The sequence below is a fragment of the Streptomyces niveiscabiei genome, from assembly GCF_033794345.1.
GTDB classification, from domain to species: domain Bacteria; phylum Actinomycetota; class Actinomycetes; order Streptomycetales; family Streptomycetaceae; genus Streptomyces; species Streptomyces niveiscabiei.
Window position 1 is genome coordinate 338,293 of the sequence record NZ_JARAYJ010000002.1, and the last position, 115,343, is coordinate 453,635.

General features: G+C 71.8%; 83 protein-coding genes, 1 pseudogene and 1 riboswitch (2 of these 85 only partly in view). Of the genes and pseudogenes, 50 read left to right on the forward strand and 34 right to left on the reverse strand.

Features of this window, described 5'->3' with window-relative positions; genetic code table 11:
- Positions 1 to 10, reverse strand: partial view of a type II toxin-antitoxin system PemK/MazF family toxin gene (locus PV682_RS03730; RefSeq protein WP_109364288.1) — the 5' end (the start) only. It extends 437 nt beyond the left edge of the window; the window shows 10 of its 447 coding nt (coding positions 1–10); it begins with the start codon at positions 8 to 10; its stop codon lies off the left edge, out of view.
- Between the two features lie 38 nt (positions 11 to 48).
- Positions 49 to 411, reverse strand: coding sequence for a DoxX family protein (locus PV682_RS03735; protein WP_319723933.1), 363 nt, complete (start codon positions 409 to 411; stop codon positions 49 to 51).
- Positions 412 to 492: 81 nt separating this feature from the next.
- Between PV682_RS03735 and PV682_RS03740 the strand changes: the two genes are divergently transcribed.
- Positions 493 to 1,338 (forward strand): LysR family transcriptional regulator, encoded by an 846-nt coding sequence (locus PV682_RS03740; RefSeq protein ID WP_319723935.1) that lies wholly within the window; start codon positions 493 to 495, stop codon positions 1,336 to 1,338.
- A 42-nt stretch (positions 1,339 to 1,380) separates the two neighbouring features.
- On the opposite strand, the gene PV682_RS03745 is transcribed toward PV682_RS03740, so the two are convergent.
- Together PV682_RS03745 and PV682_RS03750 are read right to left on the reverse strand one after the other, a co-directional pair.
- The gene (locus PV682_RS03745; RefSeq protein WP_319723936.1) at positions 1,381 to 2,874 is read right to left on the reverse strand and encodes an SPFH domain-containing protein; all 1,494 of its coding nucleotides are present in this window, start codon (positions 2,872 to 2,874) and stop codon (positions 1,381 to 1,383) included.
- A 134-nt stretch (positions 2,875 to 3,008) separates the two neighbouring features.
- The gene (locus PV682_RS03750; protein ID WP_319723938.1) at positions 3,009 to 3,227 is read right to left on the reverse strand and encodes a hypothetical protein; all 219 of its coding nucleotides are present in this window, start codon (positions 3,225 to 3,227) and stop codon (positions 3,009 to 3,011) included.
- A gap of 120 nt (positions 3,228 to 3,347) precedes the next feature.
- Here PV682_RS03750 and PV682_RS03755 point away from each other — a divergent pair, with 120 nt between their 5' ends.
- Positions 3,348 to 4,742: a glycoside hydrolase family 43 protein gene (locus PV682_RS03755; protein WP_319723940.1), complete on the forward strand. Its 1,395-nt coding sequence runs from the start codon at positions 3,348 to 3,350 to the stop codon at positions 4,740 to 4,742.
- 925 nt (positions 4,743 to 5,667) lie between these two features.
- Here the strand turns inward: PV682_RS03755 and PV682_RS03760 are convergent.
- From PV682_RS03760 to PV682_RS03780, 5 genes and pseudogenes are all read right to left on the reverse strand, one after another.
- Positions 5,668 to 7,311: a S1 family peptidase gene (locus PV682_RS03760; RefSeq protein WP_319723941.1), complete on the reverse strand. Its 1,644-nt coding sequence runs from the start codon at positions 7,309 to 7,311 to the stop codon at positions 5,668 to 5,670.
- A 208-nt stretch (positions 7,312 to 7,519) separates the two neighbouring features.
- The gene (locus PV682_RS03765; RefSeq protein ID WP_319723942.1) at positions 7,520 to 8,182 is read right to left on the reverse strand and encodes a hypothetical protein; all 663 of its coding nucleotides are present in this window, start codon (positions 8,180 to 8,182) and stop codon (positions 7,520 to 7,522) included.
- Positions 8,182 to 11,721, reverse strand: a complete 3,540-nt coding sequence (locus PV682_RS03770) for an ALF repeat-containing protein (RefSeq protein ID WP_319723943.1) — start codon at positions 11,719 to 11,721, stop codon at positions 8,182 to 8,184. The genes PV682_RS03765 and PV682_RS03770 overlap by 1 nt, the downstream gene beginning before the upstream one ends.
- A 431-nt stretch (positions 11,722 to 12,152) precedes the next feature.
- A complete protein-coding gene (locus PV682_RS03775) occupies positions 12,153 to 12,683 on the reverse strand; it encodes a hypothetical protein (protein ID WP_319723944.1) in 531 nt (176 codons plus the stop codon).
- A gap of 640 nt (positions 12,684 to 13,323) precedes the next feature.
- A pseudogene (locus tag PV682_RS03780) lies at positions 13,324 to 13,652 on the reverse strand (GP88 family protein); the annotation flags it as partial.
- Between the two features lie 599 nt (positions 13,653 to 14,251).
- On the opposite strand from PV682_RS03780, the gene PV682_RS03785 reads away from it, so the two are divergent.
- Positions 14,252 to 14,527 carry a hypothetical protein gene (locus PV682_RS03785; RefSeq protein ID WP_319723946.1) on the forward strand — a complete coding sequence of 92 codons (276 nt, stop codon included), beginning with the start codon at positions 14,252 to 14,254 and terminating at the stop codon, positions 14,525 to 14,527.
- Here PV682_RS03785 and PV682_RS03790 read toward each other — a convergent pair.
- Entirely contained in the window at positions 14,520 to 15,341 is an 822-nt protein-coding gene (locus PV682_RS03790; RefSeq protein ID WP_319723948.1) for a lipase family protein, read from the reverse strand. The genes PV682_RS03785 and PV682_RS03790 overlap by 8 nt on opposite strands.
- Before the next feature lie 376 nt (positions 15,342 to 15,717).
- On the opposite strand from PV682_RS03790, the gene PV682_RS03795 reads away from it, so the two are divergent.
- Genes PV682_RS03795 through PV682_RS03820 form a run of 6 tightly spaced genes read left to right on the forward strand, consistent with a single transcriptional unit; the run spans position 15,718 to position 22,875 of the window.
- The gene (locus tag PV682_RS03795; RefSeq protein ID WP_319723950.1) at positions 15,718 to 17,322 is read left to right on the forward strand and encodes a Dyp-type peroxidase; all 1,605 of its coding nucleotides are present in this window, start codon (positions 15,718 to 15,720) and stop codon (positions 17,320 to 17,322) included.
- Between the two features lie 2 nt (positions 17,323 to 17,324).
- Positions 17,325 to 18,788: an FAD-binding oxidoreductase gene (locus PV682_RS03800; protein ID WP_319723951.1), complete on the forward strand. Its 1,464-nt coding sequence runs from the start codon at positions 17,325 to 17,327 to the stop codon at positions 18,786 to 18,788.
- A gap of 30 nt (positions 18,789 to 18,818) precedes the next feature.
- The gene (locus PV682_RS03805; protein ID WP_319723952.1) at positions 18,819 to 19,310 is read left to right on the forward strand and encodes a hypothetical protein; all 492 of its coding nucleotides are present in this window, start codon (positions 18,819 to 18,821) and stop codon (positions 19,308 to 19,310) included.
- Positions 19,311 to 19,352: 42 nt separating this feature from the next.
- Positions 19,353 to 21,329: a GMC family oxidoreductase gene (locus PV682_RS03810; RefSeq protein WP_319723953.1), complete on the forward strand. Its 1,977-nt coding sequence runs from the start codon at positions 19,353 to 19,355 to the stop codon at positions 21,327 to 21,329.
- Complete coding sequence (locus tag PV682_RS03815; RefSeq protein WP_319723956.1) at positions 21,326 to 22,519, forward strand: ferritin-like domain-containing protein; 1,194 nt, start codon at positions 21,326 to 21,328, stop codon at positions 22,517 to 22,519. The genes PV682_RS03810 and PV682_RS03815 overlap by 4 nt, the downstream gene beginning before the upstream one ends.
- Entirely contained in the window at positions 22,516 to 22,875 is a 360-nt protein-coding gene (locus PV682_RS03820; RefSeq protein WP_319723958.1) for a putative quinol monooxygenase, read from the forward strand. The genes PV682_RS03815 and PV682_RS03820 overlap by 4 nt, the downstream gene beginning before the upstream one ends.
- A gap of 70 nt (positions 22,876 to 22,945) precedes the next feature.
- Here the strand turns inward: PV682_RS03820 and PV682_RS03825 are convergent, their stop codons facing one another.
- Positions 22,946 to 25,255, reverse strand: a complete 2,310-nt coding sequence (locus PV682_RS03825; RefSeq protein ID WP_319723960.1) for a C40 family peptidase — start codon at positions 25,253 to 25,255, stop codon at positions 22,946 to 22,948.
- Positions 25,256 to 25,404: 149 nt separating this feature from the next.
- Positions 25,405 to 26,949 carry an AMP-binding protein gene (locus PV682_RS03830; RefSeq protein ID WP_319723962.1) on the reverse strand — a complete coding sequence of 515 codons (1,545 nt, stop codon included), beginning with the start codon at positions 26,947 to 26,949 and terminating at the stop codon, positions 25,405 to 25,407.
- Between the two features lie 260 nt (positions 26,950 to 27,209).
- Here PV682_RS03830 and PV682_RS03835 point away from each other — a divergent pair, with 260 nt between their 5' ends.
- The 14 genes from PV682_RS03835 to PV682_RS03900 all read left to right on the forward strand — a co-directional run bounded on the left by PV682_RS03835 (position 27,210) and on the right by PV682_RS03900 (position 46,228).
- Positions 27,210 to 27,848: a LysE family translocator gene (locus PV682_RS03835; RefSeq protein WP_319723964.1), complete on the forward strand. Its 639-nt coding sequence runs from the start codon at positions 27,210 to 27,212 to the stop codon at positions 27,846 to 27,848.
- Positions 27,849 to 28,255: 407 nt separating this feature from the next.
- Complete coding sequence (locus PV682_RS03840) at positions 28,256 to 28,837, forward strand: GTP cyclohydrolase II (protein ID WP_319723966.1); 582 nt, start codon at positions 28,256 to 28,258, stop codon at positions 28,835 to 28,837.
- Positions 28,838 to 28,852: 15 nt separating this feature from the next.
- Complete coding sequence (locus PV682_RS03845; RefSeq protein WP_319723968.1) at positions 28,853 to 30,550, forward strand: WD40 repeat domain-containing protein; 1,698 nt, start codon at positions 28,853 to 28,855, stop codon at positions 30,548 to 30,550.
- A gap of 56 nt (positions 30,551 to 30,606) precedes the next feature.
- On the forward strand, positions 30,607 to 31,578 hold the full coding sequence (locus PV682_RS03850; RefSeq protein WP_319724199.1) for a formylglycine-generating enzyme family protein: 972 nt from the start codon (positions 30,607 to 30,609) through the stop codon (positions 31,576 to 31,578).
- Positions 31,575 to 32,609: a formylglycine-generating enzyme family protein gene (locus PV682_RS03855; RefSeq protein WP_319723969.1), complete on the forward strand. Its 1,035-nt coding sequence runs from the start codon at positions 31,575 to 31,577 to the stop codon at positions 32,607 to 32,609. Before PV682_RS03850 ends, PV682_RS03855 begins: the two co-directional genes overlap by 4 nt.
- A gap of 12 nt (positions 32,610 to 32,621) precedes the next feature.
- Complete coding sequence (locus tag PV682_RS03860) at positions 32,622 to 33,755, forward strand: flavodoxin family protein (RefSeq protein ID WP_319723973.1); 1,134 nt, start codon at positions 32,622 to 32,624, stop codon at positions 33,753 to 33,755.
- A 46-nt stretch (positions 33,756 to 33,801) separates the two neighbouring features.
- Positions 33,802 to 35,694 carry a non-ribosomal peptide synthetase gene (locus tag PV682_RS03865; protein ID WP_319723975.1) on the forward strand — a complete coding sequence of 631 codons (1,893 nt, stop codon included), beginning with the start codon at positions 33,802 to 33,804 and terminating at the stop codon, positions 35,692 to 35,694.
- On the forward strand, positions 35,691 to 41,231 hold the full coding sequence (locus PV682_RS03870) for a type I polyketide synthase (protein ID WP_319723977.1): 5,541 nt from the start codon (positions 35,691 to 35,693) through the stop codon (positions 41,229 to 41,231). Before PV682_RS03865 ends, PV682_RS03870 begins: the two co-directional genes overlap by 4 nt.
- Positions 41,228 to 42,088 carry a 3-hydroxyacyl-CoA dehydrogenase family protein gene (locus tag PV682_RS03875; protein ID WP_319723979.1) on the forward strand — a complete coding sequence of 287 codons (861 nt, stop codon included), beginning with the start codon at positions 41,228 to 41,230 and terminating at the stop codon, positions 42,086 to 42,088. The genes PV682_RS03870 and PV682_RS03875 overlap by 4 nt, the downstream gene beginning before the upstream one ends.
- A 1-nt stretch (position 42,089) precedes the next feature.
- Complete coding sequence (locus PV682_RS03880; protein WP_319723981.1) at positions 42,090 to 42,344, forward strand: acyl carrier protein; 255 nt, start codon at positions 42,090 to 42,092, stop codon at positions 42,342 to 42,344.
- Positions 42,337 to 43,464, forward strand: a complete 1,128-nt coding sequence (locus PV682_RS03885; RefSeq protein ID WP_319723983.1) for an acyl-CoA dehydrogenase family protein — start codon at positions 42,337 to 42,339, stop codon at positions 43,462 to 43,464. Before PV682_RS03880 ends, PV682_RS03885 begins: the two co-directional genes overlap by 8 nt.
- On the forward strand, positions 43,449 to 44,549 hold the full coding sequence (locus tag PV682_RS03890; RefSeq protein ID WP_319723985.1) for an HAD-IIIC family phosphatase: 1,101 nt from the start codon (positions 43,449 to 43,451) through the stop codon (positions 44,547 to 44,549). Before PV682_RS03885 ends, PV682_RS03890 begins: the two co-directional genes overlap by 16 nt.
- Before the next feature lie 84 nt (positions 44,550 to 44,633).
- Complete coding sequence (locus tag PV682_RS03895; RefSeq protein ID WP_319723987.1) at positions 44,634 to 45,335, forward strand: alpha/beta fold hydrolase; 702 nt, start codon at positions 44,634 to 44,636, stop codon at positions 45,333 to 45,335.
- A 20-nt stretch (positions 45,336 to 45,355) separates the two neighbouring features.
- Complete coding sequence (locus PV682_RS03900; protein ID WP_319723989.1) at positions 45,356 to 46,228, forward strand: MBL fold metallo-hydrolase; 873 nt, start codon at positions 45,356 to 45,358, stop codon at positions 46,226 to 46,228.
- Positions 46,229 to 46,267: 39 nt separating this feature from the next.
- On the opposite strand, the gene PV682_RS03905 is transcribed toward PV682_RS03900, so the two are convergent.
- Positions 46,268 to 47,431: a pyridoxal phosphate-dependent aminotransferase gene (locus PV682_RS03905; RefSeq protein WP_319723991.1), complete on the reverse strand. Its 1,164-nt coding sequence runs from the start codon at positions 47,429 to 47,431 to the stop codon at positions 46,268 to 46,270.
- Positions 47,432 to 47,472: 41 nt separating this feature from the next.
- The gene (locus PV682_RS03910; protein WP_319723993.1) at positions 47,473 to 49,110 is read right to left on the reverse strand and encodes a hypothetical protein; all 1,638 of its coding nucleotides are present in this window, start codon (positions 49,108 to 49,110) and stop codon (positions 47,473 to 47,475) included.
- A 450-nt stretch (positions 49,111 to 49,560) separates the two neighbouring features.
- On the opposite strand from PV682_RS03910, the gene PV682_RS03915 reads away from it, so the two are divergent.
- From PV682_RS03915 to PV682_RS03975, 13 genes are all read left to right on the forward strand, one after another.
- On the forward strand, positions 49,561 to 50,319 hold the full coding sequence (locus PV682_RS03915; protein WP_319724201.1) for a DUF4142 domain-containing protein: 759 nt from the start codon (positions 49,561 to 49,563) through the stop codon (positions 50,317 to 50,319).
- A gap of 141 nt (positions 50,320 to 50,460) precedes the next feature.
- Positions 50,461 to 51,684 (forward strand): sensor histidine kinase, encoded by a 1,224-nt coding sequence (locus tag PV682_RS03920; protein WP_319723995.1) that lies wholly within the window; start codon positions 50,461 to 50,463, stop codon positions 51,682 to 51,684.
- A 160-nt stretch (positions 51,685 to 51,844) separates the two neighbouring features.
- Positions 51,845 to 53,110: a beta-ketoacyl-[acyl-carrier-protein] synthase family protein gene (locus PV682_RS03925; RefSeq protein ID WP_109361764.1), complete on the forward strand. Its 1,266-nt coding sequence runs from the start codon at positions 51,845 to 51,847 to the stop codon at positions 53,108 to 53,110.
- A 2-nt stretch (positions 53,111 to 53,112) separates the two neighbouring features.
- Complete coding sequence (locus PV682_RS03930; protein WP_456154967.1) at positions 53,113 to 54,312, forward strand: ketosynthase chain-length factor; 1,200 nt, start codon at positions 53,113 to 53,115, stop codon at positions 54,310 to 54,312.
- 52 nt (positions 54,313 to 54,364) lie between these two features.
- Positions 54,365 to 55,411, forward strand: a complete 1,047-nt coding sequence (locus PV682_RS03935; RefSeq protein ID WP_319724001.1) for a methyltransferase — start codon at positions 54,365 to 54,367, stop codon at positions 55,409 to 55,411.
- 94 nt (positions 55,412 to 55,505) lie between these two features.
- Positions 55,506 to 56,555 (forward strand): methyltransferase, encoded by a 1,050-nt coding sequence (locus PV682_RS03940; protein WP_319724004.1) that lies wholly within the window; start codon positions 55,506 to 55,508, stop codon positions 56,553 to 56,555.
- A gap of 39 nt (positions 56,556 to 56,594) precedes the next feature.
- Entirely contained in the window at positions 56,595 to 56,858 is a 264-nt protein-coding gene (locus tag PV682_RS03945) for an acyl carrier protein (RefSeq protein WP_319724006.1), read from the forward strand.
- Positions 56,859 to 56,929: 71 nt separating this feature from the next.
- Entirely contained in the window at positions 56,930 to 57,880 is a 951-nt protein-coding gene (locus PV682_RS03950) for an aromatase/cyclase (RefSeq protein ID WP_319724008.1), read from the forward strand.
- Positions 57,877 to 58,806 (forward strand): MBL fold metallo-hydrolase, encoded by a 930-nt coding sequence (locus tag PV682_RS03955; RefSeq protein WP_319724010.1) that lies wholly within the window; start codon positions 57,877 to 57,879, stop codon positions 58,804 to 58,806. Before PV682_RS03950 ends, PV682_RS03955 begins: the two co-directional genes overlap by 4 nt.
- Before the next feature lie 25 nt (positions 58,807 to 58,831).
- Positions 58,832 to 59,308, forward strand: a complete 477-nt coding sequence (locus PV682_RS03960) for a nuclear transport factor 2 family protein (RefSeq protein WP_319724011.1) — start codon at positions 58,832 to 58,834, stop codon at positions 59,306 to 59,308.
- An 11-nt stretch (positions 59,309 to 59,319) separates the two neighbouring features.
- On the forward strand, positions 59,320 to 59,799 hold the full coding sequence (locus PV682_RS03965; protein WP_319724013.1) for a nuclear transport factor 2 family protein: 480 nt from the start codon (positions 59,320 to 59,322) through the stop codon (positions 59,797 to 59,799).
- Positions 59,796 to 61,223: an FAD-binding oxidoreductase gene (locus PV682_RS03970; RefSeq protein WP_319724015.1), complete on the forward strand. Its 1,428-nt coding sequence runs from the start codon at positions 59,796 to 59,798 to the stop codon at positions 61,221 to 61,223. Before PV682_RS03965 ends, PV682_RS03970 begins: the two co-directional genes overlap by 4 nt.
- A gap of 137 nt (positions 61,224 to 61,360) precedes the next feature.
- The gene (locus PV682_RS03975) at positions 61,361 to 62,164 is read left to right on the forward strand and encodes an AfsR/SARP family transcriptional regulator (RefSeq protein ID WP_319724017.1); all 804 of its coding nucleotides are present in this window, start codon (positions 61,361 to 61,363) and stop codon (positions 62,162 to 62,164) included.
- 66 nt (positions 62,165 to 62,230) lie between these two features.
- Here PV682_RS03975 and fabG read toward each other — a convergent pair whose 3' ends face one another.
- Entirely contained in the window at positions 62,231 to 63,016 is a 786-nt protein-coding gene (fabG, locus tag PV682_RS03980) for a 3-oxoacyl-ACP reductase FabG (RefSeq protein ID WP_055719638.1), read from the reverse strand.
- A 223-nt stretch (positions 63,017 to 63,239) separates the two neighbouring features.
- Between fabG and PV682_RS03985 the strand changes: the two genes are divergently transcribed.
- The 5 genes from PV682_RS03985 to PV682_RS04005 all read left to right on the forward strand — a co-directional run bounded on the left by PV682_RS03985 (position 63,240) and on the right by PV682_RS04005 (position 68,507).
- Positions 63,240 to 64,274, forward strand: coding sequence for a methyltransferase (locus PV682_RS03985; RefSeq protein WP_319724021.1), 1,035 nt, complete (start codon positions 63,240 to 63,242; stop codon positions 64,272 to 64,274).
- Positions 64,271 to 65,998: an acetyl-CoA carboxylase, carboxyltransferase subunit beta gene (accD, locus tag PV682_RS03990; protein ID WP_319724023.1), complete on the forward strand. Its 1,728-nt coding sequence runs from the start codon at positions 64,271 to 64,273 to the stop codon at positions 65,996 to 65,998. Before PV682_RS03985 ends, accD begins: the two co-directional genes overlap by 4 nt.
- A 72-nt stretch (positions 65,999 to 66,070) precedes the next feature.
- Positions 66,071 to 66,433: a hypothetical protein gene (locus PV682_RS03995; protein ID WP_319724025.1), complete on the forward strand. Its 363-nt coding sequence runs from the start codon at positions 66,071 to 66,073 to the stop codon at positions 66,431 to 66,433.
- Positions 66,434 to 66,477: 44 nt separating this feature from the next.
- The gene (locus PV682_RS04000; protein ID WP_319724027.1) at positions 66,478 to 67,161 is read left to right on the forward strand and encodes an acetyl-CoA carboxylase biotin carboxyl carrier protein; all 684 of its coding nucleotides are present in this window, start codon (positions 66,478 to 66,480) and stop codon (positions 67,159 to 67,161) included.
- Positions 67,162 to 67,163: 2 nt separating this feature from the next.
- Positions 67,164 to 68,507 (forward strand): acetyl-CoA carboxylase biotin carboxylase subunit, encoded by a 1,344-nt coding sequence (locus tag PV682_RS04005; RefSeq protein WP_319724029.1) that lies wholly within the window; start codon positions 67,164 to 67,166, stop codon positions 68,505 to 68,507.
- A 9-nt stretch (positions 68,508 to 68,516) separates the two neighbouring features.
- On the opposite strand, the gene PV682_RS04010 is transcribed toward PV682_RS04005, so the two are convergent.
- Positions 68,517 to 69,380, reverse strand: coding sequence for a hypothetical protein (locus PV682_RS04010; protein ID WP_319724031.1), 864 nt, complete (start codon positions 69,378 to 69,380; stop codon positions 68,517 to 68,519).
- A gap of 5 nt (positions 69,381 to 69,385) precedes the next feature.
- A complete protein-coding gene (locus PV682_RS04015) occupies positions 69,386 to 71,620 on the reverse strand; it encodes an MMPL family transporter (protein WP_319724033.1) in 2,235 nt (744 codons plus the stop codon).
- Between the two features lie 371 nt (positions 71,621 to 71,991).
- Between PV682_RS04015 and PV682_RS04020 the strand changes: the two genes are divergently transcribed.
- The gene (locus tag PV682_RS04020; protein ID WP_319724035.1) at positions 71,992 to 72,690 is read left to right on the forward strand and encodes a response regulator transcription factor; all 699 of its coding nucleotides are present in this window, start codon (positions 71,992 to 71,994) and stop codon (positions 72,688 to 72,690) included.
- A 25-nt stretch (positions 72,691 to 72,715) separates the two neighbouring features.
- On the opposite strand, the gene PV682_RS04025 is transcribed toward PV682_RS04020, so the two are convergent.
- The 14 genes from PV682_RS04025 to metE all read right to left on the reverse strand — a co-directional run bounded on the left by PV682_RS04025 (position 72,716) and on the right by metE (position 104,446).
- Entirely contained in the window at positions 72,716 to 73,780 is a 1,065-nt protein-coding gene (locus PV682_RS04025; protein WP_319724037.1) for a threonine synthase, read from the reverse strand.
- Complete coding sequence (locus PV682_RS04030; RefSeq protein WP_319724039.1) at positions 73,777 to 76,113, reverse strand: penicillin acylase family protein; 2,337 nt, start codon at positions 76,111 to 76,113, stop codon at positions 73,777 to 73,779. The genes PV682_RS04025 and PV682_RS04030 overlap by 4 nt, the downstream gene beginning before the upstream one ends.
- Positions 76,100 to 77,350 (reverse strand): MFS transporter, encoded by a 1,251-nt coding sequence (locus PV682_RS04035; protein ID WP_319724041.1) that lies wholly within the window; start codon positions 77,348 to 77,350, stop codon positions 76,100 to 76,102. Before PV682_RS04035 ends, PV682_RS04030 begins: the two co-directional genes overlap by 14 nt.
- Positions 77,347 to 81,396, reverse strand: a complete 4,050-nt coding sequence (locus tag PV682_RS04040; RefSeq protein ID WP_319724043.1) for an amino acid adenylation domain-containing protein — start codon at positions 81,394 to 81,396, stop codon at positions 77,347 to 77,349. The genes PV682_RS04035 and PV682_RS04040 overlap by 4 nt, the downstream gene beginning before the upstream one ends.
- Before the next feature lie 17 nt (positions 81,397 to 81,413).
- The gene (locus PV682_RS04045; protein WP_319724045.1) at positions 81,414 to 88,097 is read right to left on the reverse strand and encodes a non-ribosomal peptide synthetase; all 6,684 of its coding nucleotides are present in this window, start codon (positions 88,095 to 88,097) and stop codon (positions 81,414 to 81,416) included.
- A gap of 1 nt (position 88,098) precedes the next feature.
- A complete protein-coding gene (locus PV682_RS04050; RefSeq protein ID WP_319724046.1) occupies positions 88,099 to 91,419 on the reverse strand; it encodes a fatty acyl-AMP ligase in 3,321 nt (1,106 codons plus the stop codon).
- The gene (locus PV682_RS04055) at positions 91,412 to 92,479 is read right to left on the reverse strand and encodes a GntG family PLP-dependent aldolase (protein ID WP_319724048.1); all 1,068 of its coding nucleotides are present in this window, start codon (positions 92,477 to 92,479) and stop codon (positions 91,412 to 91,414) included. The genes PV682_RS04050 and PV682_RS04055 overlap by 8 nt, the downstream gene beginning before the upstream one ends.
- On the reverse strand, positions 92,476 to 94,758 hold the full coding sequence (locus PV682_RS04060; RefSeq protein WP_319724050.1) for a pyridoxal-phosphate dependent enzyme: 2,283 nt from the start codon (positions 94,756 to 94,758) through the stop codon (positions 92,476 to 92,478). The genes PV682_RS04055 and PV682_RS04060 overlap by 4 nt, the downstream gene beginning before the upstream one ends.
- Positions 94,759 to 94,814: 56 nt before the next feature.
- Positions 94,815 to 95,735, reverse strand: coding sequence for a GHMP family kinase ATP-binding protein (locus PV682_RS04065; protein WP_109361778.1), 921 nt, complete (start codon positions 95,733 to 95,735; stop codon positions 94,815 to 94,817).
- A complete protein-coding gene (locus tag PV682_RS04070; RefSeq protein WP_319724054.1) occupies positions 95,732 to 97,240 on the reverse strand; it encodes an argininosuccinate lyase in 1,509 nt (502 codons plus the stop codon). Before PV682_RS04070 ends, PV682_RS04065 begins: the two co-directional genes overlap by 4 nt.
- A gap of 281 nt (positions 97,241 to 97,521) precedes the next feature.
- Positions 97,522 to 98,973, reverse strand: a complete 1,452-nt coding sequence (locus tag PV682_RS04075; protein WP_319724056.1) for an amidohydrolase family protein — start codon at positions 98,971 to 98,973, stop codon at positions 97,522 to 97,524.
- Between the two features lie 37 nt (positions 98,974 to 99,010).
- Positions 99,011 to 100,207 (reverse strand): cytochrome P450 family protein, encoded by a 1,197-nt coding sequence (locus PV682_RS04080; RefSeq protein ID WP_319724058.1) that lies wholly within the window; start codon positions 100,205 to 100,207, stop codon positions 99,011 to 99,013.
- Positions 100,208 to 100,342: 135 nt separating this feature from the next.
- Complete coding sequence (locus PV682_RS04085) at positions 100,343 to 101,989, reverse strand: allantoin permease (protein WP_407705589.1); 1,647 nt, start codon at positions 101,987 to 101,989, stop codon at positions 100,343 to 100,345.
- 165 nt (positions 101,990 to 102,154) lie between these two features.
- Positions 102,155 to 104,446: a 5-methyltetrahydropteroyltriglutamate--homocysteine S-methyltransferase gene (metE, locus tag PV682_RS04090; RefSeq protein ID WP_319724060.1), complete on the reverse strand. Its 2,292-nt coding sequence runs from the start codon at positions 104,444 to 104,446 to the stop codon at positions 102,155 to 102,157.
- Positions 104,447 to 104,575: 129 nt separating this feature from the next.
- A riboswitch (cobalamin riboswitch) is annotated at positions 104,576 to 104,795 on the reverse strand.
- Positions 104,796 to 104,964: 169 nt separating this feature from the next.
- Here metE and PV682_RS04095 point away from each other — a divergent pair.
- The 4 genes from PV682_RS04095 (at position 104,965) to PV682_RS04110 (ending at position 110,496) form a co-directional block, all read left to right on the forward strand.
- Positions 104,965 to 106,467 (forward strand): MFS transporter, encoded by a 1,503-nt coding sequence (locus PV682_RS04095; protein WP_319724062.1) that lies wholly within the window; start codon positions 104,965 to 104,967, stop codon positions 106,465 to 106,467.
- Positions 106,468 to 106,857: 390 nt separating this feature from the next.
- Complete coding sequence (locus tag PV682_RS04100; protein ID WP_319724064.1) at positions 106,858 to 108,579, forward strand: ABC transporter permease; 1,722 nt, start codon at positions 106,858 to 106,860, stop codon at positions 108,577 to 108,579.
- 74 nt (positions 108,580 to 108,653) lie between these two features.
- Positions 108,654 to 109,970 carry an ABC transporter ATP-binding protein gene (locus tag PV682_RS04105; protein ID WP_319724067.1) on the forward strand — a complete coding sequence of 439 codons (1,317 nt, stop codon included), beginning with the start codon at positions 108,654 to 108,656 and terminating at the stop codon, positions 109,968 to 109,970.
- 13 nt (positions 109,971 to 109,983) lie between these two features.
- Entirely contained in the window at positions 109,984 to 110,496 is a 513-nt protein-coding gene (locus PV682_RS04110) for a DinB family protein (protein ID WP_319724069.1), read from the forward strand.
- 4 nt (positions 110,497 to 110,500) lie between these two features.
- Here the strand turns inward: PV682_RS04110 and PV682_RS04115 are convergent, their stop codons facing one another.
- From PV682_RS04115 to PV682_RS04125, 3 genes are all read right to left on the reverse strand, one after another.
- A complete protein-coding gene (locus PV682_RS04115) occupies positions 110,501 to 110,905 on the reverse strand; it encodes an ArsR/SmtB family transcription factor (RefSeq protein WP_319724071.1) in 405 nt (134 codons plus the stop codon).
- Between the two features lie 25 nt (positions 110,906 to 110,930).
- Positions 110,931 to 112,295, reverse strand: a complete 1,365-nt coding sequence (locus PV682_RS04120) for an FAD-dependent oxidoreductase (RefSeq protein WP_319724205.1) — start codon at positions 112,293 to 112,295, stop codon at positions 110,931 to 110,933.
- A 174-nt stretch (positions 112,296 to 112,469) separates the two neighbouring features.
- Positions 112,470 to 112,682, reverse strand: a complete 213-nt coding sequence (locus PV682_RS04125) for a hypothetical protein (RefSeq protein ID WP_319724073.1) — start codon at positions 112,680 to 112,682, stop codon at positions 112,470 to 112,472.
- Position 112,683: 1 nt separating this feature from the next.
- Between PV682_RS04125 and PV682_RS04130 the strand changes: the two genes are divergently transcribed.
- The 4 genes from PV682_RS04130 to PV682_RS04145 form a co-directional block, all read left to right on the forward strand.
- Entirely contained in the window at positions 112,684 to 112,962 is a 279-nt protein-coding gene (locus tag PV682_RS04130; protein WP_319724075.1) for a hypothetical protein, read from the forward strand.
- 609 nt (positions 112,963 to 113,571) lie between these two features.
- On the forward strand, positions 113,572 to 114,426 hold the full coding sequence (locus tag PV682_RS04135) for a slipin family protein (RefSeq protein ID WP_319724077.1): 855 nt from the start codon (positions 113,572 to 113,574) through the stop codon (positions 114,424 to 114,426).
- Positions 114,427 to 114,689: 263 nt separating this feature from the next.
- Entirely contained in the window at positions 114,690 to 115,070 is a 381-nt protein-coding gene (locus tag PV682_RS04140) for an STAS domain-containing protein (RefSeq protein WP_319724079.1), read from the forward strand.
- Positions 115,071 to 115,208: 138 nt separating this feature from the next.
- On the forward strand, positions 115,209 to 115,343 hold the 5' portion of the coding sequence (locus PV682_RS04145) for a hypothetical protein (protein WP_319724081.1). The gene runs 117 nt beyond the window's last position; the window shows 135 of its 252 coding nt (coding positions 1–135); its start codon is at positions 115,209 to 115,211; its stop codon lies off the right edge, out of view.

Genomic DNA, 115,343 nt, shown 5'->3' on the forward strand with positions numbered 1-115,343 from the left:
ACGTACTCACGACACGCACCTTAGAGCCTGCCGCCAGCGGCTTCGCCGTCAGAGCCAGGTCGTCGCGGGCCGGATGGCGGCGGCTGCGAGGGTGAAGAGGGTGGCGTTCAGGGCGATTCGGCGGTCGCCGAGGTGCAAGTGGAGGGCGGATGCGGCCAGTTGGAGGGCGGCGAAGCCGATTGCCGCGAACAGGGCCAGCCAGGGGGCCACGCCGGTGAGCGGTGGGAGCGACAGGCCTGCCGCGCCCAGGAGTTCGAGGGCGCCGATGGTTCTTACGGCTGGCATCGGGACCGTGTCCACCCAGGCCATCATCGGCCGGAGTCGATCCCTCGTGCGGGCCGATTTGAGGGCGCCCGCGTAGAGGTGGAAGAGGGCGAGCGGGGTGGCGAGGATCCAGTATGCGATGGTCACGGGTTCAAGTGCACGGCCGGCCGGCCGCCCGCGTCCAAGACCTGTTCCGTCCCCCCGATACCGTCCGGGTATCGTCGCCGCATGGAGCTGCGTACGCTGCGCTACTTCGTCGCGGTCGCCGAAGAGCTGCACTTCGGGCGTGCGGCGGCCCGGCTGCACATGAGTCAGCCGCCGCTGAGCCGGGCGATCCGGCGCCTTGAGGCGGACGTGGGTGCCGTGCTGTTCGAGCGGTCCCCGGTCGCGCTGACCCCGGCGGGCGCTGTACTCCTGGACGAGGCACGGGAGTTGCTGGGGCGGGCCGAGCGGGCGCGGGTGCGGGTCGCGACTGCGGCCGGTGCGGGCGTCCTTGTCGTCGGGCTGCTGGGGGACAGTGCGGATGCGCGGGTGACCCGGCTGGCCCGTGTCCATCGTGAGCGGTACCCGCACGTCGAGGTGCGCGTCCGGGAGACCGACCTCGCCGATCCGACGTGCGGGCTGCACGCGGGGGGTGTCGACGTCGCGCTCACGCGAGGGCCGTTCGACGAAACGGGGCTGGTGGTAGGGGAGTTGGGCACCGACCCGGTGGGCGTACTGCTGCGGGCGGACGATCCGCTGGCCGGGCGGGAGAGCCTCACGCCGGGGGAGCTTGCCGGGCGGCGCTGGTTCCGGTTCCCCCAAGGGACCGATCCGCGCTGGCAGTTGTACTGGGGCGCCGGTGAGCCGCGCGAGGGACCTGTGGTGCGGGCCGTGCAGGAGTGCCGGCAGGCCGTGCTGTGGAACGGGACCGTCGGGATGACGCCCCTCGGGCACGAGCCGGGGGAGGGGCTGGTGGTGGTGCCGCTGAGGGGCGTGCCGCCCAGCCCGGTGGTGGTGGCGTGGCGGGCGGGGGACGGCAACCCGCTGATCAGGTCGTTCGTGCGGATCGCCGGGAGCGTTCACCGGGAATGAGGCGAACCCTGCGTGGGGCTCGCCTCAACTCCCGTACCGTGTTCACTCGTTGTCGACAGCGACCTTCTCGGCCACGGGAACGGACACGGGAACCGCCGCCGACGGTGTCACCGAACTCGCCCCCGCCGCCTCCCCGTTCGGATTCATCGACGCCAGCAGCTGCCGCGCGAGCCCCAGCCCGGTGCCACCCATCGTGAGCGCCTTCGCGAACAACTCGCCCATCCCCTCGGCCCCGTTGAGCAGCACCATGTTGTCGACGTTGCCGAACGCGGACGCCCCCGCCTGGACGATCTCCGGCCACTTCTCGGCGAGTTGCTGCGCGACGACCGCCTCCTGGTTCTCGGCGAGAGCCGCGGCGCGCGCCTTGATCGCCTCGGCCTCGGCGAGCCCCTGCGCACGGGTCGCCTCCGCTGCCGCGAGCCCCTTGGCCTGGGCGGCGGCGGCCTCGGCCTCACCGGTCGCCCGGGTCGCCGCGGCCGACGCCGCGCCCCGCGTCTTCGTCGCCTCGGCCTCGGCGCCGGCCGCCTGCTTGACCCTGGACGCCTCGGCGGCGGCGGCGAGTTCGGTCTCCTTCGCCTTGGCCTGCGCCGCGGAGATCCGCGCGTCGCGCTCGGCCTCGGCGAGGGTGCGCTTCTCGTACGCCTTCGCGTCGGCGGGCTTGCGGACGTCCGCCTGGAGCTGCTGCTCACGCCGGTGCGCCTCGAGCTCGGCGACGCGGGTCTCCTGGACGACGACCTCCTGCCGGGCACCCGCCTCGGCGAGGGGCCCCGCCTGCCGGGCCTTCGCCGCCGCGTGGTCGCGCTCGGCCTGGTACCCGGCCTGGAGGATCTCGCTGTCGCGCGTCGCCTCCGACATGCGCGCCGCCGCCTGCTGCTCCGCCTCGGTGGCGAGCCGGTTGGCCTCGGCCTGCGCGATGCGCGCGTCCCGCTGGACGGCCGCCGCGTGCGGCATCGCCAGGTTCTGGATGTACCCGGTCGGGTCCTCGATCTCGTGGATCTGCAAGGAGTCCACGATCAGCCCGAGCTTCTCCATCTCCGTCCCGCACGCCGCCCGGGTCTGCCCGGTCAGCTTCTCCCGGTCGCGGATCATGTCCTCGACCGTCAACCCGCCCACGATGGACCGCAGATGACCGGCGAACACGTTGTGCACGCGCTCCGACATCAGCCGCTGCTGGTCCAGGAAGCGGCGGGCCGCGTTGGCGATCGACACGAAGTCGTCACCCACCTTGAAGATGACGACTCCCCGCACCTTCAGCGGAATTCCCTGGTGCGTGACGCAATCCACCTGCAACTCGGTCTCGTTGAGGTCGAGCGACAGCTTGCGCACCGCCTGCACGCCGGGCAGCACCAGCGTGCCGCGCCCCGTGACGATTCGGAAGCCCATCCCCGCTTCGAGTCCCTCGGTCCGATGGTTCGAACCCGAGATGACCAGCGCCTCGTTGGGCTCCGCCACCCGCCACATCATCTTGAACAGACCGATCACGGCGAGCACGGCGACGACCGCCACACCCGCAACGACGCCGATGACCATCGGCATACGCCCCCTTGTGATGGTGCCCTTTCGGCACCGAACGAAAGGGAGTGTGCGCCTGCCCGCGCCCCAGGAGAAGAGACCGCCCGATCCTTGTCACAACCTTGACGAATACGGCTCTCACCTGGGACTTCGTACGCTCAACTGTCGTACGCGGCCGTCACGTACACGGTCCTCGGCGGCAGATGCTCCACCACCATCACCACCGTCCCCCGCTCGAACCGCTCCCCGTTGTTCGCCGGATACGCGAGGAAGTGCTCCGCCCCGCCCCGCACCCGGACGATGACCTCCCCGACGAGCCCGGGCCCGACCGCCCCCGTGACCCGCCCCATGAGCCCGACCATCGGCACGTCGTTCATCTTCACAGGTTAGGCCAGTGCTCAACCCATTGACGTGTCTCATGCACGCCCCTACCTTCTGATCGACTTCCCGAACCTTGTTCGGTCGGTCGAACCCCCAGAGTGTCAGGGAGAGCCGCCATGACCGCACAGCACCGTCCCCCCACGCCGTCCCGCCGCAGCCTGCTGCGCGCGCTCGCGATCGTCCCCGCCGCAGCCCTCGTCCTCGGCGAGGCCCCCGGCCTGCTCGGCACCGCGCTGGCCGCCGCGCCCCCCAGTGGTTCCGCGACCCGGTACACCATCGTCCCGTTCCTCAACAGCGACGACGGAAGGGTGAACGTCTACACGTCCGACGACGGCACCGACTTCCGGCTCGCGAAGTCCTCCGCGTACACGCCGCCGAGCAACCGCATCCGGGACGCGAGCGTCTTCCGGCACACCGACGGCTTCTACTACCTGACGTACACCACGCACACCTGGCAGGACGTCAGCACGACGATCGGGTTCGCGCGCAGCTCCGACCGGGTCAACTGGACGTTCCTGTACGACTACACGGTCCCGATCGCCAACCTGTCCCGGGCCTGGGCGCCGGAGTGGTTCGTCGACAGCGACGGCAGCGTCAACGTCATCGTCTCCTGCTCGCTCACCAGCGACGAGTGGATCTTCACGCCGTACCGCCTGAGAGCCACGAACTCGGCGCTGACCGCGTGGAGTTCACCGGTCGCCCTGGCCGGCATCGGCGCCAACCACATCGACACGTACATCGTGAAGACCGGCTCCACCTACCACGCGTTCACGAAGAACGAGACGACGAAGTACATCGAGTACGCCACCGCGTCCTCCCTCAACGGCCCCTACACGATCTCGAAGACCGGCGACTGGGCCGGCTGGGGCAGCTACCGCGAGGGCCCCTCGGTGATCCAGCTCGACAACGGCGCCTGGCGGATCTACTTCGACGGCTACGGCGACGGCAAGTACTACTACAGCGACAGCTACGACACCTTCGCGACCTGGTCCGCGCCGAAGGCCCTGCCCGCGATCTCCGGTACGGCCCGCCACTTCACGGTCATCAAGGAGACCGTCTCCGGCGGCCCGGCGATCACGAGGAACGCGACGCGCTCCTTCCAGTCCGCCAACTACCCCACCCGGTACTGGGAGCAGCAGTCCTCCCTGCTCAACCTCCCCGTGATCACCGGCTCCAGCGCCGCCGCCGACAAGCAGGCGGCCACCTTCACGGTCGTCGCCGGACTCGCCGACGCGAACGGCTACTCGTTCCGCGACGCCTCCGGCAAGTACCTGCGCCACTGGGACTTCCGGGGCCGGTTCGACCCGAACGACGGCACCTCCACGTTCGCCCGCGACGCCACGTTCATCGCCCGCACGGGCAGCACCTCCGGCGCCGTCCGCTTCGAGTCCTACAACTACCCCGGCTCCTACCTGCGCCACTACAGCTACCAGCTCCGCGTGGACCCGGCGGACGGCACGGACACCTTCCGCCAGGACAGCTCCTTCGTCCCGGTGACGGCCTGGGCCTGACCTGCACGTCCCCTGACCTGGGAAGCGGCGTTGGCGGGTGGGGAGGACTTCCCGCCAGTTCCCTCGTTTTCCCGGGAGTTCCCGGCCTGGTGTGCAATGAATGTGCAGCAGGCCGGGCGGGGGCGGTCGTTGAGGCCGCTCGGAGGGTCTTCGGGAGGCGTGGATTTCGGATTGATGTGTGGGTCCGGCCGCTGTGTGCCCTCGTGATCGACGGATCGCTGCTGGCCACCACCGGGTTGTTGAAGCCTCGCGCGGACGTGACCCCGGCGGGCCGGAGGGACGGTGTGGTCGGCTCACCCCCAGCCAATACGTCCAGGCAGGTGCGATGGCTGAAGGATCCGCTCAAGAAAAACCCGTATGCCGTCACCGAACCGTGGTCGCCGATCAGGGTGAACGAGGCATGATGCCCCTTCCCTCCGACGAGAGGCAGGAGCCGGTGCAACGGTGGGACGACGAAGGCTCGAACGCCTCGGACCAGCGAGGCGTGGGGCGCGTCGTCGTGTGGGACGGCACATCACACCTCGGCGGCCACGACCTGCCCCTGACCGGCCCGGCACGGCGACAGCGTCCCCTTCTACGTACTGGCGGCGTCCCTGTGGCAGGCCGTACGCCAGACGCTGGACACCCGGCAACCGTCGGACCGGGGTGGACACGGCGAGAAGCTATGCCTCCTCGGTTTCTTCCTCCTCGACCAGCACACCGCACGCCTCTACCTGACCGGTGAGGGACTGCCGGGCGTGATCGGCCTGGACGTGTCTCTGCGCGACGAGACCGGCGGCGTGGTCGTAGGTGTTCGACCTGACCCACTGGTATGTCTTGGCTGCCCTGTCGGTGACAGAGCAGGCCGACGGTTGGACTCAGGTGACAGGGACGGTCCCGGATCTGGGGTCGGCCCTGTCACCTTGTGTTCGTCCTTGGGCCGGGGTCAGTTCCAGCTGCCGGTGAGGGCGAGGGTGGTGGGGTCGGCGGGCGTGCCGGGGGGTGTGTCGGCGGGTTCCCAGGTGCCGTCGGTGTGGCGTGTCGTGTGTTTGATCCGGCCGTTGGTGATGATCGCGGTGTGGAACTCGTTGTCGACGGCGGCGGCGCTGATGCCGGTGACGGGGGTGGTGCCGAGGATGCCGCCGAGGTTGCCGAAGTCGCCCCAGACGCCGGAGGCGGCGCGGGCGATGTGCTTGATGCCGCCGGCGGGTTCGGTGAGGACGGCCTGGAGGTCGGTGCCGGTGCCGGCGAAGGCGATGCCGGAGACCTTGGCGGGGCTGCCGGGGATCCTGGTGATCTCGCCCCACTTCTCCCAGCTGCGGTCCGCGTTGCGGATGGTGTGGAACGCCTTGCCGTCGGCGGTGACGACACCGACGTGGGTGGCATTGCCGACACGGGCGGCGGTGATGTCGACGGGGGCGGCGCTCAGGGTGCCGAGGCTCGCGGTGACGTCGCCCCACTTGCTCCACCTGCCGTCGGCGTCGCGGACGGCGTGGTAGACGCGGCTGTTGGTGATGGCGGCCAGGCCCAGTTCGCTGCCGATCGAGGTGACGGCGATCTTCTTGATCCCGGCGAGGGTGCCGAGTTCGGCGGTGAGGGGGCGGAAGGCGACCCAGGTGCCGTTGGCGTTTCGGGTGGACTGGTAGATGATGCCGTCCGCGCCGAGTGCGAGGACGTGGTTGGTGCCGGAGATGGCGGCGTCGGCGGCGACCGCGATGTCCCCGATGCCGCCGGCAGCGCGTTCGACGTCGCCGAACGCGGACCAGTCCCCGTTGCTGTCGCGGACGGTGTGGAAGAGGTCCTTGTTCGCGGTCGTCACCATCTGGAGGCGCCAGGGGGTGAGCGTGGCGGCGGTGGACTGCCTGATCCAGGTGGCGAGGTCGTCGACGCGGGTGGCGGTGGCGCCGGTACGGGTCTCCGTGGAGCCGAGGCAGCCGCCCTGCCAGGACGCGGTGACCACGGCGGCGAGTTCGCGCTGTCCGTCCTGGTCGCGGACGACGGGGGCGCCGGTGTCGCCCTTGCAGATCGGGGTGCCGTCGATGTCCACACTCGTGGCGGTGGTCTGGCCGGCCGTCAGGGAGCCGGTGCGCAGGGTGTCGGGGATCCAGGTGTCCTTCGTCCGGCCGTACCCGGCGCTGGTGAACGTGTCCCCGGTGGCGGGGGCGGTCGTGGTGGCGCGCAGGGGCAGGATGCCGCGTACGGGGGCGGAGAGTTTGGCGAGGACGAGGTCGCGGTCGGTACGGGGGATGAGCTCGACGACGTCGCGGACCTGTCCGGCGGTGGTGGTGAGGTCGGTGCGGCCGATGGTCGCGGTCGTCTTCCACTTCGGCGCACCCGCCGCGACCGTGAAACCGGCCGACGGGTCGGCGGCGAAGCAACTGCTCGCGGTCAGCAGCCACTGCGCGTTGACCAGGGTGCCCGTGCAGGAGCGGAAGGTGTTACCGATGGCGAGCTTTGCGGTGAACGCGTACGCCGAGGCTGCGGGCACCGTTCCGTCCAGCGCCTGGGTCGGCGTACCGGTCAGGGCAGTTGAGGCCACCACGGCGGCTATGGCTCCGCCGAGGGCGGCGCGGGCGGGGAAACGGGGCATGAGGAAGTACTCCTACGGATGGGCGCGGTCAGGGGAAGACCGGCAAGGCGTGACAGGTACAGCAGCGGTGCCGTGGCAGGCAGCCGGGCGAGCATGGGTGTGGGGCGGCCGGCGGGACCGGCCCGCATGGGCCCGTCGGTGCTCGTCCGACAGGCCACGTTCTGCGGGTACAGCTCGATCTCAGCAGGAGCGTCCTGCCGTGTGACTCTCAGCCCTCAGGCCGGATCACGGGACTCGGCGATGAATCACGACTGCCCGTAGGGCCGTAGTTGGCGGTCAAGGTTGCGGCGTACTCGTCCGGGACGGTCCGACCCGCGAAGGTCAACGGAAGGTATGACTTCAACGCGCCCGACACCTCCAGGAAGGGCCCGAACTGCGTGCACCATTCATTGCGTGCAACTGCGTTCGGGAAACCCCGGAAAACTGCGACTTCTGGATCTCTTTCACCCCAGCACCCCCATTTTCCGGAGGGCCCGGTCACGGCGATGACGTTCGCCGAGATTGCGATCGACCCCATGATGTCGCCGTCCGGCTCGTAACCGATCGCAGCCCAATAATCGTCCGCGTCAGCCTCGACGGACAACGACATTGCCGGGTGCATCCCATACTCCGAGACGTAGAACGCATCGCAATCCGGTTCAAGAACCAGCAGGCCGATGTGCTCGTCACCGTGCCACCGGGCCATTGTGCAGAGCGCCGGCCAGAACTCCGGGGTGAGGACGGCATCGAACTCGCAGAAAAGTGAGTCTCCTGGATTTTCCCTGAAGACCCGGTTGGGCAACCGGGCGTCAAGGTCGAAGGTGGCTGCACTGCGGGAGCGAACATGCAGGTACTCGTTGAGATCGGTCACAATCGAGTTCGCCTCTGCCATCAGTCCTCACCAAGCCTGATCTTGATATCGGCCTTCTTGGACCCTGGATTGTAGTAGTCCGCCGTCCATCCCTCGTGGCTGTTGGCCTTTCCGCGCAGGAAATACCTCGCCCCGTCCTTCTCGTACATGATATTCGGTCCCTTGTCGGTGCGAACCCATCCATTGGCCTCAAGGGTTTCTCCGAACTCCACGGGACCGACGTCCGTCGACTTGTTCAGCATGCGGGCACCGGGACTGGTGATGTCCTCGTAAGCGCTCTGCTCCCGGGCTTCACGGAGGGCTCGCCCGAGGTCGTCGCTGAAGCGATCGATGCCGTTGTCGGCCATGGCGAGGCCGCCTCCGGCCGCGGCCAGGCCACCGCTGACCGCGGCGACAGCTCCGAGGCAGCCGGCGCCCACTGTCTCGGGGCACAGCAGGAGTCCGCCGCCCCCGCCGATGACGCCCTCCCCGACTCCGATGTCGGTCAGGGCGGCGCCGCCGAGACTCTCCAGGAGGTCGGCCGCGAGCTGAGGGCTGTTGTCCCAGAACGCCTGGCCGTAGTCGCCGATGGTGTTGGCGGTGTTCTTGAGCCAGTCCGGTATCCAGCTGCCGTCATCATCCTGCTGGCCCTGCTTCTGTTTCAGGCTCTCGGCCAGCTTCCGCCATGCCTCCTCCGCTTGGTGCTGTTTGGCGACTGCGGTCTGGTAGGCGTCATTCTTCGCCTGCTCTGCGGCAGTGGAGTCCTTGCCCGCGGCCGTGGCCGAAGCCCTGGCGTCCTGAGCGTCTGCCCAGGCAGAGTCGGCGGAGCCGCGGGCGGCGTCAGCGGAGTACCGGGCTTGGGTGGCCGAGGTGATGGCTGCTGCTGCGGCGTTCTCCGCGTTCAGCTGTGCTTTGCTGGCGGTGTCGGCTGACGCGGCGGCGGCCTTGGCGGACCGGTCCGCTTGGTCGGCGTAGTCGTCGGCCTGGGCGGCATACTTCTGGGCGTCCTTGGCGGACTGGTCGGCTTGTCTGGCGTAGCCGGCGGCCTGGGCTGCGGCTTTGGCGGCGGTGGCTGCGGCTTTGCCTGCGTCGGCCGCGTTCTTCTGGGCGGTGGCGGCGATTCCGGCGGCGTGGGCGATGAGCTGCTGGATCTGGGCTTCGTGGGTGGCGGCGAGCTGGTCCTGGCGCTGGGCCTTGTACTGGCCGATGGTGATGAAGGCGTGCAGCAGGTCGGCGGGGCCCTCCACGGCGACGTGTGCTGCGGCTCGCACCTCGGGGCCGGGGCTGTCGAAGAGCTGTGCGGCGCGGACGCGTTCGTCCTGGGTGCGTGCGAGAGCCTCGCCGGTGGTGAGGAACTGGCGCAGGGCGTCGGTGGTGTCGGCGTCCAGTGTCCTGCGGACGGCCTGCTCCTCGATCGGCCCGGCGCCGGTGAGTGCCTGGGCGACGAGCAGGCGCATCTGCTGCTTCATCACCTCGTACTGACCTGTCGCCAGAAACGCGCTCACCGCCGTGGCATCGCCCTGTAGGGCCTTAGCAGCCGCAGCCCGGACACCGGGAGAGCCTGCGGCTTCCGCGAGGTGTTCGACATCTCCGCGGTCGTCTTGGGTGTTGGCGTCTTTGCGGCCGGTGCGGAGGTAGGCGGCGATGTCGGTGTCACTGCCGGCCAGGGCCACGAGGGCTGCGGACTGGCTCCAAGGGCGGCCGGTCTTCGCGGTCGCGAGGGCAACGGCGCGGCCTTCGGGTGCGATCTTCGCCGGGTCGGTGCCGGGCTCGGCGGCCTGTCCGGCGAGTTTGTCCGCCTCGGTCTGGAGGTCCTCGGCTTCCTGGACGGCGGCCTGTCGGCGGGCGGTGCGCTGGTTTTCCTGGGCTTTGAGATCCTTGGCGCGAGTGATGGCCTCGTTGGTTCGCGCGGTCAGCTGTTCGGCGTTGATGCGGACGGTGATGCCGTGGATCTTCTGGGCTTTGGTGACGTCCGCGCCGGCCGCGTCGGCGGCCTGCTTCGCGGCCTTCGCGTGATCACCGGCCTGCTTCGCGGCGGTCGCGGCCTGTCCGGCGTGGGCTGCGGCGTCGTCGGCGGCCTTGGCGGCGTTCTCCGCGTGAGCGGCGGCGTCGTTCGCGGCATCCCGGGCCTCGCCTGCGGCGGAGGCCGCCTCGTTCGCCAGAGCGATAGCGGCATCCGCGGCCCGGGTCGCCTCCCGTGCGTGACGGTGGGCGGCGTCCGCGGCGTTCTGCGCCCGGTCGGAGTGGGCTCCGGCCTGGTCGGCCAGGGTGTTCGCCTGGTCGGCCGCGTCCGCGGCGTTGTCGGCGTCGCTGCCCGCGCCTTTCGCGGACGTCGCCGCGACGGCGGCCGAAGCCGCTGCGGTACGCGCCGAGTCGGCGGCCGTGGCGGCGGCGCGGGCACCCGCGGCGGCGTTCCGCGCGTCCTGGGCCGCCTTGCGTGCGGTGGCTGCCTGACTCGCATTGAGCGCTGCGTCGGTGGCGGCGTCACGGGCCCGGGAGGCTGCCTCGGCAGCGCCGGCCGCGGCCGAGGCAGCGGCGGAGGCGGCGTCGGCCGCGACATGAGCGGCGTCGGTGGCCGCGGCAGCCGCGCTGATGGCGGTCTGCGCGGCGTCGGCTGCCTGCTGGGCGGCTGATGCGGCGTGGGAGGCGGCGGCTGCCGCGTTCTGGGTGTCCTTCTGCGCGGCCCGGGTCTGCTCGGCGGCCTCCTGCGCGGCTGCCTTGGCGAGCTTGGCCGCCGTCACCGCGCGGGCGGACGCTTCCTGGGCGGCCCGGGTCTGCTGCCCGGCCAGTTTGCCCGCCTTCGCCGCCTGGTCGGCGAGCTGCGCGACCGTGGCGTGTTCCTGGTCGTGGGCGCGGGCCACGTACTGGCCGACCTGGAGGAACTCGTGGATGTCCTCCGGCGAGCCGTTCAGCGCGATCCGGGCCGCGGCCCCCACGTTCGCGCCCGCACCGGTGAGGAGCTGTGCGACCTGGACGCGTTCGTCCTGCCGGCGCCGGTCGTACTGTCCGTTGGTGAGGAAGTCCCGGATCTGGTCGGGTGAGTCGCTGTCGAGCGCGGCGCGGGCAGCCTTCTGGACTTCGGGGCCGCCCATGCCCATGATCTGTGCGACCCGTACCCGCTGGTCCTGGAAGAGCGGGGCCTTCCAGCCGTCCTTGAGGAACGCTCTGATCGTGTCCGGCGAATCGCTGTCGAGTGCGGCGCGGGCGGCGTCCTGGAGGCTGGTGCCGCCGAGGCCGGAAACCTGGGCGGTGGCTACACGATCGTCCTGGAACGAGAGATCGGCAGCCTGGGACAGGAATGTCCTGACGTCGTCGTCACCGCCGACGAGCGCGACCTCTGCGGCGGCCTTGACTCCCGGACCGCCCGTCTCCCACAGCCGGACGACCTTCGCCCGGTCGGTGTCCGGAAGGGGGGTACCGACACTGGTGTCGGCCGGTGCCGGGTCATCGGCTCGGGCAGGGCTGGGAGCGGGTCCCAGCAGGCCCAGTACGAGCGCGCCGGGCAGCAGGCCCAGACACAGCGCGCGCAACGTATGCCGCCGGCCTGTCACCACGCCTTGCGCGCGTCGTGGATATGTCACTACAAACTCTTCTCGTCTTGTCAATCGATGCAGGTGAGGGACGCGCACCGACCGGGCCAGGCGCGTGTGAGGGGCGGCTCCAGGGCACGCCAGACGTGGAGCCGCCTTCTTGAGGGGTGCTGCCGGGCGGGGGTGACGCCGGTGGCTGGCGCCGGCGACTGAGCCAGCACCACGTCAAGGTCCGTGAGGGACACCAGATTCACCAACCGGCTGCACACCGTCTGCGACCGCGGCTGCGGTCAGCGGCCATTGCGCGGCGACCAGGGTGGCAGAACAGGCGCGCCGGCCACTGATGTCGAGCCGTGCGGTCGCGGCCTCAGCGGTATCGGCAGCCTGCGGGCCCGAAACGCGGACGAGCGCCGGACGTGAGATTCCTCGAAGAGCCCTGCGGGAACAAGAGGGGACAGAGGGCCACGACGAGAGGCACGGCCTCAGCCGGTGACACTCAGTTCCAACAGCACAGTCTGTGGGCCGCCGACGACTCCCTCACCAACGTTCTGAGACTTGTTCTTCGCCACGGTCACCTTCTGAACGGGTGCCTTGGGGTCGTCCTGCGGCCTCAGAGCGGCGACGATGGGGTGGTCGGCGGTCTCCAGCGCGAAAACACGCGGAAGGTTGAGTTCGAGGTAACCGCTCTTCCCGGTCGTGTTGAAGCAGTAGCTGTCCCGGGAGTCCGCGCCCGGACCCTGGACAGTCATGACCTTGATCTGCTGAGCGGTGTCGTCACAGGCCGCGAAGACGATGTGCCCATCGCCCCGGATCAGCTTGATACCCGCCTCACGCTGGATCCGCTCCGCGTCCGGATAAGCGAAATCCTCCACTGCCGACGGCGGCGTGACCGCCGTGCCCGTCGTCGTCCCCCCTGACGGCTGAGGGTCAGCACTCGCCAGCACAGGAACTCCCGCCAGGGCCATAACAGCAGCGACCCCCGCCACAGGAAGCGACCTGCGTATCCCAGCCATCACCCGAACATCCCTCCAGGCATGGGTGGCAGCACACATACAGCCCCCCATGTACAGACATAAAGCAAAATTAAGTGGTCGACCGTGACAGTAAAACCATATCTGTGCACAAGCAACTTGAACGTGATCGCGGGAACTTCATGGAACGCACACGAGGGGAGTCCCGTAAGGGCAGGAAAATACCCAATAAAAACAGGCAAAGCGGCCACATTGGCGCCCTGGTCGTCGCCCCGGCGACTTCAGTGGCGCGGTCTGACGTCATATCACGTTAAGAAAATTTACCCATGTCTTAACGTAAAATAGCGAAGACTGAGGCCGAGGGAACGAACGCACTCGGTGCTTGTGGTTTCTTCTCCTGGACCGTTCAGCACAGTGAGCAGGCTTGCGGGACGGCGGACGGCCTCTGCTTCACCTGGTGGGACGTCGCCGTGGTCCCGCTCTCTCTGACCACGGCGTTCGTCGCCCCCCTGGCCGTCGTCTACAAGTGGTTGGACATCAGGCCCCGTTCTGTGGTGGTCCCCCCGACGGTCCTTCTGGCAGAGGTTCCTCTCAACGCTGCTCAAAGCTATGGGTGACGCCCTGTTCGCCCAGCCGTGAGGCAGGGGGGCGTTGGGGCACAACGGGGCGGTCGGCGAGTGAGAGGTATGCGGTTGGCGGGGATGCCGACGGGGGTGGGGTCGAGGACGGCGAGGGGGCGCTGGCGTCCTGGGAGTGCCATCCGGCGGTGGTGATGGCGGCTTCGTCGGCGAAGAAGTCCCCGGAGTCGTGGATGCGTACCCAGACGCCGCGGAACTTCCTTCTGCCGAGTTCGTCGGTCATGGCCTGTTCCCAGTCGGGGAGGTCGTCGAGGACGAAGCGGAGGTTGGCCTGGTGTTTGGCGCGGACCGGTGCCCAGGTGTAGGTAGTGAGCAGGCGCGCGGGGCGGACGGGAGCAGGCGCAGGGGGGTGCCCTGTCGGGTGAGACGACATGAAAGTCCTCTCAGGGAAAGGGTGTTGAGGGGAGGTGTTCAGATCTCGCCGAGGTCGATCTCCTTGCCGGGCGGGGTTTCGGGGACGCGGTCGGCGAAGGCGCCGTCCTGGCCGTCGTCGCGGGTGTTGGTCTCGGCGTAGGCGGCGAGTTCGGCGGGGTTGGTGGTGACGAGATGGTGCTCGGTGGGGGAGGCGACGGCTTCGAAGGCGACGCGGTGGGTGTCGGAGGCCAGGAGCCTTGGCCGCGGTCGGCGGTCAGGAGGTCACCGGTGTCCTGGGTGGCCACGATCAGCCCGGCCCGGCGTTTGCGGAACGCCTTCGCCATCCGGAAGAGGTACTCGGCTCCGGCCGCCGACTTCATCAGCAGCCATGCCTCGTCCACCGTCGTCAGCCGGGGGCGGCGAGAGGTGGGGTGGGAGATCTGGTTCCAGATGGTGTCCAGGGTGAGCGGGGTGCCGGCGGGTTTGAGTTCGTCGGTGAGGTCGCGCAGGGAGAAGACGACGAGGTGGCCTTCGGGTCGGGTGGTCGTGGGCCCGGCGAGGAGGGTGGAGAACGCGCCGGCGGCGAACGGCCGTAGCCGGGCTGCGAGGTTGGCCGCGGTGCGGTTCTTCGAGTGGCGCAGGACGGTGGTGAGGAGCGGGGCCGGGCGGGTTCAGGTGCGCGGGTCGGAGGTGATGCCCGCCTGCTGGTACGTCGCGGTGATGGCCTCGCCCAGGACGGCCCGCTCGTCCGGCGTCAACGATGTGTCCAGGAGGACGGCGACGACGGTGTGCTCCTTCGTACCGGTGACGGCCTGGGGCCGAGCCGGGCGGGCGCTGGGCTGTGGTGCCGGGTGGGGACTCCTGTTGGGGGAGTCCCCGCAGGGTGTCAGGTGAGGTTCTTCTCCATCGCGGCGACGTACCGCTTGACGGGATGGTCGCGCAGGGCGTCGCCGGTGGGGGCGAGGAGGTCGGCGGTGGCGCCTCGGAGGCGGTCGGCGAGGAGGCCGAGCGGGGGCATGGTGGAGCGGACGCGGCCGGTGGAGTCGATGTGGTGCAGGGTGTCGACGTGGGTGTAGGCGGGCTCGGGCGGAAGCTGCGGGACGATGTCGTTGTTGTTGACGTAGCGGTGCAGCCGCTCCCGGAAGCCCTTGTTGCAGGACGCGGCCAGGAGCCGGTCGCAGGTGCGGGGCTGGCCGTAGGTGTAGATGCCGTCGGCGCGGAGGCGGGGCGCCTCCAGGTACATGCGGCAGCCGGCCAGCATCGCGAGGGCACCGCCGAGACTGTGGCCGGTGAACCACACGCTCTGGCCGTTGTCCCGGAAGGCGGCGACGGCTTCCTCGACGGCGGGGAAGACCGACTCCAGGGCCTGGCCGAAGCCGTAGTGGACGTAGCCGGTGGCGGCCGGGCCCGGCCAGGGCGGGGTGGTGGCGTCCGAGAGCCAGTCCCGGATCTGCGCGGGCTCCGTCCCCCGGAACGCCGTGATGATCATCTGGTCGCTGGCGATCGTGTACGCCTGGGTGTCCTCCAGCGGGAAGGGAGGGGTGAAGCGGGTGCGGTGATGGCGTACTCGCCCGAAGCCCCACTCCCGCGCGGTGGCCGCCACCGTCGCCTCGTCCTGGTAAGCCAGCGCGGCGGCCTCGGCCATGGCGTACGCGAGGCGGGGGCTGTGCTCTGTGGCGGTGTGGTCGATCGTCGTCGGTACGGACACGGCATTCCTCTCCGGGGCGCTGCGGGGGGCGTTGCGCGACGACGCTAGCCACCGGCCTCGGCCCCTTCCGCGGGGACGGCACGGGACGTCCACGCGGGAACGTTTCCTCCTCACCCGCGCGGCCCACCCGCGTCCGGTCGTCGTACATCTGCGCTACGGGCGATTCCGTAACCGGTCAGGTGTTCGCCGCGTCTCACCCGGGTGGCGGGTTTGGGGTGATCGCGTCTGCTCCGGCCGGGTGAATGTCCGGTGATGTGCGTCACCTCGCGCCACGGTCCGTCTGCGCACGTCGTGACGCCCGCGCGTCTTCCGTGCCCGGGAGAGGCGGGGTGGCCGCCCTGATTGTGGATGGGCTTTCGGGGTGAGTCAGGGTGTCATGGCAATCGACCTGAGACAGACAGCCATCAATCCCGACATCAAGGAGATCCCTCCCACCCGCAACACCCAGGCCGACCTCCGGGCCGTCCTGAAGGACCTCCAGGGCAACATCCTCAAGAGCCACGGACGCGACCACAGCCGCCACCTGTTCATCACCTTCAGGACCACCACGAAGGAAGAACGGGACAAGGCCCGCAAGTGGCTGGCCGCACTGGCCGTCACCTCGGCCTTCACCCAGCGCGAGGAGGCGCGGGCCTACCGGGAGACGCTGACGACGATCGGCGAGAACGGCGCCTTCACGCCCGCCGAACAGCGCCGGCTGATCCTGGACTCCAGCGCGGTCTTCGTCGGCGTGCTGGTCTCCGCCGCCGGCTACCGGGACCTGGCCCTGGGCAAGGACGCCATGCCCGACGACCCGGCCTTCCGCGACGGCGCCGAGAAGCGCGCGGACCTCCTCAACGACCCGAAGAAGGACCAGTGGGAGCCGGGGTTCCGCAACACCCTGCACGCCCTGGTCATCGCCGCCGACGACGACGCCGAGGCACGCCTCGGCCCCCTCATGAAGAAGCTGAGGGGCCAGCTCAAGGACCTCGCGCTCCACCTCCACGAGGAGACCGGCGCCGCCATGCGGCTGGACGCGGCCGGCAAGTGGAACAAGGACGCCCCCGTCCGCGAGCACTTCGGCTTCGTCGACGGCATCAGCCAGCCCCTGTTCTTCGCCGACGACATCGACCGGGCCCGGGCCCGCCAGGGCGGCATCGACCGGTACGACCCCAGCGCCCCCCTCGACCAGGTCCTCCTCAAGGACCCCGGGGGCGACAGGTCCACCGGCTACGGCTCGTACTTCGTGTACCGCAAGCTGGAGCAGAACGTGGCCGGCTTCCGCGCGGGCGAACGGGAGCTGGCCAAGGAACTCGCCGAGCACGACGGCCACCGGAAGCCGGCCCCGCCCACGGTCGTGGCCGGGTACACCGCGCTGGCCGGCGCGTACATGGTGGGCCGGTTCCAGGACGGCACCCCGGTGCTGGAACGCGACGAGGCGGGCCTGGGCGCCCAGCCGAACAACTTCACCTTCGACGGCGACGTCGACGGCGTCCGCTGCCCCTTCCAGGCGCACGTCCGCAAGACCAACCCGCGCGGCGACAAACAACGCCAGTTCGGGGTGCCCCTCACCCAGGAGCGCAGCAACCGGATCGTCCGCCGGGGCATCAGCTACGGCAAGGTGACCCTGGACCCGAAGCCGGCGGACGGCAAGGTGGGCCTGCTGTTCCTGTGCGCGCAGAGCAGCATCGCCGACCAGTTCGAGTTCATCCAGGCGGCCTGGGCGAACTACCAGGACTTCCTCACCCCGCACAGCGGCCTCGACCCGGTGATCGGCACCCTGCCCCAGAAGACGACGCCGCCCCCCACGGCCGTCGCGCAGCCCTGGCCCAAGAAGTACGGCTCGCACAACCAGCTGGACTTCTCGCACAACCCCCCGGCGCCGATGAGCCACACCTTCCCCCTGGCCGTCGGCCGGTGGGTGACCATGCGCGGCGGCGAGTACTTCTTCGTCCCGAGCCTCAGCGCGCTCAAGGCGTTCGGCAAGGTCACGGAGGTGTGACGGTGGCCGAGTTCCGTACCGCCGTCGACGAACTGGCCCGGAAGCTGAGCGGCTACCTCTGCGAGCCCGGCAGCGCCGAGTACACCAAGGCCGTCGCCATCGACAACGGCCGCACCCGCACGCCCCCCGCCCTGGTCGTCCGCGCCAACTCCTACCCCGACGTCACACGCGCCATCCGGTTCGCCCAGCGCACCGGGCTGCCCCTGACGGTGCGCGGCGGCGGCCACAGCGCCGCCGGGTACTGCCTGAACCGGGGCGGGATCGTCCTGGACCTCGGGCTGATGAAGGCCATGACCCTGGACCGGGAACACGAACGCCTGACCGTCCAGATGGGCGCCCTCTGGAGCGACGTGTACGGCTACGTCGACCGTGCGGCGGCCCCGCTGATCCCGGTCGGCGGCGGCTGTCTCACCGTGGGGCTGCCCGGGTTCCTCCAGGGCGGCGGCTACAGCTTCGTCTCCCGCTCCTACGGCCTCGGCAGCGACAACGTCACCATGATCAGACTGGTCGACGCCGCCGGCGCGCTGCGCACCCTGACCGCCGACGCGCCCCGAAAGGAGGACCGGGAGCTGTTCTGGGCCTGCCGGGGCGGCGGCGGGGGCAACTTCGGCGTCGCCGTCGAGATGACCCTGCGACTGCACGAGCCGCCCGCGCCCACCGTGCTCGGCGGTTCCCTCCACTACCCGCTGGAGCGGGCCGAGGAGGTCATCGCCGCCTACGACACCTGGGCCAGGGACCTCCCGGGGGCGATGGCCGCGTACGGCTACGTCGGCCACGAACCCGACCCGGCCGAACCCACCCGGAAGATCCCGGTCTTCCGGATCACCCCCGTCCACAACGGGGCGTACGCCGAGGGCGCGGCACTCCTCCAGCCGATGCTGAAGCTGAACCCCATCGACGTACGGCTGTACTCGATGCCGCTGCCGAAGCTGGAGATGACCATCGGCCGCTCCACCCTGGTCGGCGACCGGCTGGCCTACATCCGCTCGGGGATGATCGGCGAGAGCGGCTGGACCCCGGGCATGATCAAGGCCGTCCGCGAGGCGATGACCGCCGCGCCGTCGAAGGACAGCTTCGTCGTGTGGACCCACGGCCGGGGCAAGGTGAACGACCCGGCCCTCGCCGGCGAGGGCCCCTATCCGCACCGCGACAAGCGCTACGTCTTCGAGCTCAAGACGATCTGGGACGACCCGGCCGACACCCGGGCCAACGTCGAGTGGGCCGTCGACCTCGGCGAGTCGCTGAAGCAGGACTTCCACGGCGCCTACGTCAACTACATCGACCCGCTCCAGGAGCAGTGGGCCACGGCCTACTACGGCACCGAGAACCTGGCCGAGCTGCGGCGGATCAAGAAGGCCGCCGACCCCGACGGGTTCTTCAGGTTCCAGCAGTCGGTCGACTCCTCCTTCGAGCCGGACCTGTCCCGCCCGCTCGATCTGAGCCCCCTCAACCGCACCCTCGTCTGACCCCTCCACCTCCCGCACAGGAGCGCCCGCATGGTCAACGGCACGCCACCACCACCCCGTACCCCCAAGAACATCTTCACCGACATCTCCGTGGAACTCACCGGCTTCGACCGGGCGGAGCTGGGCGGCACCGGCATGGTCGACACGTACTACGCCACGCTGCTGCGCATGATCGGCGAGCGCGAGGCCGGGCAGCTGTTCCGGTACGCGGAAGACGCGCTCGCCGAGGACCGCCGCAAGCAGGCGAAGGACGGCCCCGCCTTCAGGAAGGCGGTGGTCGAGAGCCCCCGCTTCGGACCGGTCGCCGTCAGCCTGATCAAGCTCTGGTACCTCGGCCGCTGGTACCCGCTCTCCGCCGCCTACCGCGACCGGTTCGGGTCCACGGCGGACGACGTCGAGCACGTCGTCTCCAGCCAGGGCCACCGCGAGGGCCTGGTCTGGACCGCCGCCGGAACCCACCCGATGGGCGCCAAGCCCCCGGGCTTCGGCTCCTGGGCCGAACCGCCGGCCCTGCTCCCCTGACCCCGCCCCCTCGCCCGATCCCCTCGACCGTGAGGTAGAGCCATGAGCAATCCCCCTCCGCCCGACTACGACCTGGTCATCGTCGGCGGCGGCATCTCCGGGGCCGTCGTCGCCAAGACCGTGATCGACGAGGCCAACAAGAACAAGAACAAGAACAAGAAGAAGTTCCCCAGGATCCTGATCCTGGAGGCGGGCCGGGCCACGGCACTGAGCGCCGACAAGTACGACACCTACGTGGAGGCGTACCACGAGGCGCTCGTCAAGGTCCCCAACGCCCCCTACCCCGCGAGCAGTTCGGCCCCCCAGCCGGACGTGCTGGACATCAGGCCGGTCCAGGACGCCCAGGGGAACACGGTCACCAGCGACCAGGGGTACTTCGTCCAGAAGGGCCCGCTGCCCTTCGGCAGCGACTACGCCCGCTCGCTCGGCGGCACCACCCTGCACTGGCTGGGCACCTGCCTGCGGATGCTGCCCAACGACTTCAGGATGCGGACCGTCTACAAGCGGGCCGTCGACTGGCCGCTGACCTACGACCAGCTCAAGCCGTACTACGAGCGCGCCGAGTGGGACATCATCGGCGTCGCGGCGGACGTGGACCACCAGTACTACCCGGGCATCAAGGACAAGCCGAGGGAGTACTTCAAGAGCGAGAACCCCAAGTTCACCAACGGGCTCTACCGCTTCCCCATGGAGGAGATCCCCTCCAGCTACCTCGACCGGTACATCGAGAAGACCATCGGCAAGCTGACGGTCGAGCTGCCCAGCGCGGCGCAACCGACGTACAAGTTCCCGGTGCGGATCAGCAACACCCCGGTCGCCCGGAACTCGACCCCGACCGACCCCGACTACAGGATCGTCGGCGCCGCCGGGAACGCCGAACGCGGGCAGCGCTGCGAGGGCAACTCCAGCTGCATCCCGATCTGCCCCGTCCAGGCCAAGTACAACGCCCTCAAGACCCTGTACGAGCTGATCGTCAGATACCCCTGGGAGCTGAAGAAGAACGAGAAGGACGGCACCAGGGCCAGGGTCGACATCCGCAGCCAGTCCGTCGCCATGGAGGTGACGCACGCCACGGGGAACGTCACCGGCATCAGGTACAAGAGGTACTACGACGACGGCCGCCCCCCGACCGAGCACACCGTGACCGCCCGCACCTACGTCCTGGCCGCCAACGCCATCGAGAACGCCACCCTGCTGCTCGCCTCCAAGGCCGCCAACCGCAGCAGACAGGTCGGCCGGAACCTGATGGACCATCCCCTGCTGCTCACCTGGGGCCTCCTCAAGGAGTCCGTCGGCGCCTACCGGGGCCCCGGCTCCACCTCCGGCATCCCCGCCTTCCGCGACGGCGCCTTCCGCGACGAACGCACCGCCTTCCGCGTCGAGATCGGCAACTGGGGCTGGAACTTCCCGGAGAACGCCCCCTACGACACCGTCCTCGACCTCGTCGGCGGCGGCGAGAAGCCGCAGCTCTACGGCAAGAACCTGCGCAGGAGGATCGGCGAGATCGTGCCCCGCCAGTTCCGGATCGCCTGGGAACTGGAGCAGGACCCCGAGGAACGCAACCGCGTCACCATCGACGACGCCTACCGGGACGCGCTCGGCAAACACCGCCCGGTCATCCACTACGACCTCTCCGAGTACGTCAGGGCGTCGCTGCCCTGGGCGGCGGAGGCGAACCGGCAGCTGTTCACCGCGCTCGGCATCGCGAACAAGGTCAGGCGACCCGAGTACGAGTCCGGCGACTACAGCCACTACGACACCAGCAACCCCATGACGGTGGAGTACGGCGGCGTGACCTACTGGGTCGCCGGCGCGGGCCACGTCGTCGGCACCCACCGGATGGGCAAGGACCCGAAGACCTCGGTCGTGGACGACTACCAGCGCAGCCACGACCTGCCCAACCTGTACATCGTCGGCTGCGGCAGCATGCCGACGCTGGGCACCTCCAACCCGACCCTCACCATGACCGCCCTGGCGCTGCGCACGGGTGACAAGATCGCCAAGGAGCTGTTCGCGTGAGCACGCCGCCGCCGAGGAAACCGGACCCGATCAAGGACCTGCCGGAGCTCAAGGCCGCCCTGCAACTGGCCGTCGGCCTGGAACTGAGCACCATCCCCGTCTACCTCACCGCCCTCTACTCCATCAAGGACGGCACCAACACCGAAGCGGCGCAGACGATCCGCAGCGTGGTCATGGAGGAGATGCTCCACATGACGCTCGCCGCCAACGTCCTCAACGCCCTCGGGGAGAAGCCGAGCACGAAGCCGGTCACCTTCCGTACGTGGCAGAACCTGAAGCCCGTCCCCGAGTACCCGGCCAGGAACCCCGTCGTCTCCGGCATCGGGGAACTCGCCCTGGCCCCCTTCAGCCCCGGGGCCGTGGCGAGCTTCGTCAGGATCGAGGACCCCTTCCACGGCGCGCGGTCGCTGACGGACGTCGAACGCGTCGAGGACAAGTACGCCACCATCGGCGAGTTCTACGCGGCGATCAGCACCGCGCTGGAGGCCACGTCGAAGGTCTGCAAGGAATCGGACTTCAAGAACCGCAACCAGGTGGCGGCCACCCACTACTACGGCGGCGCGGGCCGGGCCATCCAGGTCACCAGCCGCAGCAGCGCGCTGGACGCGATCAAGATGATCGTGGACGAGGGCGAGGGGATGCCGGAGCCGTACCTGCGGCAACAGGCGAAGAAGGTCACCGACAGCGACAGGCTCAACAACGGCTGGCAGATGTACTCCCACTACGCCCGCTTCCGGGAGCTCCAGACCGGCCGCCGCTTCCGCAGCGACCAGAAGGCCAAGGACACCCCGAAGGGCTCCCTCGTGCCGATCGACTACGACGCGGTCCACCCGGCGTTCTACGTCAAGTACGACGCGGCGGGCACGCCGGGCAGCCCCGAGGGCGTCGCGCTCAACCGGTTCGACCTGGCGTACACGCGGGTCGTCGACGACCTGTACCTCGCCTTCGCGGGCGGGAAACGCAAGGTCGAGGACAAGCTCGCGCCCAAGGGTGAGCGCGAGGTCGATCCGCTGCTCCTCGCCGTGCACGGGATGCGGACGCTGAAGGACAGGGCCGTCGCCCTGATGCGCACCCCGGACCCGGCGAGGCCGGAGCGCAGGCTGTGCCCGCGCTTCCATTACGCGGCGACCCCAGGAGAGCGCAAGAAGCTGGAGAAACTGACCGAGGAGATGGCGGGAGGCGTCGGATGATCTCCATCGTCACGAAGTGGTGGCACGTCGAGGGCAGGCGGGACGAGGCCGTCGCGGCGCTCAAGGACCTGGTGGAACAGGTGAAGAAGGGGGAACCCGACACGTACATGTACTGCCTGCACACCGCCGTCGTGGACGGCTCCCTGCCGCCGCCCACCAGGAACGAGGTGATCTTCCTCGGCGCCTGGAAGGACCGTAAGGCCTTCGACGACCACCGCGACGGAAAGCTCTTCCAGGACTGGCTGGCGAAGCACCTCCACCTCTTCGTGCGGAACGGCGGAAAGCTGTACGTCAGCGCCGAGTTCGCCGACCGCTTCACCGGCTTCGTGCGGGGCGAGGCCATCGGCACGGCCTGACCGGCGACGCCCGGGCGCCCGCCCCTGGAGGGAGCGGATGCCCGGGCGCCGTCAGGTCACCGCGCGGCGGTCAGGCCCGGGTCTCCGGGTCCAGGGCCGGCGGCCTGGTGCAGTCGATGACCCGGTCCAGCCAGGCCGGGCCCTTCAGGTAGATGTTGCTGATCCACGCCTTGTAGTCCGGCAGGTAGGACCACACGTCGTTGGTGACGCCTTCGGCGGTGACCGACTGGGCGTGCTTCTGGCAGCCGATCCTGACCTGGGTGGGGCCGCTGAAGGTGTTCTTCACGTCCGAGGTGGTGTTGGGGTGGGAGTGGGTGTTCACCCCGGTGCCCCACGTGCTGAACATGCCGTCGGCGCCCGCGCTGGTGCCGCCGCCCGAACCGGTGTCGGGGTCCAGGGCCGGGGGCCTGGTGCAGTCCATCACGCCGTCCAGCCAGGCCGGGCCCTTGAGGTAGATGTTGCTGATCCAGGCGCCGTAGTCGGGCAGGTAGGACCACACGTCGTTGGTGATGCCCTCGGCGGTGACCGACTGGGCGTGCTTCTGGCAGCCGATCTTCACCTGGGTGGGGCCGCTGAAGGTGTTCTTCACGTCCGACGTGGTGCTGGGGTGGGCGTGCGTGTTGACGTCGGTGCCCCAGGTGCTGTTGGAGCCGGGCGAGGTGCCCCCGCCGCAGTCCGGCACGCCGTCCAGCCAGGCCGCGCCCTTGACGAAGATGTTGCTCACCCAGCCGCCCACGTCGGGCAGGTGCGACCAGGCGTCGTTGGTGATGCCCTCCGCCGTCACCGGCTCCGCGTGCTTCTGGCAGTCGATGTGGATCGCGGTGGGCGCGGAGAAGGTGGTGACCAGCGAGCCCGAACGCGACGGCGTGGAGCGGACGTTGACGCTGGTGCCCCAGGTGGAGTGCTCCCCGGAGCCGGTGGAGCCGCCGCAGTCGGGAACCCCGTCCAGCCAGTAGCCGCCCTTGACGTAGATGTTGCTGATCCAGCCGCCCAGGTCGGGCAGGTGCGACCAGACGTCGTTGGTGATGCCCTCGGCGGTGACCGACTCGGCGTGCTTCTGGCAGTCGATGTTCACGGCCGTCGGCCCCGGGAAGGTGGTGACCACCGAGGCCGAACGGGCCGGGGCGGAGCGCACGTTGATGCCGGTGCCCCACGTCACGTGGTTGCCCGAGCCCATGCCGCCCATGAACCGCAGTCCGCCCGCGTAGTCGGTCATGTCATGGCTGTTGAGGTCCGAGACCATCACGTGGGTGTCGGACTCGCGCGCCTCGACGATCTTCCCCGCGCCCAGGTAGATCGCCACGTGGTGCACCGACCGCCGGCCGAAGAAGACGAGGTCGCCGGGGCTGAGCGCCGAGGTGTCGGTGCCCAGGCGCTGTCCGGGCAGGCTGAAGATGCCGGCGGCCGTGGTGTTGCCCATGACGTCGTACCCGGTCGCCTGCGCCCAGGCCCACCGCACGAGCCCCGAGCAGTCGAAGCCCTTGCGGTACGGGTCGTTCTTGCTGCGCACGGGGTCCGACTGGTCGACGAAGCCGTACGAGGCGCCGGGCGAGCCGCCGTGGCCGCCGCCCCAGCTGTACCAGGTGCCGGCGGCGACCTGTGAACAGGCGGCGTCGATCGCCCGGTTCGCGGCCGGGGAGACCGCCGTGCCGTGCGCCGCGCACCCCCAGGTGTTCTGCCCGTCCGGCGGGCCGTACTGCCACGGCCAGTAGATGTGCCCCATCTCGCAGGGGATGTAGGCGCCCCGCGACAGGTCGACGGGGTAGCGGCACTGCGAGTCGAGGTGGTCGAGGAAGCCGTCCGGGTAGGCCCACTGGTGCCACTCGCCGTGGGTGATCCCGTAGGACAGGTTCTTGGCGTACTGGTCCCAGATGATGTTCCCGACCGGGGACGTGTAGGTGAGCCACTCGCTGAGGCTCCACGGCCCGTCCGCCCGGACGTGCAGCAGGAGCGCGCTGTCCGTGCGCTCGATCGAGAACACGATGGTGCGGCCCGCGCCCTCGGAGTGGCCCGGGAGCGACACCAGCCGGAACCCGGTGGTGTACACGTCGGTTACCTGCACCGGGTTCGAGGTGCCGAGGTAGGTGAGCATGCAGGTGGCGCCGGGTTTGAGCGGGCCCTTGCAGTCGGTGTCGAAGGCGAAGTACTGGGCGAACCGCCACTCGGCCATCGCGGCGACCTGCCAGGCCGCGGGTTCGGCCGAGCCCTTGTCGACGGAGGCCAGGGTGTAGGTGAGCTCGTGGGCGTCGTCCGCGCGGGCGGGTCCGGCGCCGGTGAACAGCAGGGTGCCGATCGTCAGGATCAGACCGGCGGCGACGGCGAGTGCGCGCTGCCATATGAGGTGCGGGTGTCCCGGCCCCCGTGTGACCTGTGAGGTCATATCACTTCCTTGGTCAAGAGGATGCACGCCTCCGGTGGCTGAAAGCCGACCCCCGGTCGGCCGGAAACGTGCGCACGGGATCATAACGTTGTCGGCCCACGGTCAAAGTAGACCGTGGGCGAACTTTTCCGGAGGACGGAGGATCATCCCTAGTTGACCCGGTGCTCGCGCCCCTCCCAGTACGGCGCCCGCAGCCGGAACTTCTGGATCTTGCCCGTCGCCGTGCGCGGGATCGACGCGCGGAACTCGACGCTCGTGGGCGCCTTGAACCCGGCGAGGTGCTCCTTGCAGTACGCGATGATCTCCGCCTCGCTCGCCTCGGCACCCTCCGTGAGGACCACCAGGGCCTTGACGGTCTCGCCCCACTTCGAGTCGTCCGGCACCCCGATCACGGCGACCTCGGCGACCGCCGGGTGACCGAAGATGGTGTCCTCGACCTCGATCGACGAGACGTTCTCGCCGCCGGTGATGATGACGTCCTTCTTGCGGTCGGAGATCGTCAGATGGCCGTCGGCCTCGTCGAGGGTGCCGCCGTCGCCGGTGTGGAACCAGCCGCCGGCGAGCGCGTCGGCGCTCTCCTCGGGCTTGTCCCAGTAGCCGTCCAGGACGACGTTCGAGCGGGCCAGCACCTCGCCGGAGTCCGACACCCGGAGCCTGACGCCGAGGGCCGGGACCCCGGCGCGGGAGAGTTTGCGGGCGCGGTCACGGGCGGGCAGGGCCATGTCCTCGGGGCGGGTGCGGTTGAACGTCAGCAGGGGCGAGGTCTCGGTCAGGCCGTAGATCTGCGTGAACTCCCAGCCCAGCTCCTCCTCCACGCGCTGGATCAGCCGGCTCGGCGGAGGCGCGCCCGCGCACACGAGCCGGACGCGGTCCCGGCCCGGGATCTCGCCCTCCCAGCCCGCCGCCGCGTTCAGCACCGTGCCCCACACCGCCGGCGCCCCGCACATCAGCGTCACCCCGTGCTCGGCGACCCGGCGCAGGATCTCCGCCCCGTCGACCTTGCGCAGCACGACCTGCTTCGCGCCGAGCCCCGCCATCACGTACGGCATCCCCCAGCCGTTGCAGTGGAACATCGGCAGGGTGTGCAGGTAGACGTCCCGCTCCCAGGCGCGCGTGTGCAGGCCGAACGTCAGGCCGTTGACCCAGATGTTGCGGTGCGTGAGCTGAACCCCCTTGGGGCGCGCGGTCGTTCCCGACGTGTAGTTGATCGTCGCGGTGGCGTCCTCGTCCGGCTCCGCCCACGGACGCGGCTCGACCCCGAACCGCATCAGCGCCGAGTCCGTCTCCTCGCCGAGGACGAAGCGGTGCGGTACGGGGATGCCGGCGACCGCGTCCGCCAGGTCGGCGTCGAACAGCAGCACCGAGGCGCCGCTCTGCTCGACGACGTACGCGATCTCCTCGCGCTTCAGGCGGAAGTTGACGGGTACGCAGATCCGTCCGCTCATCGGCACGGCGAACAGCAGCTCCAGCAGCCGCGCGGAGTTGTGGCTCACCACCGCCACGCGCTCGCCCTCACCCACGCCGAGCCGGTCGAACCCGGCCTGCCACGCGCGCACGCGCTCCGCGAGCCCGCCGTACGTGGTGCCGGCGACCGGCGCCGCCGGCTGGTCCGGCTCGTCGATCACCCCCGGACTCGCGGCGAAGCCCAGCTCCGCGCGGTCCAGGAAGTCCGCGATCGTCATCGGAACGCGCATCGCTGGTCCTCACTCCCCATCGGTGGCCGATGTCCATAACGCTCCCCGCTCGGGGCGGGGCCGACGCTTGTCCTGCGGAGGCTCAACAGGGGAGGGGGTGAGGAGGTGACGCGGGGAAGGCGGACGAGTGGTCGTCGATGGCGGGTTCGACGCTGTCGCCGGGCGGCTCCACACGGCCCCGGAGCGGGCCCGGCGGGGCGGTCCGGGCAGGTCCCGAGCGTTCTTGTGGCCTCAGAGACACGCATGGTTACATGGGGTTCATGCTGTCCACAGACCGGTTACTGGCGTTCTCGGCCATGTCCTTCCTGTTGATCGTGATACCCGGGCCGAGCGTGCTGTTCGTGATCGGGCGGGCGCTGGCGCAAGGGCGCCGGGCCGCGCTGACCACGGTCGCGGGTAATACGATCGGCGCCTATCTGCTCGTCATCGCCGTAGCGCTCGGGGTCGGCTCCCTGGTCGAGCGCTCGGTCGTCGTCTTCACCACCCTGAAACTCCTCGGCGCGGGCTACCTCGTGTACCTCGGCGTCAAGGCGTTCCGCCAGCGCGGCGCGCTCCAGGACTCCTTCACGGGCGACGGGCCCACCTACGGCGGCATGCGGACGCTGTGGGAGGGCTTCGCGGTCGGGGTGGCCAACCCCAAGACCATCGTGTTCTTCGCCGCCGTCCTGCCGCAGTTCGTCGACCGGGACCAGGGGCACGTGGCCCTCCAGATGCTGCTGCTCGGTCTCGTCTTCAACATCATCGCCGTGGCGTCCGACTCCGTGTGGGGTCTCGCCGCCGCCACCGCGCGGCAGTGGTTCGCCCGCTCGCCGAAGAGACTCTCCCTCGTCGGAGGGCTCGGCGGTCTCTCGATGATCGCCCTCGGCGTCACCGTCGCCGCGACGGGCCGGGGCGACTAGCCCGACCCTCTTCATGTTCCCGCTCGCACGCCACCCGGGGTGGCGTGCTGGAGCGGTGTTTTCGCATGTCCGCACAGATTTTTCTTTCCGGACGCTTTGCTTCCTCACAGCCCCCGTCCGGAACGTCCCAAGATTATTTCCGGTACCGGGTCCGCGACTTCGGAGACTATTGGGGACTCCCTTGACAGGAGCAAATCGGTGCGGGACCGTGACGGAGGATCAAGTCGGGGCCTGCGGCATTGATAATGCGGCAGAAGTGGCGAGACGGTCCCGGCTGGACGCGTAGCCGACTTGAGGGGTGACGGGGAATGTCATTAGAGAACCGTTCTGCCTACTCGCTCAACGAAATGCAAGCGCCTGGGTCGACAGGCGAAAGCCGGTCCGGGTCACCCCGAATACGTACGAGAGTGAGTGTTCCGCTCGAAGTCGCCGGCGGGGAGTTCGCGGCGACCGAAGTCATCACCTTCGACGGCCTGGACGACGGCCGCGAACACCTCGGCATCGTGTTCGGCGACGCCCTGGAACAGCCCGTTCCGATCGTCCGGCTGCACTCCGAGTGCCTGACCGGCGATGTGCTCGGATCGACCCGCTGCGACTGCGGCCCGCAGCTGCGGGAGGCGATGACGCTGATGCACAAACGCGGCGGCATCCTGCTCTACCTCCGTCAGGAGGGGCGGGACATCGGGCTCTACAACAAGCTCGACGCCTATGCGTTGCAGGACACCGGAATGGACACGTTCGAGGCGAACAGAGCGCTGAACTTTCTCGACGACCAGCGCACCTATACATCGGCGGCGCAGATGCTGGTGACCCTGGGCCTCAAAGAGGTGGAGATCCTCTCGAACAATCCGGAAAAGATCCGCCAGCTGCGCGAGAACGGAGTTCTGGTCCAAGGTCAGCGACTCACGGGTGTCCATGTCACCGAATCGAATCGCGAGTACCTGAAAGCGAAAGTCGTACACGCCGGCCATTCCATCGACATCGACTGACGAGGAGTCTGGATCGTGATCGAGCACAGGAGTCCGATAAGCGGGATCGCCGCTTACGCGGACAAGTACATCGCCAGCGCCGGCTACGACAACCAGGTCATTCTCTGGGACCAGAGCACGGAACGCCCGGTGAACCGCGTCCTGCACGACCACCTCGCCAACCAGTGCGCCTTCAGCCCCGACGGGACGCTGCTGGTGACCTCGTCCAGCGACTACACCGCCCGCCTGTGGTCCGTCCCCGACCTGCGGCTGCTCGCGGTCCTCAACGACCAGGCCGACGACGTCGAGATGTCCGCGTTCCACCCCTCCCGGGAACTCATCGCCACCGCCTCCCGCGACCACCGGCTGCGCGTCTACGACTTCAGCGGCACCCTCGTGCACTCCTGCGCCGGCCACACCGCCGACGTCATCTCCGTCGACTGGTCGGCGGACGGCTCCGAGCTGGTCACCTCCAGCGACGACGGCACCGTCAAGCGCTGGTCCTCCAGCACCGGGGAGCTGCTGGAGGACATCGACCTCGGCGGCGTCGAGACCGACACGATCGTCATCGACCGCGACGGCACCATCTACGCCGGCAACGACGAGGGCCAGATCATCGTCATCCGCGGCGAGCGGCGCACCACGGTCCAGGGCCACGACGCCGGCATCAAGCGCCTCGTCCTCGGCGCGGACCGCGACCTGCTGGTGAGCCTCAGCTACGACCGCAGACTGCTGCTGTGGCAGACCTCCGACGGCGAGCTGCGCCGGGTCGGCGAGTCCGCCATCCCCGACGACGTCTGGCCCCGCTCCTGCGCCTTCGCGGCCGGCACCACCCTCGTCTTCGGCACCTTCGGAGCCTCCTACCGCTCCTTCGACTACGCCACCGGCACCTGGAGCACCGCCGAGGTCGCCCCCACCCCGGGCGTCAACGCGGTCGTCGCCCACGCGGGCGGCGTCTACACCGTCGGCGACGCCGGCATCGTCGTCCGCGACGGCGCCGAACAGGCCCGCATGGGCAGCCTCTGCAACTTCCTGACCCCGGTCGGCCAGGAGCTGACGGTCACCGGCGGCCAGCTCGGCAAGGTGATGGACGCCGCCACCGGCCGCGTCCTGCGCCAGCACCGCTCGCCCCTCAACTGCGGCGTCCGCTTCGAGGTCGACGGCGTTGCCCACGTCCTGATCGGCGCGTACACGGGAGAGGGCCTGGTGTTCCGGCTCGACCCCGACGGCGAACTGCGCCACGTCACCGACGTCGCGCTGCACGAGAACGCCGTCAAGGGCGTCGCCGCCTCCGGCGACCTGCTCTTCTCCGTGTGCGCCGACACCGGCGTGGCCTGGCACGACGCCCGCACGCTGAAGCTCGTGCACCGCATCGAGGGCGCGCACGACCGGATCGCCAACGGCTGCGTGGGCCTCAGCGGCGGACACTTCGCCAGCGTCGGACGCGACCTCAAACTCCGGCTGTGGGCACCGGACTTCACCTCCGAGGTGATCCCCACGGCGCACCCCAACTCCATCAAGTGCATCGCCGCCGACCCCTCCGGACGGCTGATCGCGACGGGCTCGTACCACGGCCACGTCCTGGTCTACGACCGGGAACGCGCGACGTGGGTCGTCGAGGACAGGCCGACGACGTCCGGGATCTCCTCGCTCGCCTACGACGAGGACCGCGGGCTGTTCCTGGCCGGCTCCTACGACAGCAAGGTCTACGAGATACCGGGAGCGTCCGCGTGACCGCTAGGCCCTTGCCGATCGTCAAGGACCCCAACCGGCTGGACGACCGGGGAGCGATGGGACTGCCCGGCTCGCTCGTGGAGCGCCTCCCGCACGACGTGTTCGCGGGCCACCCGGACCTGTTCGGGAAGTCACCCGGCGACCTCGTCGCCATCTGCTCCGACGCGGACCAGAAGTTCGCCCGCCGCTACGCCGCCGGATCGCTGCTGGCCCTGACGGGCGACCCCCGCATCCGGCCCGACGACCCCGAGACCGTCCCCGTCCCGGCGGCGCGGTGCGCGATCGGCATCCCGCCCGAGCGCGTCGGCGAGGTGGTGCGCCAGTGGGCCGACGTCGGCGTCCTGGACTCCTGGATCCGCAAGGAGGCCCCCCGCCACCACGTCGACATCGAGGCGTTCCGGATCATGCGGTACCCGGTCACCAACCTGGAGTACCGGATGTTCCTCGACGACACCGGACTCGACGCCCTCCCGACCTCCTGGGAGCTCGGCAGCTACCCCGTCCACCGGGCCAACCACCCGGTGTGGACGGTGCGCCCGGAACACGCCGACGCCTACGCGGCCTGGCTCGCCGGCCGCACCGGCCGCGCGTTCCGGCTGCCGACCGAGGCCGAGTGGGAGTACGCGGCCGGCGGCGGCGACATCGAGCGGGAGTTCCCCTGGGGGCCCGACTTCCGCAGCGACCACGCCAACACCGTCGAGGAAGGCCCGCTGACCACCACCCCGGTCGGCATCTACCCGGCGGGCCGCAGCGTGTTCGGCGCCGACGACATGGCCGGGAACGTGGAGGAGTTCGTCGCGGACGACTACACGCCCTACCCCGGCGGCGACGAGGTCGCCGACGACCTCACGACCGGGGGCAGCTACCGGGTCGCGCGCGGCGGCAGCTTCACCCGCTTCGGCGACCTGGCCCGCTGCGCACGGCGCCACGGCTGGTTCGACCGCAGGATCTACGCGATCGGCTTCCGGCTGGTCGAGGAGACCAGCGGCGGGACCGCCGGGGAGCGCGCCGGGAAGGGGGCGTCGTGACGCTCGCGAGCGGCCACACCATGGCCGTCAACCTGGACGTGATCGGCGACCGGCAGGCCATGCGGCTGCCCCCGCAGTTCACCGGACGCTGCGACCCCGACCTGCTCGCCGAGCACGCGACCGGACTGCTCGGGGAGTACCCGGGCGCCCTCGCCCGGATCGCGGAGGACCCCGCGACACCCTTCGAGCGCCGGTACATGGCCGCCACCCTCTGCGGCCTCGTCGGCGACCCGCGGGTCCGGGCCGACGACCCGGCCATGGCGGACATCCCCGCCGCCCGGGTGCGCGTCGGCCTCGACGAGGCGCGCATCCCCGCGATCCTCGACCGCTGGCCCGACGCCGGCCTCAAGGAGACCTACCTCCGCAAGGAGTGCCCGGCCCACGACGTGGAGATCGGCGCGTTCCGCATCATGCGCTACCCGGTCACCAACCTGGAGTACCGGCGCTTCCTGGAGGACACCGGAGCCCGCTGGCTGCCCACCTCCTGGCAGTTCGGCTGCTACCCCGACCAGCTCGGCAACCACCCCGTGTGGACCGTCCCGCCGCAGGCCGCCGACGCCTACGCGGAGTGGCTCTCCGACCGCACCGGCCGCCCCTTCCGGCTGCCGACCGAGGCCGAGTGGGAGTACGCGGCGACCGGTGGCGACAGCCGCGAGTACCCGTGGGGCGACACCTTCGACGAGCACGCCGCGAACACCTCCGAGGCGGGCCCCCTGACCGCCACCCCCGTGGGCATCTACCCGGCGGGCGCCTCCCCCTTCGGCGTCCTCGACCTGGCCGGGAACGTCGAGGAGTACACCGCGGACGACTACGGCCCCTACCCGGGCGGTGAGTTCATCGCCGACGACCTCGTCCCCTACCCGGGCGGCACCCGCTCCGGCGACGCGCGGCTGCGCTCCTTCAGCACGTACCGGATCGTCCGCGGCGGCAGCTTCACCCGGGGCGGCGACCTGGCCCGCTGCCGGCGCCGGCACGGCCTGTACGACCGGTCCCACTACGCCGTCGGGTTCCGGCTCGCGGAATCTCCCTAGGGCGGACGGGACATGCACAGGACGCCCCGGGTCGCGGTCATCCACTACAGCAGGAACGGCACCGTCCACGCGCTCGCGCGGGCGGCAGCCGCCGGAGCGGAGGCGGACGGCGCACACGTACGCCTCCTGAGGGTGGAGGGAGAAGAAGGCGGCGCGACCCACGAGGACCTGCGCTGGGCGGACGGAGTCGTGTTCGCGACCCCGACCTACTTCGGGAACATCGCCTCCCCCCTCAAACGGTTCATCGAGGCGGCCTCCCCCCTGTGGCGCGAAGGCGTCCTCGCCGACCGGGTGGTCACCGGGCTCACCAGCTCCAACAGCCCGCACGGCGGACGCGAGACGACACTGCTCGCCCTCTACCAGAGCATGTACCACTGGGGCGCGCTGATCCTGCCGGCCGGACCAGCGGAAGGGGCGTTCACGGCGGTGGGCGGCAACCCGTACGGCGTCGCCGCGCCCGCCGACCCGGACGGCCTGGTCGACGCCGCGCACCAGCGGGCGGCGCGCGCCCTCGGGGGCCGGCTCAGCCGGACCTGCGCCCGCATGACCGGACCGGCGTGCCCGCAGAACAGCAGGGTCGCCGTCGTCTGCGACCCCGCCGAACCCGGCACCCGCGCGCTGGCCGCCGCCATCGCGGAGGGCGCCGGGAAGGCGGGCGCCGAGGTACGGCTGCTCGACGTCGGCGACGCCGCGCCCGCCGACGTGGAGTGGGCCGACGCCCTCGCCCTCGGCGGGCCCGCGTTCCTCGGCGGCGTCTCCCCGCCCCTGCTGCGCTTCCTCGCCGACTGCGAGCCGCTGCGCACCTCGGGGCGGCTCGACGGCAAAGCGGCGACCGGGTTCGTCACCGCCCACCGTCCGCACAGCGGCAGCGAATCCGCGCTGCTCGCCCTCTACAACGCCATGCACCACTGGGGAGCGGTCATCGTGCCACCCGGCTACACGGACCCGTCGATCACCATCGCGGGCGGCAACCCGTACGGGATCTGCCACACGACGGCCCACGGCCCCCTGCCCGGCCCCGAGACCCTGACCGCGGCGGCCTTCCAGGGCGACCGGCTGGCCCGCATCACCACACAGCTACGGGGCCCCAGGCACCCGGACCCCGTGGCCCGGCGCCCACCCGCGCGGCCACGGGCCGTCCGCTGACCCCCCAAGGCCCGTCCGGTACCCCGCTCGCGGGAGAGGAACAGTGATGACATCTGCGACGGCACACGAGCCCGGCACCACCACGATCCGCCACCTCGGCCGGCTCCTGCGCGAGCAGGACGAACGCCGCCCCGAGGCCCCGGCGATACTCTCCCCCGGCCTGCCCGCCCTGACCTACCGCGCGCTGCGCCGCCAGGCCGACCGCACCGCCCGGGCCCTGTCCGAGGCGGGCATCGCCCGCACCGACCGCGTCGCCATCGCGCTGCCGGGCGGCCCCGCCGCGGCGAGCGCCCTCGTCGGCGTGGCCTGCGCGGCCACCGCCGCCCCCCTCGACCCCGCGGGCCGGGCCCGGGAGTTCGACGCCCTGTTCACCGACATGGACGTGACGGCGGTCCTCGTCCAGCGCGGCACCGACACCCACGCGGCGGCCGTCGCGCGGGCCCAGGGCCGCCTCGTCGTCGAACTGATGCCGGTGCCCGGGGGAGCGGCCGGCGAGTTCGGCCTCGTCCCCGACACCGCCTCCCGCGCGGCGGCCGGGGACACGGACGGCGACCCCGCCGACACCGCGTTCCTCATGCACACCTCCGGCACCACCGGACGCCCCAAACTCGTCCCGCAGAGCCACGACCTCGTCTGCGCCTCCGCCCGCAACATCGCCGCCAGCCTCCACCTCGACGAGCACGACCGCTGCCTCAACGTCCTGCCGCTCTTCCACGGCCACGGACTCATGAGCCCCCTGCTCGCCACCCTGTGGGCCGGCGCGAGCGTCGTCTGCCCGCCCGCCTTCGACGCCGACGCCTTCCCCGGCTGGCTCAGCACCTACGAACCGACCTGGTACACAGCCGTACCGGCCATCCACCAGGCCGTCGCGGGCGTCCTCACCGGCGGACCCACCACCCTGCGGTTCGTGCGCTCGGCGTCCGCCCCGCTCCCGCCCCGCCTGCGCGAGTCGCTGGAGGAGGCCACCGGAGCCGTCGTCATCGACTCCTACGGCATGACCGAGGCCTGCTCGATCATCACCAGCAACCCGCTGCCGCCCCGCGAACGCCGGGCCGGGTCCGTCGGCGTCTCCATCGGCAACGAACTCGCCGTACGGGGCGAGGGCGGCAAGTTCCTCGCCCCCGGCGAGGAGGGCGAGATCGTGCTGCGCGGCGAGACCGTCATCAGCCGCTACGACGACAACCCCGAGGCCGACGCGAAAGCCTTCACCGACGGCTGGTTCGGGACCGGCGACAGCGGCTACCTCGACGAGGACGGCTACCTGTTCCTCACCGGCCGCCTCAAGGAGATCATCAACCGCGGCGGCACCAAGGTCTCGCCCGTCGAGGTCGACGAGGCCCTGCTCGCCCACCCCGGCATCGCCGAGGCCGCCGCCTTCCCCCTCCCGCACGCCACCCTGGGCGAGGAGGTCGCGGCGGCCGTCGTCCTCACGCCCGGGGCGCACCCCACCGACGAGGAACTGCACGACTTCCTCGCCGCCCGCCTCGCGGAGCCGAAGATCCCCCGGCGGCTCTTCCGCGTCGCCGAGATCCCCCGCACGTCGACCGGCAAGATCCAGCGCTCCGGACTCGCCGCCCAGCTGGAGAAGCCCGACGCGGCCCGCCGGGCGGCGCCAGGCACCGCCCTGGAGAGCGCCGTCGCCGGCATCTGGGGCGAACTGCTCGGCCTCGACCAGGTCGGCACCCGCGACCACTTCTTCGACCTGGGCGGCAACTCCCTGCTCATCCGGCAGGTCCAGGCCAGGATCCGGGAGACCACCGGCCGGGACGTGCCCGTCGTGGAACTGTTCGCCCACCCCACCGTCGCGGCGCTCGCCGCGTACCTCGCCACCGCCGACGGGACGGACGAACCGGACGAGGGCCGGGGACGCGCGGAAGGAAACCGACGGCTGGCGCAGCAGCGCGGCCGGCGCCGACAGCGGACGGAAGACGAGATATGACAACGGGCCTGGAGATAGCCGTCGTCGGGATGGCCTGCCGCTATCCCGGAGCCGCGAACCCGCGGGAGTTCTGGACGAACCTGCGCGACGGCGTCGATTGCATCACCCGCTTCGACGAGGACGAACTCCGCGCGGCGGGCGTCCCCCCGCACCTGCTGCGCGACCCCGACTACGTACGGGCGAGAGGAGTCGTCGAGGGCCACGACCTCTTCGACGCGGAGTTCTTCACCATCCCACCGCGCGAGGCCGAGCTGATGGACCCGCAGCACCGGCTCTTCCTCGAATGCGCCTGGGAGGCCCTGGAGGACAGCGGATACGCCGGCCCCCGCCGCCCCACCGCCACCGGCGTCTACGCGGGCGCCTACGAGAACACCTACCGCCGCCACGTCCTCGCCGACCCCGCGACCACCGAGTCCGCGGGCTGGCTGCTGACCCACCTCAGCGGCGAGCGGGACTACCTGGCCACCCGGACCGCCTACAAGCTGGACCTGCGCGGCCCCGCGCTGACCGTCCAGACCGCCTGCTCGACCTCCCTGGTCGCCGTCCACCTCGCCGGACAGGCGCTGCTGAGCGGGGACTGCGACCTCGCGCTCGCCGGCGGCAGCACGGTCCGGGCCCGGCAGACCGAGGGCTACCTGTTCGAACCCGAGGGCATCCTCTCGCCCGACGGCCACACCCGCGCCTTCGACGCCGCCGCCCAGGGCACCGTCTCCTCCAGCGGCGTCGGGGTCGTCGTCCTCAAGCGCCTCGACGACGCGCTGCGCGACCGGGACACCGTGTACGCCGTGATCAGGGGCACCGCCGTCAACAACGACGGGGCCGCCAAGGTCGGGTTCAGCGCCCCCAGCGTCACCGGACAGGCCCGCGCGATCCGCGCCGCCCACCTGATGGCCGAGGTCGACCCCGCCGCGATCGGCTACGTCGAGGCCCACGGCAGCGGCACCTCGCTGGGCGACCCGATCGAGATCGAGGGGCTCACCCGGGCGTTCCGCGCTGCCCCGGGTTCGCGCCCCGTCGGCTCCGTCAAGACGAACATCGGGCACACCCACGCCGCCTCCGGCGTCGCCGGCCTCATCAAGACGACCCTGGCCCTGCGCCACCAGCAGATCCCGCCGAGCCTCGATTACCGGCAGCCCAACCCGGACATCGACTTCGCGCGCTCCCCCTTCCACGTCGTCACCGAACTCACCGAGTGGAAGACGGACGGCGGCCCCCGGCTCGCCGGGGTCAGCTCCTTCGGCACCGGCGGCACCAACGCCCACGCCGTCCTGGAGGAGGCCCCCGCCCGCCCCGAGGCGCCCTCCCGCAGGCCCTGGCGGCTGCTGCCGCTGTCCGCCCACACGCGGACCGCCCTGGAGACGGCCACCGACCGCCTCGCCGCACACCTGCGCGACCCCGGCGCCCAGTCGCCGGCCGACATCGCCTACACCCTCCAGGTCGGGCGGGCGCGCTTCGCCCACCGCCAGGTCCTGGTCTGCGCGGACTCCGAGATCGCGGACACCGCCGACGCCGCCGAGGCCCTGGAGAGCCGGGCACCGCGCCGGCTCCTGCGGCAGACGGCCGGCCCGGCCGGGGAGCGGCCCGTCGCGTTCATGTTCTCCGGCCTCGGCGACCAGTACCCGGGCATGGGGCGGGAGCTGTACGCGTCGGAGCCGGTCTTCCGCGCCGAGATCGACCGGTGCGCGGAACTCTTCCGCCCGCACCTCGGCATCGACCTGCGCACCCTTCTGTACCCCGACCCCGCGCCCGGAGCCGCCCCCGCGACCGGCGGCATGGACCTGCGCGCCATGCTCGGCCGGGGCGCGGCCCCCGCCGCCGAACTCGACCGCACCCTGTACGCCCAGCCCGCCACCTTCATGGTGGAGTGGGCGCTGGCCCGGCTGTGGACGGACTGGGGCATCCGCCCGCAGGCCATGCTCGGCTACAGCATCGGCGAGTACGTCGCGGCCTGCGTCGCCGGCGTCCTGAGCCTTGAGGACGCCTGCCTCCTGGTCGCCGCCCGCGCCCGCCTGATCGAGGAGATGCCGGGCGGCGCGATGCTCGCCGTGGCCCTGCCCGAGCACGAGGCGGCCCCCCTCGACGACCGGCTCTCCGTGGCCGCCGTCAACGGCCCCGCCCTGACCGTGCTCGCCGGGGACACGGACGCGGTCGCCGCACTGGAGGAGCGCCTCACCCGCGACGGCGTCGCCGCCCGCCGCCTCCAGACCACGCACGCCTTCCACTCGCACATGATGGAACCGGGCCGCGCCCCGCTCACGGACCTGACCCGCACCGTGACCCTGAATCCGCCCACGATCCCCTACCTGTCCAACGTCACCGGCACCTGGATCACCGACGAGCAGGCCACCGACCCCGCCTACTGGGCGCGCCACATGTGCGAGACCGTCCGCTTCGCCGGCGCCGTCGAGGAACTGTGGCGCACCCCCGGCCGCGTCCTCCTGGAGGTCGGACCCGGGCAGGCGTACAGCAGCCTCGCCCTGCAACTGCTGCCCGAGGCCCCCGAGAACACAGCCGGCGACCGCATGTCCCTGTCCTCGCTGCCCGCCGCCCACGACAGCACCCCCGCCGCCCGGTTCCTGCTCACCTCGCTGGGCCGCCTCTGGCTGGCCGGCGTGGAGCCCGACTGGGACCGCGTCAACGCGGGCGAGACACCGGGCCGCGTCCCCCTGCCCACGTACCCCTTCGAACGCCGCCGGTACTGGGTCGACGACACCACCGCCCCGCGCCCGGCACCGACGACGGCCCCGGCCAAGGCCCCGTCGATGGCCAGGAAGGAGGACCTCGCCGGCTGGTTCTCCGTACCCTCCTGGGCCTCCACCGCGCCCCTCGACCCCGTGCACGACGAGGAACTCGCGGCGGAACCCCACAGCTGGCTGCTGTTCCTCGACGACCACGGCACCGGACAGCGGCTCGCCGGCCGGCTGGCCCGGGCCGGGCACGAGGTCGTCACGGTGGTCCGGGGTGAGCGCTTCCAGCGGCTCGGCGAGGGGCGGTTCGCGCTGGCGCCCGGCCGCCGGGAGGACTACGACGCGCTGCTGGGCGCGCTCGCCGCCCCGCCGCGGACGGTCGTCCACCTGTGGACCGTGACCGGCGACGACCCGGTGGCCTTCCGTGAACTCCAGGAGCGCGGCTTCGACAGCCTGCTGTTCCTCGTCCAGGCCCGGGGCGCCCGGGGCGACGACGGCCCCCTGCACCTGGCCGTCGTCTCGGACGGCCTGCGCCAGGTCACCGACGGCGAGGCGGTCACCCCCGCCAAGGCGACGGTCACCGGACCCGTCACCGTGGCCCCGCAGGAACACCCCGGCCTCACCGCGCAGAGCATCGACATCGCGCGCCACGCCCCGGACGCGGACCGCCTCCTCACCGAACTCGTACGGCGGCCCGACGACCCCGTCGTCGCCCACCGGGGCCGGGGCCGCTGGACACCGCGCTGGGAACCCGTACGGCTGGAAGAGCCCGCGCGGCCCCCCGCCCGCATCCGGGAGCGGGGCGTCTACCTGATCACCGGCGGGCTCGGCGGCATCGGCCTGACCCTCGCCGAGCACCTCGCGCGCACCGCACGGGCCCGCCTGGTCCTGGTCGGGCGCTCGCCCCTGCCCGCACGGGAGGAGTGGGCGCAGCTGCTCGCCGGGAGCGACGAGACCGCCGCGCGCGTCCGCAAGGTCGTGGCCCTGGAGGAACTCGGCGCCGAGGTGCTGCTCCTGGCGGCTGAGGTCACCGACGAGGAGCGGATGCGGGCCGCCGTCACCGAGGCCACCGCCCGGTTCGGCGCCCTCCACGGCGTGATCCACGCCGCCGGGGTCCCCGGGGGCGGCGTCATGCAGCTCAAGACCCCGCAGGCGGCCGGCGCGGTACTGGCGCCCAAGGTGCGCGGAGCCCTCGTCCTGGACGCGGTCCTCGGCGCGACACCGCTCGACTTCCTGCTGCTGTGCTCCTCCACAATCGCCTTCAGCGGGGGCCTCGGCCAGGTCGACTACTGCGCCGCGAACGCCTTCCTCGACGCCTACGCCCAGCACCGCTCCGCCGCGGGCGGCCCGTACACCGTGTCGGTGAACTGGGACGCCTGGCAGGAGGTCGGCATGGCGGCCAGGGTCGTCGGCCGCACCCCGGACCCGCGCCCCCTCGCCAACCCCCTCCTGCACACCTGCCTCGTGGACACGCCCGGCCTCGCGATCTACGCGGCACGGTTCAGCACCCCCCGGGACTGGCTCGTCGACGAGCACCGCATGCTCGGCATCTCTGTGATCCCCGGCACCGCCTACCTGGAGATGGTGCGCGCGGCCGTCGCCGACCGGGGTCTGAGCGGCGCGGTCCGCTTCGAGGACGTCCTGTTCCTGGCGCCGGTCGTCCTCGGCGAGGGCCGGGAGCGCGAGGTCCGCGTGGTCCTCGACAAGGCGGCCGACGGCTACCGGTTCTCGGTCGTCAGCGCGGACGGCGAGCACTGGAGCGAGCACGTCACCGGCCGTGTCCTGCCCCTGCCGGACCAGGACCCCGCGTACCCCGCCGCCACGGCCCAAGAGCTGGTGGAGCGGCACGGCCTGCGCGACGCGGGCGAGGTGAGCCACGACGGGCCGATGACCTTCGGGCCGCGCTCGCAGTGCGTGGAGGCCGTCTGGACCGGCGAGGGCGTGGCCCTGGCCCGGCTGGCGGTCCCGGAACGCTACGGCGAGGAGGTCGCCGCGCTCGGCCTGCACCCCTTCCTCCTGGACATCGCCACCGGGTTCGCCAGCCTCTACCTCGAACGCGACTACCTGATGCCGCTGCGCTACCGGGCCATCGACGTCCTCGGCCCGCTCCCCGCGCGCATCCACAGCCTCCTCACCTACCGGGGCGACCCCGCCCGCACCTCGCGCGAGACCCTCTCCTTCGACGTGACCCTCTTCGACGAGGACGGCCGGATCCTGCTGCGGGCCGAGGAGTTCGTCATGAAGACGGCCCGCGCCCTCGACACGAAACTGCCCGCCCTGCGCGACGGCCGCTCCGACGAGGTCGGCGCCTACGCCTACCCGGAGCTCCGCGGGGACGACGAGAACGCCTTCCTCGCCCACCTGGAGACCGGCATCAGGCCCGCCGAGGGCGCCTCGGCCTTCGAACGCCTGCTGGCCCGCGAACTGTCGCCCCAGGTGGCCGTCGCGACCAAGGACCTCGCGGCGATCGTCGGACACGTCGGCGCCCTCGGCACCGATACCGACGAGCCGGACGAGGCACGCACCCCCGCCGCGGCCCACCCCAGGCCCGCGCTCGCCACCGCGTACGTCGCCCCCCGCGACCCGCTGGAGCAGGCGCTCGCCGAGCTGTGGCAGGACCAGATCGGCGTCGCCGAGGTCGGCGTGCACGACAACTTCTACGAACTCGGGGGCCATTCACTGCTCGGCATCAAACTCCTGGCGCGGCTGCGGGACACCCTGCACGTCCAGGTCGCCTTGCAGTCCCTCTTCGACAACCTCACCGTCGCCGAACTCGCCGCGGTCGTCGCGGCGCAGCTTCCGGACAGGGCGGCACAGCAGCAGGACCGACACAACGGGAGGCAGGCGTGAGCCGGGTCGGTGTGGTGGGCGCGGGTGTCATGGGCGGCGGAGTCGCCCAGAACCTGGCGACCGCCGGGCACGAAGTGGTTCTGATCGACGTCAGCAAGGAGGTACTGGACCGCTCCGCCGAGCGGATCCGCAACGACCTGCGCTTCAGCAGGCTGCTCGGCACGGCGGCCGGGACGGTCGTGGACGCCGCCCGCGCACAGGAGGCGATCACCTTCACCACCGACTACGAGGCCCTCGGCGACGCCGACTTCGTGGTCGAGAACGTCACCGAGCGCTGGGACGTCAAGGCGCGGGTGTATCCGGTGCTCGACGAGGTGTGCCCGCAGCACACGGTGTTCGCCGCCAACACCTCCGCCATCCCCATCACCCGCATCGGCTCGCTGACCCGGCGCCCCGCGCAGGTCCTGGGCATCCACTTCATGAACCCGGTGCCGCAGAAACCCGTCGTCGAGCTGATCCCCGGCCACCACACCTCGAAGGAGTCGGTCGGCACCGCCCAGCAGCTCCTGGCGAGCATGGGCAAGACGGGGATCGTGGTGAACGACTCACCGGGCTTCGTGTCGAACCGGGTCCTGATGCTCACCATCAACGAGGCCGCGTTCCTCGTGCACGAGAACGTGGCCACGCCGGAGGACGTCGACAAGGTCTTCACCTCCTGCTTCGGCCACCCCATGGGCCCGCTGGCGACGGCGGACCTGATCGGGATCGACACGATCCTCTACAGCATCGAAGTCCTCCACGAGAGCTTCGGTGACAGCAAGTACCGACCGTGCCCCTTGCTCAAGAAGATGACCGACGCCGGACTCCACGGCCGTAAGTCCGGGCAGGGGTTCTTCTCCTACGCCTTGGAGGTCTGACATGACGGCAGCGGTGGGACCGGAGATAGCGAAGTTCCTGGCCGGCAGTTTCCCCAACCTGGAGATCGGCGACGACGACGACCTCTTCGCGGGAGGCATCGCCAACTCGCTGTTCACCATCCAGCTCATCATGTTCGTCGAGAAGCGCTTCGGGGTGCAGATCCCCAACGAGGACCTCGAACTGGACAACTTCCGGACCGTCACGGCCATGACCAAACTGGTCGAGCGGCTGACCCAGGCGCGCTCGGATGTCTGACCGCCCCCACGGCAGGGAGGAGTTCCGGGCCGCCGTCGACGCCGAGATAGCGCCCCGCGCGGCCGGGTTCGACCGGGACCAGGCCATACCCGGCGACGTCCTGGCCCGCATGGGCGAACTCGGCTGGTGGGGGGCGATCCTGCCCGCCGAGGTGGGCGGCTCGGGCCTGGACATGGTGACCCTGGGGGAACTGCACGAGGAGGTCGGCCGGGGCTGCTCCTCGGTCCGCAGCCTCCTCACCGTCCACTCCATGGTGGCGTACGCGGTCTCCCGCTGGGGCAGCGACGAACAGCGCACCCGCTGGCTGCCCCGCCTCGCGCGCGGCGAGACCATCGGCGCGTTCTGCCTGACCGAACGGGAGGCCGGCAGCGACGTCGCGAACATCGCGGCCACCGCCGTACGCCAGGACGACGGCGGCTTCGTCCTCGACGGCGCCAAACGCTGGACGACCGGCGGGCAGATCGCGCACCTCCTGCTCGTGTTCGCCCGCACCGGACGCGGCATCTCGGCCTTCCTCGTCGAACGCGACACCCCCGGCGTCGAGGTCCGGCCCGTCCACGGCATGCTCGGCACCCGGGGCAGCATGCTCGCCGAGATCGACTTCCGGGACTGCCGGCTCGGCCCCGAAGCCCTCCTGGGCCCCGACGGCTTCGCGCTCGCCACCGTCGTCACCGGCGTCCTCGACATCGGCCGCTACAGCGTCGCCTGCGGCAGCGTCGGCATCGTCCAGGCCTGCCTGGAGGCCGGGGCCCGGTTCACCGCCGAACGCGGCGGACGCACCCAGCCGCTCGCCGAGCACCAGCTGATCCGGCAGATGCTGACGCAGATGGTCACCGACGTCAGCGCGGCCCGGCTGCTGTGCCGGCAGGCCGGGGAGCTCAAGGACCGGCAGGACCCGCAGACCATCATGGCCACCTGGATCGCCAAGTACTTCGCCTCGACCGCCGCCGCCCGCGCCGCGAGCGACGCCGTACAGATCCACGGGGCCGCCGGCTGCGCCCCGGACCATCCCGCGCAGCGCTACTACCGCGACGCCAAGGTCATGGAAATCATCGAGGGCAGCACCCAGATCCAGCAGATCAAGATCGCTGAGGAGGCGTACAGGTGGACAGCCAGGTAAGCGCACCGGCCGTCCCCGGAGGACGGCGCGACACCCCCCGGGACAAGCCGCGCCGGGGCCGGATCAAGTGCGTGGTGTGGGACTTGGACGAGACGCTCTGGGACGGCGTCCTGCTGGAGGACGGCGACGTCGCCGTGCGGCCGGCGGTCGTGGAGCTGATCAGGGAACTCGACGCGCGCGGCATCCTCCAGTCGGTGGCGAGCAAGAACGACCACGGCGCGGCGCTGGAGCGGCTGGAGGCCTTCGGGCTCGCCGAGTACTTCCTCCATCCCCGGATCGGCTGGGGGCCCAAGTCCGACTCCGTCGCCGACATCGCCGCGGCCCTCAACATCGGCGTCGACTCCCTCGCGTTCGTCGACGACCAGGAGTTCGAACTGGAGGAGGTCGCCTTCCGCCACCCGCAGGTGCTGTGCGTCGCGGCGGCCGAGATAGCGGAGGCGGTCACCGGCTGGGAGGAGTTCCGGCCCCGGTTCATCACCGACGAGTCCCGCAACCGCCGCTCGATGTACCGCAGCGCCATCGAACGCGACCAGGCGGAGGAGGAGGCGAAGACCACCGGCGAGGACTTCCTCGCCACCCTCGGCATGGTCTTCACCATCAGCGACGCCGCCGAGGAGGACCTGCGGCGGGCCGAGGAACTCACCGTACGCACCAACCAGTTGAACTCCACCGGCAAGACCTACTCCTACGACGAACTCAAGGAGCTGTGCGCGTCCCCCGACCACCGCCTGCTCGTCGCCGACCTGGAGGACCGCTTCGGGCAGTACGGGAAGATCGGCCTCGCCCTGGTCGAGACGAGCGGACCGGTCTGGAAGCTGAAGCTGCTGCTGATGTCCTGCCGGGTGATGTCGCGCGGCGTCGGCGCGGTCCTCCTCAACCACGTCATGACCCTCGCCCGCGACCACGGCGCGGCGCTCCAGGCGGAGTTCGTCGAGACCGGACGCAACCGCATGATGTTCGTGACCTACCGGTTCGCGGGCTTCAGGGAGGTCGGGAAGAACGGGGACGCGCTGCTGCTGGAAGCGGACCTGAGCCGGGTCCAGCCGGCCCCCGACCACCTGGTGGTCACACCGCCGGGGGCCTGACGGCCGGCCGCCTGTCGACGTCCCAGCCCCATCCCCTGCTCCATCCCCTGCTTTGTTCCACGGGAAGAACGGATCGAGAACCAGATGGCAACCTTCGTCCTGGTCCACGGCGCCTGGAGCGGTGCCCACGACTTCCGCAAGGTCCGTGGCCCGCTGCGCGCCGCGGGCCACGAGGTCTTCACCCCCAGCCTGACCGGCGTCGGCGAACGGGTCCACCTCGCCAGCCCCCAGACCGGCCTGACCACGCACGTCGCCGACGTGGTCAACTGCGTCCGCTACGAGGACCTCGACGAGATCGTCCTCCTCGGCTTCTCCTACGGCGGCTGCGTCATCACCGGCGCCCTCGAATACATCGCCGACCGCGTGAGCCACCTCGTCTACCTCGACGCCTTCGTGCCCGACGACGGCGAGGCCGCCGGCCTGCCCGGCGGGGCGAGCGCCCCGCGCATCACGGAACTCGGCGGCTCCTGGCTGCTCCCGGCGCCCGTCCGCGAGTTCGACGACCCCGAGACCGGCGCCTGGATCACCGCACGGCGCACCCCGCAGCCCCTCGGCACGTTCACCGAACCGGTACGGCTGACGCGCCCGCTGGAGGACTATCCGTTCACCCGGACCTTCATCAAGGCCACCGGGGAGCCCCGCCCCGAGCCCCCGGGCCCCTTCTGGACCGCCGCCGACCGGGTCTCGAAGTCCCCGGCCTGGCGCTACCGCGAGATCGCCACCAACCACATGATCCCCAGCAACAGGCCCGAGGAGCTGGCGGAACTGCTGCTCGAACTCGTCTGAGACCGGCTGAGGAGACCAAGATGACCACCAAGCCGTGGGTATGTGAGACGTGCGGGAACCACGCCTACACCGAGGGGGACACGCCTCCCGGCGAGTGCGTGATCTGCGAGGACGACCGCCAGTGGGTCCCCGCGGGCGGCCAGCGCTGGACCACCCTCGACGCGATGGCGGCCGGCGGCTACCGCTCGGTGGTGCGCGAGGTGGAGCCCGGCCTCCTGGGGGTCGGCGCCGAGCCGATGATCGGCATCGGCCAGCGCGGGCTGGTCCTGCGCACCGACGCGGGCAACGTCATGTGGGACCCCTCGCCGTACCTCGACGAGGCCGCCGTCGACGCCGTCCGGCAGGCCGGCGGGCTCAGCGTCGTCACCGCGAGCCACCCGCACTTCTACGGCGCGATCGTCGAGTGGGCCCGGATCTTCGGCGCGCGGATCCTGCTGCCCGAGGTGGACATCCACTGGCTCGGGCGCCCCGCCTCGGCCGAGGACCTCGTGCACACCTGGTCGGACGAGGTCCCGCTGGCCGACGGCGTGACCCTGATCCAGTGCGGCGGCCACTTCCCCGGCAGCGCCGTCCTGCACTGGGCGCAGGGCGCCGACGGCCTCGGGGTCCTGCTGACCGGGGACACCATCAACATCTCCCCGGGCGAGGACCGGGTGGCGTTCCTCTACAGCGCCCCCAACCGCCTCCCGCTGCCCGAACGCGGCGTGCACGGCGTCGTCGAGGCCGTCCAGCCGTACTCCTACGACCGCATGTACGCCCACTGGTGGGCCCCGGCGATCCGCCGGGACGCCCAGCGGATCCTCAAGGAGTCGACCGACCACTACCTGAAGTTCGTCCGGGGCGACGCGCCTGAGTGGCTCACCGAGGGCCACCACCACGGCCACGCGCACTGACACCGGCCGCGCCCCTCCCCGGGGCGCGGCCACTGCGCGCTAGGCGAGGGCGGCCAGCCGCCGCACCGCCTCCGTCAGCACCTCGGTCCTCTTGCAGAACGCGAACCGCACCAGGCCCCGGGCCTCCGCGCCGGGGTCCCGGTAGAACACCTGGTTGGGGATGGCCGCCACCCCGCACAGCCGGGGCAGCTCCCGGCAGAACTCCAGCCCGTCCGCGTCGCTGAGCCCCCTGATGCTCGTGGTGATGAAGTAGGTGCCGTCCGGCCGATGGACCGTGAACCCGGCGGACCGCAGGCCCTCGGCGAGCAGATCGCGCTTGGCCCGCAGCTCCCGCCGCAGCCCGTCGAAGTAGTCGTCGGGGAGCCGCAGCGCCTGCGCCGTCGCGTACTGGAACGGCCCGCTGGACACATAGGTGAGGAACTGCTTCGCGGTGAGGACCGCCGAGACCAGCGCGGCGGGCCCGCTGACCCAGCCGACCTTCCAGCCGGTGAACGAGAAGGTCTTGCCGCCCGAGCTGATCGTGAGGGTGCGCTCCCGCATGCCCGGGAACGTGGACACCGGGACGTGCTCCACGCCGTACACGAGGTGTTCGTACACCTCGTCGGAGATCACCAGCAGATCCCGTTCCACCGCGAGTTCGGCGACAGCGGCCAGCTCCTCGCGGGTGAGGACCGTGCCGGTCGGGTTGTGCGGGGAGTTGAGGAGCAGGATGCGGGTGCGCGGGGTGACGGCGGCCCGCAGCGCGTCCAGGTCGGGGCGGAAGGACGGCGGGCGCAGGGGGACCGGGACGTGGACGCCGCCCGCCATCGCGATACACGCCGCGTAGGTGTCGTAGGTGGGCTCGAAGGTGATCACCTCGTCGCCGGGCTCCAGCAGGGAGAGCAGGGACGCGGCGATCGCCTCCGTGGCTCCGGCCGTGACGAGGACCTCGGAGCCGGGGTCCAGGGTGATGCCGTGGAACCGCTTCTGGTGGTGGGCGACGGCCTCGCGCAGCTCGGGGACGCCCCGGCCCGGCGGGTACTGGTTGCCGCGGCCGGCCAGGACGGCGTCGGCGGCGGCGCGGGCGATCTCGGCGGGGCCGTCGGTGTCGGGGAAACCCTGGCCCAGGTTGATCGAACCGGTCTCGGCGGCGAGTGCGGACATCTCGGCGAAGATCGACGTACCGGCCTGGGCCAAGCGGCTGTTCACATGGGAGATCGGCATGAACCCATCGTGCCCTTCTGCGGGGTGGTCGGGGGAGGTGTTCACCGGCGGTACGTCACGTACAGCCTGCCGCGGTGGAAGGCCGCGCCGCCGGCGTCCAGGGCGGGGAAGCCGCCGGCGTGGGCGGGCGCGGGGGGCTCGGCCCAGCCGCCGTCGGCGAGGGCGGCGAGGCGCAGCCGGCCGTCGGTGTCGCGCGCGAGGAGGTGCGGGCCGAGGCCGGGGTGGTCGACGAGGGTCGGGCTGCGCTCGGTCAGCAGGCCGGGCGCGGGGGCGTGGGCCTGCCAGCGGGCCGGGTCCGACGGGGCGCCGCTGGAACGGACGTGGACCTGGTCGTCGAGGCCGCGGTGGGCGATCCACAGGGCGTCGCCCGTGGAGACGAGCGCGGGGGCGCTGTCGCTCGCCGAGTCGGTGAAGCAGTGCGTGAAGGCGCTGCGGAAGTCCGTGCCGAGCCGGTCGAGGTGCATCCGCTTGCCGTGGTCGCGGCGGGCGACCCAGAGGTGCCCGCCGTGCGAGGCGATGTCGGGCGACACGGGGCTGTCCCAGCCCGCCACCCGCGCTTCCCGGGTCCACGCCGAGCCGTCGAAGCGGCTCCACAGGATCTCGCCGTCCGGCGTGGTGTGGAAGGAGTACAGCAGGCCCCCGTGCACGGTGAGCGCCGCGCGCTGACGGCTGCTCGAACCGCCGACCGGCACGGGCGCGCTCCAGGCGCCGCCGCGCAGCCGGCTCCACATCAGCCGCTGGTCGCCGGGGCGGGCGAAGACGACGTGGAGGTCGCCGCCGTAGGAGACCAGGGACGGCGCGGTGACGCTGCGCAGGGCGAGGGGGACGGGCACGCTCCACGGGGACGGCCGCCCGCTCCGGTAGGTGGCGTACTCCAGGGAGCCGGAGGGGAAAGAGGGCCGCTCACCGCCGTACCGGAGCCGCGGTGCGGTGCCGTCGCTCTCGGGCAGTTCCAGGGCGGGCCGGTGGAAGAGGACGGCGGTGCCGGCGCGGCCGAGGGTGAGGCGCAGGGGGGTCGTCCTCGGCGGGTGGTCCAGGTGAGTCCTGAGGAAGGCGTACAGGTTCATGACCTCCCAGGCCACGCCGACGAAGACCTGTCCGGGGGGCTCGGTGTCCAGGTCGGCGACGGCTGTGTCGCAGGCGCGGGCGAGGGCGTCCAGGGCGCGGGCGAGGTCGTCGCGGGGTTGTGTCCCGGCGTGGATCGTGAAGGAGACGCGGCCCTGGGCGGGGCCGTCGAAGAGGAGCCTGGGGGCGGGGGCGTGATCGAGGTGCCACGTCGCGCGGAACGGCGCCTCGTCCGCCCCACCGGAGGGGGAGACCCCGGTGACGCCGACGACGCCGAAGCCCGACTCCCGTACCCCGGCGGCGAACTCCGCCGGCCACACGGGCGCGCCCTCCGCCAGGGCCTCGGCGTCGAGGAACGCCACGTTCGGGCGGGTGACCGCCTCCTCGGCCACCTCCCGCGCGCGGGCGCGCAGATCCGCGAAGCCGTGTCCGGACGACACCGGGCGTTCCGTGACGGTCTCGCGGCGCCCCCAGTCGCGTATCTCCTCCTCCGGCAGGACGGTCCGCAGGACGTCCAGCAGCAGGCTCTCCAGATCCGTCGGCTCCTGCCCGGCCCGTAACCGGTCGGCGCCGTGCAGCGCCGCGCGGATCAGGTACCCCCTGGTGTTCGACATGCCGCTCCCTTCGGTCTCGGTCCGTCCCCGAAGCCCTCCCCACCCTCGGCGGGAACAAGACCCGCTCCTCCTGGTCCGTCACCTTCACGAACGCCTGTATTCGCACAAGCGAATGTATGGGGTCGGCCTCGATGTGACTTCCGGGCTGCTTGTTCGGGGTCGGGAGTGGCATGGCAATTGCTTATTTTTGCAATTGGTTAGATGCTGCACTCGATTCCACCGGGCGCTCGATCAGGGGCACTTGCGGCCGATCGCCCTCCCGCGTCCATGCCCCGGACGCCGGAAGAGGGCCCGGCGGACGCCGAGGCGCCCCCTGGACGGCACATCCCCGCACCCTCGGCGGCAAATTTCTCGGTCGCTCCAGTGAATGGAGTGACGATCAGCTCCGTACTCCTGGGCGTGTGACGTCCCGACGAGGCAGGAGGCAGAGTGCGGGTTTCTCGCAACGCGATGGGGACGCTGTTCGTGGGCGGCGCGCTGAGCCTGACGCTCGCCGCCCTCGTCTACCCGGCGTTACTGGGGGTCAGAACGGTCTCCGAGGCGGCGTCCAGAGTCATCGCCGACACCCAGTGGGGTCCCCTGACCGAGGGCGACCGGGACTTCGTGGTCAAGGTGCGCGCGGCCGGCCTGTGGGAGCACCCCGTCGCGCGGATGGGCGTGGAGAAGGGCACCGACCGACGGGTCGTCACCGCCGGACGGACCCTGGCCGACGGCCACGCCGCCCTCGACGTCACCGTCCGCAAGATCGCCCCGCTGCTGGACATCACGCTGCCGAACCTGGCGAGCCCCCAGCAGACCGGCTTCGTCAACCGGCTGGCCACCGACAGCAAGGGCGAACAGTTCGACCGGGACTTCGCGAACCTCCTGCGCCAGAGCGACGGCTCGTTCTTCACCACCGTCGCGCAGATCCGCTCCACGACGAAGAACGCGCTGGTGCGCGCGCTCGCCGAGCAGGCCGACCACATCCTCCTGAACCACATCGCGACCCTCGAACAGACCGGCCTCGTCGACATCGACCAGGTCCTCGCCCAGCAGACCACCGCACCCGACCTGCCCGACTCCGACCTGACCCCGCCCCCCGGCGTCGCCGGCCAGCAGCTGTCCGTCCTCACCCCGCCCCCGGACGCGACCACCAGCCCGGTCGACATCGACCGGATCGCGGGCAGCGAGGACGGGGTGACGTCGGCGCCGGGCAGGGCGAAGAAGTGACGGCGCGGGGGTGCCTCCCGGGTACGACCTCCGGGGTACGACCAGGGGTGTACGTCCCGCCCGCGTACACCCGGCGATGCACGCGCCGGACCCGACTGCGACCTGACGACCCGGCCCCGCCTCCCTGAGTAGCCTGACCCTGTGTCCGGCATCGTTCCCGTACGGCAGATCCAGCGGTTCCTCACCCGGCGACCGCACCCCCTGGTCCTCCTCGACGTCGCGCTGGCCGCCCTGCTCTGCGTCGGCCTGCTGTGGGCCGACGCCCGCAGCGGCGCCCACCCCGCGTCCGACGCCGAGCACGTGCTGCGGACCCTCGGCATCGTCTTCGCCGCGCTCGCCGTCGCCGCCCGCAGGCGCTGGCCCCGGTCGTCGTTCGCGGTGGCGTCGGTGTGCGCCTTCGTGGTCGCCGCGCTGAGCGGCGCGCCGCAGGTGTCGGTCTTCGTCGCCCTCACCGCGTACACCACGGCGGTGACGGCGGAGTACGCGTTCTGGTGGGTCCACCCCGGGGTCTCCGGGCTGCTGATGGCCGCCGGTGTCGCCATCGGGCGTGTCGCCTCGGGCTGGCTGGCCATCCTCGCCGCGAACGTCGCGATCATCTGCGTCGGCTGGTTCGCGGGCCTCGCCGCCCGGGAGCACCGCAACCGGCTCATCGCCACGGCCGAGCGGGAGGCCGAACGCGAACGCGAGCACGCCGCCCGCATCCGGCAGGCCGCCATCGACGAACGCCTCGTCATCGCCCGCGAACTGCACGACATCGTCGCGCACTCGATGAGCCTCATCGCGCTGCGCGCCGGGGTCGCGCGCATGGTCATGGACAGCGACCCGGCCCAGGTCGCGGAGACCCTCGGCATCGTCGAGACCACCACCCGCCAGGCCCTGCACGAGATGCGGCTGCTCGTCGAGGTGCTGCGCCACGAGCACGCCGTCGACCCCGCGCTCACCCCCACCCCGGGGCTGGCCGACACGGCCGCGCTGGCCCACCAGATAAGGAGTGCCGGCGTCGACGTCGACCTCGCCATCGGCGGCACCGCACGCCCGCTGCCCGCCGCCGTGGACCTGTCGGCGTACCGCATCGCCCAGGAGGCCCTCACCAACGTCGTCCGCCACGCCGGGCCGACCCGGGCGACCCTGCGCATCGAGTACCGCCCCGAGGACGTGGTCATCGAGGTCACCGACAGCGGTCCCGCCGAGCCGCGCCGCCGGGGCGACCCCGTCCCGCGCACCTCCTCGGCCGGGGCCGGGCACGGGCTGATCGGCATGCGCGAGCGGGCGGCCCTCTTCGACGGCTACCTGCGCGCCGGCCCGCACGGCAGCGGTTTCCGGGTCCAGGCGCTGCTGCGCACCGGGGAATCCGCCGCCTCATAGCCACTTCACAGCCCCCTCATAACCCTGTGACCTGCGCCGACAATAGCGAAGATCAGCTCTAGTCTGGACCGGTCAAGATTTGTTTGAGGTTCACTCAAGCCCGCCGTTGAAGTATGGCCGTCGGAAAGGGCGGTGGCTGGCGGACTCCAAAGGAGTGCTTGTGGACCGGGCCGTGGTAATCACCGGTATCGACGTGATTGCGCCAGGAGGGCTGGGAAGGAAAGAGTTCTGGAATCTCCTCACCGCGGGTCGCACGGCGACCAGAGGAATTTCCTTCTTCGATCCCAGCCCTTTTCGTTCGAGAGTGGCCGGAGAATGTGATTTCAATCCAGCGGCAATGGGCCTGCTGCCCCGCGAGATCCGGCGTATGGACCGCGCGACCCAGCTCGCCGTGACGTGCGCCCGCGAGGCCCTCGTCGACAGCGGCCTGGACGTCGAGGCCCTCGACCCGGCCCGCGTCGGCGTGAGCCTGGGCAGCGCGGTCGGGGCGACGACGAGCATCGAGCGCGAGTACCTCGTGCTGTCGGACAGCGGCCGGGAGTGGCTCATGGACGAGGGGCACCTCTCCCCTCACATGTACGACTACATGGTGCCGAGCGCCGCCGCCGCCGAGGTGGCCTGGCGGACCGGCGCCGAGGGGCCGGTCGCGATGGTCGCGACGGGCTGCACCGCGGGTCTTGACGCGGTCGGGCGGGCCCACGAGGCGATCATGGACGGCACCGCCGACGTGATGTTCGCCGGCGCCACCGACGCCCCGGTCTCCCCGATCGTCGTCGCCTGCTTCGACGCGATCAAGGCGACCACCCCGCGCAACGACGACCCCGCCCACGCCTCGCGCCCCTTCGACGCGACGCGCAACGGGTTCGTCCTCGCGGAGGGCGCCGCGGTCATGGTGCTGGAGGAGCGCGAGCACGCCCGGGCGCGCGGCGCGCACATCTACGCCGAGGTCGCGAGCCACGCCACCCGCTGCAACGCGTACCACATGACGGGCCTCAGGCCGGACGGCCGCGAGATGGCGGAGGCGATCCGCCACGCGCTGGCGGACGCCCGGTGCGCGCCCGAGTCCGTCGACTACGTCAACGCGCACGGTTCGGGCACCCGGCAGAACGACCGCCACGAGACCGCCGCGTTCAAGGACGCGCTCGGGGCGCACGCCTACGCGGTGCCGGTCAGCTCGATCAAGTCCATGATCGGCCACTCGCTCGGCGCGATCGGCTCGATCGAACTCGCCGCGTGCGCCCTGGCCATCGAGAACAACGTGGTCCCGCCGACGGCCAACCTGCACGAGCGCGACCCCGAGTGCGACCTGGACTACGTGCCGAACGAGGCGCGCGAACTCCCGGTGGACACCGTCCTGTCGGTCGGCAGCGGCTTCGGGGGCTTCCAGAGCGCCGTGCTGCTGCGCGCCCCGGAGCGTGCGGCATGAACATGCCCCCGGTGGTGACCGGGATCGGCACCATGGTGGGCGACGGGGCGGGCGTCGAGGAGCACTGGCGGTCCGTGCTCGAAGGCCGCTCCTGGATCCAGCCGATCCAGCGGTACGACGCCTCCCGCTACAGCGCCCGGCTGGCCGGGCAGATCACCGGCTTCGACGCCGCCGAGCGGCTGCCGAGCCGGCTCATCCCGCAGACCGACCGGGTGACGCAGCTGGCGCTCGTGGCCGGCGACGAGGCCCTCGCCGACGCGCAGGCCGCCGACCGCGGCTACGACCCGTTCGACATGGGCGTCGTCACCTCCAACGCGTCCGCCGGCTGGGAGTTCACCCACCACGAATTCCGGAAACTGTGGACGCAGGGGCCGCAGAAGGTCAGCGTGTACGAGTCGTTCGCCTGGTTCTACGCCGCCAACACCGGCCAGCTCTCCATCCGCAACGGCATGCGCGCCGCCGGCGGGGTGCTGGTCGCCGACCAGGCGGGCGGGCTCGACGCGATCGGGCAGGCCCGGCGCAACCTGCGCCGGGGAGCGGGGCTCATGGTCGCGGGCGGCCTCGACTCCGCCTTCGACCCCTGGGGCTGGCTCTCGCACCTCGCGAGCGGCGAGGTCAGCACCGCCGAGGACGCGACCCGCGCCTACCTCCCCTTCGACGCCGCCGCCGGCGGCTACGTGCCCGGCGAGGGCGGCGCCATGCTGGTGCTCGAACACGCCGACGCGGAGCGCCCGCCCCCGCACCGCTACGGCGTGGTCGCCGGATACGCGGCGACGTTCGACCCGCCGCCCGGCAGCGGGCGCCCCGCCAACCTCGCCCGCGCGATACGGCTCGCCCTCGCCGACGCCGGGGTGACACCCGGCCAGGTGGACGTGGTCTTCGCGGACGGCGCCGGCATCCCGGAGCGCGACCGCAGCGAGGCGGCGAGCATCGCGGAGGTCTTCGGGCCCAGGAAGGTCCCGGTGACGGTGCCCAAGGCGGGCGTCGGCCGGCTCCTCGCGGGCGCGGGCCCGCTGGACGTCGTCACCGCGCTGCTGAGCCTGCGCGACGGCGTGATTCCGCCGACCCCGCATTCCCGCACGATTCCCGACGAGTACGCCATCGACATGGTCACGGAACCCCGTCAGGCGAAAGTCGGTACCGCCCTCGTGACGGCCCGGGGCCGGGGTGGATTCAATTCGGCCGTCGTCATCACGCGGTAACGCGTTCGCAACGTACTGAGCAATTGGCGTGACAGCCCGGAAAGGGGCCGACATGAGCCAGGGAACAGACGTCAGCTACATGAAGGAACTCCACAGCGAATCCCCGCTGAGCACCATGATCGAACTGCACAGCGGTGTCCGGATCACTTACATGCTGCAAGCCGTGGCCGAACTCGGAATAGCCGACGAACTCAGCGCGGGCCCGTTGGCCGTGGAGGAACTCGCGAAAAGGACCGACTGCGACGCGGACGCCCTCTACCGGGTGCTGCGGGCGCTGGCCGGCAAGGGCGTCTTCACCGAGGTGTCCCGCCGCACCTTCGGCCTCACCACGCTGGCGGACGTCCTGCGCTCGGACCACCCCAACTCCCTGCGCGACGCCTTCCAGATGCACGCCCAGAGCTTCATGCACGACGCCTACGTCGGGATCGGGCACACGATCCGCACCGGTGAGCCCGCCTTCGAGCACGCGAACGGCATGCCGCTCTTCGCGTACGTGGCACGCCACCCCGAGCTCCGGGAGCTGTTCGGCAGGTCGATGGGCAAGGCCAACCGGCAGATCCAGCTCGCCGCCGTGGAGACCTGCGACCTGACCGGCGTGAAGACCCTCGTCGCCGTCGGCGGCGCCCAGGGCCACGTCCTCGCCGAGATCCTCACCCGCCACCCCGGGATGCGCGGCGTGTACGTCGACGGCCCCCGCATGGCGCCGGCCGCTGAAGCCGTCCTGCGCGGGGCCGGGGTGCTCGACTCCGTCGAGTTCGCCGTCGGGGACTACCTGGAGTCGGTGCCCCCGGGCGGCGACGTCTACCTCGTGTCCCACGTGTTCCAGCAACTGAGCGACGCCGACACGGTCAAGGTGCTGAAGAACATCCGCCAGGTGATGGCGGACGACAGCCGGGTCCTGATCGTCAACGCGGTGATCCCCGAGGGCGACGTACCGCACCCGACGAAGATCCTCGACAGCACCATGCTCGTCCTGGGCCGCAACCGGGACCGTACCGAGGCGGAGTTCGGGGACGTCCTGCGGCAGGCGGGGCTGCGGCCGACCGCCACGATCGGGCGGGCGCTCCCGTCCAGCGTGGTCGTCGCCGAACCGGCCTGACCCCGCCGTGCACCTGTCCGGGAAACCGCACGCCCCAGAAGCCGTACAGCCGAGAAGCCACGTGTCCCAGAAGCAACGACTGGAGGGAACGACCATGCCCGATCAGGCAGCGGGTGCCCCGGCCGACAGCGGTCGCAAAGAAGCTCTGCTGAGCACGATGTGGGACTTCCACAGCGGGCTGCGCATGGGGTTCATGCTCTCCGCCATCGCGGAGATCGGCATCGCCGACCACCTCGTGGAAGGCCCGCTCCCCGTCGACGAACTGGCCGAACGCACCGGGAACGACCCCGACGGCCTCTACCGCGTCCTGCGGGCCATGGCGAGCAAGGGAGTCTTCACCGAGACCTCCCGCCGCGTCTTCGCCCTCACACCGCTCGCGGAGATCCTGCGCTCCGACACCCCGCACTCCCTGCGCGACGTGTTCCGCCTCCAGGGCAAGCACTTCATGCGCAACGCCTACGCGGAGATCGGCTACTCCATCCGCACCGGCCGCCCCGCCTTCGACCACGTCAACGGCGAGGAACTCTTCACCTACCTCGCCCGGCACCCGGAGATGAACGAACTGTTCAGCGGCGCCATGGGCAACGCGGCCGGCCAGACCCAGAAGTCCGCCGTCGCGACGTACGACCTCACCGGCGTGCGCAGGCTCGTCGACGTCGGCGGCGCCCACGGCCACCTCCTCGCCTCGATCCTCAGCCGGTACCCCGACATGGAGGGCGTGGTCTTCGACCAGCCGCACGTGGTGCCCGGCGCGGAACGCGTCCTGGACGAGGCCGGAGTCCTCGACCGCGCCGAACTCGTCGGCGGCAGCTACCTCGAAGCGGTGCCCCCGGCCGGCGACACCTACGTCATCTCCCACGTCCTGCACCAGCTGTCCGACGCCGAGGCGATCACCGTCCTCACCAACATCCGCCGCGTCATGGACCCGGCCGGCCAGGTCCTGGTCATCGACCCGGTCATCCCCGAGGGCGACGCCCCGCACCCCGGCAAGTTCATGGACATCACCATGATGGCGCTCAGCCAGGGCCGCGACCGCACCGAGGCCGAGTTCGCCGAGGTCTTCGAGAAGGCCGGCCTGCGGCTGACCGGCACGGTCGGCCTGGACGCGCCCTCCAGCGTGGTCGTCGCCACCCCGGCGCCGTGACGCGATGTGACGAGACGAGACGAGACGAACGAGGAGACCATGAATACCCCGATGAGCTACGACGATCTGCGGGCGATCCTCGTCGAGGCCGCCGGCTCGGCCGAGGGGGTGGACCTGACCAGCCAGGACATCCTCGACAGCGACCTCTACGACGTCGGCTACGACTCGCTCGCGCTGATCGAGGTGGGCGCGCGCATCCAGCAGCGCTACGGCATCGACATCCCCGACGAGGAGGTCACCGAGCTGCGTACCTTCCGCACCATCCTGGACCGGGTGAACTCCTCGATCTCCACCGCGACGTGAGAACGGCGACCTGAGAACGGCGACCTGAGAACGGCGACCTGAGACCAGGGCGAACCGGACTGGAGGCACCGATGACCACGCCCGAGATCCACGCGCGCCACGAGACCGAGACCGACACCCCGCCGTCGACCGTGTACGACCTGATCACCGACGTGTCCCTGTGGCCGGTGGTCTTCCGCCCCACCGTCCACACCGAGGTCCTGGACCGCTCGGCCCGGGGCGACCGGTTCCAGATCTGGGCGACCGTGTCCGGCGGCGAGGTGAACACGTGGCGCTCCCGCCGCGACTTCGACGCCGCCGGACACCGCGTCACCTTCCGGCAGGACCACGAGAACCCCCTGTTCGGCCTCATGGGAGGCGGCTGGACCTGCCTCCCGCTGGACGGCGGCCGGACCAGGGTCGTCCTCGAACACCGCTTCGTCCCACCCCCGGACCAGGCCGACGCACGCGAGCGGATCGCCCGGGCGCTCGACACCAACGGCGCCGCCGAACTGGAGGCCCTGCGCACCGTGTCGGCCCTCCCCGGAGGCATCGGCGCCTGGCTGGTGACGTTCACCGAGACCATCGGCCTCACCGGCACGGCGGACGCCGCCCGCGCCTTCGTATGGGACGCCGACCGGTGGCCCGAGCGCCTGCCGCACGTCGCCGCCCTCGACCTCGTCGAACAGCCCGGCGGCGCCCAGGACATGACGATGAGCACCCGCGCCCCCGACGGCACGGTCCACACCACCCGCTCCCTGCGGCTGCTGCTGCCCGACGGATCGATCGTCTACAAGCAGACCCGGCCACCCCGCGTCCTCCTCGGACACAGCGGACGCTGGGCCTTCGACACCGGCCCGGCGGGCAGCACGATCACCTCCACCCACACCTGCCTGCTCGACCCGGCCGGAGTGGCCGAGGTGTACGGCCCCGGCGTCACCGCCCCGCAGGCGGCACAGCGCGTCCGCGCCGCGCTGTCGGCCAACAGCCGCGTCACGATGGAGCACGCGGACCGGTACTCCGCGTCGGTCGGTGCCCCGTGAGCACCGAGGTCCGCGCACCCCTCGGCCGCCTGCGCGAACTGGCGGACGGCGTCCACGCGTTCCTCCAGCCGCCCGGCGGCTGGTGCCTCAGCAACGCCGGAGTGATCACCGGACCCGACGGACTGGTCCTGATCGACACGGCCGCCACCAGGACGCGCGCCGAGGCGCTGCGGGCGGCGGCCGAGGGGCTCGGCCGGGGCCCGGTGCGGACCGTGGTCAACACCCACAGCCACGGCGACCACGTCTTCGGCAACTGCGTCTTCGCGCCGCCCGCCGAGATCGTCGCCCACGAACTGACCGGCCCGGAGATGCGGGCCACCGGCATGGCGCTGCAAGGGCTGTGGCCGGACGTCGACTGGGGCGAGCTGACCCTCAGACCGCCCACCATCACCTTCGCGCACAGCCTGACCCTGATGGTCGGTGACCGGCCGGTCGAACTGCACCACGTCGGCCCCGCGCACAGCACCAACGACGTCGTCGTCTGGCTGCCCGACGCGCGCGTGCTGTTCGCCGGCGACGTGGCCCTGCCCGGCTGCACCCCGTTCTGCCTGATGGGCTCCGTACGGGGCTCCCTCGCCGCGCTGGAGCGGCTGCGCGGCTTCGGGGCCGAGACCGTGGTCGGCGGGCACGGCGAGGTCAGCGGCCCCGAGGTCCTCGACCGGACGGAGGACTACCTGCGCTGGATCCTCGACCTCGCCGCCGAGGGGATCGCCGAGGGGCTCACGCCCTTGCGGACCGCCCGCCTGCGCGGCACCGGCGACTTCGGCGGGCTGATCGACCCCGAGCGGCTGGTCGGGAACCTGCACCGGGCGTTCCTGGAGCTCCGGCGGCCGGACCTGGCGCTCGGTACGGAACTGGACGTACCGGCCGTGTTCGAGGAGATGGTCCGGTTCAACGACGGCCGCCTGCCGACCTGCCTGGCCTAGCCAGGGCGACCCCCGAGGAGGACGGATGACGATGCCGACCGAGGGATCAACGGTGTCCCCGGAGACCTTCTACGAGCTGAGGAGGTTCTACCTGGACCAGCTCGACGCCCGCGACCGGGGCCTGACCGAGGAGTGGCTCGCGGTCTTCGACGACGACGCGACGATCACCACGAAAGTCCTCGGCGACGGCCGGACCGTGCCGAAGTCGCAGTTCGAGCCCGAGGTCTGGAAGCTGGACGCCTCGTTCCACGAGAAGGGCATCCAGCGCCGCCACTGCGTCCAGGGATTCACCTTCACCCACCGCGGCGACCTGGTCGTCTCCCGGTTCTACGGCCTCTTCCTGGTCGTCGACGCCGAGCGCGGCGCCTGCCTCCAGTCGGCCGCCATGATCTCCGACGTCCTGCGCAGGCACGAGGACACCTGGCGCGTCATGTCCCGGGAGATCGAGCGCGACGACCTCGGCCGCCTGGACACCGCACAACAGAGCGTTCCCCTGGGTTGAGAGAAGGAGCCATGGCAAACACCGTCAACACCAACAACACCGGCAAGGGCCACGCACCGGCCGAATTGTGTTCCCGTATCGACCAGTTCTACGCGATCCAGATGCAGGCGCTGGACGACGGCGACATCGCCGCGTGGGTGGAGACCTTCACAGAGGACGGCGTCTTCGCGTCCAATGGTTTACCGGACCCGATCGAGGGGAGGAGCGGCCTCGCGGCCCTGGGCAACGACGCCGTGGCCCGCCTCGACAAGAGGGGAGCCATCCGAAGGCACTTCGTGTTCAACGTCATCGTCGAACCACTCCCGGAGGGAGTCGTGCGGACGACGTGCTACGTACCGGTCTTCGACACCGTCGACGGCGTCACCACCCTGACCACCAGCACCGTCATGCGCGACGAACTGGTCGGCTCCGCCGGCGGCCTGCGCGTCCGGCACCGCACCGTCACCCGCGACGACCTCCTCGCGGCACCGGGACGGGGGAGCGGCGCATGACGTCCCTGCGAAGCAGCCCGGGCGGGACCGTGCTGGGCCCCGAGGACGCCGGCTACGACGCGGCCCGCAGCGGCGTCCAGCGCACCTACCTGCACCGGCCGTCCGTGATCGTGCGGGCCGGCCGCCCGGCCGACGTCCAGCTCGCGGTCCGCCGCGCCGCCCGGCACGGACTCCCGGTCGCCGTCCAGGCCACCGGCCACGGCCTCAACGTCCCCACCGACGGCGGTGTCCTCATCGACACGACGCCGATGGCCGAGGTCCGCGTCGACCCCGTCTCGCGCACCGCCTGGGCGGCGGCCGGTACCCGCTGGGAGCAGGTGATCGACGCCGCCGCCGGACACGGACTCGCGCCGCTCAGCGGCTCCTCGCCCGACGTCGGCGTCGTCGGCTACACGCTCAGCGGCGGCCTCGGCCTGCTGAGCCGCAGCTTCGGCTACGCCGCCGACCACGTACGCCGCGTGGAGCTGGTCACCGCCGACGGCGAGCTGCGGACCCTGACCCCCGGCGACGACCTGTTCTGGGCGGTGCGGGGCGGCGGCGGCAACTTCGGTGTCGTGACCGGGCTGGAGTTCGCGCTCTTCCCGGTCGACCGGTTCTTCGGCGGCGGCCTGTACTTCGACGCGCCCTACATACCGGCCGTCCTCAAGACGTACCGGGAGTGGACCGAGACGGTGCCGGACGCCATGTGCTCCAGCATCGGCCTCATCCCGATGCCGGACGTGCCCGGTGTGCCGCCGCCCCTGCGCGGCCGGCACCTCGCCCACGTCCGCATCGCCCACCTCGGCACCGTCGAGAGCGGAGAACACCTGGTCGCGCCCCTGCGGGCGCTGGGGCCGCGGCTCGTGGACACCCTCGGCGAGATGCCCTTCACCGCCTCCGGGACGATCCACAACGAGCCGAAGCAGCCGCGGAACTTCTACTGCGCCAACGCGATGCTGAGCGAGTTCGCCCCGTCGGTCCCGGACGCCGTCCTCGACCTGGTCGGCCCCGGCGCCGGGGCCTTCGCGGTGGTGCAGTTCAACCACCTGGGCGCGGCGCTGTCCCGGCCGCCCGAGACGGACAACGCGGTGGGCCACCGCGGCGCCTCGCACGTGCTGCGCGTGGTGACCCTCCCGCGGGGGCCCGGCCACGACCCCGCCCACGACGTGGCCCGCGGCGTGACCCGGACCACGGCGCCCTGGACGCTCGGCCGCTCACCCAACTTCGTCCAGGGCGACGAGCGGGCCCCCGAGCAGACCCGCGAATGCTACGAAGCGTCCGCTTTCCAGCGGCTGGCCGCGCTCAAAGCCGTACACGACCCGGCGAATTTATTTCGATGCAACGTCAACATCCCGCCCGCCGCCCCGGGCGGGGATAAGTTGGTACCACGGCGTCGACCGCACGGCACAGATGATCAGGGCGATGAGATCTTCACGCACAGCTGACTGAAAACAGGGGGTTGCCAAGACCCGCGCCGGGGGTTCAGTGTTTGCGGTCATCGTTTTACCGCCCTCCTGTCTGAATGGTTCAATTTCCGAACAAGATCGGGAGAACACGGGTGGACATTCGCATACTCGGGTCGTTGTCGTTAGCGGAGAACGGCCGCGACGCGACGCCTTCGGCACGCAAACCGAAACAGCTCATCTCGCTCCTGCTGCTGAACGAGGACCGCGTCGTGTCGACGGAATCGCTCATCAGCGAGATCTGGGACACCCGGCCGCCGAGGAGCGTGCAGACCACACTGCAAACCTATGTGGTGCAGGTGCGCAAACTCCTCTCCGAGGCACTCCAGATTCCCGTCGGAAAGGTCGCCAGAAATGTGCTCCTCACCCGGAACGGCGGATACACGCTGATTCTGCGCGACGCGAATTTCGACCTGTACCGCTTCAGGTCGCTGGAACAGGCCGGAATGGACGCCCTGGAGGAAGGGGACGACGCGAGCGCGGTCCGCATCTTCGACCAGGCCCTGGGCCTGTGGCGGGGCAACGTGCTCGCCGACGTCGAGGCCGGGCGGATGCTGGAGCCCGAGGTCGCCCGCCTCGAACAGTCCCGCCTGACGGTCATGGAGTGCCGCCTGGAGATCGAGCTGCGGCGCGGACGCCACCGCCAGTCCCTCGGCGAACTGGCCTCCCTGACCGCCCGCTACGACGACAACGAGAACCTCCACGCCCTGTACATGCTGGCCCTGTACCGGTCCGGCTACCGGGGCAAGGCCCTGGAGAAGTACCGCAGCTTCCACAAGTGGATGCGGGACGAACTGGGCCTGGAACCCTCCCCTCGCCTGCAACGGCTTCACCACGCCGTCCTGGACGGGGACCCCGCCCTCGACGAAGCCGCCGCACGCGAGGACCTCAGCGCCGTCCTGTCGTCCGGCCGCGGCAGATGACGTGCCGCGCCACCGGCCACCACCCAGCGCCGCCCTGGTCCGGGCCCGGGCCAGGGCGGCTGCCGGCTAGTAGTTGCCCAGCCCCCCGCACACGTTCATCGCCTGGGCCGTCACCACGGACGCCTCGTCGCTGACCAGGTAGCCGACCATCGCGGCGACCTCCTCCGGGTCGACGTAACGCCCCATCGGGATCTTCGTGTTGAACTTCGCGAGCACCTCGTCCTCGGAGATGTCCCAGATACCCGCGTAGATCTCGCGCACCCGCTGCGCCATCGGGGTCTCCACATAGCCGGGGCAGACCGCGTTGACGGTGATCCCGGTCTTCGCGAGCTCCAGGCCGAGCGCCTTGGTGAAGCCGACGACCCCGTGTTTCGACGCCGTGTACGGGGCGCCCAGGACGACCCCCTGCTTCCCCCCGGTCGAGGCGATGTTGACGATGCGCCCGCGCGCCAGACCCAGCATCCCGCCGGTCGTCAGAACGCGCTTGGTCATCAAAAACACGCTGTTCAGGTTGGTGTTCACCACATCGAGCCACAGCTCGTCCGGAATGCCCGCCGTCTCGCCGCCGCCGCTGCGGCCGGCGTTGTTGACCAGGACGGAGATCGGCCCGAAACATTTCGCCGCCGTCGCCACCAACTGCTCGATCTGCGCGACATCGGTCACGTCGCACACCGCCCCGTCGGCCTCGTGGCCGTCTTTCCGCAGCCTTTCCACCGTGTCCTTGACCGCGGCGCCGTCACGGCTACAGATGAACACTTTGTGGCCGGTGCGGGCCAGACGATTCGCCGTGGCCAGTCCGATCCCGCTCGTGGCACCCGTGACAAGAGCTGCCCGGGCGATTTCCTGTGCCATCCCTACCTCCAAGGAGATCGCGAGAGGTCGTGCCGGGTTGTGGCACCATCGTCCGCCGTATCCCTTGAATCGATGTCGAGACCTCCTTGAGCTTTCGAGCGGGCGCCCGCCATTCGTTCAAAGATTTCTCGACCGATTCTTGAGACTCGGATACCTATCTTGGAGCTCGCGCAGGCCGGAGAACAGCAGGCCGGAAAAACAAAGGTTGCGAACGGAGTAGGCGATGACGATCCAGGAAAAGGACATCACCGATCACGGTGCGATCATCGGCGTGCGGGAACTCGCGCTCAGCGCCGCGGGAGCGGCAGCACTGCGCGCCGCCGTACGCGTCGGAGTCGCCGAGGAACTCGGCGACCGGCCCAGGACACCGGGGGAACTGGCCGCCGTCCTCGGCGTCGACACCGAGATGCTCGGCCGGCTGCTGCGGGCCCTCGCCCAGCACGGCGTCTTCACCGAGACCGACAACGGGTACGCGCACACCCCGACCTCCCGGCTGCTCAGGGAGAACGACCCCAACAGCCTCAAGTACTACGTCCTGTGGGTCACCGAACCCTGGACCTGGGAACTGTGGCCCCACCTCGAAGAGGCCGTCCGCAACGGCCGCGGCGGCTTCGAGGAGCGGTACGGCACCGACTTCTTCTCCTACCTGCACGCCACCTGGCCCGAGTCCGCCGCCGTCTTCAACAAGGCGCAGACCGAGCTGAGCCGGCTCGCCACCCACGCCGTCGCCGCCGCGCTCGACCTGCGCGGAGTCGGCACACTCGTCGACGTCGCCGGCGGCCACGGATACACCCTGGCCACCCTGCTGGAGAAGAACACGGACCTCAGCGGGGTGCTCTTCGACCTGCCGCCCGTCGTCGCCGAGGCCGACAGCCGGCTGCGCCCCGGAGGGGAACTCGCCGCCCGGGCCCGGATCGTCGGCGGGAGCTGCCTGGAGGGCATACCGGTGGAGGCCGACGCCTACCTCTTCAAGAACATCCTCGAATGGGCCGACGAGAAATCGGTCACCGCCCTGCGCAACGCCGCCCGGGCGGGCCGCCCCGACAGCAGGTTCTTCATCATCACCAACATGATCGACGGCAGTCCCGAGATCAAGTTCACGACAGGAACGGACCTCCTGTTCCTGCTGAACTCCGACGGCAGGAAACACACGACCGACACCATCACCGCCGTCGTCCGCAAGGCGGACCTGCGCGTGGTGGACATGCGGCCCGTGAACTCGTACCTGCACCTCCTGGAGGCGGCACCCTCGACATGAGCGGCATCCTCGAAACGAGCCCGGCCACGGCCCACCCCGACTGGGTGAGGTGCGACGGCTGCGGGACCCTGGTCTACGGCAACCGCTGGCGGCGCGCTCTGCGCTGCTGCCCCGAGTGCGGCCACCACGGCGCGCTCACCGCGTGGGAGCGCCTGCGCCTCCTGCTCGACCCCGGCACCCTCGAACTCCTGCCCTTCCGCGTCACACCGGCCGACCCGCTCGGCTTCACCGACAGCAAGCCCTACCCCCGCCGCCTCGCCGAGGCCAGAGCCAGGACCGGGCTCGACGAGGCCGTGCTCGGCGCCGCGGGCTCCATCGACGGCGCCCCGGTGGTCGTCGCCTGCATGGACTTCCGGTTCCTCGGCGGCAGCCTCGGCTCCGTCGTCGGCGAGATCATCACCCGGATCGGCGACACCGCCCTCGCCCGCCGTACGCCGCTGCTGCTGGTCACCGCCTCCGGGGGCGCCCGCATGCAGGAGGGCGCGCTGTCGCTGATGCAGATGGCCAAGACCAGCGCGATGCTCGCCCGCCTCGACGAGGCCGGCATCCTCACCGTCTCGCTGATCACCGACCCGACGTTCGGCGGGGTCGCCGCCTCGTTCGCCACCCTGTGCGACGTCACCATCGCCGAACCCCGCGCCCGCCTGGGCTTCGCCGGGCGCCGCGTCGTCGAACAGACCATCAAGGAAACCCTCCCGCCGAACTTCCAGACCGCGGAGTTCCTGTACGAGCGCGGCTTCATCGACGTCATCTGCCCCCGCGACCGGCACCGTACGGAACTGGGCAAGCTGCTGCGTACGGCCCTCCCAGGGCGCCGCACCCCCGCGGGCGACCGCGACACCGCCGACGAGGTCGTCGTACGGGACCCGGCGCGGCTCGGCCACGACGACCCGCACGGCGTGGTCCGGCGGGCCCGGCGGATCAGCCGGCCCACCACCCTCGACTACGCCGCCCTCCTCCTGGACGACTTCCGCGAGCTGGCGGGCGACCGGGTCTCCGGGGAGTGCCCCGCCGTCGTCGGCGGTCTCGGACGCCTCGACGGGCGGCTGGTCGTGCTGATCGGCCACCAGAAAGGACACGACCCGGCCGAGCTGGCCCGCCGCAACTACGGCATGCCGAGCCCCGCCGGGTACCGCAAGGCCGCCCGCCTCATGCGGCTCGCCGCCAAGCTCGGGCTCCCCGTCATCACCCTCATCGACACGCCCGGCGCGTTCCCCGGCAAGCAGGCCGAGGAACAGGGGCAGGCCATCGCGATCGCCGAGAACCTCAAGCTCATGGCCGAACTGCCGGTCCCGGTGGTCGCCGTGGTCACCGGGGAGGGCGGCAGCGGCGGCGCGCTCGCCCTCGCCGTCGCCAACCGCGTCCTGATGTGGCAGGACGCGATCTACTCCGTCATCAGCCCCGAAGGCTGCTCGGCGATCCTCTGGCAGGACCCCTCCCAGGCGGCCCGCGCCGCCGAGTCCCTCAAACTGCGCTCCCGGGACCTCCTCGAACTCGGCGTCGTCGACGGAGTCCTCCTCGAACCGGCCGGCGGCGTCGACACCGACCCCGCGGCAGCGGCCCACCGCCTCGGGCTCGCGATCACCTCGACCCTCGACGACCTCGCAGGCCTCCAGGGCGACAAACTCCGCACCGACCGCCACGCCCGCTTCGCCCGGTACGGCGCGGAGTACGTCACCTCGGAACCGACCGGAGACCTCCTACCGGAAGGAGCAACACCGTGACCGCCCTGCGAACGGCCGCCGAGGACTTGGAGACCGAGGGCGCGGACGGCGGGGGCGCCGACGCGGTCGGGGGTGGTGCTGCCGCTGAGCGCAGTGCCGCTGCCGAGCGCCGGGCCCCCGCTGGGGGAGATGGCGCTGCCAGGGAAGATGCCGTCGCCGGGGGAGAAGCCGCCGCCGGAGGCGAGGGTGCCGCCGGGGGTGGTGTTGCCGCTGAGCGCAGTGCCGCTGCCGAGCGCCGGGCCCTTGCCGGGGGAGATGCCGCTGCCGGGGGAGACGGCGCTGCCAGGGGAGATGCCCCCGCCGGGAGAGAAGCCACCACCGGGGGAGCTGGCGTTGCCGGAGGCGAGGGTGCCACCAGGGGTGGTGCTGCCGCAGGACGCCATCCCGCTGCCGAGCGCCATGCCCCTGCCGGAGGCGATGCTCCAGCCGGGGTAGATGCCCCCGGCGCGGGAGATGCCCCCGGCGGGAGAGATGCGGCCGTGGGGAGAGGCGCCCCCGCTGGAGCCGAGGGCGTTGCCGGTGAGCAGGGTGGTGACCTGCTGGAGCGGGTGCGGGACGCTGCCGCTGATCTGCTCGCCGGGTTGCCCGGGACCCCGGCACGGCTGCGGGTCCGGGCCGGGGGCGTCGAACTGGAGTTGGACTGGGCGACCGCGCCTGCGACGCCCGCGCCGGGCCTGGCACCGGCGTTCGCGCCGGCTCTCGTACCCGCCCTGAACCCGGCTGTGAATCCCGGCCTGAACCCGGCCCTGAATCCCGGTCTGAACCCGGCCGTGAACCCAGCCCTGAACCCGGCCGGGAACGGTGGTCTTCCGGTCGTCGGCGTGGGTGCCCCCGCAGCCAGCGCCGGTGTGAGTGCCCCCGTGCCCGCAGCCGGCGCGAGCCTCACCGCGTCCGTCGACGGCGTGAGCGCCCCCGCCCCCCTCGCGACCCTCACTGCCTCCACCGTAGGCACCTTCTTCCGCAGCCCCGAACCCGGTGCGGAGCCCTTCGTGGAGGTCGGGGATCGGGTCGGGGCGGGGCAGCAGGTGGCGATCGTCGAGGTGATGAAGCTGATGATCCCGGTCGAGGCGGACCGGGACGCGGTGATCGCGGAGGTGCTCGCCGGCGATGGGGAGTCCGTCGAGTACGGCCAGCCCCTGTTCGCGCTGGGCCCGGTGGGCTGAGGATGTTCGACACGATCCTCATCGCCAACCGGGGCGAGATCGCGCTGCGGGAGATCCGGGCCTGCAAGGAGCTCGGCATCCGCAGCGTGCTCGCGCACTCCACCCGCGACACGGACAGTCTGCCCGCGCGGCTCGCGGACGAGACGGTCTGCATCGGGCCGCCCCCGGCGAAACAGAGCTATCTGAACGCCGCCGTGATCCTCCAGGCCGCGCTCAACACCGGCGCGCAGGCCGTCCACCCCGGCTACGGCTTCCTCTCCGAGGACGCCGACTTCGCCGAGGCGTGCCGGTCGGCCGGGGTCGTCCTGATCGGCCCGCCGCCGGAGGTGATGGCCGAGCTGGGCAGCAAGGTGAGCGCCCGCAGGCTCATGTCCCGCAGCGGACTCCCGCTGCTGCCCGGCGCCACCGAACCCCTCGACCTCGCCGCCGCCCGCGACCTCGCCGGGCGCATCGGCTACCCGCTGCTGATCAAGGCGGCGGCGGGGGGCGGCGGACGCGGCATGGGCGTGGCGTGGGACGCGGGCGACCTGGCGGAGGTGTTCCGTACGACGCAGGCCACCGCCGCCACCCTGTTCGGCGACGCCCGGGTCTACGCGGAGCGCTACCTGCGCCGCGCCCGCCACGTCGAGGTGCAGATCCTCGCCGACCGGCACGGCAACGTCGTCCACCTCGGGGAGCGGGACTGCTCCATGCAGCGCCGGCACCAGAAGCTCATCGAGGAGTCGCCGGCCCCGGCGCTCCCGGCGGACTTCGTCGCCCGGATCCGCGAGGCCGCGGTCACGGGCGCGCGGGCCGCCGGGTACGAGGGGGCGGGGACCTTCGAGTTCCTGGTCGAAGGCACCGAGGACTTCTACTTCATGGAGGTCAACTGCCGTATCCAGGTGGAGCATCCGGTGACGGAGATGGTCACCGGCATCGACCTGGTCGCCGAGCAGATCCGGATCGCGGCGGGCGAACCCCTGCGGCTGCGCCAGCGGGACGTCGTCCTGAACGGCGCGGCGATCGAGTGCCGCATCAACGCCGAGGACCCGCGCCGCGGCTTCGCCCCCGCGCCCGGCACCATCACCGAACTGAGCCTGCCCGCGGGCCCGTTCGTCCGCGTCGACACCCACGTCCACCCCGGCTGCAAGATCGCGCCGGAGTACGACTCGATGATCGCGAAGATCATCGCCTGGGCCCCCGACCGGGACACCGCCATCGCCCGTATGCGCCGGGCGCTCGGCGAGACCGTCGTACGCGGCGACGGCCTGCACACCACCGCCGGCTTCCTCGACGAGCTGATCGACTCGCCCGCGTTCCGTACGGCGGCGCACACCACGAACCACATCGACACGCTCACCAGCTAGAAGCCTGTGTCACATCCCCGAACGGTCCCTGGACCGGTGGGAGAGGGCGACGCGGACCGCCGCGAGTCCGGCGAACGCGAGCCCGGTGACCGCCATCGCCAGGACGAGGCCGTCCGCCAGCGGTTCCACGAGCCGGCGGACGGCCTCGTCCGCGACGGCCGGGCGCGCCGGCCCGGCCCACTGCGCGACGGCGATCACCAGCCGCGCCGCGCCGGTCGCGAACGTGACCGCCGCGAGGGCGACGGCCAGCGCACGGACCCGGCGCCGGGCGAGGAGCAAGCCCGCGAGCCCCGAGGCGACGGCGGCGGGGACCAGCACGCCGGACACCGTGTCGGTCACCCCCACGGCCTGGGCGGCCCGGTGCAGCGCGGGCTTGCGGATCAGCGTGAACGACAGGTCCAGCTCGGGAGGCAGCACCGACGTCAGCAGCCGGGGCAGCCCCGCCTGCTCCACCGCGACATGGACGGTGATGTCGAGACCGTGGGGCGACAGGCCGAGCAGCGAGTCGTCCCGCAGGACCTCGACCAGCCGCGCGTGGCTCGTGCGCAGCGCCGACGTCCACGCCCAGCGGAAGGCGGGGCTCTCCACGAGGGCCGGGGCCGCGTCGGCCACCATGCCGCGCACCTGCGCCTCGCCGAACGGCAGGGACAGGCCGACCGCGTCGAACAGCTGCCGCTCCGCCTGCTCCCCGATCAGCTTCCCGGCCGCCGGGTCGGCGGGCACCGGCGCCAGCGCCGCCACGAACCCCGAGGTGGACAGGAGGGTGTCCTCGGCCCACCCCGTCGTCTGCCCCAGCACGACCGAACCCGCCGCGCCCGCGATGCACAGACCTGCGGCGCAGGCCCGCAACCGGAGACGCAGCGGGGAGGGCATCGGTGTCAGGAGCCGCGCTTCTTGTCGGTCAGGACCGTCAGTACCGGGCCCTGGTCGTCGGCCGGGCCACGGACCTGCCCGCCGCCGGCCGGGCCGTCGGCCGGCCCCTCGACGGAGACGTGCGGCAGGATCCGGTCGAGCCACGCGGGCAGGTACCAGTTCCACTTCCCGCACAGCTGCATGGCCGCCGGCACGAGGATCGTCCGCACCACCAGCGCGTCCAGCAGGATGGCCGCCGCCACCCCGAGCCCGAACTCGGCGATGATCCGCATCCCGGCGAACACGAAGGCCGTGAACACACAGATCATGATGATCGCGACGGCCGTGATGATCTGCCCCGTGGCGGCCTGCCCGCGCCGCACCGCGAGGTTGTTGTCGCCGGTGTGCAGCCACTCCTCGTGGATCCGGCTGACCAGGAACACCTCGTAGTCCATCGAGAGACCGAACAGGACGGCCAGCATCATCGGTGGCAGGAACGACTCCACCGGCCCCGCGGGCCCCGCGCCCAGCGCGGACGAACCCCAGCCCCACTGGAAGACCGCGACGGCGACCCCGAACCCGGCACCCGCCGACAGCAGGTTCATGACCGCCGCCGTGAGCGGGATGAGGATGCTGCGGAACGCCAGCATCAGCAGCAGACAGCCCAGCAGGACGACGATGGTCACGAACAGCGGCATCTTCCCGGCCAGCGCCGCCGCGAAGTCCTTGTGCACGGCGGTCAGCCCGCCCACGTACACGTCGAGCCCGTTCTTCTCGTACGCCGGGATCACGCGGTCGCGCAGCGTGTCGATGAGTTTCGAGGTCTGTTCCGACTGCGGGGAGTCCGTCGGGATGACCTGCATGACCCGCACCGTCGCGCCGGGCTCGGCGGGCGGGGTCCGCACGGACACGACGCCCTCGACGGTCCCGATCTTCTGCCCCAGCTGCGTGAAGTCGTCGGCGGCCTGCGTGGACGGGACCTTCGCCACGAGTTGCAGCGGGCCGTTGTGCCCGGGGCCGAACCCGTCGGCGAGCAGGTCGTACGCCTGCCGTGTGGTCGTGCTCGTCGAGTTGTTCCCGGCGTCGGAGGAGCCGAGCCGCATCGAGAAGAACGGGATCACCAGCACCAGCATCGCCACCGTCGCGGCGATCGTCAGCGGCACCGGACGCTTCTGCACGAACCCGGCCCAGCGCTCCCACCGGTTGGAGACCTGCGCCTCGACCGGCCCCTCGCGCCGCAGCCGCTCGCGCTGGCGGCGGCTGAGCACCCGCATCTTGAACAGCCCGAACAGCGCGGGCAGCAGCGTCACCGCGACCGCGACCGCGAACACCACCATGATCGCCGCCGACAGTCCGATCCCGGACAGGATGCTGAAGCCCAGCATGAGCAGGCCGAGCATCGCGACCGCGACCGTGCCGCCCGCGAAGATGACCGCCCGGCCCGAGGTGTTCAGGGCCGTCGCCGTCGCCTCCTCCGGACTGAGCCCCGCCCGCACGCCGGTGCGGTAGCGGGCGACGATGAACAGCGCGTAGTCGATGCCGACGCCCAGGCCGATGAACGCGGCGATGATCGGCGCGGTGCTCGGCACGCTCATCACCCGGGTGAGCAGGTCGATCGAGAAGATCGCGCTGCCCAGCGCGAGGACCGCCGCGAGCAGCGGGATCGCCATCGCCACGAACGACCCGAACGCGAACAGCATGACGATCGCCGCCGCCAGCAGCCCGATCAGCTCACTGGCCGACGTCGACGGCTTGTCCAGCTGCCCGATCGCCGCCCCGCCGAACTCCACCCGCAGGGTGTCGCTGCGCAGCTCCGAACCCAGGTCCACGACCTTCTGGATGTTGTCCTTGTCCAGGCTCTGGCTCTGCTTGGTGAAGGTGACCGTCGCGTAGGCGGTCCGGCCGTCGCGGCTGACCTGCGCCGCGCCCTGCGGGCCGAACGGGCTGGTCACCGCGCCGACCTCGGGCACCTCGGCGACCTCGGCGAGCATCCGGTCCACCTCGGCCTCGACGGCCGGATCGGTTACCTTGCCGCTCTTCGCGTGCAGCACGATCGTGCTCGCGTCGCCCGAGGTGCGCTTGAACTGGCTCTCCAGCAGTTCCACGGCCTTGGTCGACTCGGTGCCGGGCAGCGTGTACTCCTCCGAGAAGGAGGCACCGCCCGCGGCACGCATGCCGCCCACCAGGATCGCGAGGAGCAGCAGCCACCCGCCGATGACGATCAACCGGTGCCTGAAGCACCACCGCGCGATGCCGCTCATCGATGTCCGCCCGGGAGCTCGATCCGATGGTTGTCGAAATGGAGCACAACTCTGCTTTCGTGACGTAGGTCGGGCCCGGCGCGCCTGTGCGCCGCACGGTCGCCGATCCCTGTCCGGCAGACCTTCCCGCAGCTCACAGCCTGCCCGTGGGCGGGTCCCGGTGTCGTCGGGTCCCGGTTCGATCCCGGTGTCCGGCCAGGGGGGTACGGACTGCCGGTGTACATCGCTGGATGTACACGCGGGTACGACCCTGAGCCGACGGCCGCCCACCGCCGGGCGCCAGTCGTCCGGTTCGGCGGGCAGGGCGCGTACGGCCTTGTACGGTGGGTTCCCGTGATGCCTTTCCCGACGTCCGTATCCGGAGGCCGGCTATGACGATCCGGGTGGTCGTGGCCGACGACCACACCCTCGTACGGGCCGGTTTCAGCGTGCTCGTGAACGCCTCGGCGGACATGGAGGTCGTCGCCGAGACCAGCACCGGCCGCGACACCGTGGCCGCCGGCCGGGCGCACCTGCCCGACATCGTCCTGATGGACGTCCGGATGCCCGACATGGACGGCATCGAGGCGACCCGGCAGCTCCTGGACGACCCGGCGACCGAGTCCATCCGGGTCGTCATCCTCACGACCTTCGACCTCGACGAGTACGTGTTCGCCGCCCTCAAGGCCGGTGCCAGCGGGTTCCTCCTCAAGGACACGCCGCCGGAGAAGCTCCTCGCGGGCATCCGTACGGTCGCCGCGGGCGAGGCCCTCCTCGCGCCGAGCGTGACCCGGCGCCTCATCCGCGACTTCGTCAACCGGCCCGCCCTCGGCGCGGGCATCTCACCGGCCCTCCTCGAACCGCTCACCGAACGCGAGCTGGAGGTCCTCGCGCACGTCGCCGCCGGACACTCCAACGCGGACATCAGCGGCCGGCTCCACATCAGCGTCGCCACCGTGAAGACCCACGTCAGCCGCCTCTTCAGCAAGCTCGACGCCCACGACCGGGCCCAACTCGTCGTGATCGCCTACGAGACGGGCCTGGTCGAACAGGTCCGGCGCCAGCAGACGGGCGGAGGTCACAGGCCGTAGCGGCCCCTCGTTCACGGCCCCTCGTTCACAGCCCCTTGAAGAAGTGTGACGTCGCCACGAGCACCGTGTGCTCGTCCGCCCCGATCGTCCCCTGCGCGCGCAGCCGCTCGTATGCCGCGAACACGGTCACGCTGCTGCGCTCCCACACGTGGCCCCGCCCGCACAGCCGGGCGTACCACGCGTCGGCCGTGTCGGAGGAGACGACGACCGCCGAGCCGCCCGACAGGGTCACCGCCCGGTGTGCCTGGACCGTCGTCGTGTGCCCGGCGATGGAGGACAGCCGGCCGCTGTCGCCGGGGAAGTGGCCGCCGACGGGTGCCCCGGCGAGGACGGCGGCGAGCCGGGGGAAGGGCTCCACGAGGTGCAGGCGGGGCGGCGGCGTCCCCGGCAGTTCGGCGAAGCCCCGGTGGATGCCCCAGGCGAGGTCGCCCCGGCTGGTGGGGACGACGACGTGCCGGACCTCCTCGGCCGCCTGAGCGGCGATCTCCCAGGCGATCCGCTTGTATCCCTCGATGCCGACGGGGTGGCAGCCGACGAAGGGTTCGGCGATGTTGGAGACGGCCAGCGTGTCCGGCCGCGCGGCCGACTCCCGGATCAGGGCGACGCGTTCGGCGTCCGTGTCGAACAGGCGCAGGTCGGCCCCGAGGTCGGCGATCCGCTCGCGCACCGGCTCCGGGAGCCGCGTGTACCCGGCGACCGTGCACCGCAGCCCGGCGGCTGCGGCGTACGCGGCCAGCGCGAGCCCGGCGTTGCCCGAGGAGCTGATGGCGACGCGCTCGTACCCGGACGCGGCGGCGTGCGCGACGGCCATCGCCGCGAACCGGTCCTTGTGCGAGCCGGTCGGGTTCGCGGCCTCGTTCTTGACGGACGCGCCCGCCAGCCACGGCAGCCGCAGCAGCGGGGTGTCGCCCTCGCCCAGTCCGGGCACCGTGTCGTACGGCAGCCGCTCGGTCGGGGGCGTCGTCTCCTCGTACACGCAGAACAGGTTGGCGTTGCGGCCTGCCGTGTCGCAGTCGGGGCAGCCCCGGGGGTGGTCCGCGAGGGGGAAGCGGGCCGCGCACTGCACGCACTCCAGGTGGGACAGGGTCACGAGGGCCTCCGGGGGCGCAGGGTCAGGACACGGGCCGTACGGTCCGGCGGCCCTTCCAGCGGGACCGGGTAGAGCCGCCCCGCCGCGTGCAGCGGGGTCTGGTCCTCGTAGTGCGGTGAGCGCGGATGCCCCGAACTGCCGTGCCGCAGCACGTCCCACAGCCGGGGCCCGTCCGGCCGCAGCTCGGCGACGAACCGCCAGGGCGCCCCCTCCACCACCGTCCCCTCCCGGTCGGGCGTCATCAGCCCCACCGAGTGCCCGCTCCCCCCGACTGGTGTGGTGACCCCACCGAACAGCACGGGGACGGCCTTGGCCAGCGCGTGCCGGTCCCGGACGCGGTGGACGCGGTCGTGGCGCCAGCGCGCGGGCTCCGGCCCCTGCTCCTCGGCGATCCACGCGGCGGCCTCGGCCAGCGCGCGGCCCACGGTCGCCGGGAGCGGGGTGTCGTCGCCCAGCCGCGTCCGCGCCTCGGGGGAGGTGATGAGGTGGTCGACCTGGAGGGTGACGTCCGGCATCGCGGCGGCCAGGTCCGCGCCGAGCCGGTCGTACACCCAGTGGTCGGTGAGCTTCTGGAGGAGGCGGAAGAAGACCAGCGGCGCGGCCTCGCCGGGGTGCGCGTGGCCGTCCCAGTCCGTGAGGAGGCGGTGGCAGGCCGCCGGGAGCGGCTCGGCGGGGGGCGCCTCGGCGAGGGCCGCGAGCAGGGTGGGCAGGATACGGCGGGCCCGGCCGTCGCGGGTGTCGTTCTGCCAGGCGGCGCAGGTCTCCGGGGTGATCCGGGGCGCCGTGGTGATCAGCTCCTCGATGCGCTGCGCCCGGTAGGGGGCGACCCAGTCGGCGCCGACGTCCCGGGGGTCGTCGTCGGGGAGCATCCGGTGGTTCGCGGAGACGACGTGGCCCCGCTCGGGGTCGGTCTCCTCGGGGAGGTCGTCGAAGTCCAGGAAGCCCTTCCAGGACACGGCCACCCGGTCGTGCTCGCCGGGGGTACGCCCGCTGCCGGGGAGGCGTGCGGGGACGCGGCCCGCCGTCTTCAGGGAGACCGTGCCGTCCTGGCAGGCCCAGACGACGTTCAGGACCGGCACGCCGAAGGCCCGCAGGGCGTCGCGGAACTCGCCGGGGGCCGTCGCGCGCCACATCGACTGGCAGGCGGCGATCTCCACGGACGGTTCGAAGCCGCTCCAGTACAGGCCGTAGCGGGTGTCGGTGCCGGGCGGGTCCAGTTCGACGTACCCGTCTCCGCCCGCCGACCTGACGGTGACCGGGGCGCCGCCCCGGACCGTGACCGTGCTGTCCTCCCGCCAGCGGGGCGGCTCGGGGGGCAGGGTGCACAGGTCCTGCGTGTCGACGGTCGCGTTGGTGATGCCCCAGGCGAGGCGGCGGTTGGCGCCGGCGATGAGGCCGGGGACACCGGGGACGGTCACGCCGTAGCCGTGTTCGTCGTCCCGGCCGCCGTCCCGGCCCGTGAGCGCCAGGCCCGTCTGGTACCAGGTGCTCGGCTGGGTGAACGGGATGTGCGGGTCGTTCGCGAGGATCGGGTGGCCCGAGGCGGTGAGGGCGCCGGAGACGGCCCAGGCGTTCGAGCCGATGGGGTGCTCGCCGTCGAGGAGCCCGTCGAGCCAGCGCCGGGAGGCGGGCGGCAGGGCGGCGGTGGCCGGGGGAGGGGCGTACGCGCGGGGTGCCGTGTGGCGCGTGGTGCCGCTGCGGACCGTCACCGCCCCGTCCGCCGGATACCGGGGCTCCCCGAACGCGGCCACGTACTCGGGGTGTTCGGCGGCGAGCCGGGCCCGGAACGTCTCGTTCTTGATGTTGACCGCGAGGTCGAAGCCCAGGTGCTTGACGATGAGGACGGAGTCCAGCGGCGTCCACGGCTCGGGCCGGTAGCGCAGGAGGGCGAACTCGACGGGGAGGCCGCCGCGCCGCCGCATACGGTGGACGGCCGTGTTCACGCCGGCGCTGAACGCGTCGAGGGCGGCCCGGTGACGGGGGTCCAGGAGCCGTTCGGAGCGGCGGGCGACCCGGGTGAGCGCGAGCTTGCGGACCCGCACGTCCTCCTGGAGCGTCACCGCCCCGAACAGCTCGGACAGCCGCCCCCGAGCCCTGCGGCGCAGCACGTCCATCTGCCAGAGCCGGTCCTGGGCCTGCGCGAACCCGGCGGCGAAGTACAGGTCGGCCTCGTCACGGGCGCGTATCCACGGCACCCCGCGCAGGTCGCGCCGGATCTCCGCGCCCCGCGCCAGCCCGGGCAGGCTCAGCGTCCCCTCGTCGACATGCGCCCAGCGACTGGGCAGGGCCGCCGCCGTCAGCGCGCGGCCGATCAGGCGTTCACGCCGGTTCACGCGTCTCCTCCTGCTGGGCCGGCGCCGCGATGCCGGGGACGCGGCGGCCGACGAGTACGTAGATGGCGACGCTGACCAGCGCCAGGGAACCCACCCCGAGGAACATGGCCGTCCCGCCGAAGCCGGTCAGCAGCAGCCCGCCCGCCGAGGGGCCGACGAACCCGCCGAACTGGGCGAAGGTCTGGGCGCCGAAGTAGCTGCCCCGGCTGGTCTCGGGCGCGATCCGGTCGATGATCGCGAACTCGGCGGGCACGATGAACGTCTCGCCGACCGAGAAGACCACCATCGCCACCACGAACTGCCAGGTCTCCCGCGAGGCGGCGAATCCGGCCATCCCCGCGAACAGCAGCAGCCCGCCGAGGATGATCGACGTCACCGGGTCCCGCTTGCCCGAGAACCGCGAGGCGATCATCTGGAAGCCGACGACGGTCACGGCGTTGGTGGTCAGCAGGTAGCCGAGGATCGTCGTCCCGTCGTGGAAGCCGATCGCGAGGTGCTGGGCGAGCAGCGCCGAGATCTTCCCGTGCACGGACTCCAGGAGCAGCCCGGCGACGATGAACCACAGCAGGCGCCGGTCGGTGGCCACGACGCGCGCGCTGTCGCGCAGCCCGCGCAGCACCGACCCGAACCGCTCGCCCTGCCCGCCGGTGTCCTTCGCCGCCCGCGCGCCCGGGTTGAACAGCAGCGTCAGCCCGAGCAGCGCGAGGTAGCCGGTGTACACGGCCGCCGAGATCAGGAACGCGGTCCGCCCGCCGGACAGGCCCGCGAAACCGCCGACCAGCGGCCCCACGGCGAAGCCGACGTTCAGCGCGAGGTACTGGTACGAGAACCACTTGACCCGTTTCTCGTCCGGCAGCACGTCGCTGAGCATCGCCTTGCCGACCGGCCCGAACGACGCCGCGCTCATCGACAGCGCCGCGTTGCACGCGAACACGGCCAGGATGTGGTGGCTGACGTAGAAGCCGAGGAACGACGCGACGACGCCGAGCAGGGAGAGCAGCAGCAGCCGGGGCCGGCCCAGGATGTCGGAGAGGGAGCCGCCGACGAACCCGGCGAGCACCGAGAAGAACACCGACGAACCGACGATCAGACCGACCGTCGAGGGATCGAGGCCCAGCTCCCGGCGCAGGAACACCGCGAGGAACGGGACGGTGAACGAGTTCGCCAGGCTCATGATCCCCGAACCGACGATCAGCAGCCTCGCGATGAACGGGGGCGAGGCGGTGGTGCGCGTCATCGTGGACGGTGTCCCTTCACGGCGTCGTGGGGGGTCTGGAACCGGTGCATCAGCTCGGACAGCGTCCCGGTTGCCGGTTTGCGCAACAACCCCTCGTGATCAGTTGCAATCTTCTCGCAACTAATCTCCATGTTCAAAAGAGGTGCCCAGTCGGCTGTCAGGTCGCCCCGCCCGGCGTTCTCCGTCGCCTCCACCAGCAGCACGGGTACGTCGCCGAGCCCGCCGGACTCCGGCCACTCCAGGGCCGCCAGCCGTACGTAGTCCGCGAACGCGTCCCGCAGCGGGCCGCCGAGCAGTTCGGCCGCCTCGCCCATCCGCCGCTCGACCCGGTCGAGGACCTCGGGCTCCGGGAGGGTGGCCAGCTCCTCCAGGACGGTCGCCGCGTGCTCGGCGCCGACCGAGGGGAACGCCGCCGCGAGGCTGCCGAGGAAGTACGCGAGCAGTTTCTCGCGGGGCTCGGACAGCTCGGTGCGCAGGGCCTTCGGGGCGAGGGCGTCCAGCAGGACCAGGGACAGGACCCGGTCGCCGTGGTCCACCAGACGCCGGGCGACCTCGTAGGCGAGGGCCCCGCCGAAGGAGTGGCCCACGAGGTGGACCGGGCGGCCCGACGCCTCCGCCGCGATGGCCTGTGCGCAGGCCTCCGCCAGCACGGGGACGGTCAGGGCATCGCCGTGCGCTCGGGCCAGCTCCCTGGTGGACAGGGCGTGGAAGGACCGCTCCGGGAAGTGGGCGGAGAGCTGGGCGTACGAGGGGGCCAGGCCCAGGATGCCGGGGAAGGCGAAGACCGGGGGCGGGCCGTCGGGGCGGGAGCGCAGGGGGAGCAGGACATCCGGTGTCTCCCGCGCCGGGGGCATCGAGGTGAGCAGTTCGTCGAGCGGCGTGTGCGGGGCACCCGTGACGCGGTCCAGCAGCTCCGCGAACTCCGCCGCCATCCCCTCGACCGTCCCCCGGTCGAACAGGTCCGTGTTGTAACGCCAGGTGAGCCGGAAACCGCCGTCCCGCTCCTCGGTGGCGTCCAGCACCAGGTCCGTCTTGGCCTCCTGCCCCGGCAGCCGGACGGCCGTCACCGTCAGGCCGTCCAGGCTCAGCGGCACGGTCTCGTTGTTCTGGACCACCAGCATCAGCTGGAACAGCGGGGAGTGGCGCGCGGTGCGCTCGGGGTTGAGCCGCCTGACCAGCTCCTCGAAGGGGACGTGCCCGCGTTCGAGGTCGCGCAGGGTCTGGTCGCGGACCTGGGCCAGCAGATCGGCGACGGTCCCGGTGCCGGGGACCCGGGTGCGCAGCACCACCGTGTTGACGAACATGCCGATCACGTCGTCGAAGTCGGTGCCCGGCCGGTTGGCGACCGGCGTGCCGACCACGACGTCCGGGTCCTTGCCCCGCCGGGCGACGAAGAGCGCGAAGGCGGCCTGGAGCAGCATGAACACGGTGACGTCCGCCGCCCGCGCCGCCCGCGTGAGGCCACCGCCCACCCGGCGGACCACGGTGTCCCCGTGGTACGTCATCCGCTCGGGCCGCTCCCGGTCCAGCGGCAGCGCGTGCTCGGCGGGCAGGTCGGCGAGCCGCCCCTCCCAGTAGCCGACGTCGTCCCGCGCGGCCGGCGTGCCGAGCCACTCCCGCACGCTGTGGGCGTAGTCGGCGTACGTCGCCGCGAGCGGCGGCAGCGGGTCGCCCGGCGCCCGCTCGGCGAAGTGGGCGTACAGCACGCCCAGTTCACGGCCGAGGACGGCGTTGGACCACCCGTCACCGGCCACGTGGTGCAGCGTCACCAGCAGCCCGTGCACCCGCTCCCCGAACCGCACCACCCGCACCCGCAGGGGCAGGTCCCGCTCCAGGTCGAAGGGCCGGGCGGCCTCCTCGGCCGCCAGCTCCTCGACGACCCGCCGCACATCGGTTCCGGCCGCCTCCTCCACCGGCACCCGCACCCGCTCGGCGGGCAGCGCGACCGCCACGACCTCGCCGTCCTCCAGCCGCAGCAGACTCCGCAGCGGAACATGCCGGCCGGCCAGCGCGACGAACGCCCGCTCCAGCGCGGGCACGTCCAGCGCGCCCTCCAGCACCAGTGACATGTGCAGGTTGTACGCGGAGCTGTCCGGCTCCATCCGCGACAGGAAGTACAGCCGCTGCTGAGCCGAGGTCGCCGGCCGCCGCTCCTGGTCCGGCGCCCGCAGGACCGGCAGCACCGGCCCGCCGTCCGGCTCCCGTTCGCGTACGGCGGCGGCCAGCGCCCGCGCGGTCGGCTCGCGCAGGAAGTCCCGCAGGGCGACGCTCACCCCGAAGTCGGTGCGGACACGGGCCAGCAGCCGGGTCGCGAGCAGGGAGTGGCCGCCCAGGTCGAAGAAGCCGTCGGTGGGGGTGATCCGGCCGCCGGGGAGCAGGTCGGACATGGCGGCGAGAATCCGGGCGACCACCGGGTCGGAGGCCGAACGGTCCGAGTCGTCCGGCGCGTCCGGGACGGCCACGGTGTCGTCCGGCACCGGGTCCGGCAGGGCGCGGCGGTCCAGCTTGCCGTTGTGGGTGAGGGGGAGCGCGTCGAGGGGGACGAACACACCGGGCAGCATGTACTCGGGGAGCACCCGGGCCAGGCGCCGCCGCAGCTCGGCGGGTGTGACGCCGGCCCCCTCGGGGACGACGTACGCGACGAGCGCGCGGCCCAGCTTCGGCAGCTCCCGGGCGACGACCGCCGCCTCGGTCACCCCCTCCAGCGCGCGCAACGCGCCCTCCACCTCGCCGAGTTCGATGCGGAAGCCCCGGATCTTGACCTGGTCGTCCTTGCGGCCGTGGTAGACGAACTCCCCGTCCGGCAGGAGCCGGGCCAGGTCGCCCGACCGGTAGCCGCGCCCCCGCCCGCCGGGCAGCTCCACGAACCGCTCCCGGGTCAGGTCGGGGCGGCCGAGGTAGCCGAGGGCCACCCCGGGCCCGGTCACCACGATCTCGCCGGTCTCCCCGGCCGGCACCGGCGCCAGCTGCTCGTCCAGGAGCAGGAACTCCAGGTCGGGCAGCGGGCGCCCGATCAGCGAAAGACCCCGGTCCAGGTCGGCGCGCCGCACCCGCCGGAAGGAGGCGTGGACGGTCGTCTCGGTGATCCCGTACATGTTGACCAGGGCCGGGGCGTCGTCGCCGTACTTGTCCGCCCAGCGTTTCAGGTCGGAGAAGTGCAGGGCCTCCCCGCCGAACACGACCCAGCGCAGCGGGAGCCGTTCGGGGTGGCGGACGTCCTCGGCGGCGAGCTGGTTGAAGGCGGTCGGCGTCTGGCTGAGCACCGTCACCCGCTCCTCGCGCAGCAGCGCGCGGAAGGCCACCGGGTCCTGGGCGGTCGCCTTGGGGACGACGACGAGCGTGCCGCCGTACAGCAGGGCGCCCCACATCTCCCACACCGACACGTCGAACGCGAAGGAGTGGAACAGCGACCACACGTCCTCGGGCCCGAACCCGTAGTGCTCCTCGCTGCTGCTGAACAGCCGCAGCACGTTCCCGTGGGTGACCTGGACGCCCTTGGGGCGGCCGGTGGTGCCCGAGGTGAAGATGACGTACGCCCGGCTGTCCCGGCCGGCGGACGCGGCGCCCGGGGCGCCGTCCCCGGCCGGCAGCGACGCGTCCACGCGCAGGACGGTCCGCGCGCCGGGCAGCCCGGCCAGGTCACCGGACGTGACCACCACCGCCGGGTCCGCGTCCTGGAGGATCACGTCGAGCCGGGCGCGCGGCGTCGCCGGGTCCAGCGGGACATAGCAGCAGCCGACGCGCAGCACGGCGAGCGCGGCGGCGACCATGTCCGCCGACCGCTCCAGCAGGATGCCCACCGGGCGTGCCGGGTCGGCCCCCGACGCCCGCAGAGCGCCCGCGAGTTCGGCCGCCCGCTCGTCCAGCTGCCGGTACGTCAGCGACTGGCGCCCGCAGCGGACGGCCACCCGGTCGCCGTACGCCCGCACGGCGGCGGCGAACGCCTCGGTCAGCGATCCGGCGCGGGACACGACGGACGTGTCCCGCACGGGAGTCGTGCGCAGGGCGACCCGGCGGCGCAGTTGTTCCACACGGTCCTTGTTCATCGGAGTCTCCGGGTCCGTCAGAAGGCGAGCAGGAGGGCCGGGAGCAGGCCGGCGTCGTCCAGCCGGCCGAGGAACTCCTCCCAGTGCGGGGAACCGGCCACGCGCGCGGCCTCGTCCGGGTCGGCGAAGTCGAGGCGCTCACCGCTCAGTTCGTGCCAGATCCGGGCCAGCGACTCGCGGTCGGCGGCGTCGGTCAGCGCGACCCGGTGCGGGTCGCCGTCGGGGCCCGCCAGCAGGCCCGCCAGCATCGACTCCACGGCCCGCAGCAGCCTCGCCGCCGTGGCGCCGGTGAACAGGGAGGCGTCGTACTGGAGCGTCAGGCTCCCGTCCTCGGCGAACCGGAACGACAGGTCGAACTGGGCGGTCGCGGGCGGCACTTGGGCCAGCGAACCGACCAGTCCCGGCACCCGGTCCAGGTCGAGGGGGAAGTTGTCCACCGTCACCAGGACCTGCACCAGCGGCGAGGTGTCGGGCCGCCGCTCGGCGCCGGAGACCCGCACGATCTCCTGGAACGGCAGGTGCTGGTGCTCCAGCGCCTCCAGCGCGCTCGCGGTCACCCCCCGCAGCAACTCGCCCGTCGTCAGGCCCGGTTCGACCCGGTAGCGGAACGGCAGGGTGTTCGCGAAGAACCCGATCAGGTTCTCCGTGCGCGGCAGGTCGCGCCCGGCGACCGCCGCGCCCAGCACCAGATCCTCCTGCTGCGCGAACCGGGACATGACCGCCGCGACCGCCGTGTGGAACACCATGAACGGCGTACTGCCGTGCGCGGCGGCGAACTCCCGTATCCGCGCCGCCGTCTCCGCGTCCCAGGACGTCGTCAGGTGCCCGGCCTCCCGCGAGCGGCCCTCCGTGCGCTCCACGTCGGTCGTCAGCGCCAGTTCACCCGCGCAGCCGTTCAGGTAGGTCCGCCAGAACGCCACTTCACCCGCCGCGCGCGTCGCGAGGAAGTCCCGCTGCCACAGCGCGAAGTCGCCGTACTGGACCGGCAGTTCGGGCAGCTGAGGGGTGCGGCCCTCGGTCGTGGCGAGGTACGCCTCGGTGATCTCGCGGACCGCGACGTCCGTGGACCAGCCGTCGGAGACGGTGTGGTGGCTGCTCCAGCGCAGGATGTGCTCGGTCGGGGAGAAGCGGTACAGGCGGGCCACGACCAGGGGGCCGCGCGTCAGGTCGAAGCGCTGGGCCCGGGCCTCGCGCTCGACGTACGCCTCGCGGGACCCGGCGTCGTCGAGGCCGGTCACCTCCTCGACCTCCAGGCGGACGCGCGCCGCCGGGTCCGGGGCCTGGTGGGGGACGCCGTCGCGGGAGCCGAAGCGGACGGAGAGGATCTCGTGCCGCTCCGCCAGCAGGTCCACGGCCGCGCGCAGGGCGTCCACGTCGAGGGGGCCCGACAGGCGCAGCAGGGAGGTGTTGTCGTAGGCCCGGTCGTCGGGGTCGACCTGGTGCAGGAACCAGAGGCTCGCCTGGCCGGCGGTGAGGGGGAAGGTGAGGGTGCCCGCCGGGCGGGGCGGGATGCTCAGGGCCTCGGGCGCGGACGGCCGGTGCGCGGCCAGTCCGTCGAGGTGGGCGGCGAGCGCGCGCGGCGTCGGGTTCTCGAACAGCAGGCGCAGCGGCAGGTCCTGGCCCAGACGGTCCCGCAGCCGCGCCATGACCTGCGTCGCGTGCAGGGAGTGGCCGCCCGCCTCGAAGAAGTGGGTCGTGGGGGAGGGCCTGCGGCGCAGGACGCCCTCCCAGACCTCGACGACCGCCCGCTCGGTGGGCGTCGCCGGTTCGCCGGCCTCCTCGCCGCTCCCGGACACGGCCGTTAGGTCCCACGCGGCCAGCGCCTTCGTGTCCACCTTGCCGTGCGGGGTGCGCGGCAGGCCGTCGAGACGGACCAGGTGGTCGGGGACGGCGTACCGGGGGAGCACCTCGGCGAGCCGGTCGCGCAACGCCGACAGGCCGACGTCGACACGGCGGACCCGCGAGCCTCCGGCGTCTGCCTCCGCGCCCGCGTTCTCGGCCGCCTTGGGCACGAAGAAGCCGACGAGCTGCTTGCCGTCGCTCTCCGACTCCCGGACGACCACGGCACTCTCCTGCAACTCCCCGAGACCGTCGAACGCCCGCCGCACCTCGCCGAGTTCGATCCGGTGGCCCCGGATCTTCAGCTGGCTGTCGATGCGGCCGATGAACTCGAAGGTCCCGTCGGCGAGCCGGCGCCCCCAGTCGCCGGTGCGGTAGGCCACCGCCGAGGCGTCGAAGGGGTCGGGGACGAACGCCGCCGCCGTGCGCTCGGGGTCGTTCACATAGCCGCCGCCCACGCACAGCCCGCCCACGTACAGCTCGCCCGGCGTGCCCACCGGCACCGGCTCGCGGTCCGCGTCCAGGACGTACACCTTCGCGCCCCGGATCGGCCGCCCCACCGGCACCGACGCCGCCCGCTCGTCGGCCTCGCCGACCAGCTCGAAGTGGGTGCAGTCGTCGGACACCTCGGTCGCGCCCCACATGTTCAGCAGGCGTACGGCGGGCAGTTCGCGGCGGAAGGCGTTGGCGCAGCGCGGGGTGAGGGTCTCGCCGCTGGAGACGACCCAGCGCAGCGCGAACGGCGGGAACGACTCGACGCCGTGGTAGGCGAGTTCGGAGCTGAAGACGCTCAGCACGGACGGCGACACCTCCAGGACGGTGATGCCGTCCTCGGCGACCGCGCGCAGCAGGCGCGGCGGGTCCTGGCTGACCGGGTCCGGGTAGATGACGGTCGTCGCGCCGACCAGGAGAGGCGCCAGGAGCTGCCACACCGAGATGTCGAAGGTGGCCGCCGCGTCCTGCGACACCCGGTCGCCGGGGCCGATCCCGAGGTCGTCGAGCTTCGCCTCCATGTGGTTGAGCATGCCGTCGTGCCGCAGCAGGGCCCCCTTGGGCTCCCCGGTCGACCCCGACGTGAAGATCACGTACGCCGCGTCCCGGCCCCCGGGCACGGGACCGTCGTACGGCGCCGCCCCGTCGGAGTCGGCGAGGGCCCGCGCCAGGTCCAGCACCCGCACCTCCTCCGTGACGACGGGCCGGTAAGCGGCGTCGCACAGCACGGCCTTGGCGCCGCTGGTGCGCAGCACGGACGACACCCGGCGCACGGGCCCCTCCGGCAGCGGCAGATACACCGCGCCCACGCGCAACACCGCGAGGACGGCCGTCAGATGGTCGATGCCGCGCACGGCACCCAGCGCCACCACCTCGCCGGGCCGCACGCCCTGCCGATGGAGATGCCCGGCGAGCGAGCCCGCCCGCGCCGCCAGCTCCCGGTAGGTCAGCGCCTGTTCCCCGCACCGCACGGCGACGTCACCGGCGTACCGCTCCGCCGCCTGCGCGAACCGGGTCAGCGCCCCCGGCGCCGACAGCGCCGCCGGCTGCCCGGCGCCCGCCACGAGCCGCGTCCACTCCTCCTCGCCCAGCAGTTCACGCCGGGTGGGGACCGCGTGCGGGTGCGCGGCGACATGGGCCAGCGCGTTGCGGTACAGGACGCCGATCGCGCGCAACTGGTCCTCGGTGACCCGCTGGACGTTGGCCTCCAGGTCCAGCGAGAGGAGCTTCGTGAACGGGTCCTTGTTGAACTCCGTGCGCAGCGTGAAGTGGGTCTGGATGTACGCCTTCGCGTCCAGCACCTCGAAGCGGGTCGCCTCGGCGAGCCTCCCGTAGCTGTGGAAGTGCGTGTAGTTGAAGCTGATGTCCGTCAACTCCCGTGCCCCGGACAGGCGTTGGAGTTCCGCGTACGGGTAGCGGCGCACCGGCAGGAGTTCGTTCTCCTTGTCGAACGCGGCCCGGATCAACTCCCGCCAGGACAGGCCCCGGCCGGGCAGCAGGTAGGGCACCACGTTGAGGTGGACGCCCAGCACGTCGGCGCCGCCCTCGCCCTCGAAGCGGCCGTTGGACTCGACGCCGAGCAGCACCCGGTCGCGCGCGGTGAGGACGGACAGGACGCGCGCGTGCACGGCCAGCAGGACGTGCTTGAGGGAGACGCTGTGGTCGCGGGCCAGGTCGTCGAGCGCGTCCGACAGGTCCGGGTCGACCGGCACGGCGAGGAAACCCATCGTCCCCTCGTGCGTGTCCGAGGGACCGTCGGCCAGGCGCGGCAGCAACGTCGGCTCGGGATCGGCGAGTTCCTTCGCCCAGAAGTCCCCGACCGTGGTGTCGTCGAGCGCCTGCCGCTCCAGCGCGATGTAGTCGGCGTACCGGCGCGCGGTGCGCGGGGCGGGCGGCAGGTCCGGGTTCTCGCGCAGCGCCCAGTAGTCGGCGAGCACCTCCGTGATCAGCGACGACTCGCTCCAGCCGTCGAGCAGCGCGTCGTGGAAGCTCATCGCGAACAGGAACTCGCCCTCGTCCAGCAGATGCACGGCGAACCGGATCAGCGGCGGCTGCGACCAGTCGTACGGGACGAGCCGCTCGGCCCGCTGCCAGGCGTCCAGCCGGGCGTCCTGCTCCCGCGCCGGGAGATCCCGCAGGTCGGTCACGGTGAGGGGCGCGGCGGCCGTGCGGTGCACGAGCTGGAGGGGCTGCGAGTAGCCGGAGAAGTGGAACGAGGTCCGCAGGATGTCGTGCCGCTCCACGACCCGCGCCACCGCACGCCGCATCGCCTCACCGTCGTAGGCGGCGCCGCGCAGCCGGAACATGAAGATGTCGCAGTACATGTTCACGTCGGTCTCGTACGCGCTGTGGAACAGCAGCCCCGCCTGGAGCGTGCCCACCGGGTAGGCGTCCTCGACGTCCAGCGCGCGCACGGCCTCGCGGTCGGCCGGCTCCAGCAGGGCGAACGGCACGGTCGGCGGCTGCTGTTCGCTCTCCGTGGCCCGCTCGGCCACCGCCGCCAGCGCGCGGGGCGTCTGGAGGGCGTAGATGTCGCCGAGTTCCAGGGAGATCCCGCGCTTGAGGGCCTCCGCGCGGAGCTTCAGGGCGAGGATCGAATCGCCGCCGACGCTGAAGAAGGAGTCGTCGGGGCCGACACCGCTCACGCCGAGCACGTCGCCGTAGACGGCGGCGATGGACTCCGCGCCGGGCTCGGCGGTGGTCGCCTGCGCCGGGTCCGGGGCGGACTCGCGCAGCCGGTTGGCCGCGCTCGGTGCGGGCAGCCGGGCCCGGTCCACCTTGCCGTTGTGGTTGAGGGGGATCGCCTCGACCGGCACCACGAACGCCGGGATCATGTACGCCGGGAGGCGGCGGCGCAGCTGCGCGAAGAGGGCGTCGGGGGCGAGGTCCTCGCCGGGGACGACGTACGCGACGATGCGCGCCACGTCGTCCCGGCCCACCCGGTCGCGGGAACCGCCGCGCACGAGGTCGCGGACGTCGGTGATCCTGAGGGACAGCTCCTCTTCCTCGACTTCCTTCACGACGGGACCGGCGCCCGCCTTCGGCGCGGTCACCACCACCGTCGCCTGGCGCACACCCGGTACGTCGTTCAACACCGCCTGGATCTCGCCGAGTTCGATCCGGAAGCCACGGATCTTGACCTGGTCGTCCTTGCGGCCCTCGTACGCGTACTCCCCGTCCTCGGTGAGCCGGGCCAGGTCGCCGGATCGGTAGGCGCGCCCGACGCCGGGCAGCTCCACGAACCGCTCCCGGGTCAGGTCGGGGCGGCCGAGGTAGCCGAGGGCGACACCGGGGCCGGTGACCAGGATCTCGCCGGTCTCGCCGGCCGCGACCGGGTTCAGGTCGTCGTCGACCAGCGTGAAGTCCAGGTCGGGCAGCGGCCGGCCGATCAGTGAGCGGCCGTCCTTCAGATCCGTGGCGCGTACCCGGCGGTGGGAGGCGTGCACGGTCGTCTCCGTGATGCCGTACATGTTCACCAGGGCCGGGGTCTCGTCGCCGTACTTGTCCGTCCAGCGCTTGAGGTCCGAGAAGTGCAGGGCCTCGCCGCCGAACACGACGTGCCGCAGCGGGAGCCGGTCCTCGTGCCGGGCGTCCTCCGCGACGAGCTGGCGGAAGGCCGTCGGGGTCTGGTTGAGGACGGTGACCCGCTCGTCGGCGAGCAACCGCCGCAGCGCGCGCGGGTCCTGCGCGGCCTCCCGGGGGACGACGACCAGCGTGCCGCCGTACAGGAGCGGGCCCCACATCTCCCACACCGAGAAGTCGAAGGCGAACGAGTGGAACAGCGTCCAGACGTCGTCCGGGCCGAAGCCGTAGAGGGGTTCGGTGGTGGTGAACAGGCGCAGGACGTTGCCGTGCGAGACCTCGACGCCCTTGGGGCGGCCGGTCGTTCCGGACGTGAAGATGATGTACGCGCGGGTGCCGTGGGGCGCGGGGTCGCCGGTCACGGGCGCCGGCAGCGGGCCGTCCACGGGTACGGCGGTCACCTCGGCGGGCAGGCGGGCCGCCAGCTCCCGGGTCGTGACGACGACCGACGGGGCGGCGTCCTCGAGGATCAGCTCCAGGCGGGCGGCCGGAGTCGACGGGTCCAGCGGGACGTACGACGAGCCCGTCCACAGGGCCGCGAGGGCCGCGGCCACCATGTCGGCGGACCGCTCCAGCAGGATGCCGACCGGGTGCTCCGGGTCGGCGTCGTGGGCGGTGATCGCGGCGGCCAACGTCCGCGCCCGGACGTCGAGTTCGCGGTAGGTGAGCGTCTCGTCGCCGCAGCGTACGGCGGTGCGGTCGCCGTGCGCGCGGACGGCGGCGGCGAAGCCCTCGACGAGGCTGTCCACTCCGGCCAGAGGCGAGGTCGGCACAGTCTTCTCCTTCATGTCAGCCTCCGGTGGTTCCGGTACGGGTGAGGGGTGCGGTCAGCCCGGCCAGGGCCTCCTGGAACGCGTCACGCAGCCGGGCCGCGGTCGCGGCCGGGACCAGGTGCTCCTGGTGTTCGAGGCGGAACACCAGACGGTCGCCGTCCCGCGCGCCGTACAGGCTCACCGCGAACGCCGTGTCCCGGGGCGGGACGTCCACGGCGCGCACCTCGACGCCGTCCAGGTCCTGGCGGGCTCCCGACCAAGGGATCGCGAAACCGTCGCCGAGCAGGCCGTCCGCCGACTGCTGGAACGTCAACGTCGCCTGGAACAAGGGGTTCTGGCCGTGCCTCGGGGGCTCGATCTCCCGGACCAGCCGGGCGAACGGCACGGCCGCGCCCTGCTGGGCGGCGCGCACCTCCCGCGCGGTGCGGGCGCGGAGATCCTCCGGGCCGCCGCTGAAATCCCCCAGCAGCGGGACCATGTCGACCAGGCAGCCGACGGTCCCCGCGAAACGCCAGTCGTCCCGGTGGTGGTACGGCGTGCCGATGACGATGCGCTCCTCGCCGGTCACCTCGTGCAGAGCGCGCAGCCAGGCGGCGGCCAGCAGGACGAAGGGGGTATGGCCGTGGGCCCTGGCGTCCTCGTAGACCCCGGCCGCGTCCGCCGCGAAGTCGAGGAGAGAGGCGGGGGCACGGCGCCGGGGCGCGGCGGAGGCCACCGGGAAGAGCAGGTGATCGCGCAGGGGGCGCCACTTCTCGACGGCCTCGGCGAGCCGGGCCTCGGAGACGGGGGCGCGGTGGCGGAGCCACTCCGCCGCGGTGGGGGGTTCGGCGGGGGTCGGGAGGTCGATGCCCAGGAGGTCGGAGAGGAGGTCGGCCAGGACGATGCGCAGGGACCAGTAGTCGACGACCGTGTGGTGCGCGGTGAGGAGGAGGGTGGTGGCGTCGGGCGAGGTGATGGCCGCCGCGCGGACCAGGGGGCCCCGGGTGAGGTCGAAGCGGCGGTGGGCGATGCCGTCGAGGCGGGCGCCGTCGTGGGAAGCGCCGTCCGGGAAGGTGCCGTCGGCCTCCTCGTGCGTGAAGTCCAGCGGCAGGGCGCCCGGTTCGTGCACGATCTGGGTCGCGCTGCCCGGCTCGCCCAGCGTCGTCCGCAGCGCCGCGTGCCGGGCGATCACGGCCGCGAGCGCGGCGCGGATACGGGCCGGGTCGAGGCGGCGGCCGATGCGCAGGGCGACGGGGAGGTTGTGCGCGGTGTCCTCGGGGAGCAGCTCGTGACGGAACTGGAACTGGACCTGCCCCTCGGTGGCGGGGTGGACGCCGAGGCCGGCTGCGGGGGTGCCTTCGCCGGAGGGGCCGGCGTCCGGTTCCGGCGCACTGGCGAGCGCCTCGGCGATGTCGTCCAGCGAGCGGTCGCCGTAGAACAACTCCGTGTCCAGGCGCCGCCCGGACTGCCGCTCGATGCCCCCGCGCAGGGCGACCAGCTTCAGCGAGTCAAGACCCAGGGCCGCCAGCGGCAGCGCGAAGTCCTCGGCGCCGGGCTCGGCGCCCGCGTGGGCGGCGACGAGGCGGGCCAGCAGGGCGCGGAGGGGCTCGGGGCCGGTGCCCGGGGCCGGAGCTGAGGTGGACTCCGCACGGAACGTGCCGAGCAGCCTCAACCCGCCCTCCAGGAACCGCTTCCGCGTCTCGGCCCGCCGGATCTTCCCGCTGGACGTCTTGGGGATCGACCCGGGGTACACGAGCACCACGTCGGCCAGGTCGAGACCGCACTCGGCCCCCACCCGGCGCCGTACCGCCGCGCCCAGCGCCGCCACCGCCCCGGCGTCCGACCGCAGCCGTGCCACCGCGTCCCGCGCGGCCTCCGCGACGAGGACCACGCGTGGCTCGGCCAGTTCCGGCTGGAACGCGGCGGCGCAGCCCCGGCGCAGGTCGTCGGAGGCGGCGGACGCGAGGTTCTCCACGTCGTACGGGTAGAAGTTGCGCCCGGCGACGATGATCAGGTCCTTGCCGCGGCCGACCGGATAGAGCTGACCGTCGCGCAGCGCGCCCAGGTCACCGGTCCGCAGGAAGGTTCCGTCCCGGCCCTCGACGCGTGCGCGGAAGGTCTCCTCGGACGCCTCGGGGCGTTCCCAGTAGCCGCCCGCGACGCCCGGCCCGCGTACGCAGATCTCGCCGATCTCCCCGTCCGGCAGGGCGCGCCCGTCCGTCGAGCGGATCACGATCTGCGTGTCGACGGCGGCCCGCCCGCAGGAGACGACGTCCAGACGGTCGGAGTCGTCCGGGGCCGCCTCCTCCAGCCGGCCGCCCTCCACGGCGCGCCGGTCCAGCGACAGCGCCTCGTACCCGGCCATGGGCTCCGCGCCGGACACGAACAGCGTGGCCTCCGCCAGCCCGTAGCACGGGTACAGGGCGCCCCGGTCGAAGCCGTGCCGGCCGTACAGGCCGGCGAAAGCCTCCAGGGTCGCCGGGATGATCGGCTCGGCCCCGTTGAAGGCGATGCGCCAGGAGGAGAGGTCGAGGCCCGCCAGGCGCTCGGCGTCGTAGCGGTCCGCGAGCAGCTGGTAGGCGAAGTTGGGCCCGCCGGAGCAGGTCGCCCCGTACCGGGAGATCGCCTCGGGCCAGCTCAGCGGGTCGTGGATGAACGCGAACGTGTCGAGCAGGACCGCGCGCACGCCCAGGTACAGCGGCAGCAGCGCCGTACCGATGAGCCCCATGTCGTGGTAGAGCGGCAGCCAGCTGAGGATGACGTCGTCCGGGCGGACCCCGAACCCGGCCGCGATGGCCCGGTCGTTCTCGGCGAGGTTGCCGTGCCCGACCATGACGCCCTTGGGGGTGCCGGTCGAGCCGGAGGTGTACTGGAGGAAGGCGAGGTCGGCGGCGCGCGGCAGTGGGAGCGACGCGGAGTGCCCGGCCGCCCTGATCTCCTCGACGCTGTGCAGGCGCAGCCCGTCGGCGGCGGTCCTGAGGTGGTCGAGGAGCAGGTCGACGGTGAGCGCGTGGGTGGGGCGGCAGTCCCGGACGACCGCCTCGATCCGGTCGAGCTTCGCGCCGGGGCGCGGCGGGTACAGCGGCACGGCGACCGTTCCGGCGTACAGGCAGCCGAGGAACGCGGTCAGGTAGTCGAGGCCGGGGGGCAGCAGGAGCAGGACGCGGTCACCGGGGCGCGCGGTCGTCCGCAGGAACGCGGCGACCGACAGCGCGGAGCGCTCCAGCTCCCGGTAGGAGACCTCGGCGTCGCCGTGGGGGGAGGCGAAGACGTACGCGGTGTCGTCGGGGCGTACGGCGGCCCAGTGGGAGAGAGCGGCGGGGAGGGTGGAGAAGTGTGTGGGGGACTGTTCAGCCACGGTGACCGGCACCCGCTTCCACCGGAACGCCGGCCAGGACGCGGGTGACGACCTCGATCGCCTCGTCGATGTCCTGCTCGCTCACCCCGCGATGTGTGACGGCCCGCAGCCGTCCGTGTCCCAGTTCCGCGATGGCCAGCCCGTGTCCGGCCGCCGCCCGCGCGAACGTCTGCCAGGTGAACCGGGGATCGGTGACCCGGAACATGACGATGTTGGTGCGCGTCGTGGCGGGCAGGACGTCGATGCCCTCGATCCCGGCGAGCCCCGCGGCGAGCCGCTCCGCGTTGCGGTGGTCCTCGGCCAGCCGCCCGGCGTCCTCGATGGCGAGGATGCCGGCCGCCGCGATCACCCCGGTCTGCCGCATCCCGCCGCCGAGCAGCTTCCTGATCCGCCGCACCCGCCCGACGAAGTCCGCCGTACCGGCGGCCATCGAACCGATGGGCGCGGACAGCCCCTTGGAGAGGCAGAACTGGACGGAGTCGGCGTACCGGGCGATGTCCGCGACGGGTACGCCCGCGCCGACGGCCGCGTTGAACAGGCGCGCGCCGTCCATGTGCACCGGCACACCGCGCTCGTCGGCGAAGCCGCGTACCTCGGCGAGGTAGCCGAGGGGCAGGACGCTGCCGCCGGAGCGGTTGTGGGTGTTCTCCAGGCAGATCAGCGCGGGCAGCGCGAACTGCGGGTCGTCGGGGTCGTCGGGGAACCCCTTCGCGAGGTCGGTGAGCAGCAGGCGGCCGTCCGGCTGGGTGGGGACGGGCTCGTAGACGATGCCGCCGGCCACGGAGGCGCCGCCGGCCTCGTAGATGTAGATGTCGCTCTCGTCGCCGACCAGCACCTTCGTGCCGCGCGGGGCGTGCGCCATGATCGAGGCGAGGTTGGCCATGGTGCCGCTCGGCAGGAAGCAGGCCGCCTCCTTGCCGAGGGTGGCGGCGGCGAGTTCCTCCAGGCGGTTGGTGGTGGGGTCCTCGCCGTAGACGTCGTCCCCGAGGGGTGCCTCGCCCATCGCCCGGAGCATCTCCGGGGTCGGCAGGGTGAATGTGTCGCTGCGCAGCTCGATCACTGTGCGTGCCCCTCTGTCGCTTCGTCGTCCGCCAGGACGACGGCCGTGCGGCCGACTGCCTCGGCCAGGATCTTGGTGACCTGTTCATGGGTGTCGCCGTGGGCGATGACGTGGCCCAGGCGGTCGTAGGCGTTGCGGGGCGGGCGGACCTCGGCGCCGGGCCGTGCGGTGACGGTCACCCGGTCGACGCCGTCGGTCTCGCGCGCCCGGCCGGTGCCGGCCAGCTCGGCGAGCGTCCCGGCCCGGTCGGCCAGCAGGAAGTGGATGCCCGCGTGCCGGACCGGCTCGCGCAGCGGCTCAGGCGGCAGGCCGGCCGCCACCCGTATCTGCTGGTCGAGGAGTTGGACGCCGGTGGCGAGCTGGATCAGCTCGGGGATCATGCCCCCGGCGAGCCGCGGGTTGATCTCGATGACCACCGGCCCGTCGTCGGTGACCCGCACCTCGGTGTGGGTGGCGCCGAGGGTGATCCCGGCCGCCGTCACGGCCCGGCGCACGGCGTCCTCGACGGCGGCGGCGCGGGCGGCGGGGAGCGGGGCGGGGAACACGTGCCGGTACTCCACGAAGTGCGGCAGCCCGGTGACGCTCTTCTCGGTGATCCCGACGCAGCGGGTCTCCCCGTCCCAGGTGAACATCTCCACGCTGTACTCGGGCGCGTCGACGTACTCCTCGATCAGGACGGTCCCGGCCGTCGGCATGTCCCGCATGTTGAAGCGGATGCCGAGGATCGTGCGGGCCTGCGCGAGGACCTCCTCCTCGCTGTGGCACAGCAGCACGTTGTTGGACCCGGAGTCGTCGGCGGGCTTGACGACGCACGGCAGCCCCACCGACGCCAGCGCGGCGGGCACCTCGGCGACGTCGCGGACGGCGACGGACCCCGGCTGCGGCACGCCGTGTTCGCGCAGCCGCTCCCGCAGCAGCGCCTTGTCCCGGCACACGGCGACCGCGTCCGCCCGGTTCCCGGGCATCCCCAGCCAGGTCGTCAGCTCGGCGACGGCGGGCACGTAGAAGTCGCTGGTGGTCGTCACCCCGGCCAGCTCGTCGCGCCGGAACGCGTCCTGGATCGTGCGGCGCAGCTCCGCCTGTGAGTTGGTGTCGCAGACGATCACCCGGCACCCCGCCTCCTCCAGGCCCGCGTACCGGGCCGGGGAGCTGGTCAGCAGCACCGGTTCGAAGCCCAGCCGCCGGGCGACGGACAGCGCCAGCATGCCCGTGCCGGTGGTGTTGGACTCCACGAACAGCAGGTGCCCGCCCGGCGGTTCGGGGTGCTCCCGCAGCGCGGCGACCGACCAGGCGCGCACGACACGGTCGAGCGGCACGGCGTCCGGGGCCTCGCGCGCCTCCAGCGAGGCCAGCTCCTCGCGGGCCCAGAACGCGTCGTCGTAGACGGTGTCGACGTACCGGTCGCCCCGGTCGGGCAGGATGCCCACGATCCGGGTGCCCGGCGCGGCCTGCGACGCCACGTGCATGAGGACCCGGTACACCGAGCCGGAGGTGTTGCCGGCGAAGACCTGCTGCTCGCGGGCGAGGGCGCGGGCCGACTCGAACGCCTCCCGGTCGTTGAGCCAGTGCACCTCGTCGACGACCCTGCGGTCCAGGTTCTTCGGCAGGAGGCTGTTGCCGAGCCCGCTCTGGAGGCGGCCCGGCACGTCCGGCTGTCCGAACAGGACGCTGCCGACGGAGTCGACGCCCACCACCCGCAGCTCCGGGCAGGTACGCCGCAGCGCACGGGCCGTCCCGCACAGCGAACCGCCGCTGCCGACCGAGCCGACCAGCACGTCCACCGTGCCGAGGTCCTCCTCGATCTCCTCGGCGAGCAGCCGGTAGGCGCCGGGGTTGTCGGGGTTGCTGTACTGCTGGGGCCAGAACGCGCCGGGCAGGCCGGCCATCAGCCGCTCCAGCTCCTCCAGCCGGGCGCTCTGCCAGCCGTGGCTGGTCATGGCCCGCACGACGTGCACCTCGCAGCCGAGCGCCCGCAGCTTCGCCAGCGTGATGGCGTCGATCCGGGGGTCGGTGACGATGTGCACCGGGTGCCCCAGCGCCGTCCCCACCAGCGCCACGCCGAGCGCCATCGTGCCGGATGAGCTCTCCACGATCGGCGCGCCCTCGCGCAGCACCCCGGTCCTGCGGGCCTCCAGGAGCATGCTCCTGGCGACCCGGTCCTTCATCGCGAACAGGTTCTGGAGCTCCAGCTTCGCGTAGACCTCGACTCCGGGCGCCGCGCCGCGCAGGCGCACCAGAGGAGTACGGCCGACGGCGTCGACCATGCTGTCGAACTTCACAGGAAAAATCCCCCGAGCAATATCGCGTTCGGTATGTCCGGCCGGTTCGTTCGCCTTTATGCGCCGGCGGTGCGGTAACTGTCCGGTCCCATCGACCGGTAGAGCGAGACGGAGCCGGGAAGCGCCTCGCAGGACTTTCTGGCATGGGCCAGCCGGTCCGCGTGATCCGGGACGTCGTCGCGCAGCAGAATGCCGAGATTCGTCCCGCTGTGGGCCAGCACGAGACCGAGCCCTTCGACCTCGTGGCAAATGCGCAGGAGGTCGTCGAAACAGTCCCGGGCGGCGAGCTTCGTGTTCTTCAGGGCACTGCGGGTGGAAACCCGGCCGACCGTTTCCAGGTCGCCGTGGCGCAGGGCCTCGCGCAATTCGTCCAGAAGCGCGCTGTATTCCCTGCGGTCGGCCGCGTCGAAAGGCTTGGGGGAGCGGTTGAAGAGGACCGTGTCGACCGTTCCGCCGATGTCGTGCGCGACGATCGTCAGCGGCGGCAGGAAACCGAGCCGCTCCTTCAGCCGGACCTGCCGGTGGTAGAAGGCCACGACGCCCTGGTACATGACGCCGTCCGAGGGCTCGACGTCCCGCAGCAGCGCCTCGATCTCGCTCTCCGTGAACCGGACGCCGAGCGCGTCCCCCACCGCGTGCGCGGTCGCCACCAGGTCGGCGGACGAGCTGGCCAGCCCCTTGCCCTCCGGGATCGAGCTGATCAGCGTCAGCAGTCCGCCGCCCTCGACGCCGTGGTCGCGCAGGACGCGCTGGGCGAGCCGGCGCGCCTTGTGCTTGTGCGCGGGCCTGACCGTGACCTCCCGCGCGCCGCCGACCAGCTGGAAGTCGGCGCGGGAGGTGAGGGAGACGGGGAAGGTGACGAGGAAGTCGAGGCCGTTCTCGTCGAGGACCCCTTGGAGCAGCTCGCCGAACGTGCCGTGGGCGTGGCCCGTGCCGGTGGCGGTCGCGTACTCCAGGGTCGTCTCGTCGGCGGTCACCGGGCGCCGCCCTGCGCGTCATCGATGCCCAGCAGGCCATCGGTGCGGGCCAGCGCCGCGTCGACCGTGCCGGCGCACGCGGCCCACTCCCCGTCCAGCTCGTCGAGCCGCCCCGCCTGCTCGGCCAGGAGCGCGCGCACGGCGTCCGGGTGCGCGGACCCCGGCGAGCTCTTGCGCAGCAGCCCCCGGCGGACGTCGAAGGACTCGGCGACCAGGTGCTCGGGCCGGCTCAGCTCGAAGCCGTTGCGCACGGCGACGGCCCGCAGCAGCTCGGGGTCGGCCTGCGCGGGAGGCAGGCCCCGCTCGACGCAGGCCGTGATGAACTGGCCCGCGACGACCTGCGCCCGGCGCCACGGCACGCCCTCGTCGAGGGTGAGCAGGTTGGCCAGCGAGAAGCCGCCCAGGTACTCCCGCTCGCACAGGGCCAGCGCCCGCTCCTCGCGGAACCGCAGGTGGTCCAGGACCGTGGTGAACAGTCCGAGGGTGGAGCACAGCGTGTCGAACGCGCCCAGGACGTGCGCGCCGGCCTCCTTCGACACCTCGACGCTGTTCGAGTACGCGGTGTTGCGCTGCCCGAGCACGGTGTCCAGGTGCAGCGACACCAGGTGGGCCGTCCTGCCCCGGATGCGCTCCAGCACCGGGTAGTTCTTCTTCTGCGGCATCGCCGAGGAGATCCCGGACAGCTCGTCGGGCAGCTCGATCAGGCCGTACTCGGAGCTGCCCCAGGCCATCAGGTCGGTGCAGAACCGGCCCAGCCAGGTGGCGGCCAGCGACAGTTCGGCGGTGACCTCGACGACCCAGTCCCGCGACGCGACCGACGCCAGGGCATGCGGGTTCGCCGCGCGGAAGCCGAGCAGCCGCGCCATCTCCGCGCGGTCCCAGGGGATCTCCTGGCCCGCCATCGCCCCGGCGCCCAGCGGGCACAGGTCGATCCCCCGGTACGTCGTGAGGAATCGTTCCAGCGCGTGGATCACCCGGTCCGTCACGGCTGCCAGATAGAACCCCGGCGTGATGATCTGGGCGGACTGGAGGTGCGTGTACCCGGGCATCGGGGTGTCGGTGTGGGCCGCCGCGAGCCGGTGCGCCGCCCGGCCGAACGCGGTGAGCGCCCCGGCGGCCCGCAGCACCTGACTCCGGCCGAACAGGAGCTGGGCGCAGGCCTGGAGGTCGTTGCGGCTGCGGTCGACGTGCCAGCGGGGCACGGCCGGGTCGAGGCGCTGCTCGACGTGGCGCTCGACGGCGAAGGCGATGTCCGAGTAATTCGCCTCGGGGTCCGCCCGGAGCCCTTCCGCGGTGATTCCGTCCAGGAGGGAACCGATACGCCGGGCGTCGTCCTTTTCGATCAGATTCATCCGGCTGTATTCGAGGGCCAGCACTTTCTCGATGGCCACGTACCAGGGCAGCAGATGTGCTGCCTCGTACCGGAACTGCGGTTCGAGGATTTCCCGGTGGAGCAAATCGCTGGGTGCTGCTGATATCCGGCCGCTGAGACGGTTGTCAGGCATGCGGCGGTCGTTCATGGAACCCCCGTAAACGCATATCGGTACGCGGTGCGACACCGAGGTTGTTCGCAGAGTGACCGTGGGTCAAGTGTGACGGATTTCACCCGGGGTGAGGGATTGGGTAGCGGAATCCAGCATTCCCGCTGTTCGGGGTCGGTTCCGGAGAGCGGCACGGCCCCGAAGAGCGGTCGTTCTTGACGCGAACTTTTCGCAACAACCTGACGGACTCGACAGCAAGTTATGCGCAGCGGCTCGTCGAGCGCTCATCATGGCTCACGATTCGTTCACGTGATCTTCATCGCGGCTTCCCATTCCGCGTCCGGAATCCGCGACCGCAGATACCCGAACGACTCCGCCGCCAGCCGCCGCGCCCGCTTCAGATCCACGCCGACCAGCTCGCCCCGGTGCTTGAGCACCCGCCCGTCCACCAGGACCGTGTCCACATCCCCCCGGCCTGCCTGGAACACCAGGTGCCCCGCCGGGTTGTGCACCGGTGTCATCGCGACCGTGTCGGTGCGCAGCAGCACCAGGTCGGCGCGCTTGCCCACGGTGACCGAGCCGATCAGCGAGTCGAGGCCGAGCGCCCGCGCGCCGCCCAGCGTCGCGTACTCCAGCACGTCCGAGGCGCGCAGCGCGTTGTCCGCGACCGTCCTGCCCGCCTCGTGCGCCCGCAGATGCGCCAGCGCCCGGTCCGCGCTGAGCGTCGAGCGCATCGCCGAGAACATGTCGCCGCTCCACCACGCGACCGTGTCCATCGACAGCGACACCGGGATGCCGAACTCCCGCGCCTTCCCGGTGGGCGGGTAGCCCTGCCCCGCGCTCGACTCGCTCTCCGCCGCCACCGACAGGTACGCGCCGCTCGCGGCGATCCTCCGGTACGCGTCGTCGCCCAGCGAACCTGCGTGGACCAGGGTGTACGACGGCGACAGCGCGCCGAACTCGGCCAGGAACCGGATCTGTTCGTCGCCGGAGAAGCCGAACACGCCCGCGTGCGTGGTCACCGGGAGGTTCCGCTCCCGCGCGAAGCGCAGCGCCCGCCTCGCGTCCTCGGTGTCGGACACGTCCAACGCGAGCTGGAGGGTGACCAGTTGGTCCGGGCTCCCGGTGAAGCGGTCGCGGATCAGCCGGTCCACGCGGCCGTCCGTCACCCAGTTCAGGTCGGGCGCGAAGGAGTTGCCGTACGCGTACCTGGCCCGGCCCGGGACCGAGAACAGCGCGTCCACGGCCGCCTCCGCGTGCTCCGGGGTGCGGGAGTTGTGCGACCAGTCGGTGACCGTGGTGACGCCGTCGTTCACGGCCTCGACCATGCCGAGGTGGTTCGCCGCGTAGACGTCCTCCGGGCGGAAGAGGGGGCCCCACTTCGTGACCATCCACGCGAAGTAGTCGCCCAGCGTCCAGTCCGCGCCCACGCCCCGCAGCGTGGTCTGCCACATGTGGCGGTGCGTGTCGACGAAGCCGGGAATGAGGAGGCCGCCGTTCGCGTCGATCACCGTGGCGGGGGCGGAGAGGTTCTTGCCGATCGCGGCGATGCGGTTGCCCTCTATGAGGACGTCCGTGTCCGCGAGGGTGCCCCGGTCCATCGTGACGACGGTGGCGCGGCGGATGATGAGGGGGCGGCCGGGGCGTAAGTCGAGGGTGGCGGCCTGGGCCTGAGGCGCGGAGGCGAGGGAGGTCACGCCCAGGGCGGCGGCTCCTGCGAGGGCCTCGCGGCGGGTGGTCCCTGTCCGACTGGTCATGGGTGACTCCGTGAGTTGTCGAGTGGCTCGGGGGGATTCATCGGCTCACGCGCAGCGGCAGTGACTCCGGGCCGCGCATCAGCAGGCTCTGGCGGTACGTCAACTCGCCCGGTTCCACGGCCAGTTCGAGCACGGCGTAGCGGTCCAGGAGGTCGCGGAAGGCCACGCGGGCCTCCTGGCGGGCCAGCGGGGCGCCCAGGCAGTAGTGGATGCCGACGCCGAAGGAGACGTGGCGGTTGGGGGTGCGGGCGACGTCCAGGTCGTCGGGGGTGCCGAAGCGGTCGGCGTCGCGGTTCGCCGAGGTGACGGCAGCCAGGACCAGTTCGCCGGCGGGGATCTCGACGCCGGAGACGGTGACCGGTTCCTTCGCGTACCGGTACGTCGAGAGGTTCACCGGGCCGTCGTACCGGAGGAACTCCTCGACGGCCGTCGGGATCAGCGCCGGGTCCGCGCGCAGGCGCCTGAGCTGGGCCGGGTGCGTGAGCAGGGCGCGCATGCCGTTCGCCACGAGGTTGACCGTCGTCTCGTGGCCCGCGCTGAGCAGGAGGAACACCATCGCGACGAGCTCCTCGCCGGAGAGGCGGTCGTCGTCGATCAGCGCGGAGAGGAGGTCGTCGCCGAGCGTCTGCCGCTTCGCGGAGATCAGGTCGGTGAGGTACGCCGTGATGTTCGCCGCCGCCGCGCTCACCGTCTCCGGCGCGCCGGTCGCGTTGTAGTCCCGGGTCCAGCCGCCGAACGCGTCCCGTTCGCCCTCCGGGAGGCCCAGGAGTTCGCACATCACCGTGATGGAGAGGGGGAACGCGTAGTCGCCGATCAGGTCGATGCCGGGGCGGTCCGCGAGGGCGTCCAGGAGGGCGGCGGAGAGGGCCTCGGTGCGGGGGAGGAGGGCGGTGATACGGCCGGGGGTGAACGCCTTCGACACGAGGGCCCGCAGCCGGGTGTGGGCGGGCGGATCGCTGTTCAGCATGTGCCCGGCGGTCTTCCGGCCCACCGTCCGGGGCGCCCGGCCCGCCACGGTGTTGCGCCGGAACAGCTCCCCGACGGCCTCCGCGTCCTTCCCGAACCGGGGGTCGCTCAGCACCTCCCGCACATCGCCGTACCGGCTCACGACCCACACCCGCAGCCCGTCCGGGGTGACGACGGCACGCACCGGCTCCTCCCGCCGCAGCACCGCGTACGTACCGTGCGGATCGGCCCAGAACCCCGCCCCGAAACTCTCACCTAATGTGACCATGTCGTCACATTACTTACCCCCCACCCCACAGGAAAGACCGACCGGAACCCGTCACTCCGCCACGGCGGGGGCACGGGAACGGGGACGACTCCCTCGGTCCTGAGGCCGTCGTCCCCGTCTCGTGGGCGCGGGGCGTTACGCCGTCGCGGGCAGGACGTGGTCGCCCACCGTGTCCGTGCTCAGGCACAGCGAGCAGACCACCGCGTCGTGGGTCGCGCAGGCGGTGAGGTCGGGGCGCTCGTAGGGCTGGTGGCAGACGTGGCAGTCGTAGGTGGTGGCGCTGGGGTTGCCGTCCGGGTCGAGGAGGGGTTCGGCTATGCCGTCGTCCGTGCGGCGGAGGTAGTACTTGCCCTTCGTGGCGATAGCCATCAGGGGGGTGAGGACGAAGGCCAGGACCGCCGCCGCGACCGGCGAGTACGGCTGGAGCGTGTCGCCGAGGGCGTGGAAGTACAGGGCGATCGACAGGCCCGAGGCCGCCACGAAGGCGACGACGCCCACCGGGTTCACCGCGTACAGCATGCCCCGGCGGAACTCCGGCTGGAGCGGGGAGAGTTTGAGGACGTACTTGTTGACGCCGATGTCCGTCGCGACCGTCACGACCCACGCGATCGCGCAGTTGGAGTAGAAGCCGAGGATGCTGTTGAGGAAGCTGAACATGTCGGCCTCCATCAGGATCAGCGCGAACGAGAGGTTGACCAGGACGAACACCATGCGCCCGGGATACCGCTTGGTCACCCGCGTGAACGAGTTCGTCCAGGCCAGCGAACCGGAGTACGCGTTCGTCACATTGATCTTGATCTGGCTGATCACGACGAGGACGACGGCCAGCGGAACGACCAGCCAGGACGGCATCATCGCGTCGAACGCGCCCCGGAACTGCTGGATCGGCTCGGGCGCCGCGTCCGCCCCGACCTTCGCGATGATGTACACCGCGAGGAACACGCCGATCGCCTGCTTCAGCGCACCGAGGACCACCCACCCGGGACCGGCCATGATCACGGCCGTCCACCAGCTCCGCTTGTTCGCCTCGGTCTTGGGCGGCATGAACCGCAGGTAGTCGATCTGCTCACCGATCTGCGCGATGAGCGAGAGACACACGCCGGCCCCGAGGAGCACGGACGCCGTGTTGATGCCGCCCTCGCCGTCCGTACCCGCGTAGTTCAGGAACTTGTCGACCGTGCCGGGGTCGGTCGCGACCAGGTACACCAGCGGCCCCACCATCAGCAGCAGCCAGATCGGCGTCGTCCACACCTGGAGCTTGCTCAGCGCCTTCATGCCGTAGATCACCAGCGGGATGACCATCAGCGTGGAGACCAGGTAGCCGAGCCACAGGGGGAGTCCGAGGCCCAGCTTCAGCCCCTGGGCCATGATCGACCCTTCGAGCGCGAAGAAGATGAACGTGAAGCTCGCGAAGATGACGCTGGTCAGCACCGAGCCGTAGTACCCGAACCCCGAGCCCCGCGTGATCAGGTCCAGGTCGATGTTGTACCGCGCGCCGTAGTACGCCAGCGGGAACCCCGTCACGAAGATGACCACGGCCGCCACGGCGATCGCCACGAGCGCGTTGCCGGTGCCGTGCGCCAGGCCGATGCCCGCGCCGATCGAGAAGTCCGCCATGTAGGCGATGCCGCCCAGCGCGGTCGTCGCCACGACCATCGGGGTCCAGCGGCGGTAGCTGCGGGGCGCGAAGCGGAGGGTGTAGTCCTCCAGGGTCTCCTTGGTGGCCTGGTCGGTGGTCGGGGCTGGGGCTGTGCGTATGTCTGTCTGCGGCTCGACGCTCACTACATCTCCTTGCGGCGGGGAGGGGACTGTTGTCCCGCGAGACGGCTTGCGGGAGCACGGAGACGGTAGGCAGAGGGTGTTACCCCTAAATACTTCCTGTATGAAGGAGATGTTTCGGTGAACGGGCGAAGCCCCCGGGGATCCCCGAGGGCTTCACCTCCCGGCTCAGGACAGTTCCGCCCGCACCCTCCTCGCCGCCGTCACCAGGTTCTCCAGCGACTCCCGCGTCTCCGGCCAGCCCCTCGTCTTCAGCCCGCAGTCCGGGTTCACCCACAGGCGGTCCGCCGGGATCGCCTCAAGTCCCGCCCGGAGCAACGCCGAAGCCTCCTCCGCGCTCGGCACGCGCGGCGAGTGGATGTCGTACACCCCCGGGCCCGCCTCCCTCGGATAGCCGTGCGCCGCCAGTTCCCGCGCCACCTGCATGTGCGAGCGGGCCGCCTCCAGGCTGATCACGTCCGCGTCCAGCGCGTCGATCGCCTCCACGACGTCCCCGAACTCCGCATAGCACATGTGCGTGTGGATCTGGGTGCGCGCCTGGACGCCGGACGTCGCCAGGCGGAACGCCTCCGTCGCCCACTCCAGGTACGCCGCGTGGTCCGCCCCGCGCAGCGGCAGCGTTTCCCGCAGCGCCGGTTCGTCCACCTGGATCACCGGACTCCCCGCCGCCTCAAGGTCGTTCACCTCGTCGCGCAGGGCGAGCGCCACCTGGCGGGCCGTCTCGCCGAGCGGCTGGTCGTCCCGTACGAACGACCACGCCAGCATCGTCACCGGCCCCGTCAACATGCCCTTGACCGGGCGGGAGGTGAGGGACTGGGCGTACGACGTCCAGCGGACCGTCATCGGGTCGGGGCGGGAGATGTCCCCGGCGAGGATCGGGGGACGGACGTACCGGGTGCCGTAGGACTGGACCCAGCCGTGCTGGGTGGCGAGGTAGCCCGTGAGCTGTTCGGCGAAGTACTGGACCATGTCGTTCCGTTCGGGTTCGCCGTGGACCAGCACGTCGATGCCGGCCTTCTCCTGGAAGGCGATCACCTCCCGGATCTCGGCGCGGATGCGGTCCTCGTAGCCGTCGAGGCCGATCCGCCCCGCCCGCAAGTCCGCGCGGGCGGCCCGGAGTTCACCGGTCTGCGGGAACGAGCCGATCGTGGTCGTCGGCAGCGTGGGCAGCCCGAGATGCGCGCGCTGCGCCAAGGCCCGCTCGGCGTACGGCTGTTCGCGGCGGGTGTCGGCCGCAGTGACCGCCGCCGCACGGGCCCGCACATCCGGGTCGCGCGTGATCGGTGACCCTGCCCGGGACGTCAAATCCGCGTGGTTGGCGGCGAGTTCGGCGGCGATGGCGCCGGTTCCGCTGGTCAGTCCGCGCGCCAGGGTGACGACCTCGGCGGTCTTCTGCCGGGCGAAGGCCAGCCAGCGCAGGATCTGCGGGTCGGTGTCGCGTTCGAGGCCGGTGTCGAGGGGGACGTGCAGGAGGGAGCAGGAGGCGGCGACGTCGACGCGGCCGGCGAGCCCGAGGAGGGTGCCCAGCAGGGTCAGCGACTTCGCGAGGTCGTTCACCCAGACGTTGCGGCCGTCGACCACCCCCGCGACGAGCCGCTTGCCGGGCAGCCCGCCGACGGACGCGAGGTCCTCCAGCGTGCCGGGCCGCGTGAAGTCGAGGGCGAGCCCCTCGACGGGCGCCTTGGCCAGCACCGGCAGGGCCTCGCCGGGCCGGTCGAAGTAGGTCGCGACCAGCAGCTCGGGACGGTCCCCGAGCGTGCCGAGGTCCCGGTACGCGCGCGCGGCGGCGTTCAGCTCGGCCGGGGTGCGGTCCTGGACGAGGGCGGGCTCGTCGAGCTGCACCCACCGGGCACCGGCCGCGCGCAGCTCGGCGAGGATCTCGGCGTACACCGGCAGGAGCCGGTCGAGGAGGGTGAGCGGCTCGAAGGCGGGGTCGACGCCGGGGGCGGGCTTGGCCAGCAGCAGGTAGGTGACCGGGCCGACGAGGACCGGGCGCGCCGTCAGGCCGAGGGCGAGGGCCTCCCTCAACTCGGCGAGCTGCTGGGCGGGTTCGGCGCGGAAGACCGTGTCCGGGCCCAACTCGGGCACCAGGTAGTGGTAGTTGGTGTCGAACCACTTGGTCATCTCCAGTGGCGGCGCGTCCTGCGTGCCGCGCGCCATGGCGAAGTAGCGGTCCAACGGGTCGGCGATTCCCGCGTGGCGTACGGGAATCGCGCCGACCATGACGCTGGTGTCGAGGACGTGGTCGTACAGCGAGAAGTCGCCGGTGGGCACCTCGTCGAGGCCGGCGTCGGAGAGGCGGCGCCAGGTCGCGGCGCGCAGGTCGGCGGCGGTCGAGCGGAGTTCGCCTGCGGTGACGCGGCCCTTCCAGTAGCCCTCGACGGCCTTCTTCAGTTCCCGGTGCTCGCCCTGCCGGGGGTAGCCGTACAGGGTTGCCGCGGCTGCGGACTTCGTGGTCACGGAGATCTCCTTCACGAGACGATTCCCTGAGGTCCCGGCGACGGGACGAGGGCGTGAAGGAGCGGACGGCACGAAGCCGCCTGTGCGCCGACCCACCCGCGAGGTCACCGGAACTCCGTGCGCGAACACATCGCGCACGGGCAGTCGGCAGGTCTTCGGACTCGCGGGCACGCCTCCTCCGAGGACGAGGCACCTACTGGCCGTCGCTTCCCAGGCCCCATGGGCCCAGTGCGTATGACGGCGGTCGTTCCCGCTCACCGCTGCGGGGCAGTCCCGGATTCCCACCGGGTTCCCTCTTGCGACGCGGCCCGTCTGGCTGACGGGGCGAACCGGCTGCGGTGATCAGCGTACGGGGTGAACCGCCGGTACGGGGAGGGCCTTTGGGAAACCGGCCGGTATGTGACGCCGGTCTCTTTATCGAAACGGTTGAGTTTCGCTAGTGAGGTGTGTAGCGTTCCTGAAGTACGAAACCGTTTCGTTCGCGAGACGCCCGATCATCTCATCGGAGCAGGCCCCTGATGTCACAGACCACTCAGACGCCGGACACGACGTCACTCACGAAGACAGCCGAGGAACCCGCGTCCCGTCACCGCTGGTGGGTCCTCGCGATGATCGGCATAGCCCAGCTGATGGTCACCCTGGACGCGACGATCGTGAACATCGCGATGCCGTCCGCCCAGGCCGACCTCGGGTTCTCCGACGGCGACCGGACCTGGATCGTCACCGCCTACTCCCTCGCCTTCGGCAGCCTCCTGCTCCTCGGCGGCCGGATCGCGGACCTCTTCGGCCGCAAGGTCGCCTTCCTGATCGGCGTCGGCGGCTTCGCGGCGGCCTCCGCGCTGGCCGGCGCCGCCACGAACTTCGAGGTCCTCGTCGTCGGCCGCACCCTCCAGGGCCTGTTCGGCGCGCTCCTCGCACCGGCCGCGCTCTCCCTGCTGACCACGACGTTCACCGACGCCAAGGAGCGCGCCCGCGCCTTCGGTATCTACGGCGCCATCGCCGGCTCCGGCGCGGCCGTCGGCCTGCTGCTCGGCGGGGTCCTCACCGAGTACCTCGACTGGCGCTGGACCCTCTACGTCAACCTCGCCCTCGCCGTGATCCCCCTGGTCGGCGGCTGGATCCTGCTCAAGCGCACGGCCCGCGAACCCGGCGCGAAACTCGACATCCCCGGCACGATCCTCGTCACCACGGGTCTCTTCTCCGTCGTCTACGGCTTCTCGATGGCCGAGTCCCACGACTGGTCCTCCCCGCGCTCCTGGGGCTTCTTGACCATCGGCGCCGTCCTGCTCGCCGCGTTCACCTGGTGGCAGACCAGGGCGTCCCACCCGCTGCTCCCGCTGCGCGTCCTGCTCGACCGCGACCGCGGCGCCTCCTTCGCCGTGATGCTGATCTCCAGCGCCGGGATGTTCGGCGTCTTCCTCTTCCTGACCTACTACCTCCAGCTCAGCCTCGGCTTCTCCGCCGTCAAGACCGGGCTCGCGTTCCTGCCGATGGTCGGCGCGCTGATGGTCGCGGCCACCGTCGCGACCAGCTTCCTCGTCCCGCGGATCGGCCCGAAGGTGATCGTCCCGCTCGGCATGGGCCTCGGCGCGCTCGGCCTGGTCTGGATGACGGGCCTGGACCTCGACAGCACGTACGCCACCCACGTCATGCCGCCGCTGGTCCTCACCGGCCTCGGCATCGGCCTGGTCATGGCGCCCGCGATGTCCCTGGCCACCAGCGGCGTCGCCGCGCACGACGCCGGGGTCGCCTCGGCCGCCGTCAACACGATGCAGCAGATCGGCGGCTCCATCGGCACCGCCCTGCTCAACACGCTCGCCGCGAGCGCCGCGACCACCTACCTGGACGGCAGGAACGCGGCCGACAAGCTCGTCCAGGCGCACGCCGCGCTGGAGTCGTACTCCACCGCGTACTGGTGGTCGGCCGGGTTCTTCGCGGTCGGCGCCGTCCTCACCCTGCTGCTCTACCGCAGCGGCGTTCCGAAGGCCGACGAGAACGCGGCTCCCACGGTCCACATGTGAGCGGCATGTGGTGACCGCGCCCTGAGCGGAGGGGCGCGGGTGACAGGCCCGGTGTCTGGGGAGACACCGGGCCCGTTCGCGTGTGCGCGGGTTTCGTCTGCGCAGGTGAGAGGCGGGCAAGAGCCTCCGCCTTTATTTGCGTCTGGACGCAAGAAGGTGCAGACTCACCCTGTCGGACCCGCCACGGGTGCAGTCATGTCGCGGAACGGAGGCGGCCATGGGCGCAGAACCTCCCAGTCCGAGCCGCCCCCAGGGCGCTCGCTGAAACCCCCCTTCTCTTCTTCACTCCCCACACTCCCCGTGCTCCCCGGGTGACCCTGCCCCGCCGTCGGCGCGCCGCCACCGGCCGGGCCGCCTCGCCGTGCGCAGAGTGTGGGCGGAGGCTCCGTGATGCTGATCCGTGCTGTCAAACGACCCCTGCTCTCCCGCTTCTCCTGGGTGGACGCGGCCGTCGCCGCCGCCGTCCTCGTGCTGCTCTACACCGTCCTGCGCGTCGGCCAGGGCACCACCGTCGCCTTCAACACCCACACCGACCTGCACGTCGACACCGCCCCCCTGCGCCTCCCGTACGACGCGGCCCGCTCCCTGCTGCGGATGTTCGCGGCGCTGGCCGCCTCGGTCGCCTTCACGTTCGTCTACGCCTACGCGGCGGCCAAGAGCCGCAGGCTGGAACGTGTCCTGATCCCGGCGCTCGACATTCTCCAGTCGGTCCCCGTCCTCGGCTTCCTGACCGTCGCCGTGACCGGGTTCATCGCCCTGTTCCCCGGCTCGATGCTCGGCCTGGAGTTCGCGTCGATCTTCGCGATCTTCACCTCGCAGGCGTGGAACATGACGTTCGGCTTCTACTCCTCCCTGACCTCCCTCCCGCGTGAACTCGACGAGCTGTCACGGTCGTTCGGGTTCACCCGCTGGATGCGGTTCTGGAAGGTCGAACTCCCCTCCGGGATGATCGGCCTCGTCTGGAACGGCATGATGAGCTTCGGCGGCGGCTGGTTCTTCCTCGTCGCGTCCGAGGCGATCAGCGTCAACAACAAGCAGTACGCGCTGCCCGGCATCGGCTCCTACGCGGGCGCCGCCATCGCCGACGGCGACCTCGGCAAGGTCGGCTGGGCCATCCTCGCCATGGCCGTCATGGTCATCGGCGTCAACTTCCTCTTCTGGCGGCCCCTCACGGCCTGGGCCGAACGCTTCAAGAACGAGCAGTCCGAAGCGGGCGAGGTGCAGAAGTCCGTCGTCCTCGACCTGCTGCGCCGCTCCCACTGGCCCCGGCTCCTCGGCAAGGCGCTGCGCCCCGTAGGGCACGCGCTGAGCAGGGCGGGGCGGGTGTTCGGCCGCGACGACCAGCGGCTGACCGTCGACCGCGCAAGGCAGCGCACCGGCGACGTCGTCTTCACCCTCGTCGCGGGCGGGCTGATCCTCTGGGGGCTCGCCGACCTCGGCCGCTATCTGTACGACCGCACCGGCCTCGGCGTCTTCGGGGAGCCGCTGCTCCTCGGCCTCGCGACGTTCGTCCGCGTGATCGTGCTGGTCGCGCTCGCCACCGTCGTCTGGGTGCCGGTCGGCGTGAAGATCGGGTTCTCGCCCCGGCTGACGCGGATCGCCCAGCCCATAGTGCAGGTGCTGGCCTCCTTCCCGGCCAACTTCCTCTTCCCGCTCGCCGTCTGGTTCTTCCTGAAGACCGGGCTGTCCATCAACATCGGCGGCACGCTGCTCATGGCGCTCGGCGCGCAGTGGTACATCCTCTTCAACACCATCGCCGGAGCCATGGCCATCCCGACGGACCTGCGCGAAGCCATGGACGACCTGGGCGTCGTCGGCTGGCAGCGCTGGAAGCGGCTGATCCTGCCGGGCATCTTCCCCGCGTACGTCACCGGCGGCATCACCGCGTCCGGCGGCGCCTGGAACGCCTCCATCGTCTCCGAGGTCGTCACCTTCGGCGGTACGACCCTGACGGCGACCGGACTCGGCGCGTACATCGCGCGGGCCACCGCCAAGGGCGACAACCCGCACCTGCTGGCCGGGGTCGCGGTGATGAGCCTGTACGTCGTGCTGCTGAACCGGGTGCTGTGGCGGCGGCTGTATCGACTGGCGGAGAAGCGCTACTCGCTGTGACTTTCCGGCGCCGCCCGAACGAGGCCGGGCGCCCTCTGAACTTCCTTGTCCCACATGTGTTTTGGAGTACCACCATGACTCTGGCCAACGACCTCCTCCTCGAAACCGTCGGTCTCACCAAGTCCTACGCCGGCGCCGACGGCGAACTCCCCGTCCTGTCCGGCATCGACCTCCAGGTCCGTTCCGGTGAAGTCGTCGCGCTGCTCGGCAAGTCGGGGTCCGGCAAGTCGACGCTGCTGCGCTGCCTCGCCGGGCTCGTCCCGGCCTCCTCCGGCACCGTCACGTACAAGGGGACGCCGCTGACCGGGGCCAACCCCGGTACCGCGATGGTGTTCCAGACGTTCGCGCTGCTGCCGTGGCTCACGGTCCAGCAGAACGTCGAACTGGGCCTGGAGGCCAAGGGGATCGGCGCGGTCGAGCGCGCCGAGGCCGCCCGGCAGGCCATCGAGCTGATCGGCCTCGACGGCTTCGAGTCCGCGTACCCCAAGGAGCTGTCCGGCGGGATGCGCCAACGCGTGGGATTCGCGCGGGCGTTGGTCGTCGAGCCGGACGTCCTGATGATGGACGAGCCGTTCTCAGCGCTGGACGTCCTCACCGCCGAGAACCTGCGCGGCGAGCTGATGGAGCTGTGGGAGTCGGGGCGGTTCCCGACCCGGGCGATCGTCCTCGTCACCCACAACATCGAGGAGGCCGTGCTGATGGCGGACCGGATCGTCGTCCTCGGCGCCCGGCCGTACGGCACGATCCGCGAGGTCTTCGAGGTCGGCATGGACCGGCCCCGCGACCGGGACTCGGCGGCGTTCGAGGACATCGTCGACCGGGTGTACCGCACGATGACCGGCCGCCAGAAGGAGGGCCGTATCCCCGGCCGCCACGAGACCCCCGAACTCGACAAGCGCACGCCCGCGAACACGCCCCTGCCCCCGGCCAGCGTCGACGGCCTCTCCGGCCTCGCGGAACTCGTCCTCAGCCGGGGCGGCGCCTGCGACCTCGCGGACCTCGCGGACGACCTCGGCCTGGAGATCGACGACCTGCTGCCCCAGGTCGACGCCCTCGACCTGCTCGGCTTCGGCACGGTCACCGGCGACGACCTGCTCCTCACCGAGGCGGGCACGGCCTTCGCGGGCGCGGACGTCCAGGACTCGAAGCGGATCTTCGCCCAGGCCGCCGTACAGGCCCCGCTGGTGCGGCTGATCACGACCAGCCTCGGCCAGAACCCCAAGGGCACCCTGCGCGCGGGCTTCTTCCGGGACCTGCTGGCCCACCACTACACGAGCGAGCAGGTGACCCGGCAACTGGAGACGGCGACGGACTGGGGACGGTACGCGGAGCTGTACGCGTACGACGCCGAGCCGCAGGAGTACCGGGCGGAGGAGGCCGGGGCGCGGTAGGTACGGTGCGGGCATGACGAGAAGCGAGCGGCTCGCGGAGCAGCTGGACTGGTACTGGCGGACGAACCTGCGGCCACGGCTGGAGGGGCTCAGCGACGACGAGTACTTCTGGGAGCCGGTGGGGGACTGCTGGAACGTCCGGCCGAGCTCGGGGAAGTGGACGCCGGACTTCGCGTCCCCCGCCCCGGTACCGGCGCCGGTGACCACGATCGCCTGGCGGCTGGCGCACATCGTCGTCTCGTGCCTGGGGTACCGCACCGGGTGGTACTTCGGCGGGCCGGAGGTCGACTCCGAGACGTTCGCGTACGCGGGGACCGCCGACGAGGCGCTGAAGCAGCTCGACGAGATGTACGGGCGGTGGAACGCGGGGGTTCGCGGGCTCTCGGACGCCGACCTGGACGGTCCGCCGTCGGTGGGGCCCGAGCGGTATCCCCTGGAGAACAGGGTCCTGCACGTCAACCGGGAGTTGATCCACCACGGCGCCGAGATCGCCTTGCTGCGCGACCTCTACCTCCGACAGGGCTGAGCCGTCAGTGCGCGGTGGCGGGGCGTGCGGCGCGGGCCTTCTCCCCGGCCCGCGCGGTCTCCGGCGCCGTACCCGTGACCTCCCCGGCAGCCTCCTCCTGCGCGCCCGCCTCGTCGGCCGCCAGGACCGCGCCCTCCAGCAGGGCCCGTACCCGGGGGCCGGCGGCGCGGTAGAAGATGCGGGTTCCCTCGCGGCGCGAGTCGACCAGGCCGGCGCCGCGCAGGCGGGCCAGGTGCTGGGACGTCGCCGCGACGTGGGCGCCGATGATCTCCGCGAGCCTGCTGACCGGGAGTTCGCGGTCCGTGAGCGCCCACAGCAGGCGGTAGCGGGACGGGTCGGCGACCGCCTTGAGGACGGCGACCGCCTGGTCGGCCTGGTGCTCGTCCCAGGACCCTACTTGCGCTTCCATGCAAGTAGGGTACCCGGACGGGGAGTCAGACGGCTGTGCCGGTCTCCTCGCGGACCGGCGGCGGGCCGTCGGGCGTCGGGGCCGGCGGGCCGAACAGCACGGCCTTGGCGACGGCGGGTGCGAACAGGGCCGTGACCGGCGCGGACAGGGTCAGTACGGCGCGGAAGGCGGTCCCGACGACGGGGTCGCCGGGGGACCGCTCGGTGACCCGGCGCAGATACCACCCCGCGACCCGGTCGGCGGGCTTGGTGGCGACGGCCGTCCCGGTCGCCCCCGGCATCTGCCGGTCCGCCCCGGCGGAGATGTCCCACGCCTGCCGCGACGCGGCGAGCAGCGCTTCCTGCACGCGCCGGGTCGTCGGCGTGCGGCGCCGGCCGGCGAGCGCGTCACGCAGCGCGACCGCGCTCATCGCGGCGATGGCCATGCCCTGGCCGTAGATCGGGTTGAACGTGCACAGCGCGTCCCCGGTCGCGAGGAACCCGGCGGGCGTTCCCGGCAGGTCGTAGCGGCGCCGGATGTTCGACGTCCGCCGGAACCCGAACGGCGCGGTCAGCGGCTCGGCCTCCGCCATCCACCGGTCGAGTAGCGGATGCGCCAGCCGCTTGGTGTACGCCTCGAACGCCGCCTCGTCCGTGGGCGGTTCGTCCCCGCGCAGCCCCGACACGATCACCAGATGCGTGCCGTCCTCCAACGGCAACGCGCCGCCGGCGTGGACCTGTTCGGGGTTGGGATACACGTAGTACCCGAGGGTCCCCCCGTCGTCGAGGACGGCACCCCCCTTGCCCCGGTAGACGCGGGACGCGTACGCGAGCCCGGTGTCGATGGTCTCCTCCGGTACGGCGCCGGCGCCGATCTGCGCGAGCCACTGCCCCGCCTTGGTCCCGCTGCCGGATGCGTCGACGACCAAGTCGGCCTCGATGTCCAGGAGTTCGGCCCCGGCGCCCTGGGCACGGTCCCGCACCTGAACACCCCGCACCCGCGCGGCGTCCCCGAGCAGCCCGACGACGTCGGTCCCCTCCAGCACCTCGATCAGAGGGTCGGCGAGCACCCGCCGCCGCACGATCTCCTCCAACTGCCCCCGGGAACCCGTGTAGATGTGCGTCGTCGCGGGGAACCGGCGGAACCAGCGCCCGTGTTGCCACAACGCCATGTCCGACGGCATCCCCACCCAGGGCGCCCCCGCCGCCCTCAACTCCTCCAGGAATCCCGGCAACAGCGACTCCATCGCCGTCTGCCCGCCCCGCAACAGCACGTGCGGATGCCGCCCCTGCGGCACACCCGGCCGCGCCCCGCCCTCCTCCGGGAACCGGTCCCGCTCGACGACGGTCACCCGCTCGGCATGCCCGGCGAGCACCCGCGCGGCCAGCAGCCCCGCAAGACTCCCGCCCACGACCACCGCGTGCCGCCGCCCCGTCCCTGCCGCAGAGTTCACTGATCAGCTCCCTGGTTGTCACGTCGTGCGAAGAGGCAAGTATCCCGCTTTGCGCCGGGGGGCGTGCCGAAGTCCGGGATGCCGAACAGCGCGCCTTCCCAGGGGCGTTGAACGCGCGTGCGGCCGTCCCGGTCATCCCCACGTCACGGCGTGGTCCAGGGTGTCGTCGGTGAAGCCGATGAAGAAACCCGGCGTGGTGCGGGTGGCACCGTGGGCCTTCTCCGTCTCGTGGCAGTAGGCCGGGTTGATGAGGCGGACGTCCCGCGTGCGCGGCCGGAAGACGTGCCGGGGCGCGCGACGGATGCCCGCCGGGGGTTCCGTGATCGGCGGCCTGGGACTGGCCACCGTGGTCCTCGCCCCCTCCCCGGCGTCCGCCTTCGCGGGCTTCGCCGTCGCCGGCATCGGTCTCGCGTACGCGTCCCCCGTCGTCATGGAACTGAGCGGCGCCGCAGGACGCCGCGCCGACGGAGGCGGCGGCGAACGTGAGGTCGCGGTCGCGGCACTCGTCCTGCTGATCGGCCCGCTGACCCTGGCGGCTGGGGTCGTTCGGTACCGGGAGCCGGCGTCGGCCGGGGAGCCACCGGCGACCCTCGTGCCCTGCCCCGCGGGGCAGGGCACGAAATGAGTTGAACCCGCCGCCACGGCCGAGGGTGTGGAGGGTCCGTCCCGGCAGCCGGGCACCGGGCGGGCCCTGTCGTCCCGACCGGCTCAGGCGGCACGACTCAGCGCACCTTCGGCGCGCGCCCGGACCACGCCGGCCGGGACACCGACCGTGTCCGTGGGCCGGTCCTGCCGGACACCGCGCCTTCGCCGGCGCGGTCGTCACGATGCGGATGCGCCAACCACACCGCGCTCGCCCCGGGGATCGCCGAGCACCGCCGCGCGGCCGAACAGCTCCTGGTCACCGAGACCGGCCGGGCCTGCGCCGTCCTGGGCTTCAGCCCCGCGCCGCGGATGACCGGCCCGCTGGACACTTTGGTCACCGATCACCTGGCTGAGTCTCGCCGGGAAACCCAGTGCTCCGGGGACCGTTCGGCCCAAGCGGCAGACGTGAGAGGCAAGGGATGCTGGACACCTGGCGGGCCTACGGCTCGCGCCGCGCCCCGCTCAGGTGACAGCGCGCGGTTCTCCCGGCACCCGGGCAACGTGCCGGTGCCTCACACGCTGCCACCCGACCACTCGTCCCTGGGACCTCGCGCGACAACGACGCGGTCCTCAACCCGAGGAGCAGCACATGGGAGTCCTGATCTTTCTCCTGGTCGTCGTCGCGGTTCTCGCCGTCCTGGCACTCGCGATGGCCGTGAAAATCGTCAAGCAGTACGAGATGGGCGTGCTGTTCCGCTTCGGTCGCCTGGTGGGAACCCGGGATCCGGGGCTGCGGATCATCATCCCGTTCGTGGACGTACTGCACCGGGTGTCCCTGCGGGTCGTCACCATGCCCATCCAGTCCCAGGGGATCATCACGCGGGACAACGTGAGCGTGGACGTGTCGGCGGTCGCCTACTTCCGGGTGACCGACGCCGTGAAGTCGGTCATCGCAGTCGAGAACGTCCACGCGGCGATCAATCAGATCGCCCAGACCACCCTGCGGAAAGTCGTCGGCCAGCACACCCTCGACGAGACCCTCTCCGAGACCGACCGCATCAACCTGGACATCCGCGAGATCCTCGACGTCACCACAGCGGATTGGGGCGTCCAGGTCACCCTGGTCGAGCTCAAGGACATCCAGCTGCCCGACAGCATGAAGCGCGCCATGGCCCGCCAGGCCGAGGCCGAGCGGGAGAAGCGAGCGAAGATCATCAACGCGGAGGGCGAGTCCCTGGCCGCCGCCGCGCTCGGCGACGCCTCCGACACGATGATGGCCCACCCCTTGGCCCTGCAACTGCGTAACCTGCAGAGCCTGGTCGAGATCGCAGTGGACAAGAACAGCACGGTCGTCTTCCCCGCCCCCCTCATGAGCACCATCGGCGAACTCGGCGCCTTCCTCGCCCGGGAGACGGCAGCTGCCACCTCCCCGGCACCGCCCGTCGAACTCCTCGCCAAGACGCCCTCCGGACCTACGCCGAACGGTGTGCCCGAGACCGTGTGACCGTCGTGCACGGAACACGACTGGCGGGAAAGCCTCGGCTCTCCGTGACGTTCGTGAGCGGCAGAGAGCCGAGGCGCCCCATGTCAAGTCGATATGCCGAAAATCGCCCCATCGGGCGAACTCCCCGTACAGAGAATCGTTTTGTCGCGCAAGAGGCGGCAATGGGCCATACGCTGGCCGCCTGTTACCGCCCCGGCCCCTGGCGGCGAAAGCATCCCTGCTCCCGAGATCTCGGGCAGCCGGGCTCACCGGGGAGAGACGCTGTGCAACAGGGCAACAGGACATGGCCGCATGGGCACATCGACAGCCACCAGGTCAGCGGATTCACCGTCATCGAGTTCCACGGCGAGATCGACATGGCCACCGCCCAGCAGATCCTGCCGGACCTGGACGCCGCGACAGCCGCTCATGGGCGGACCGTGGTGATCGATCTGACTCCGGTCGAGTTCTTCGACTGCTACGGGCTGCGACTGCTGTGCCACGCTGAACGGCGGGTCAGGGAGCGGCACGGAGGGCTGTTGCTCGTCTGCCCGCACCCGATGATCCTGAGGATTCTGCACGCGGCGGAACTCATCGGCCGGTTCCCCCCGTTCGCCGTACGGAAAGAAGCCCTGGAACTCGCCGCCGAGGAGGCTACGGGCTGACCCGTGGAGCGGACGGGACCCGGTCGGTCCGGGAGCGAGATCGTCGCATGCGGCGTCACCAGCCGCCTCCGGGCAGGGCTACGCTGTTCGAACAGGCCCCGGCCCCTGCCAGTGACACTCCGCTCCGGGAAGGCCGCCGTGTTCACCCTGTTCCTCATCGTCATCGTGGTCCTGTTCGGCTTCGGCTTCCTCAGCTCCGTCTGGTGGGTGGCCGCGGCCTCCGTCGTTCTGGTGGCCGCCGTCGTCCAGTACGGGCGCCGTGGTGAAGGCGGC

Bases quoted from the DNA above. Each gene is read 5' to 3' on its own strand.
- PV682_RS03740 (WP_319723935.1), top strand. From the start codon at position 493: ATGGAGCTGCGTACGCTGCGCTACTTCGTCGCGGTCGCCGAAGAGCTG.
- PV682_RS03745 (WP_319723936.1), bottom strand. From the start codon at position 2,874: ATGCCGATGGTCATCGGCGTCGTTGCGGGTGTGGCGGTCGTCGCCGTG.
- PV682_RS03750 (WP_319723938.1), bottom strand. From the start codon at position 3,227: ATGAACGACGTGCCGATGGTCGGGCTCATGGGGCGGGTCACGGGGGCG.
- PV682_RS03755 (WP_319723940.1), top strand. From the start codon at position 3,348: ATGACCGCACAGCACCGTCCCCCCACGCCGTCCCGCCGCAGCCTGCTG.
- PV682_RS03760 (WP_319723941.1), bottom strand. From the start codon at position 7,311: ATGCCCCGTTTCCCCGCCCGCGCCGCCCTCGGCGGAGCCATAGCCGCC.
- PV682_RS03765 (WP_319723942.1), bottom strand. From the start codon at position 8,182: ATGGCAGAGGCGAACTCGATTGTGACCGATCTCAACGAGTACCTGCAT.
- PV682_RS03775 (WP_319723944.1), bottom strand. From the start codon at position 12,683: ATGGCTGGGATACGCAGGTCGCTTCCTGTGGCGGGGGTCGCTGCTGTT.
- PV682_RS03795 (WP_319723950.1), top strand. From the start codon at position 15,718: ATGGCAATCGACCTGAGACAGACAGCCATCAATCCCGACATCAAGGAG.
- PV682_RS03805 (WP_319723952.1), top strand. From the start codon at position 18,819: ATGGTCAACGGCACGCCACCACCACCCCGTACCCCCAAGAACATCTTC.
- PV682_RS03810 (WP_319723953.1), top strand. From the start codon at position 19,353: ATGAGCAATCCCCCTCCGCCCGACTACGACCTGGTCATCGTCGGCGGC.
- PV682_RS03820 (WP_319723958.1), top strand. From the start codon at position 22,516: ATGATCTCCATCGTCACGAAGTGGTGGCACGTCGAGGGCAGGCGGGAC.
- PV682_RS03825 (WP_319723960.1), bottom strand. From the start codon at position 25,255: ATGACCTCACAGGTCACACGGGGGCCGGGACACCCGCACCTCATATGG.
- PV682_RS03830 (WP_319723962.1), bottom strand. From the start codon at position 26,949: ATGCGCGTTCCGATGACGATCGCGGACTTCCTGGACCGCGCGGAGCTG.
- PV682_RS03835 (WP_319723964.1), top strand. From the start codon at position 27,210: ATGCTGTCCACAGACCGGTTACTGGCGTTCTCGGCCATGTCCTTCCTG.
- PV682_RS03850 (WP_319724199.1), top strand. From the start codon at position 30,607: ATGGGACTGCCCGGCTCGCTCGTGGAGCGCCTCCCGCACGACGTGTTC.
- PV682_RS03860 (WP_319723973.1), top strand. From the start codon at position 32,622: ATGCACAGGACGCCCCGGGTCGCGGTCATCCACTACAGCAGGAACGGC.
- PV682_RS03865 (WP_319723975.1), top strand. From the start codon at position 33,802: ATGACATCTGCGACGGCACACGAGCCCGGCACCACCACGATCCGCCAC.
- PV682_RS03870 (WP_319723977.1), top strand. From the start codon at position 35,691: ATGACAACGGGCCTGGAGATAGCCGTCGTCGGGATGGCCTGCCGCTAT.
- PV682_RS03880 (WP_319723981.1), top strand. From the start codon at position 42,090: ATGACGGCAGCGGTGGGACCGGAGATAGCGAAGTTCCTGGCCGGCAGT.
- PV682_RS03885 (WP_319723983.1), top strand. From the start codon at position 42,337: ATGTCTGACCGCCCCCACGGCAGGGAGGAGTTCCGGGCCGCCGTCGAC.
- PV682_RS03895 (WP_319723987.1), top strand. From the start codon at position 44,634: ATGGCAACCTTCGTCCTGGTCCACGGCGCCTGGAGCGGTGCCCACGAC.
- PV682_RS03900 (WP_319723989.1), top strand. From the start codon at position 45,356: ATGACCACCAAGCCGTGGGTATGTGAGACGTGCGGGAACCACGCCTAC.
- PV682_RS03905 (WP_319723991.1), bottom strand. From the start codon at position 47,431: ATGCCGATCTCCCATGTGAACAGCCGCTTGGCCCAGGCCGGTACGTCG.
- PV682_RS03910 (WP_319723993.1), bottom strand. From the start codon at position 49,110: ATGTCGAACACCAGGGGGTACCTGATCCGCGCGGCGCTGCACGGCGCC.
- PV682_RS03915 (WP_319724201.1), top strand. From the start codon at position 49,561: ATGGGGACGCTGTTCGTGGGCGGCGCGCTGAGCCTGACGCTCGCCGCC.
- PV682_RS03930 (WP_456154967.1), top strand. From the start codon at position 53,113: ATGCCCCCGGTGGTGACCGGGATCGGCACCATGGTGGGCGACGGGGCG.
- PV682_RS03935 (WP_319724001.1), top strand. From the start codon at position 54,365: ATGAGCCAGGGAACAGACGTCAGCTACATGAAGGAACTCCACAGCGAA.
- PV682_RS03940 (WP_319724004.1), top strand. From the start codon at position 55,506: ATGCCCGATCAGGCAGCGGGTGCCCCGGCCGACAGCGGTCGCAAAGAA.
- PV682_RS03945 (WP_319724006.1), top strand. From the start codon at position 56,595: ATGAATACCCCGATGAGCTACGACGATCTGCGGGCGATCCTCGTCGAG.
- PV682_RS03950 (WP_319724008.1), top strand. From the start codon at position 56,930: ATGACCACGCCCGAGATCCACGCGCGCCACGAGACCGAGACCGACACC.
- PV682_RS03960 (WP_319724011.1), top strand. From the start codon at position 58,832: ATGACGATGCCGACCGAGGGATCAACGGTGTCCCCGGAGACCTTCTAC.
- PV682_RS03965 (WP_319724013.1), top strand. From the start codon at position 59,320: ATGGCAAACACCGTCAACACCAACAACACCGGCAAGGGCCACGCACCG.
- PV682_RS03970 (WP_319724015.1), top strand. From the start codon at position 59,796: ATGACGTCCCTGCGAAGCAGCCCGGGCGGGACCGTGCTGGGCCCCGAG.
- fabG (WP_055719638.1), bottom strand. From the start codon at position 63,016: ATGGCACAGGAAATCGCCCGGGCAGCTCTTGTCACGGGTGCCACGAGC.
- PV682_RS03985 (WP_319724021.1), top strand. From the start codon at position 63,240: ATGACGATCCAGGAAAAGGACATCACCGATCACGGTGCGATCATCGGC.
- accD (WP_319724023.1), top strand. From the start codon at position 64,271: ATGAGCGGCATCCTCGAAACGAGCCCGGCCACGGCCCACCCCGACTGG.
- PV682_RS04005 (WP_319724029.1), top strand. From the start codon at position 67,164: ATGTTCGACACGATCCTCATCGCCAACCGGGGCGAGATCGCGCTGCGG.
- PV682_RS04010 (WP_319724031.1), bottom strand. From the start codon at position 69,380: ATGCCCTCCCCGCTGCGTCTCCGGTTGCGGGCCTGCGCCGCAGGTCTG.
- PV682_RS04015 (WP_319724033.1), bottom strand. From the start codon at position 71,620: ATGAGCGGCATCGCGCGGTGGTGCTTCAGGCACCGGTTGATCGTCATC.
- PV682_RS04020 (WP_319724035.1), top strand. From the start codon at position 71,992: ATGACGATCCGGGTGGTCGTGGCCGACGACCACACCCTCGTACGGGCC.
- PV682_RS04035 (WP_319724041.1), bottom strand. From the start codon at position 77,350: ATGACGCGCACCACCGCCTCGCCCCCGTTCATCGCGAGGCTGCTGATC.
- PV682_RS04040 (WP_319724043.1), bottom strand. From the start codon at position 81,396: ATGAACAAGGACCGTGTGGAACAACTGCGCCGCCGGGTCGCCCTGCGC.
- PV682_RS04045 (WP_319724045.1), bottom strand. From the start codon at position 88,097: ATGAAGGAGAAGACTGTGCCGACCTCGCCTCTGGCCGGAGTGGACAGC.
- PV682_RS04070 (WP_319724054.1), bottom strand. From the start codon at position 97,240: ATGCCTGACAACCGTCTCAGCGGCCGGATATCAGCAGCACCCAGCGAT.
- PV682_RS04075 (WP_319724056.1), bottom strand. From the start codon at position 98,973: ATGACCAGTCGGACAGGGACCACCCGCCGCGAGGCCCTCGCAGGAGCC.
- PV682_RS04080 (WP_319724058.1), bottom strand. From the start codon at position 100,207: ATGGTCACATTAGGTGAGAGTTTCGGGGCGGGGTTCTGGGCCGATCCG.
- PV682_RS04095 (WP_319724062.1), top strand. From the start codon at position 104,965: ATGTCACAGACCACTCAGACGCCGGACACGACGTCACTCACGAAGACA.
- PV682_RS04100 (WP_319724064.1), top strand. From the start codon at position 106,858: ATGCTGATCCGTGCTGTCAAACGACCCCTGCTCTCCCGCTTCTCCTGG.
- PV682_RS04105 (WP_319724067.1), top strand. From the start codon at position 108,654: ATGACTCTGGCCAACGACCTCCTCCTCGAAACCGTCGGTCTCACCAAG.
- PV682_RS04110 (WP_319724069.1), top strand. From the start codon at position 109,984: ATGACGAGAAGCGAGCGGCTCGCGGAGCAGCTGGACTGGTACTGGCGG.
- PV682_RS04115 (WP_319724071.1), bottom strand. From the start codon at position 110,905: ATGGAAGCGCAAGTAGGGTCCTGGGACGAGCACCAGGCCGACCAGGCG.
- PV682_RS04135 (WP_319724077.1), top strand. From the start codon at position 113,572: ATGGGAGTCCTGATCTTTCTCCTGGTCGTCGTCGCGGTTCTCGCCGTC.